This window comes from Rhodococcus sp. IEGM 27 (assembly GCF_033142305.1).
GTDB classification, from domain to species: domain Bacteria; phylum Actinomycetota; class Actinomycetes; order Mycobacteriales; family Mycobacteriaceae; genus Rhodococcus_F; species Rhodococcus_F oxybenzonivorans.
This window is the reverse complement of sequence record NZ_JAWLSG010000010.1, coordinates 57,672-173,014: the sequence shown is the minus strand read 5'-3', so window position 1 is coordinate 173,014 and position 115,343 is coordinate 57,672. Positions and strand designations below refer to the sequence as shown.

The 115,343-nt window shown below is 66.7% G+C and carries 107 protein-coding genes (2 of these 107 cut by a window edge); 45 read left to right on the top strand and 62 right to left on the bottom strand.

Annotated features, from left to right (window positions below; all coding sequences use genetic code 11):
• A protein-coding gene (locus R4P95_RS27555; protein ID WP_109331726.1) for an ABC transporter ATP-binding protein crosses the window boundary here: on the bottom strand, nt 1-236 show its 5' end (the start). 556 nt of this gene lie to the left of the window's left edge; only the first 236 of its 792 coding nucleotides appear in the window; it begins with the start codon at nt 234-236; its stop codon lies beyond the left edge, outside the window.
• A gap of 221 nt (nt 237-457) precedes the next feature.
• Here R4P95_RS27555 and R4P95_RS27550 point away from each other — a divergent pair, with 221 nt between their 5' ends.
• The 5 genes from R4P95_RS27550 to R4P95_RS27530 all read left to right on the top strand — a co-directional run bounded on the left by R4P95_RS27550 (nt 458) and on the right by R4P95_RS27530 (nt 5,980).
• Entirely contained in the window at nt 458-1,282 is an 825-nt protein-coding gene (locus R4P95_RS27550) for a hypothetical protein (protein WP_317746982.1), read from the top strand.
• Nucleotides 1,283-1,353: 71 nt separating this feature from the next.
• Nucleotides 1,354-2,916 carry a long-chain-fatty-acid--CoA ligase gene (locus R4P95_RS27545; protein WP_317746983.1) on the top strand — a complete coding sequence of 521 codons (1,563 nt, stop codon included), beginning with the start codon at nt 1,354-1,356 and terminating at the stop codon, nt 2,914-2,916.
• Nucleotides 2,913-3,341 carry a YchJ family protein gene (locus R4P95_RS27540; protein WP_317746984.1) on the top strand — a complete coding sequence of 143 codons (429 nt, stop codon included), beginning with the start codon at nt 2,913-2,915 and terminating at the stop codon, nt 3,339-3,341. The genes R4P95_RS27545 and R4P95_RS27540 overlap by 4 nt, the downstream gene beginning before the upstream one ends.
• Before the next feature lie 24 nt (nt 3,342-3,365).
• A complete protein-coding gene (locus tag R4P95_RS27535; protein ID WP_208961146.1) occupies nt 3,366-3,968 on the top strand; it encodes a hypothetical protein in 603 nt (200 codons plus the stop codon).
• A 104-nt stretch (nt 3,969-4,072) separates the two neighbouring features.
• Nucleotides 4,073-5,980 (top strand): ABC transporter ATP-binding protein, encoded by a 1,908-nt coding sequence (locus R4P95_RS27530; protein ID WP_317746985.1) that lies wholly within the window; start codon nt 4,073-4,075, stop codon nt 5,978-5,980.
• On the opposite strand, the gene R4P95_RS27525 is transcribed toward R4P95_RS27530, so the two are convergent.
• Together R4P95_RS27525 and treS are read right to left on the bottom strand one after the other, a co-directional pair.
• Nucleotides 5,970-7,358 carry a maltokinase N-terminal cap-like domain-containing protein gene (locus R4P95_RS27525; RefSeq protein WP_317746986.1) on the bottom strand — a complete coding sequence of 463 codons (1,389 nt, stop codon included), beginning with the start codon at nt 7,356-7,358 and terminating at the stop codon, nt 5,970-5,972. The genes R4P95_RS27530 and R4P95_RS27525 overlap by 11 nt on opposite strands.
• Nucleotides 7,355-9,190 carry a maltose alpha-D-glucosyltransferase gene (gene treS, locus R4P95_RS27520; RefSeq protein WP_317746987.1) on the bottom strand — a complete coding sequence of 612 codons (1,836 nt, stop codon included), beginning with the start codon at nt 9,188-9,190 and terminating at the stop codon, nt 7,355-7,357. Before treS ends, R4P95_RS27525 begins: the two co-directional genes overlap by 4 nt.
• A gap of 191 nt (nt 9,191-9,381) precedes the next feature.
• Between treS and R4P95_RS27515 the strand changes: the two genes are divergently transcribed.
• Both R4P95_RS27515 and R4P95_RS27510 read left to right on the top strand, forming a co-directional pair.
• A complete protein-coding gene (locus R4P95_RS27515) occupies nt 9,382-9,927 on the top strand; it encodes a DUF664 domain-containing protein (protein ID WP_317746988.1) in 546 nt (181 codons plus the stop codon).
• A 79-nt stretch (nt 9,928-10,006) separates the two neighbouring features.
• On the top strand, nt 10,007-10,633 hold the full coding sequence (locus tag R4P95_RS27510; RefSeq protein ID WP_397517755.1) for a hypothetical protein: 627 nt from the start codon (nt 10,007-10,009) through the stop codon (nt 10,631-10,633).
• 46 nt (nt 10,634-10,679) lie between these two features.
• On the opposite strand, the gene R4P95_RS27505 is transcribed toward R4P95_RS27510, so the two are convergent.
• A complete protein-coding gene (locus R4P95_RS27505; RefSeq protein WP_317746990.1) occupies nt 10,680-12,416 on the bottom strand; it encodes a DEAD/DEAH box helicase in 1,737 nt (578 codons plus the stop codon).
• Between the two features lie 108 nt (nt 12,417-12,524).
• Here R4P95_RS27505 and R4P95_RS27500 point away from each other — a divergent pair, with 108 nt between their 5' ends.
• The 4 genes from R4P95_RS27500 to R4P95_RS27485 all read left to right on the top strand — a co-directional run bounded on the left by R4P95_RS27500 (nt 12,525) and on the right by R4P95_RS27485 (nt 16,781).
• On the top strand, nt 12,525-13,322 hold the full coding sequence (locus R4P95_RS27500; protein WP_317746991.1) for a carbon-nitrogen hydrolase family protein: 798 nt from the start codon (nt 12,525-12,527) through the stop codon (nt 13,320-13,322).
• A 69-nt stretch (nt 13,323-13,391) separates the two neighbouring features.
• Entirely contained in the window at nt 13,392-14,021 is a 630-nt protein-coding gene (locus R4P95_RS27495; protein ID WP_208961142.1) for a phosphoribosyltransferase, read from the top strand.
• 99 nt (nt 14,022-14,120) lie between these two features.
• Nucleotides 14,121-14,825, top strand: coding sequence for a heme peroxidase (locus R4P95_RS27490; protein ID WP_317746992.1), 705 nt, complete (start codon nt 14,121-14,123; stop codon nt 14,823-14,825).
• Between the two features lie 138 nt (nt 14,826-14,963).
• On the top strand, nt 14,964-16,781 hold the full coding sequence (locus tag R4P95_RS27485; protein ID WP_317746993.1) for a long-chain fatty acid--CoA ligase: 1,818 nt from the start codon (nt 14,964-14,966) through the stop codon (nt 16,779-16,781).
• Between the two features lie 48 nt (nt 16,782-16,829).
• On the opposite strand, the gene R4P95_RS27480 is transcribed toward R4P95_RS27485, so the two are convergent.
• Nucleotides 16,830-17,453 (bottom strand): alpha/beta hydrolase, encoded by a 624-nt coding sequence (locus tag R4P95_RS27480; protein WP_317746994.1) that lies wholly within the window; start codon nt 17,451-17,453, stop codon nt 16,830-16,832.
• Between the two features lie 78 nt (nt 17,454-17,531).
• Between R4P95_RS27480 and R4P95_RS27475 the strand changes: the two genes are divergently transcribed.
• Nucleotides 17,532-21,014: a TM0106 family RecB-like putative nuclease gene (locus R4P95_RS27475; protein ID WP_317746995.1), complete on the top strand. Its 3,483-nt coding sequence runs from the start codon at nt 17,532-17,534 to the stop codon at nt 21,012-21,014.
• Here the strand turns inward: R4P95_RS27475 and R4P95_RS27470 are convergent.
• Entirely contained in the window at nt 20,999-22,177 is a 1,179-nt protein-coding gene (locus R4P95_RS27470) for an amino acid deaminase/aldolase (protein ID WP_317746996.1), read from the bottom strand. The genes R4P95_RS27475 and R4P95_RS27470 overlap by 16 nt on opposite strands.
• A 100-nt stretch (nt 22,178-22,277) precedes the next feature.
• Nucleotides 22,278-22,922, bottom strand: coding sequence for a TetR/AcrR family transcriptional regulator (locus R4P95_RS27465; RefSeq protein WP_213577092.1), 645 nt, complete (start codon nt 22,920-22,922; stop codon nt 22,278-22,280).
• A 101-nt stretch (nt 22,923-23,023) separates the two neighbouring features.
• Here R4P95_RS27465 and R4P95_RS27460 point away from each other — a divergent pair, with 101 nt between their 5' ends.
• Together R4P95_RS27460 and R4P95_RS27455 are read left to right on the top strand one after the other, a co-directional pair.
• Nucleotides 23,024-24,340 carry a D-arabinono-1,4-lactone oxidase gene (locus R4P95_RS27460; protein WP_317746997.1) on the top strand — a complete coding sequence of 439 codons (1,317 nt, stop codon included), beginning with the start codon at nt 23,024-23,026 and terminating at the stop codon, nt 24,338-24,340.
• Between the two features lie 10 nt (nt 24,341-24,350).
• The gene (locus R4P95_RS27455) at nt 24,351-25,715 is read left to right on the top strand and encodes an amidase family protein (RefSeq protein ID WP_213577090.1); all 1,365 of its coding nucleotides are present in this window, start codon (nt 24,351-24,353) and stop codon (nt 25,713-25,715) included.
• Between the two features lie 3 nt (nt 25,716-25,718).
• On the opposite strand, the gene R4P95_RS27450 is transcribed toward R4P95_RS27455, so the two are convergent.
• The 5 genes from R4P95_RS27450 to R4P95_RS27430 form a co-directional block, all read right to left on the bottom strand.
• On the bottom strand, nt 25,719-26,684 hold the full coding sequence (locus R4P95_RS27450; RefSeq protein ID WP_109331763.1) for an adenosine deaminase: 966 nt from the start codon (nt 26,682-26,684) through the stop codon (nt 25,719-25,721).
• 26 nt (nt 26,685-26,710) lie between these two features.
• The gene (locus R4P95_RS27445; protein WP_317746998.1) at nt 26,711-27,901 is read right to left on the bottom strand and encodes a long-chain fatty acid--CoA ligase; all 1,191 of its coding nucleotides are present in this window, start codon (nt 27,899-27,901) and stop codon (nt 26,711-26,713) included.
• Between the two features lie 79 nt (nt 27,902-27,980).
• Nucleotides 27,981-28,787, bottom strand: a complete 807-nt coding sequence (locus tag R4P95_RS27440) for an enoyl-CoA hydratase/isomerase family protein (RefSeq protein ID WP_317746999.1) — start codon at nt 28,785-28,787, stop codon at nt 27,981-27,983.
• A 26-nt stretch (nt 28,788-28,813) separates the two neighbouring features.
• Nucleotides 28,814-30,328 (bottom strand): MFS transporter, encoded by a 1,515-nt coding sequence (locus R4P95_RS27435; protein WP_213577086.1) that lies wholly within the window; start codon nt 30,326-30,328, stop codon nt 28,814-28,816.
• A gap of 2 nt (nt 30,329-30,330) precedes the next feature.
• Entirely contained in the window at nt 30,331-30,933 is a 603-nt protein-coding gene (locus R4P95_RS27430) for a PadR family transcriptional regulator (RefSeq protein ID WP_213577085.1), read from the bottom strand.
• An 80-nt stretch (nt 30,934-31,013) separates the two neighbouring features.
• Here R4P95_RS27430 and R4P95_RS27425 point away from each other — a divergent pair, with 80 nt between their 5' ends.
• Nucleotides 31,014-31,718 (top strand): GNAT family N-acetyltransferase, encoded by a 705-nt coding sequence (locus R4P95_RS27425; RefSeq protein WP_317747000.1) that lies wholly within the window; start codon nt 31,014-31,016, stop codon nt 31,716-31,718.
• A 31-nt stretch (nt 31,719-31,749) separates the two neighbouring features.
• Nucleotides 31,750-32,784, top strand: a complete 1,035-nt coding sequence (locus R4P95_RS27420) for a glutathione S-transferase family protein (RefSeq protein WP_317747001.1) — start codon at nt 31,750-31,752, stop codon at nt 32,782-32,784.
• 14 nt (nt 32,785-32,798) lie between these two features.
• Here the strand turns inward: R4P95_RS27420 and R4P95_RS27415 are convergent, their stop codons facing one another.
• Complete coding sequence (locus R4P95_RS27415; protein ID WP_317747002.1) at nt 32,799-33,194, bottom strand: VOC family protein; 396 nt, start codon at nt 33,192-33,194, stop codon at nt 32,799-32,801.
• 4 nt (nt 33,195-33,198) lie between these two features.
• Entirely contained in the window at nt 33,199-34,062 is an 864-nt protein-coding gene (locus R4P95_RS27410) for a helix-turn-helix domain-containing protein (protein ID WP_317747003.1), read from the bottom strand.
• Nucleotides 34,063-34,161: 99 nt separating this feature from the next.
• Between R4P95_RS27410 and R4P95_RS27405 the strand changes: the two genes are divergently transcribed.
• Complete coding sequence (locus R4P95_RS27405; protein ID WP_317747004.1) at nt 34,162-34,848, top strand: hypothetical protein; 687 nt, start codon at nt 34,162-34,164, stop codon at nt 34,846-34,848.
• A 16-nt stretch (nt 34,849-34,864) separates the two neighbouring features.
• On the opposite strand, the gene R4P95_RS27400 is transcribed toward R4P95_RS27405, so the two are convergent.
• Entirely contained in the window at nt 34,865-36,247 is a 1,383-nt protein-coding gene (locus R4P95_RS27400; protein WP_317747006.1) for a glutamate decarboxylase, read from the bottom strand.
• A gap of 130 nt (nt 36,248-36,377) precedes the next feature.
• Here R4P95_RS27400 and R4P95_RS27395 point away from each other — a divergent pair, with 130 nt between their 5' ends.
• The 4 genes from R4P95_RS27395 to R4P95_RS27380 all read left to right on the top strand — a co-directional run bounded on the left by R4P95_RS27395 (nt 36,378) and on the right by R4P95_RS27380 (nt 46,089).
• Nucleotides 36,378-37,475: an ABC transporter ATP-binding protein gene (locus R4P95_RS27395; RefSeq protein WP_317747007.1), complete on the top strand. Its 1,098-nt coding sequence runs from the start codon at nt 36,378-36,380 to the stop codon at nt 37,473-37,475.
• A complete protein-coding gene (locus tag R4P95_RS27390) occupies nt 37,472-38,251 on the top strand; it encodes an ABC transporter permease (protein WP_213577077.1) in 780 nt (259 codons plus the stop codon). Before R4P95_RS27395 ends, R4P95_RS27390 begins: the two co-directional genes overlap by 4 nt.
• A gap of 92 nt (nt 38,252-38,343) precedes the next feature.
• Nucleotides 38,344-42,198, top strand: a complete 3,855-nt coding sequence (locus tag R4P95_RS27385) for an ABC transporter ATP-binding protein (RefSeq protein ID WP_317747063.1) — start codon at nt 38,344-38,346, stop codon at nt 42,196-42,198.
• Nucleotides 42,199-42,309: 111 nt separating this feature from the next.
• Nucleotides 42,310-46,089, top strand: a complete 3,780-nt coding sequence (locus tag R4P95_RS27380; protein ID WP_213577075.1) for a multifunctional oxoglutarate decarboxylase/oxoglutarate dehydrogenase thiamine pyrophosphate-binding subunit/dihydrolipoyllysine-residue succinyltransferase subunit — start codon at nt 42,310-42,312, stop codon at nt 46,087-46,089.
• A gap of 85 nt (nt 46,090-46,174) precedes the next feature.
• Here the strand turns inward: R4P95_RS27380 and R4P95_RS27375 are convergent, their stop codons facing one another.
• Complete coding sequence (locus tag R4P95_RS27375) at nt 46,175-46,819, bottom strand: TetR/AcrR family transcriptional regulator (protein WP_213577074.1); 645 nt, start codon at nt 46,817-46,819, stop codon at nt 46,175-46,177.
• Between the two features lie 69 nt (nt 46,820-46,888).
• Here R4P95_RS27375 and R4P95_RS27370 point away from each other — a divergent pair, with 69 nt between their 5' ends.
• The 3 genes from R4P95_RS27370 to R4P95_RS27360 are packed head-to-tail and all read left to right on the top strand — an operon-like array spanning nt 46,889 to nt 50,245.
• Nucleotides 46,889-48,490, top strand: a complete 1,602-nt coding sequence (locus tag R4P95_RS27370; protein WP_317747008.1) for an NAD(P)/FAD-dependent oxidoreductase — start codon at nt 46,889-46,891, stop codon at nt 48,488-48,490.
• Nucleotides 48,487-49,317 (top strand): SDR family NAD(P)-dependent oxidoreductase, encoded by an 831-nt coding sequence (locus R4P95_RS27365; RefSeq protein ID WP_213577072.1) that lies wholly within the window; start codon nt 48,487-48,489, stop codon nt 49,315-49,317. The genes R4P95_RS27370 and R4P95_RS27365 overlap by 4 nt, the downstream gene beginning before the upstream one ends.
• Before the next feature lie 7 nt (nt 49,318-49,324).
• On the top strand, nt 49,325-50,245 hold the full coding sequence (locus R4P95_RS27360; protein WP_317747009.1) for an alpha/beta hydrolase fold domain-containing protein: 921 nt from the start codon (nt 49,325-49,327) through the stop codon (nt 50,243-50,245).
• Here the strand turns inward: R4P95_RS27360 and R4P95_RS27355 are convergent.
• Complete coding sequence (locus tag R4P95_RS27355; RefSeq protein ID WP_249354504.1) at nt 50,204-51,151, bottom strand: ABC transporter substrate-binding protein; 948 nt, start codon at nt 51,149-51,151, stop codon at nt 50,204-50,206. The two genes, R4P95_RS27360 and R4P95_RS27355, sit on opposite strands and share 42 nt — an antisense overlap.
• A gap of 144 nt (nt 51,152-51,295) precedes the next feature.
• Between R4P95_RS27355 and R4P95_RS27350 the strand changes: the two genes are divergently transcribed.
• From R4P95_RS27350 to R4P95_RS27335, 4 genes are read left to right on the top strand one after another with little or no spacing between them, the layout of a single operon-like run.
• Entirely contained in the window at nt 51,296-52,273 is a 978-nt protein-coding gene (locus R4P95_RS27350; RefSeq protein WP_317747010.1) for an ABC transporter substrate-binding protein, read from the top strand.
• Nucleotides 52,274-52,283: 10 nt separating this feature from the next.
• Entirely contained in the window at nt 52,284-53,441 is a 1,158-nt protein-coding gene (locus R4P95_RS27345) for an ABC transporter ATP-binding protein (RefSeq protein ID WP_317747011.1), read from the top strand.
• Nucleotides 53,442-53,445: 4 nt separating this feature from the next.
• A complete protein-coding gene (locus R4P95_RS27340) occupies nt 53,446-54,099 on the top strand; it encodes an ABC transporter permease (protein ID WP_213577067.1) in 654 nt (217 codons plus the stop codon).
• Nucleotides 54,096-54,815, top strand: a complete 720-nt coding sequence (locus R4P95_RS27335; protein WP_213577066.1) for an ABC transporter permease — start codon at nt 54,096-54,098, stop codon at nt 54,813-54,815. The genes R4P95_RS27340 and R4P95_RS27335 overlap by 4 nt, the downstream gene beginning before the upstream one ends.
• 66 nt (nt 54,816-54,881) lie before the next feature.
• Here R4P95_RS27335 and R4P95_RS27330 read toward each other — a convergent pair whose 3' ends face one another.
• From R4P95_RS27330 to R4P95_RS27320, 3 genes are all read right to left on the bottom strand, one after another.
• Nucleotides 54,882-56,075 (bottom strand): NADP-dependent malic enzyme, encoded by a 1,194-nt coding sequence (locus R4P95_RS27330; RefSeq protein ID WP_109331810.1) that lies wholly within the window; start codon nt 56,073-56,075, stop codon nt 54,882-54,884.
• A 376-nt stretch (nt 56,076-56,451) separates the two neighbouring features.
• The gene (locus R4P95_RS27325) at nt 56,452-56,859 is read right to left on the bottom strand and encodes a hypothetical protein (protein ID WP_317747012.1); all 408 of its coding nucleotides are present in this window, start codon (nt 56,857-56,859) and stop codon (nt 56,452-56,454) included.
• Nucleotides 56,856-57,710 carry a PHP domain-containing protein gene (locus R4P95_RS27320; RefSeq protein ID WP_159925443.1) on the bottom strand — a complete coding sequence of 285 codons (855 nt, stop codon included), beginning with the start codon at nt 57,708-57,710 and terminating at the stop codon, nt 56,856-56,858. Before R4P95_RS27320 ends, R4P95_RS27325 begins: the two co-directional genes overlap by 4 nt.
• Nucleotides 57,711-57,868: 158 nt before the next feature.
• Between R4P95_RS27320 and corA the strand changes: the two genes are divergently transcribed.
• Complete coding sequence (corA, locus tag R4P95_RS27315; protein WP_109335247.1) at nt 57,869-58,930, top strand: magnesium/cobalt transporter CorA; 1,062 nt, start codon at nt 57,869-57,871, stop codon at nt 58,928-58,930.
• Here the strand turns inward: corA and R4P95_RS27310 are convergent.
• A complete protein-coding gene (locus tag R4P95_RS27310; RefSeq protein WP_201453445.1) occupies nt 58,927-59,514 on the bottom strand; it encodes a suppressor of fused domain protein in 588 nt (195 codons plus the stop codon). The two genes, corA and R4P95_RS27310, sit on opposite strands and share 4 nt — an antisense overlap.
• Before the next feature lie 65 nt (nt 59,515-59,579).
• Here R4P95_RS27310 and R4P95_RS27305 point away from each other — a divergent pair, with 65 nt between their 5' ends.
• Both R4P95_RS27305 and R4P95_RS27300 read left to right on the top strand, forming a co-directional pair.
• Entirely contained in the window at nt 59,580-60,275 is a 696-nt protein-coding gene (locus R4P95_RS27305; RefSeq protein ID WP_317747013.1) for a metallophosphoesterase, read from the top strand.
• The gene (locus R4P95_RS27300) at nt 60,265-61,131 is read left to right on the top strand and encodes a chromosome partitioning protein ParB (RefSeq protein ID WP_213577063.1); all 867 of its coding nucleotides are present in this window, start codon (nt 60,265-60,267) and stop codon (nt 61,129-61,131) included. The genes R4P95_RS27305 and R4P95_RS27300 overlap by 11 nt, the downstream gene beginning before the upstream one ends.
• On the opposite strand, the gene R4P95_RS27295 is transcribed toward R4P95_RS27300, so the two are convergent.
• The gene (locus tag R4P95_RS27295; protein WP_397517756.1) at nt 61,118-62,227 is read right to left on the bottom strand and encodes a winged helix DNA-binding domain-containing protein; all 1,110 of its coding nucleotides are present in this window, start codon (nt 62,225-62,227) and stop codon (nt 61,118-61,120) included. The genes R4P95_RS27300 and R4P95_RS27295 overlap by 14 nt on opposite strands.
• Nucleotides 62,228-62,306: 79 nt before the next feature.
• On the opposite strand from R4P95_RS27295, the gene R4P95_RS27290 reads away from it, so the two are divergent.
• Nucleotides 62,307-63,818 carry an MFS transporter gene (locus R4P95_RS27290; protein WP_249354500.1) on the top strand — a complete coding sequence of 504 codons (1,512 nt, stop codon included), beginning with the start codon at nt 62,307-62,309 and terminating at the stop codon, nt 63,816-63,818.
• 16 nt (nt 63,819-63,834) lie between these two features.
• On the opposite strand, the gene R4P95_RS27285 is transcribed toward R4P95_RS27290, so the two are convergent.
• The 6 genes from R4P95_RS27285 to R4P95_RS27260 all read right to left on the bottom strand — a co-directional run bounded on the left by R4P95_RS27285 (nt 63,835) and on the right by R4P95_RS27260 (nt 69,924).
• On the bottom strand, nt 63,835-65,004 hold the full coding sequence (locus R4P95_RS27285) for an ABC transporter ATP-binding protein (protein ID WP_213577062.1): 1,170 nt from the start codon (nt 65,002-65,004) through the stop codon (nt 63,835-63,837).
• 4 nt (nt 65,005-65,008) lie between these two features.
• Nucleotides 65,009-65,839 carry a carbohydrate ABC transporter permease gene (locus tag R4P95_RS27280; protein WP_159925433.1) on the bottom strand — a complete coding sequence of 277 codons (831 nt, stop codon included), beginning with the start codon at nt 65,837-65,839 and terminating at the stop codon, nt 65,009-65,011.
• 2 nt (nt 65,840-65,841) lie between these two features.
• Nucleotides 65,842-66,789: a carbohydrate ABC transporter permease gene (locus R4P95_RS27275; protein ID WP_109331838.1), complete on the bottom strand. Its 948-nt coding sequence runs from the start codon at nt 66,787-66,789 to the stop codon at nt 65,842-65,844.
• Nucleotides 66,786-68,105 carry an ABC transporter substrate-binding protein gene (locus tag R4P95_RS27270; protein ID WP_213577809.1) on the bottom strand — a complete coding sequence of 440 codons (1,320 nt, stop codon included), beginning with the start codon at nt 68,103-68,105 and terminating at the stop codon, nt 66,786-66,788. The genes R4P95_RS27275 and R4P95_RS27270 overlap by 4 nt, the downstream gene beginning before the upstream one ends.
• Before the next feature lie 297 nt (nt 68,106-68,402).
• Nucleotides 68,403-68,894, bottom strand: a complete 492-nt coding sequence (locus tag R4P95_RS27265; protein WP_109331840.1) for a general stress protein — start codon at nt 68,892-68,894, stop codon at nt 68,403-68,405.
• Nucleotides 68,895-68,961: 67 nt separating this feature from the next.
• Entirely contained in the window at nt 68,962-69,924 is a 963-nt protein-coding gene (locus R4P95_RS27260) for a CoA ester lyase (protein WP_317747014.1), read from the bottom strand.
• A 72-nt stretch (nt 69,925-69,996) separates the two neighbouring features.
• On the opposite strand from R4P95_RS27260, the gene R4P95_RS27255 reads away from it, so the two are divergent.
• The 5 genes from R4P95_RS27255 (at nt 69,997) to R4P95_RS27235 (ending at nt 75,377) form a co-directional block, all read left to right on the top strand.
• Complete coding sequence (locus R4P95_RS27255) at nt 69,997-71,268, top strand: magnesium transporter MgtE N-terminal domain-containing protein (protein WP_213577060.1); 1,272 nt, start codon at nt 69,997-69,999, stop codon at nt 71,266-71,268.
• Nucleotides 71,265-71,786, top strand: a complete 522-nt coding sequence (locus R4P95_RS27250; RefSeq protein ID WP_109331843.1) for a DUF1003 domain-containing protein — start codon at nt 71,265-71,267, stop codon at nt 71,784-71,786. Before R4P95_RS27255 ends, R4P95_RS27250 begins: the two co-directional genes overlap by 4 nt.
• A gap of 115 nt (nt 71,787-71,901) precedes the next feature.
• Entirely contained in the window at nt 71,902-73,059 is a 1,158-nt protein-coding gene (locus R4P95_RS27245; protein ID WP_317747016.1) for a lytic transglycosylase domain-containing protein, read from the top strand.
• Between the two features lie 285 nt (nt 73,060-73,344).
• Entirely contained in the window at nt 73,345-74,217 is an 873-nt protein-coding gene (locus tag R4P95_RS27240; protein ID WP_213577058.1) for a lytic murein transglycosylase, read from the top strand.
• A 23-nt stretch (nt 74,218-74,240) separates the two neighbouring features.
• Nucleotides 74,241-75,377, top strand: coding sequence for an Mrp/NBP35 family ATP-binding protein (locus R4P95_RS27235; RefSeq protein ID WP_208961115.1), 1,137 nt, complete (start codon nt 74,241-74,243; stop codon nt 75,375-75,377).
• Between the two features lie 53 nt (nt 75,378-75,430).
• On the opposite strand, the gene tatB is transcribed toward R4P95_RS27235, so the two are convergent.
• The 4 genes from tatB to sigE all read right to left on the bottom strand — a co-directional run bounded on the left by tatB (nt 75,431) and on the right by sigE (nt 78,584).
• Nucleotides 75,431-75,856, bottom strand: a complete 426-nt coding sequence (gene tatB / locus R4P95_RS27230; RefSeq protein ID WP_213577057.1) for a Sec-independent protein translocase protein TatB — start codon at nt 75,854-75,856, stop codon at nt 75,431-75,433.
• Between the two features lie 68 nt (nt 75,857-75,924).
• Nucleotides 75,925-77,445: a S1C family serine protease gene (locus R4P95_RS27225; RefSeq protein ID WP_213577056.1), complete on the bottom strand. Its 1,521-nt coding sequence runs from the start codon at nt 77,443-77,445 to the stop codon at nt 75,925-75,927.
• 112 nt (nt 77,446-77,557) lie between these two features.
• The gene (locus R4P95_RS27220; protein ID WP_213577055.1) at nt 77,558-77,902 is read right to left on the bottom strand and encodes an RNA polymerase subunit sigma-70; all 345 of its coding nucleotides are present in this window, start codon (nt 77,900-77,902) and stop codon (nt 77,558-77,560) included.
• Between the two features lie 16 nt (nt 77,903-77,918).
• Nucleotides 77,919-78,584 carry an RNA polymerase sigma factor SigE gene (sigE, locus tag R4P95_RS27215; protein WP_374433207.1) on the bottom strand — a complete coding sequence of 222 codons (666 nt, stop codon included), beginning with the start codon at nt 78,582-78,584 and terminating at the stop codon, nt 77,919-77,921.
• 299 nt (nt 78,585-78,883) lie between these two features.
• Between sigE and R4P95_RS27210 the strand changes: the two genes are divergently transcribed.
• Nucleotides 78,884-79,522: an O-methyltransferase gene (locus R4P95_RS27210; RefSeq protein ID WP_213577054.1), complete on the top strand. Its 639-nt coding sequence runs from the start codon at nt 78,884-78,886 to the stop codon at nt 79,520-79,522.
• Nucleotide 79,523: 1 nt separating this feature from the next.
• Here the strand turns inward: R4P95_RS27210 and glgC are convergent, their stop codons facing one another.
• Complete coding sequence (gene glgC / locus R4P95_RS27205; RefSeq protein WP_213577053.1) at nt 79,524-80,738, bottom strand: glucose-1-phosphate adenylyltransferase; 1,215 nt, start codon at nt 80,736-80,738, stop codon at nt 79,524-79,526.
• 122 nt (nt 80,739-80,860) lie between these two features.
• Here glgC and glgA point away from each other — a divergent pair, with 122 nt between their 5' ends.
• Nucleotides 80,861-82,030: a glycogen synthase gene (glgA, locus tag R4P95_RS27200; RefSeq protein ID WP_213577052.1), complete on the top strand. Its 1,170-nt coding sequence runs from the start codon at nt 80,861-80,863 to the stop codon at nt 82,028-82,030.
• 23 nt (nt 82,031-82,053) lie between these two features.
• Here glgA and R4P95_RS27195 read toward each other — a convergent pair whose 3' ends face one another.
• The 10 genes from R4P95_RS27195 to dapE all read right to left on the bottom strand — a co-directional run bounded on the left by R4P95_RS27195 (nt 82,054) and on the right by dapE (nt 90,603).
• Nucleotides 82,054-82,974 (bottom strand): putative RNA methyltransferase, encoded by a 921-nt coding sequence (locus tag R4P95_RS27195; RefSeq protein ID WP_317747065.1) that lies wholly within the window; start codon nt 82,972-82,974, stop codon nt 82,054-82,056.
• A gap of 92 nt (nt 82,975-83,066) precedes the next feature.
• Entirely contained in the window at nt 83,067-83,234 is a 168-nt protein-coding gene (locus R4P95_RS27190; RefSeq protein ID WP_003936084.1) for a DUF3117 domain-containing protein, read from the bottom strand.
• Between the two features lie 152 nt (nt 83,235-83,386).
• Complete coding sequence (locus R4P95_RS27185) at nt 83,387-83,962, bottom strand: DNA-3-methyladenine glycosylase I (RefSeq protein WP_213577051.1); 576 nt, start codon at nt 83,960-83,962, stop codon at nt 83,387-83,389.
• Nucleotides 83,959-84,270 carry a DivIVA domain-containing protein gene (locus R4P95_RS27180; protein ID WP_317747017.1) on the bottom strand — a complete coding sequence of 104 codons (312 nt, stop codon included), beginning with the start codon at nt 84,268-84,270 and terminating at the stop codon, nt 83,959-83,961. The genes R4P95_RS27185 and R4P95_RS27180 overlap by 4 nt, the downstream gene beginning before the upstream one ends.
• 50 nt (nt 84,271-84,320) lie before the next feature.
• The gene (locus tag R4P95_RS27175; RefSeq protein ID WP_109331878.1) at nt 84,321-85,277 is read right to left on the bottom strand and encodes a glucosyl-3-phosphoglycerate synthase; all 957 of its coding nucleotides are present in this window, start codon (nt 85,275-85,277) and stop codon (nt 84,321-84,323) included.
• A complete protein-coding gene (folP, locus tag R4P95_RS27170; protein ID WP_109335250.1) occupies nt 85,274-86,173 on the bottom strand; it encodes a dihydropteroate synthase in 900 nt (299 codons plus the stop codon). Before folP ends, R4P95_RS27175 begins: the two co-directional genes overlap by 4 nt.
• A gap of 96 nt (nt 86,174-86,269) precedes the next feature.
• Entirely contained in the window at nt 86,270-88,045 is a 1,776-nt protein-coding gene (locus R4P95_RS27165; protein WP_317747018.1) for a long-chain-acyl-CoA synthetase, read from the bottom strand.
• A gap of 84 nt (nt 88,046-88,129) precedes the next feature.
• Nucleotides 88,130-88,687 carry a TIGR00730 family Rossman fold protein gene (locus R4P95_RS27160; RefSeq protein WP_213577048.1) on the bottom strand — a complete coding sequence of 186 codons (558 nt, stop codon included), beginning with the start codon at nt 88,685-88,687 and terminating at the stop codon, nt 88,130-88,132.
• A complete protein-coding gene (locus R4P95_RS27155) occupies nt 88,687-89,487 on the bottom strand; it encodes a TIGR00730 family Rossman fold protein (protein ID WP_159925414.1) in 801 nt (266 codons plus the stop codon). Before R4P95_RS27155 ends, R4P95_RS27160 begins: the two co-directional genes overlap by 1 nt.
• 42 nt (nt 89,488-89,529) lie before the next feature.
• Nucleotides 89,530-90,603 (bottom strand): succinyl-diaminopimelate desuccinylase, encoded by a 1,074-nt coding sequence (dapE, locus tag R4P95_RS27150; RefSeq protein ID WP_109331881.1) that lies wholly within the window; start codon nt 90,601-90,603, stop codon nt 89,530-89,532.
• A gap of 168 nt (nt 90,604-90,771) precedes the next feature.
• On the opposite strand from dapE, the gene dapD reads away from it, so the two are divergent.
• Together dapD and R4P95_RS27140 are read left to right on the top strand one after the other, a co-directional pair.
• Nucleotides 90,772-91,725, top strand: a complete 954-nt coding sequence (gene dapD / locus R4P95_RS27145) for a 2,3,4,5-tetrahydropyridine-2,6-dicarboxylate N-succinyltransferase (RefSeq protein WP_255968384.1) — start codon at nt 90,772-90,774, stop codon at nt 91,723-91,725.
• A gap of 31 nt (nt 91,726-91,756) precedes the next feature.
• Nucleotides 91,757-93,142, top strand: coding sequence for an amino acid permease (locus tag R4P95_RS27140; RefSeq protein WP_317747066.1), 1,386 nt, complete (start codon nt 91,757-91,759; stop codon nt 93,140-93,142).
• Here R4P95_RS27140 and R4P95_RS27135 read toward each other — a convergent pair.
• The 14 genes from R4P95_RS27135 to R4P95_RS27070 all read right to left on the bottom strand — a co-directional run bounded on the left by R4P95_RS27135 (nt 93,114) and on the right by R4P95_RS27070 (nt 108,853).
• Nucleotides 93,114-94,754, bottom strand: a complete 1,641-nt coding sequence (locus R4P95_RS27135; RefSeq protein ID WP_317747019.1) for a substrate-binding and VWA domain-containing protein — start codon at nt 94,752-94,754, stop codon at nt 93,114-93,116. The two genes, R4P95_RS27140 and R4P95_RS27135, sit on opposite strands and share 29 nt — an antisense overlap.
• A 113-nt stretch (nt 94,755-94,867) precedes the next feature.
• Nucleotides 94,868-96,106, bottom strand: a complete 1,239-nt coding sequence (locus tag R4P95_RS27130; protein ID WP_317747020.1) for a helix-turn-helix domain-containing protein — start codon at nt 96,104-96,106, stop codon at nt 94,868-94,870.
• A 181-nt stretch (nt 96,107-96,287) separates the two neighbouring features.
• Nucleotides 96,288-97,328, bottom strand: a complete 1,041-nt coding sequence (locus R4P95_RS27125; RefSeq protein ID WP_317747021.1) for an NADP-dependent oxidoreductase — start codon at nt 97,326-97,328, stop codon at nt 96,288-96,290.
• A gap of 51 nt (nt 97,329-97,379) precedes the next feature.
• A complete protein-coding gene (locus tag R4P95_RS27120; protein WP_317747022.1) occupies nt 97,380-98,780 on the bottom strand; it encodes an acyl-CoA synthetase in 1,401 nt (466 codons plus the stop codon).
• Nucleotides 98,781-98,792: 12 nt separating this feature from the next.
• Complete coding sequence (locus tag R4P95_RS27115; RefSeq protein ID WP_317747024.1) at nt 98,793-99,452, bottom strand: rhomboid family intramembrane serine protease; 660 nt, start codon at nt 99,450-99,452, stop codon at nt 98,793-98,795.
• Between the two features lie 52 nt (nt 99,453-99,504).
• Nucleotides 99,505-100,482: a proline dehydrogenase family protein gene (locus R4P95_RS27110; protein ID WP_317747025.1), complete on the bottom strand. Its 978-nt coding sequence runs from the start codon at nt 100,480-100,482 to the stop codon at nt 99,505-99,507.
• Nucleotides 100,479-102,119: an L-glutamate gamma-semialdehyde dehydrogenase gene (gene pruA, locus R4P95_RS27105; protein WP_213577040.1), complete on the bottom strand. Its 1,641-nt coding sequence runs from the start codon at nt 102,117-102,119 to the stop codon at nt 100,479-100,481. The genes R4P95_RS27110 and pruA overlap by 4 nt, the downstream gene beginning before the upstream one ends.
• A gap of 146 nt (nt 102,120-102,265) precedes the next feature.
• The gene (locus R4P95_RS27100; protein WP_213577039.1) at nt 102,266-102,679 is read right to left on the bottom strand and encodes a PPOX class F420-dependent oxidoreductase; all 414 of its coding nucleotides are present in this window, start codon (nt 102,677-102,679) and stop codon (nt 102,266-102,268) included.
• A 41-nt stretch (nt 102,680-102,720) separates the two neighbouring features.
• Nucleotides 102,721-103,671, bottom strand: coding sequence for a hypothetical protein (locus R4P95_RS27095; RefSeq protein WP_317747026.1), 951 nt, complete (start codon nt 103,669-103,671; stop codon nt 102,721-102,723).
• Nucleotides 103,672-103,704: 33 nt separating this feature from the next.
• Nucleotides 103,705-104,805, bottom strand: coding sequence for a succinyldiaminopimelate transaminase (gene dapC / locus R4P95_RS27090; RefSeq protein ID WP_317747027.1), 1,101 nt, complete (start codon nt 104,803-104,805; stop codon nt 103,705-103,707).
• A gap of 2 nt (nt 104,806-104,807) precedes the next feature.
• Nucleotides 104,808-105,131 (bottom strand): ferredoxin, encoded by a 324-nt coding sequence (fdxA, locus tag R4P95_RS27085; RefSeq protein WP_213577037.1) that lies wholly within the window; start codon nt 105,129-105,131, stop codon nt 104,808-104,810.
• 98 nt (nt 105,132-105,229) lie between these two features.
• Complete coding sequence (locus tag R4P95_RS27080) at nt 105,230-105,997, bottom strand: hypothetical protein (protein WP_317747028.1); 768 nt, start codon at nt 105,995-105,997, stop codon at nt 105,230-105,232.
• A complete protein-coding gene (locus R4P95_RS27075; RefSeq protein WP_317747067.1) occupies nt 105,994-108,567 on the bottom strand; it encodes a bifunctional FO biosynthesis protein CofGH in 2,574 nt (857 codons plus the stop codon). Before R4P95_RS27075 ends, R4P95_RS27080 begins: the two co-directional genes overlap by 4 nt.
• A gap of 100 nt (nt 108,568-108,667) precedes the next feature.
• On the bottom strand, nt 108,668-108,853 hold the full coding sequence (locus tag R4P95_RS27070) for a hypothetical protein (protein WP_213577035.1): 186 nt from the start codon (nt 108,851-108,853) through the stop codon (nt 108,668-108,670).
• Nucleotides 108,854-108,935: 82 nt separating this feature from the next.
• Here R4P95_RS27070 and R4P95_RS27065 point away from each other — a divergent pair, with 82 nt between their 5' ends.
• From R4P95_RS27065 to R4P95_RS27055, 3 genes are read left to right on the top strand one after another with little or no spacing between them, the layout of a single operon-like run.
• Complete coding sequence (locus R4P95_RS27065) at nt 108,936-109,439, top strand: PH domain-containing protein (protein WP_317747029.1); 504 nt, start codon at nt 108,936-108,938, stop codon at nt 109,437-109,439.
• Nucleotides 109,436-110,974, top strand: a complete 1,539-nt coding sequence (locus R4P95_RS27060) for a PH domain-containing protein (RefSeq protein ID WP_317747030.1) — start codon at nt 109,436-109,438, stop codon at nt 110,972-110,974. The genes R4P95_RS27065 and R4P95_RS27060 overlap by 4 nt, the downstream gene beginning before the upstream one ends.
• Complete coding sequence (locus tag R4P95_RS27055) at nt 110,959-111,672, top strand: uracil-DNA glycosylase (protein WP_213577032.1); 714 nt, start codon at nt 110,959-110,961, stop codon at nt 111,670-111,672. The genes R4P95_RS27060 and R4P95_RS27055 overlap by 16 nt, the downstream gene beginning before the upstream one ends.
• 31 nt (nt 111,673-111,703) lie before the next feature.
• On the opposite strand, the gene R4P95_RS27050 is transcribed toward R4P95_RS27055, so the two are convergent.
• The gene (locus tag R4P95_RS27050; protein ID WP_213577031.1) at nt 111,704-112,537 is read right to left on the bottom strand and encodes a uroporphyrinogen-III synthase; all 834 of its coding nucleotides are present in this window, start codon (nt 112,535-112,537) and stop codon (nt 111,704-111,706) included.
• Between the two features lie 39 nt (nt 112,538-112,576).
• Between R4P95_RS27050 and R4P95_RS27045 the strand changes: the two genes are divergently transcribed.
• Nucleotides 112,577-112,948: a VOC family protein gene (locus R4P95_RS27045; protein ID WP_109331918.1), complete on the top strand. Its 372-nt coding sequence runs from the start codon at nt 112,577-112,579 to the stop codon at nt 112,946-112,948.
• 27 nt (nt 112,949-112,975) lie between these two features.
• Here the strand turns inward: R4P95_RS27045 and R4P95_RS27040 are convergent, their stop codons facing one another.
• From R4P95_RS27040 to R4P95_RS27025, 4 genes are all read right to left on the bottom strand, one after another.
• Nucleotides 112,976-113,386: a hypothetical protein gene (locus R4P95_RS27040; protein WP_213577030.1), complete on the bottom strand. Its 411-nt coding sequence runs from the start codon at nt 113,384-113,386 to the stop codon at nt 112,976-112,978.
• A gap of 14 nt (nt 113,387-113,400) precedes the next feature.
• A complete protein-coding gene (locus R4P95_RS27035; RefSeq protein WP_204164781.1) occupies nt 113,401-113,559 on the bottom strand; it encodes a hypothetical protein in 159 nt (52 codons plus the stop codon).
• A 120-nt stretch (nt 113,560-113,679) separates the two neighbouring features.
• Entirely contained in the window at nt 113,680-114,558 is an 879-nt protein-coding gene (gene mshB, locus R4P95_RS27030) for an N-acetyl-1-D-myo-inositol-2-amino-2-deoxy-alpha-D-glucopyranoside deacetylase (RefSeq protein WP_317747031.1), read from the bottom strand.
• Nucleotides 114,555-115,343, bottom strand: the final stretch of a protein-coding gene (locus tag R4P95_RS27025) for an ABC transporter family substrate-binding protein (protein WP_317747032.1). Its footprint extends 1,032 nt past the window's final position; only the last 789 of its 1,821 coding nucleotides appear in the window; the start codon falls outside the window, past its right edge; it ends in the stop codon at nt 114,555-114,557. Before R4P95_RS27025 ends, mshB begins: the two co-directional genes overlap by 4 nt.

The window sequence follows — 115,343 nt, the reverse complement described above, 5'->3', positions numbered from 1 at the left end:
GTCGTCAGCTCGGTGTCGCCGATGAGCACCGAACCCGAACTGGCCGAGTCCAACCCGGCGAGGCAATGCATCAACGTCGACTTACCGGACCCGGAGGGGCCCATGATCGCAGTGAACTCACCACGGGCGAACTCCGCGGACACCGCGCTGAGCGCGTGGACCTGGGTGTCGCCGGTGCCGTAGGTCTTCGACAGCTCGACAGCACGGGCAGCGACAGCGGGGGCATGCGTGCTCATGATCGCCTTTCGTTTCTTCTGTGACGGCCCCACCCCGTGGTGACGGGTCGGGCCGGCGCGCGGGGCGCACTCCACCATCTTGTCGAGAGGTGGGTCGGGCCGCCATCGGGGACCACCCTGATCTTTCGCGGACGACGATCGTGGACCGGCACCGCGGAAACCTGAGCAGCGCGAGAGGCGGCCTGAGAGAATTCGGACACACCGGCGCGAAGGAGAAGCTCATGACCACCGAGTCCCCGAAGCCGAGAGCAGGCGCGCGATTCGTCGACGCATTCCTCCAGTCGCCCTTCGCCGGACTGACTCCGTGGATCGTGATGTCGCTGCTGTCGGGTCCGGGACGATTCGAGGAATCGGTCGCCGCCGCTCTCGCGTTGTCGATCCTGTTCCTGTTTCTCAGCCATCGCCGGGGTGGAGCCCTCAAACCCCTCGAAGTGTTCGACATCGTCTACTTCGGCTGCCTCGCCGCTATCGGACTGTTCGCCTCCGACACCGTGATCACGTGGCTGGAGACGTGGTCGGGTGAAATGTCGAGCCTTGCGTTGGTCGTTTTCGCGTTCGGCTCACTGCTGCTGCGCAACCCGTTCACCCTGCCGTATGCGAAAGAGACCACACCTGAGGAGTATTGGAGCTCCCCGCTCTTCCTGGCGATCAACCAGCGCATCACACTGGTGTGGGCCTTGTCGTTCACGGTATCGGCGGCGGCCGGGCTGTTCGGCGACGCGGTGCTGGGGCAGCCGGACAACTTCTGGACGGGCTGGATCATTCCGATCGGGGCGTTGCTGTTCGCGCTGTCCTTCACCGAGTGGTATCCGGATGTGGCGACTGCGCGGGCGCCGCGGGAACCCGGAGAACCGGAAGAAGTGGCACCACCGCTCCTGAAACTGTTCGAGTTCCTGCCACCGTTCGTGATGGGCGTGGGCATCGCCATGCTCGTCACCGACAATGACCCGGACTGGCTGGCGATCGCGCTCATCGTGGTCGGAATAGTCGCCGGTGCCGCGTTTCGCCGCACCGGCGCACGCAGGCCGGCCGCTCCCGCCGGGTGAGGGCAAAACCGTCCTGAGCCGTCCCCCGGCCACTAACCTTGTGACTGATGTCACACAGGAGAGGTGGGCGCATGTCGGACGCCGCGAACGGAATCATCTTCGACCGGCTCGCGCACTGGGCGCAGTTCCGACCGAACGCCATCGCCGTGCAGTTCCAGGATCGCGCGTACACGTGGTCCGAATGGCGCGACCGCATTCTGCAGATCGCCGGAGCTCTGGCGGAAGAAGGAATACGGCAGGGAGACACGGTCGCCTTTCTCGACAAGAATCACCTCTCCTGCCTGGAGGTGACCTACGCGGCGGGTGTGCTCGGGGCGGCCATCGCGGTTCCCAACTGGCGGCTCGCCGGCGAGGAACTCGACTACGTGATCAACGACTGCCGTGCCCGAATCCTCTTCGTCGGGAACGAGTTTCTGCAACAGGTCATGGCGCTGCGCGATCGGATGACCGGTATCGAGCAATTCATCACCGTCGGTGGTGAGCACGACGAATTCGAGCCGTGGTTGACGGAGGCGTCCCCGTTGTGGCGGCCGCCCGTCGTGGATCCCGAGTCGACGACGTTGATTCTCTACAGCTCCGGAACCACCGGTAAGCCGAAGGGGGTGCAGCTGACGCACCGCAACCTGAACGCCCACAACGTCGACGCGCTCGCCGTGCTTCCCGCCCGGGAGGACGACTGCTTCCTCGTCGCGATGCCGCTCTTCCACGTCGGTGGTAGTTGCTACGCGATCATGGGAATCCACGCCGGCGCTCGATGCCATGTCGCGCGGGATGCCGATGCCCCGTCACTGTTTGCAGGTCTTGCCGCCGGAGCCACTGTCGCGTTCCTCGTTCCGCCGGTGATCGCGGGCGTCCTGGCCGCAGGCGAACAGGCCGTCGCCGCGTTCGGCGCGCTCCGCCGCATCACGTACGGAGCGGCGCCGATGCCACTGCCGCTACTCCGGAGCGCGTTGGCTGCTTGGCCCAGGACGGAGTTCGTCCAGGTGTACGGGATGACCGAATGCGCCGGTGTCGTCACAGCCCTCCTCCCCGGGGTGCACCGCGACGAAACGCAGGTCGAACGCATGGCGTCGGCGGGACAGCCTATCCCCGGCGTGGAGATGCGCATCGTGGACCCGGTCACCACCCGGGACGTCGCTCCCGGGGAGACCGGCGAATTATGGTGGCGCACGGAGCAGCGGACGCCGGGCTATCTCGGCAAACCCGAGGCGACGGCCGAGGCGATCACCGCCGACGGGTGGCTCCGCAGCGGCGACATGGGACGCGCGGACGCGGACGGATTCGTCTACATCGAGGACCGTCTCAAGGACATGATCATCACCGGCGGCGAAAACGTCTACTCGCCCGAGATCGAGCGGGTGCTGGTCGAACACCCCGCGGTGGCGGAGGTGGCGGTGATCGGTGTGCCCGACGAGCATTGGGGCGAAACTGTGAAGGCGATCGTCGTCCCCGTCGAGGGAACCGTCGCCGACCCGGACGCGCTGATCCACTACACCCACCAGCGTCTGGCAAAGTTCAAATGCCCGACCAGCATCGACGTCGTCGAGATGCTGCCGCGCAATCCGACGGGGAAAATCCTCAAACGGGAACTACGTGCACCGTACTGGAAGGACCGCAGCCACAAGCTGGTGTGAGCACCGTCCATACTGGAGTCGTGACCGGTCGATGCCCCTGCCTGTTCGGTGAGCCGTACGACGACTGCTGCGGACGGTTCCACCGCGGCGAGGCCACCGCCCCGACCGCCGAGCGGCTCATGCGGTCCCGTTACAGCGCCTTCGCCGTCCTCGACGCCGACTATCTCCTGGCAACCTGGCATCCGAGCACCCGGCCTGACGACCTCGACCTCGATCCCGCGCAGCGGTGGACCCGGCTCGACATCCTCGGGTCGAGCGGCGGCGGACTCCTCGACACCGCCGGCACCGTCGAGTTCCGGGCCCATTTCGTGTTGGACGGCGAGCGCGGCTCGCTCCACGAGAACAGCCGTTTCGTCCGCGTCGACGGTCGCTGGCTGTATCTCGACGCACGTGCGGCGTCGGGGCGGTGGCTCCCACGTGTCTGATCGCACCCGGCTTACGATCGAAACATGAACAACCACCGGATCGGCCCCGTCGCCGTCTTCGCCGCCTGCGCGCTGGCCCTGACACTCACCGGATGTTCGGAGTCGAACTCCGCCAGCAGTGTCGCGGCGACGTCACCCGCCGCCGCGGCGACGACGAGCACCGCACTCGAACCCGACGCATCGACGGTCCCGACCGACGCGTCGCCGAAGTCTTCCGAGGCGTCCGGTCCGGCGAAACTGACGGTGACCGACATCCGGATCGGTCGGCACGAGGGCTTCGATCGAGTGGTCTACGAACTCGGCGGAACGGGCACGCCGGGCTGGCGGGTCGAGTACGTCGACGAGGCCGTTCAGGACGGCAGCGGCAGGTCGATCCCGATGTCGGGCAACGGAATTCTCCAAGTGCTGATCGACGGCTCCGCATATCCCTTCGACAGCGGCGTGGAAGGGTATGCCGGTCCGAACCCATTGCCCGGGGAGCCCGGCGGGGTAGTGACCGAGGTCAACGGTGCCCTCGTCTTCGAAGGTGTCACCCAATCGTTCATCGGCGTGACGCGCCCCGACAGGCCGTTCACGGTGTCGAGTTTGTCGGGACCGACGAGGGTGGTCGTCGACATCGCGAGGTAGGAGGCCCGCTGGCATACCAGCGCTTGACCTCGAGTTCGGTTCAGGTTCTACCGTCGTGTCATACCCACGCTCTACCGTGTGGGTAGCGACAGGAGGCCGCCGGCATGAGCATGGAAGTCACAGCGTGGAACGCGATGTACAACGCGATGCACGCCCAGGAGGATCGTCGACCGTTCTCGCGCACCACCTTGCGGCGGATCGCCCGCTTCGCCGCGCCGCACCGACGGAGCCTGGCGTGGTACCTCCTGCTCAGCGTGATCACCGCGGCGCTGGCCGTGGCCACACCGGTGCTCGCCGGCCGAGTGGTGGAGGCGATCATCGACGGCGACGCCGTGTCCGCAGTGGTCCGTCTGGCCGGGCTCATCGCGGTCATCGCCGTCCTCGAGGCCGCTCTGGGACTGTGGACGCGATGGTTGTCGGCGAGCATCGGCGAGAACCTGATCCTCGATCTGCGAACCGCGGTGTTCGACCACGTGCAGCGCATGCCCATCGCGTTCTTCACCCGCACCCGCACAGGTGCCCTCGTGAGCCGCCTCAACAACGACGTGATCGGAGCGCAGCGCGCGTTCAGTGACACGCTCTCCGGTGTCGCCGCCAACCTCGTGACGCTCGGTATCACCCTCATCGTCATGATCGGAATCTCCTGGCAGATCACCCTCCTCGCACTGCTGCTGCTACCCATCTTCGTGCTGCCCGCCCGCCGGATGGGTGCCCGGCTCGCGCAGCTCAACCGGGAGGCCGCCAACTACAACTCGGTCATGAGCACCCAGATGACCGAACGCTTCTCGGCACCGGGAGCCACCCTCGTGAAGCTGTTCGGCCGCCCGTCGGAAGAGTCCGCCGAATTCGCGGTCCGGGCCCGGCGGGTCCGCAACATCGGGGTCCGGACGGCGATGTTGCAGTCGGTGTTCGTCACCGCGCTCACCCTGGTGTCGGCGTTGGCGCTGGCCCTCGTCTACGGTCTCGGCGGGTTCTACGCATTGCGCGGTCAGCTCGACGCCGGCGCCGTCGTCGCCATGGCGATGCTCCTCACCCGGTTGTACTCACCGCTCACCGCGCTCGCCAGTGCCCGCGTCGACGTGATGAGCGCGCTCGTCAGCTTCGAGCGCGTCTTCGAGGTTCTGGATCTGCAGCCGCTGATCCAAGAGAAACCCGGCGCCACGGTAGTGCCCGACGGCCCCGTGTCGGTGGAATTCCGGAATGTGGAGTTCGCCTATCCGGCCGCCGACAAGGTGTCGCTGGCGTCCCTCGAGGAGGTCGCGACCCTCGACACCAGGGAGGGCGTCGAGGTACTCCACGGAGTGTCGTTCCGCGCCGAACCCGGCCAGATGGTCGCCTTGGTGGGATCTTCGGGAGCGGGGAAGTCCACCATTGCCCAGCTCGTCCCACGGCTCTACGACGTGGATGCCGGCGTGGTCGAACTCGGCGGCGTCGATGTCCGGGATCTCACCGCCGATTCCGTCCGCGCTACCGTCGGCATGGTGACGCAGGACGGGCACCTCTTCCATGACACCGTCCGCGCCAACCTCCTGCTCGCCCGCCCGGGCGCCTCCGCCGCCGAACTGGACGAGGTGCTGGAACGGGCCAGGCTCACCGAACTGGTCGCAGCACTGCCCGACGGCCTCGACACGGTGGTCGGGGAACGTGGCTATCGGCTCTCCGGCGGTGAGCGTCAACGACTGACCATCGCCCGACTGCTGCTCGCCCATCCGCGCGTCGTCATACTCGACGAGGCCACCGCACATCTCGATTCGACGTCGGAGGCCGCGGTGCAGGAGGCATTGGGCGAGGCACTGGCCGGACGAACCGCCGTGGTGATCGCACACCGGCTCTCCACCGTCCGCGCCGCCGACCTGATTCTCGTGATCGAGGCCGGACGCGTCGTCGAACGCGGCACCCACAGCGAACTCCTCGCCCTGGGTGGCCGCTACCAGGAGCTGTACCGCACCCAGTTCGACACGGGTACCCAGTCGTCGCCCACCCTGACGGAGGTCATCTCGGCTACGACGTAAGCCGGCGGATCGCGCCGAGGGGCAACGACATCCACCGCGGGCGGTTCCGGGCCTCGTACACCACTTCGTACACGGCCTTGTCCAGTTCGTAGGCGCGAAGCAGGACTGATGAAGACCGAGGGTCGTCACCGGCGACCGACGTATATCCCTCGCAGAAGGCCGTTCCGTTGCGGTGGGCCCACTCACGAGCGCGGAACTCGCGCTGCGACGCTGCTGCTTCCGTCACGGAGTCGGCGAGCAGGTGATGTGCGGCGTAATCGAAGGAACGCAGCATGCCCGCGACGTCGCGCAGTCGGCTGTCCGGTTCCCGCCGCTCGGTCAGCGTCTTGGCGGGTTCTCCCTCGAAGTCGATGAGCAACCACCGTTCGGGGGTTCGGAGCACCTGGCCGAGGTGGAGGTCGCCGTGGATCCGCTGCACCGTGATGCTCCCCAGCGACTCGGCGTCCGCATACCGTTCCCGAATGGCGGGTGCCACTTCCGCCAACTCGGGAACGACCTCGGTAGCCGCCTCCAGACGGCGCAGCATTGCCGCCACCGTCGTGGACGTGACTGCCTTGTCCTCGGTGCCGAGCGCCCGCGCGAGGGTGGCGTGCACCTCGGCGACCGCAGCCCCCATGCGATACGACTCCCCCGCGAAGTCCGTCCCGACCTCGTCTGCGCGGAGGTCCGCCTCCATCAGAAGGTCGCGCACGCTCCCGAGTGCCATGGTCCACCCGTCCGCGGAATTGGCGGCGAAGTCCTGGACCATCGCCAGGGTCGTTTCGATGCCTTCCACGTCGGATTCGATCCACGCGCGCAAGGTGGCCACGTACTCGCTGCCTGCCTCGCCGAGTACCCGGTGCATCTCCACGTCCGGGTTCGTCCCCGGGGTCACGAGGCGGAAGATCTTCATCAGCAACTTGTCGCCGAGCACCACGGACGTATTCGATTGTTCAGCGCCGAGGGTCCGCCCCTTCAGGCCGGGTTCGATGACGCTTCCGGGAGCGGTCCGCAGCCGGATCGGCCCCGAGGCCTGCGGCGACGCGAGCCGTTCCGCGTAGAGATCGATCACTTCGGCGTCGTGCAGGCCGTCGTAGGCGAACCATTCCGAACCGACATCTCCGTCGGGCGCAGGTAGCGCCCAGGGCACCAGGTCTTCGGGAAGGTGACTGCGGAAACCGAGCGGCACCTGATAGACCTGCGGTGGCCCGGTCTCGAAGTCCACCGAGACCAGGAGGTGATCGACCGCGAACCCCGGCACACCGGCGAGAGGTTGGCGCAGCAGAATCCGGACACCGGAAATGGTGTTCCCCTTGGCAGCGAACCAGCGGCGCTCGGGTAGCCATCGAGCGAGCTGAGGCTCGAGAATGTGGTCGGGGATTGTCGTCGGTTGATTCACGGCTGTACCGCCTGTTCTGCCTCGCTGCTCACCGGGTGACCGTCTGTCACTCCGCCGTCCCGTGGATCCGGTTGCAGGGCAAACCAGAAGAAGCCGTGCCCCGGCAATGTGACCATGTATCCGTCGTCCGTGATCGGCGGGAACGGAACCGATCCGGTGAGTTCCACCGGGATGCGACCGGCGTATTGCGACAAGTCGAGGATCACCGCCTGCGGATACCTCGACAGGTTGTTGACACACAGAATGACATCCGCGGGTGCGCCTTCCGAGCTGGGCGGTGTTTCCCGCACATAGGACAGCACGGCCGGGTTGGCGCTGCCCAGTTCGGTGAACGAGGCGGTACCGAACGCCGGATGCTGTTTCCGCACCTGGATCATTCGCCGCGTCCAGTGGAGCAGGCTATTGGTCGAGTTCATCTGCGCTTCGACGTTCACCGACTGATATCCGTACGTGGGATCCATGATGACCGGCAGATACATTCGGGCCGGATCCGCCCGGGAGAACCCGGCGTTGCGGTCGGGCGTCCACTGCATGGGGGTACGGACGGAATCCCGATCACCCAGCCAGATGTTGTCGCCCATACCGATCTCGTCGCCGTAGTACAGGACGGGAGAGCCGGGCAGGCTCAGCAGCAGTGCAGTGAAAAGCTCGAGCTGGTTGCGATCGTTCTCGAGCAGCGGCGCGAGACGACGGCGAATACCGATGTTCGCCTTCATCCTCGGGTCCTGTGCGTATTCGGCATACATGTAGTCGCGCTCCTCGTCGGACACCATCTCGAGCGTCAACTCGTCATGATTTCGCAAGAAGATTCCCCACTGGCACGAACTGGGAATCGGTGGTGTCTGCGCGAGAATCTCCGAAATCGGGAAGCGGTTCTGTCGCCGCACGGCCATGAAGATCCGCGGCATCAGCGGGAAGTGAAATGCCATGTGGCACTCGTCGCCGACGTCCGGTTCGCCGAAGTACTCGACCACATCGGAGGGCCACTGATTCGCCTCGGCAAGCAGCGCGCGGCCCGGGTACTCGGCGTCCATCACGGCCCGGCACTTCTTCAGGAATGCGTGCGTCTCGGGCAGGTTCTCGCAGTTGGTGCCTTCACGCTCGAACAAGTACGGGACGGCATCCAACCGGAATCCGTCGATACCGAGGTCCAGCCAGAACCGGAGCACGTCGATCATGGCGTCCTGAACTTCGGGATTGTCATAGTTCAGGTCCGGCTGGTGGGAGAAGAAGCGATGCCAGTAGTACTGCTTGCGCACCGGATCCCACGTCCAGTTGGATGTCTCGGTGTCGACGAAAATGATTCGCGCGTCCGGATATCCTTCGTCGGTGTCGGCCCACACATAGAAGTCGCCGTACGGGCCGTCGGGGTCGCTGCGTGACTCCTGGAACCAGGCGTGCGTGTCGGACGTGTGATTCATGACGAGATCGGTGATCACCCGGATCCCGCGCCGGTGCGCCTCGTCGAAAAGGTGAACGAAGTCCTCGACTGTACCGAATTCCGGTAGTACAGCACGGAAGTCACGGATGTCGTAGCCGCCGTCACGCAATGGGGAGTCGTAGAAGGGCGGCAACCACAGGCAGTCGACACCGAGCCAGGACAGATAGTCGAGCTTGGCGGTCAACCCCTCGAGGTCGCCGGTGCCGTCTCCGGAAGAGTCGTAGAAGGCGCGGACCAGAACCTCGTAGAACACTGCGGTCTTGAACCACTCGTGGTCGACCGTCAGTTCCCGGGCATGGGAGAAATCTTCGGACCGCGCCTCGACGATATGGCCCTCCAGGTCGTGTTCCGGCTCGGCGTTGACGGAGGGCGACGGTTCTTCCAGGGGCATTAGCACCTCGGTATGCGACTCGATCACAGGAACCGCGAGGTTCCTCGGACACTTCCTCGATCGTAGGGCGGGTCAGCCTGAAGCGCTCGGAACGCGGACCGCGGAGCGTCCCCGAAGGAGGCCGGCAACTTTCCTGACTTCGACGGTAAACGCGGACAGAAGGTGTCCTCTATCAGCGCGAGACTGTGTTCATGAACGAGACGACGCACAACGACATTTCCGACGAACGCAGCCTGCTGCTGCTCCTACTCGAGCATCAGCGCACCGCGTTTCGCAACGCCATGTCGGGTCTGACCGAGGAGCAGGCGCGCAGCGTGCCCAGCGCGAGTGAGATGAGTCTGTCCTCCCTCCTCAAACACGTGATCGACGGGGTGGAATCGATGACGGCCCGCGTTCTGGGAACACCGCGCGCCGAGGGGTCCGACCCGGTTGCCGCATGGATGGCGGCCTGGAATGTCGCCGAGGACGAAACCGTCGACGTACTCCTCGCCCGGCTCGATCGAGCCGGGCGAGCCACGGAGGCCGCGATCACCGCGGAACCCGATCTCGGCAGGGACGTTCACCTCCCCGCCGACGTGGCGAAATGGATGACGCCGGGTGTTGTTTTCACTGTCCGCTTCATGCTGGTCCACCAGCTCGAGGAGATGGCCCGCCATGCCGGGCATGCCGACATCATCCGACAGTCCATCGATGGCGCACGGGCCGATACCCTGGCCGGCGGCACCGCCTGGCCCTGACGGGCGCGCAGTGCTCGGGTAGATTCACCGCTCGGACGGCGCTGCAGAGCCGCCCGAAGAGCGACGACGAGGAGTTCAGGTGGACGGTGTGAGCGGAACGCGGCGCGTGGTCGCCGCAGCAGCGGTCGGCATTGTGGCGACTTTCGGTCTGTCAGGAACGGCGTCGGCTCAGCCCTCGGCACCGAGTGTTCCCGGACTCGCGGAATTGCGCGCCCAGGCGGACAGGCCCGGTGAGCAGGTCGCGGTCGAGGCCCTGGCCTCCTCAACGGCGCTTCGGGACGTGGCCGGGACGCACACGCCGTTCCTGTATACGGCACCGACAGTGGGCTGCGGCACCGTCGCCCCGGTCACGCTCACCCTGGCCTCGGGAACCACCGACCCCGCCGCCGCGGCGATCAGCTTCCAGGCGCTCTCCGCCTACCCCGGCGTCGTCCAGTCGTCCGGGCTCACCGTCGCGTGGATCAACACCAATACCGGCGCCAGCGGCATCCTGCCGCTCGACGGCGTCACCGAGGGCGGCTACCCGTCGCTGTCGAAGGTAGTGGCCACCGGACCGGGCACCGTCGTTGCGTCGATCTTCGGCACCGTCGGCTACACCGGCGCCACCTGTTATGTACTGCCCACCGTGGGGACGTTCCTCGTTCCCACCGAGGGTCCTCTACCGGCCGACGCGGCCGGTCAGCCGGCTCCCGCTCCCCCGGCGTAATGACCGGGGGCTCGGCAGGGCCTCTTCTCGGCGAGCCGCGCGGGTACTACTCGCGCGGCTTTCTTCTACTGTCGCGGTCTCCCCGGCCGGGCCTTCCCGACGGTGGGCCGGAGTCGGGCTGAAGCTGGATCAGCACACCGGAGATGCGGGTGCGCCGCAGGGCCTCGAGCGTCTCGCGGGACAGGTCTGCGGGTAGTTCCACCAGGCTGTGATCGGGACGGATGCTGATGTGCCCGAAATCGCTGCGCCGCAGCCCGCCCTCGTTGGCGATGGCACCCACGATGGCGCCGGGCACCACGCGATGCCGCTTCCCCACCGCGATGCGATAGGTGGCGAGTTCCTGACCCTCCGGGCCCCGCGACCGGGTGGGCGGGCCGTCGTCGAATCGACGGGCCGGACGTTCCCGGGGTTCCCGCGGTTCACGCTCGCGACGCGGCGGAGGCGGCGGTTCGGGTGACATCAGGAATGCGTCACCGTCGCGCGACTGCACCGCGAGCGCTGCTGCGATGTCGGCGAGCGGCACGTCGTGCTCCTGCTCGTAGTCCTCGATCATCTTGCGGAACAACGCAAGGTTGTCGGAGGTGAGGCTCTCGGTGATGGAGTCGCCGAACTTCGCGACGCGCTGCGCGTTGACGTCGTCGACGCTCGGAAGCTGCATCTCTGCCAGCGGCTGGCGTGTCGCCTTCTCGATCGCTTTGAGGAGGTGCCGTTCCCGGGGCGCGACGAACAGCAGAGCCTCGCCCGCGCGTCCTGCTCGACCGGTACGGCCGATGCGGTGCACGTAGGACTCCGTATCGTGCGGGATGTCGTAGTTGACCACGTGGGAGATGCGGTCGACGTCGAGACCGCGCGCAGCGACGTCGGTGGCGACGAGGATGTCGAGAGCACCACTCTTCAGCTGGCCGATGGTTCGTTCACGCTGCGCCTGCACGATGTCGCCGTTGATCGCGGCAGCGGAGAACCCGCGGGCGCGCAGGCGTTCGGCAAGATCCTCCGTGGCCTGCTTGGTGCGCACGAAGATGATCATGGCCTCGAACGACTCCACCTCGAGGACACGGGTGAGGGCGTCGAGCTTGCGCTGATGCGCCACCTGCACGTACCGCTGCGAGATGTTGGACGCGGTCGACGTCTTCGACTTCACCGTGATCTCGATGGGATCGTGCAGGTACTGCTTGGAAATCTTGCGGATCGCGCCCGGCATGGTGGCCGAGAACAACGCCACCTGTTTCTGTTCCGGCGTATCGGACAGGATGCGTTCGACGTCTTCCTGGAAGCCCATCTTCAGCATCTCGTCGGCCTCGTCGAGGACGAGGTACGACAGCTTGGACAGGTCGAGCGTGCCCTTTTCCAGGTGGTCGATGACCCGGCCGGGCGTGCCGACGACGACGTGGGCGCCGCGGCGCAGCCCGGACAACTGGACGCCGTAGCTCTGGCCGCCGTAGATCGGCAGCACATGGAGACCCGGAATATGGGTGGCGTACTTACCGAACGCCTCCGCGACCTGCAGAGCCAGCTCACGCGTCGGTGCGAGCACCAGGGCCTGCGGCGACTTCTGGGTGAGGTCGATCCGGGAGAGGATCGGAACCGCGAACGCGGCAGTTTTGCCGGTACCGGTCTGGGCCAGTCCGACGACGTCGTTACCTGCGAGCAGAGGCGGGATGGTGGCTGCCTGGATCGGCGAGGGCGACTCGTAGCCCACATCGGACAGTGCCTTCAAGACCCGATCATCGATGTCGAGGTCGGCAAAAGTGGGCGGTTCGGGTTCACGTTCGATATCACTCATTGACCAGCAGTTTAGTGCACGACTCGGCGCCGCAGCGCCATGCCGGGTAAATACGCGGCCACCGGCACGGGAGACACCTGTGCCGGGTCGTCGCCTAGCGTGGACGGCATGGTCGATGTCGCCGTCATTCAGTTCGCCCCCGGTCAGGACAAGCAGGAGAACGCGAGCACCCTTCGCAGGCTGGCCACCGAGGCGTCGGATCGCGGCGCGCAGGTGGTCGTGGCCCCCGAGTACGCGATGTTCACCGCTCCGCGCACGGACCACCGACTCGTGGAGTCGGCGGAGGGACTGGACGGCACGTTCGTGACAGCGCTGGCCGAGACCGCCGCCCAGCTGCAGATACATCTGGTGGCCGGAGTCAACGAGTTGCTGCCCGGCGACGACCACATCTCCAACACATTGGTGGCCGTCGGCCCGACGGGCGACATCGTTGCCACGTACCGCAAGCTGCACCTCTACGACGCCTTCGGATACAAGGAATCGGAGGTGATCCGCGCGGGCGAGATCGGAACCCCCGAGACGTTCGCCGTCGACGGTCTCACCTTCGGGATGCAGACTTGCTACGACCTTCGGTTCCCGGAGGTCACCCGCCGCATCGTCGACGCAGGCACCGACGTCCTGCTCCTCCCTGCGCAGTGGGTGCCGGGACCGCTCAAGGAGGACCACTGGTCCACGCTCGTGCGGGCACGCGCGATCGAGAACACCATCTACGTGGCCGCGGCCGACCAGAGCGCGCGCACGGGGGCCGGAGCCAGCATGATCGTCGACCCCATGGGTGTGACCGTCGCTGCGCTCGGCGAACGGGTGGGCACCGCCATCGCCACCGTCACCGCAGAACGCATCACCGAGGTGCGTGAGAAGAACCCCGCGCTCGCGTTGCGCAGGTTCACCGTCACAGAGATCTGAGCTGTATTTCCGCGCCCGGAAGTGGAGTAGTTTCGAAGACGAACCGTTCTTCCCGATTCGGAGCGTTCGATGCAGTACACCAGTCGGGCGGACGCCGGTCGTCGGCTGGCCGCCTCACTCGAGCATCTACGCGGAAACGACCTGGTGGTCCTGGGCCTGCCCCGCGGCGGCGTCCCTGTCGCCTTCGAGGTCGCCGCGGCGCTCGCCGCCCCCCTCGATGTGGTTCTCGTACGCAAACTAGGTGTCCCCTGGCAGCCCGAACTCGCGATGGGCGCGATCGGTGAAGGAGACGCCCGCGTCGTCAACGACGACGTCCTTCGGATCGCGCGGGTCAGCAAGACAGCCCTCGCCATGGTCGAGGCCAAGGAGCGCCGGGAACTCGAGCGTCGAGCGCAGGTGTTGCGCGGCGGCAGGAACCGCGTGCCGATACGAGGACGCACCGCCGTCATCGTCGACGACGGCATGGCCACCGGTGCGACGGCGGCAGTGGCCTGCCAGTTCGTCAAGAAGTCGGGGGCGTCGCGCATCGTCGTCGCGGTTCCGGTGGCCGCTCCCGAGGCCGTCTCCCGTCTGCGCGTCACAGCCGACGAGGTGGTCTGCCCGTACACCCCCCTCGACCTCGGTGGCGTAGGCAACGCCTACGACGACTTCCATCAACTTGCAGACAGCGAGGTCACAGACCTGCTCGCCACCATATGACAGTCGTTCTCGAGTAGATCTCAGCGAGAGTGCAACGTTCCTGGAGTGACGGTCGATACACCGGACAGAGCACAGAACAGACTGCCTTTGGAGGATCTCGTGAGCGTCTCTGCCGATACCGTCGAAACCGTGGTGGCCGCTTGTCGCGACCGGCTGGGTGATCCGTCCGGCTGGGTCACCTCGGATGTCTATCGGCACAGCCTCGCCCTGTGCATCATCGAGTCCGTGCAGTCGAGCGCGGGGCACAGCGAGGTCGCCGTCGTCGACCGGTATCTGGCGTACCGCCGGGCGGATGCCGGACGGCCGCTCACCGACGGTGCCCGCGACCTGCTCCGCACGTTCGAGGAGGCAGGCAGTTCGGATCAGTGGGCAGGCAAGGTCGGCTCGTACAAGCGCCGCTACACCGCGACGGGTGTGCCGATCGAGGCACGCCACATCCAGCAGGCAGCCGAGCGACTACACCAGCTCCGCGTCAACAGCATCGACGACCTCCTCGAGGCCGCTCGGGACGAGGCGGCGCTGGAGCAGATCCACCAGGCCTGGGTCGACGTGTGCGGTGAGCACAGCGACGTCACGTGGGCGCACTTCCTGATGCTCGCGGGAATCCCCGGGGTCCGACCCAACCGGGTGGCGGAGGTCTTCGTCAACGGCGCCCTCGGCATCTCGGAGGCGACCGATGCCGGTGCCGCGGACGAAATCCTCGAGGCCACCGCGAGCGAGCTCGGGGTCGACCCCGAGCAGCTCGACTACGCGATCCGGCGGTGGCTTGCGGCCAATTCCCGCCGCCTCGACGACGTCGCGTAGTTACCAGTTTACGTCTGGTTACACATATTCTCGCAGGTCAGAAGCAACTTACCCAAAACGGACATCGGCGCTAGTGCGAAACCCGGACAATTGTGATCGAATGCACATCCGTCATGTTGTTTCAGTGGAGGGGTCATAGTGCGAGAGTTTTCGGTACCGCAGTCGTTCTCAATTCCGGAGGACGCCTCTATGGCCGACTCGGTCTTCCGTCATGCCGAGGAGGATCCGACGTTCGTACCGTTCAAGCGTCCGAGTGACGGCGGCTGGACGGACGTCACCGCCGCCGAGTTCGCGAAGCAGGTCTCGGCAGTCGCGAAGGGTCTGATCGCGTCCGGCATCGAACTCGGTGATCGTGTCGCGATCCTGTCCGCGACCCGGTACGAGTGGGTTGTCATCGACTACGCGATCTGGACGGCCGGCGGTTGCACCGTCGCCATCTACGAGACGTCCGCGCCCGATCAGGCCAAGTGGATCCTCGAGGATTCCGGCACATCGCTGCTCGTGGTCGAGAACGCCAAGCACGCGCAGGCCTTGCGGGTCGTCACCGACGAGGCGACGGATCTGCGGGAGGTGCTGCAGATCGAAGGCGGGTCGAGCGAAGCGACGGGGGAATCATCCGGGGCTATCGAGGAACTGACGAAGCGTGGGCAGAGCGTCACGGACGAGCAGTTGCACGAACGTCGTCACCAGGTGCGCGCATCGTCGCCCGCCACCCTCATCTACACCTCCGGCACCACAGGCCGGCCCAAGGGCGTGCAGTTGACGCACGCCAACTTCTACGCCGAGTCCGCTGCCGTGAAGCTGGCGCTCTCCGATGCGATGTACGCGGGCCGCCGCACCCTGATGTTCCTGCCGCTCGCGCACGTCTTCGCCCGCGCCATCTCGTTCGGCGCCTTCGATGCGAAGGTCACCGTTGCACACACCGCGGATCTGACGACGCTGCTCGACCAGTTCGCCGCGTTCAAGCCGCACTTCATCCTGTCGGTTCCCCGCGTGTTCGAGAAGGTCTACAACTCCGCGAAGCAGAAGGCGTACGACGGCGGCAAGGGCAGCATCTTCGAGAAGGCATCCGCCACCGCCATCGCGTACAGCGAGGCTCAGGACAAGGGTGGCGCCGGCCTCGGGCTCAAGCTCAAGCACGCGCTGTTCGACAAGCTGGTGTACTCGAAGCTGCGCACCGCGCTCGGTGGCGAATGCGACCGTGCCGTCTCCGGTGGTGCGGCTCTCGGTGCCCGGCTCGGCCACTTCTTCCGTGGCGTCGGCATTCCCGTGTACGAGGGTTACGGTCTCACCGAGACCAGCGCCGCCATCTCCGTGAACACCACGTCCGCGCAGAAGATCGGCACGGTCGGCAAGCCGATCGACGGCCATGCCGCGAAGATCGGGGAGGACGGTGAGCTGCTCCTCAAGGGACCCGTCGTCTTCAGTGGGTACTGGCACAACGACCAGGCCACCGCCGACTCGATCCGCGACGGCTGGTTCCACACAGGTGACCTCGGGTCGATCGACGAAGAGGGATTCATCTCGATCACCGGCCGCAAGAAGGAAATCATCGTCACCGCGGGCGGCAAGAACGTGGCGCCGGCGGTCCTCGAGGACGCCCTGCGCGCACATCCGCTGATCAGCCAGTGCCTCGTGGTCGGCGACGGTAAGCCGTTCATCGGGGCGCTCATCACCCTCGACGCCGAGACCCTCCCCGGCTGGAAAGAACGTCACGGGCTGGCCGCCGACACACCGGTGTCCGAACTGGTCAAGAACCCGGACCTGGTCGCGGAGATCGACGAGGCCGTGGCCGAGGGCAACAAGAAGGTGTCCAACCCGGAACGGATCAAGAAGTACCGGATCCTCGAGGTCGATTTCTCGCAGGAAACCGGCGAACTCACCCCCACGCTGAAGCTCAAGCGCAACGTCATCCACAAGGAACACGGCGCGGCCATCGAGGCCATCTACGCGTAAGCGGCTCCGCCCGTGAGTGGCCGAGGAGTGCATCGACTCCTCGGCCACTCACGGGCGCACAGCGGCGTCCAGGATGAAGTCGCGTACCACCGCGGTGACAGCGGGGTGAACCTTCTCGTGCAGTAGGTCGTGGCCGGCGTCGTCGAACTCCCGAAACTCGAGGCCGGCGATTCCCGTCGCCCATGTCCGGATCGGGTCGATGGGTGCGATGCGGTCGTCCACGCCGTGCACGACGAGCAGCGGCATCTCGAGAAGGCCCAACATGTCCGCCGTCTGCGCCGCGGCGGCGGACTTCGGTGTTCCGCACAGAATCGCGCACCGGAAGCCCGCGTTGCCACGCGCGAGGAGTTCCATCGAGACGGCGGCACCGAGCGAATGTCCCATCAACGCCGTCGGGACGTGCGGTGCGCTTTCTTCGGCGAGGGCGGTGAGGAGCGCGCCGTCCTCGGCCAGTTCCGCGACGGATCCCGGCTGGTCGCCTTCGGACAGGCCGTGTCCTGCCTGGTCGATGCCCCACACGCCGATACCTGCCGACGTCAGGGCGCGCGCGAAGCGATGGTAGTGACCCGTGTGCTGACCCATCCCGTGAAAGAACACGAGCTGGGCGACCGGATTGTCGGCCGGCCAATGCCGGTAGTGCACTCGCCCGGAGTGGCCGTCGAAGAAAGGCATGGCTGCCATTCTGGGGCTGTCACACCCCGATGGCACAATCGGGCGCGTGAACTCACCGGCAGAACTGGGGACATAGCTGTGTTCCTCCTCGACGACACGATCGTCTACAGCGCGAGTGATCTCGCCGCGGCTGCCACGTGCGAGTTCGCCTTGCTGCGTCGACTGGACGCCACCCTCGGGTTCGCGGCGGCCGGCGCGGCCTGTTCCCCTTCCGACGACCCCATGCTGCGGCGCACCTCCAGCCTCGGTGACGCACACGAACACCGCAGGCTCGAGCAGTTCCGCGCTGTCTTCGGTGACGGAGTGGTCACGATCGATCGCCCCGACTACACCGCGCTCGGCTTGTTCGAGGCCAATTCCGCTACCGTCGAGGCGATCCGGGCCGGTGCCGACGTCGTGTACCAGGGAACGTTCTTCGACGGCCGCTTCCTGGGTTTCTGCGACTTTCTCGTCCGCGACGGTGACACGTACGCCGTCTACGACACGAAGCTCTCCCGACACGCCAAGGTGTCAGCCCTCCTGCAACTCGCCGCGTACGCGGAAGCCTTGCAGCGCAACGGCATTCCCACCTCCCCGGAGGTGCACCTGCTGCTGGGCGACGACAGCGACTCGTCGCACTCCCTCGGTGACATCGCGCCGGTGTATTCCGCCCGCCGGTCCGCCCTCGAACGGGTACTCGACGAACACCGCGACGAGCAGTCGCTCACCGAGTGGGGTGATCCCCGGTACACGGCGTGCGGCCGGTGCGACACCTGCGGGCCGGAGGTAGAGGGGCACCGCGACCTCCTGCTCGTGGCCGGGATGCGTTCGACGCAGCGGAGTCGGCTGATCGCGGGCGGTATCGACACCATCGATGCGCTTGCAGCGCACACGGGTAACGTCGACGGTCTCGCCGAGCGCAGTCTCGACTCGCTCCGCGCCCAGGCCGCGCTGCAGCTACGGCAGGAGGCATCGGGAACACCCGAATTCGAGGTGTACTCGCCCGGCGCACTCGGCGGGTTGCCCGCACCGGACGACGGGGACATTTTCTTCGACTTCGAGGGAGACCCGCTGTGGGCCGAGGACGGCTCGTCCGACTGGGGTCTCGAGTACCTTTTCGGTGTCGTCGAGGGGCCGACGGCGGGCGAGAAGTCCGCCGCCCCGGTGTTCCGGCCCTTCTGGGCACACAGTCGCGCCGAGGAGCGTCAGGCCCTCGTCGACTTCCTCGACTACGTCATGGACCGCCGCGCCCGCTACCCCGACATGCACATCTACCATTACGCCGCGTACGAGAAGTCGGCGCTGCTACGGCTGGCGGGGCGCCACGGAGTCGGTGAGGAGTGCGTCGACAATCTGTTGCGCGACAACGTTCTCGTCGACCTGTATCCCGTGGTCCGCTCAGCCCTGCGCATCGGCGAACGTTCCTACAGCATCAAGAAACTCGAACCGCTGTACATGCCCGAGCAGCCGCGCGACGGAGACGTCACCAATGCCGCGGCGTCCGTGGTCGCCTACGCCGATTATTGCGATCACCGTGACAACGGCCGCCTCGACGAGGCCCGCGACCTGCTGCAAGGCATCGCCGACTACAACGAGTACGACTGCGATTCCACACTGAGATTGCGGAACTGGTTGCTGTCCCAGGCCGAGAAGTATGGTGTCGCTCTCCGGCCGCCGGGCGCGGCATCCTCTCCCGCCGCGGACGAGTCGACGCCCACGGAATCGGCTCTACGACAGTTCGCCGGCTCCGGAACCGGCGACACCCGCGGGCACGATCAGCAGGCGGCCGCCCTCATGGCGGCCGCGGTCGGATATCACCGCCGGGAGCGGAAGCCCTTCTGGTGGGCGCACTTCGACCGTCTCGTCGTCCCTGCCGACGAGCTGTCGGACATTCGGGACGTTCTGGTGGTCGCCACGGCCGCCGTCGAGGAGACCTGGCACAAGAGCACACCGCGGCAACGCAAGCTTCGTCGGCGCCTGACACTCACCGGACGCTTCGGAACGGGCAGCACCGTCGGCCCCAAGACCACGATGTACGCGCTGTACGACACTCCCGCACCCGAGGCGGTCGCGGGTGACAACCCTCAGCAGAGGGGGACGTCCACCGTCAGCGTGCTCGAGGTCGCCAAGGACGAGCGTCGCCGCGACGTCGTGACGGTCGAGGAGCTTCTCGGCGGCGAGGAGTATGCCGAGCTGCCGGTGGCCGTCACCCCCGGTCCGCCGATCACGACGGACCGCATCGAATCCGCTATCGCGTCCGCAGCCGACACAATGTGCGAAGTCCTGCCCGACCTTCCCCTGTGCGCGTCGGCAGACATCCTGCGGCGCTTCGACCCTCGGACCCGGAGCGGACGAGCGCTTCCATCGGTTCAGGGCACCGACTACGCGGCGGCCATCACCGCCGCCCTCCTCGACCTCGACAATTCCTACGTCGCCGTTCAGGGGCCGCCCGGCACCGGCAAGACCTACACCGGCGCCCGCGTGATCAAGACTCTCGTCGAGCAACACCACTGGCGGGTGGGAGTTGTGGCGCAATCACATTCGGTCATCGAGAACATGCTCGGCGGTATCGTCAAAGCCGGCGTGCCCGCGGAGTTGGTGGCGAAAAAGGACGGACGGCACCGCGCTGCGACGTGGACGGAGATCGGCTCCAACGACTATCCCGGATTCATCGCCGAGGCGGAGACCACCGGATGCGTGATCGGGGGTACGGCCTGGGATTTCGCGAATACCGATCGGGTGCCACCCGAAAGTCTCGATCTTCTGGTGATCGACGAGGCCGGACAGTTCGCGCTGGCCAACACCATCGCGGTCGGCGGCGCTGCCCGTAACCTCCTGCTACTCGGTGACCCGCAGCAGCTTCCGCAGGTCAGTCAAGGCACTCATCCCGAACCCGTGGACACGTCCGCGCTGGGCTGGCTCGCCGAGGGGCACGGTGCGCTGCCCCCGAGCCGGGGCTACTTCCTCGAACGCACCTGGCGGATGCACCCGCAGCTGTGCGCACCGGTGTCGGTGCTGTCGTATGACGGGAAGCTTCGGTCTCAGGAAAAGGCAAGCACCGCGAGAAGACTGGATGGCATGGAACCGGGAGTGCACACGGTCGTCGTCGATCATCAGGGCAATGCCACCCAATCACCCGAGGAATCGCGGGAAGTGGTCAATCGGATCACCAAGCTGCTCGGGGCCGGGTGGACCGACCCCAGCGAGTTCGACGGCACGCGCCCACTGGGCGAATCCGACATTCTGGTGGTGGCGCCGTACAACGCCCAGGTGGCGCTCATCGAGCGGGATCTCGCGGCGGTCGGACTCGACAAGGTAGAGGTGGGAACGGTCGACAAGTTCCAGGGACGCGAGGCGGCCGTCGCTATCGTGTCGATGACGGCGTCCGCGATCGAGGATGTGCCCCGCGGTATGTCGTTCCTGCTGTCCCGTAACCGGATGAATGTGGCCGTCTCCCGCGGCAAGTGGGCTGCCGTCATCGTCCGATCGGAATCCCTGACGCGGTACATGCCGAGCACACCGGAAGGGTTGACCGAACTCGGCGCCTTCATGCGCCTGTGCACGGATCAACCGAAGCACTGACCTTCGCCGCGATAGGTAGGTACCACGGTGCGGGAGCCGTCCGACTCGACAAGATGCAGCTCGGTGAATCGTTCGCACAGCTCACCCGCCTTCGCGTGCCGAAACCACACGCGGTCGCCGACCGCGAGTGACCGTGCCGCCCTCCCGGTCACGGGTGTCTGTACCTCCCCGGCACCTTCGTTGCGCAGCAGAGCCAGGCCGGTGGGCCACACGGGCCTGGGCACGCGGGCGGAGCCTGCAGGTCCGGAAGCGATGTAGCCGCCGCCGAGCAAGGTTGCGATTGCGGGCGCAGGTCGGCGGACCGCAGGCAGTGCGAAGTACAGGGCGGGATGCGGACGGAAGGACCGGTACCGGTCGAACAAGGTGGGAACGTACAGACCCGATCCGGCGGTCACCTCGGTGACCACCGGGTCTGCCGAGCTCACCTCCAGGGAGCCGGTGCCTCCGCTGTTCACGATGGAGAGGGTCCCCACAGCCGTCTGCACCGCATCCACGACGGCGCTGCGACGGGTGGCGAGTTCCTTCGCCGACGCGCGTTTGACCCATCTCACCGGCAGGCTCGAGTCGGGTAACCCGGCGATCTGGGCCTCGTAGAACATCACCCCGACGACGGCGAATCCGCGCTTCTCGGCGCGCGTGGCGAGACCGGCGACCTGCGACGGTAGGTGCAGCGGTGAACGGCGTACTCCCACATGCACGGGCCCGAGGCGCAGCGACGCGTCCACGTCGATGCACAGCCTGGCGGGGACGGATTCGGTGCCTGCTGCGGCGGCGATGAGGTCGAGGTGCTCGTCGCTGTCGACCATCAGCGTGATTCGGTCGAGAAGGACGGGGTCGGACGCCAGTTCGGCGAGCGCGCCGCGGTCCGCGGTGGGATATCCCATGAGAATGTCCTGGGCGCCGGAGCGGGCGAGCCACATGGCTTCGCGCAGCGAGTACGTCATGATGCCGCGAAACCCGTTGTCGGCCGTAAGACTTCGGCCGAGCGCGACCTCGAGGACCGCGCGGCAGCGTACCGACTTGCTGGCGACGCGGACCGGTGTACCCCCGGCTCGTCGCACGAGATCCCGCGCGTTGGCGCGCAGTGTCGGTAGGTCGACCGCGGCCAGCGGTGGATCGACCTCCGCCGTGGAGGCGATGAGGCGGTCGAGCGTGGGGGTCACGGTTCGTCCAATCGTTGCCGCGGGAGGCTGACTCGAACCGTCAGTGAACCACCGTGTTGGACGATTGTCCAGATTGTCTCGGTCGGACGAGTCCCCAGGATCAGGAGTGCTCGACGGCCTTCGACGCGATGATGTGCACCAGGTCGTCGAGCGCCGCGATCATGGCCTCGCTGTCGCGGTCGACGAGCCACCGCAGCACCAACCCGTCCAGCATGGCCAGGCCGAAACGCGCGATGGACTCGACGGGCGTGCTCCAGCCGACGTCGGCAATCCGCGCACACTCCGCGAGGAACTCGATGGCCTCATGGTCCATGGTGCGGTATTGCCGCCCGGCGATGTCGCCCGCCCGTTCACTACCGGAGGCGCGATGCCGGAGCGCCTGGGCGGTGATTTCGTAGGTGAGTAGCTGCTGGTCCGGGGTGGCCTCGATAATCGGCCACATCCCGCTGATCCCGATGTGGAGAAGTTCACGCAATCCCGCGGCCCCCCGCAGGTCCGACGCGTGCCGCACCTGCCCGAAAGCCAGCCTCATCGATTCGCTGAGCTGCAATATCAGGCTCTCCCCCATTGCGGCGAGCAACTCTTCCTTGCTCTCGAAGCAGTAATGCACCACCCCGAGCGACACGCCGGCCTCCTCGGCTACGGCTCGAACCGTGACCGAAGCGACGCCGCGTTGCTCCGCGATGGAGAGGGCCGATTCGACGAGTTGAGCGCGACGTTCGTCCGCGGGGAGCCTGTTCAGCATTCTCCGATCGTAGGACCTGAGGCCGTACCGGCACGGGACAACACGGGGTTGCGCAGGAGCCGTCATTTGCCTGGACGAGCGTCCAGGTTCATGATGAGCCCATGGGACAGGACACGTGGCACAACTGGGCGGGCACCGAAACGGCAAGCCCGTACCGTTATGCGACGCCCCGTTCCGTCGACGAGCTGAGCGCCCTGGTATCCGAGGCCGCGGAGCGAGGGCTTCGCGTGAAGGCGGTGGGAGCTGCGCATTCGTTCACCGGGGTCGCAGTCACGGACGGGATTCTCGTCAGCCTCGACAATCTGTCCGGAATCGAATCCGTGACGCTCGACGACCGTGCAGGCGCTCTCGTCACCGTATTCGCGGGCACCCGGTTGTACGAGCTGAACGAACAACTGTGGCACCGCGGATTGGCCATGATCAATCTCGGCGACATCGATGTGCAATCGGTGGCGGGCGCCCTCTCGACCGGCACCCACGGCACCGGAGGGCGTTTCGGTGGCCTCGCCACTCAGGTCCGCGCATTGCAGGTGGTGCTGGCCGACGGTTCGATCGTCGAATGTTCGCCGGCCGAGAATCCCGACTTGTTCGAGGCTGCGCGTCTGGGCCTCGGCGCTGTGGGAATCATCTCCAAGGTCACGTTGCAGTGCGTCGCGCACTTCGTGATACACGCTGTGGAGGCGCCCGGGTCATTGGACTCGACGCTCGATCGGCTCGACCACGACCGCACCGGGGTGGACCATTTCGAGTTCTACTGGTTTCCCCACACTCGGCGGGTGCTCACCAAGCGCAATACCCGGCTGCCCGGTGACACTCCGATCTCGCCCCTTCACCCGCTCCGCGCCTACGTCGACGACGAGGTGCTCGCGAATTTCGTCTTCGAGGGCATCAATCGGGTGGCTACCCTTGCGCCGTCGGCGATCCCGAAGATCAACCAGCTCTCCTGTCGCGTTCTGGGCACACGCGAGTACACGGATCGGAGTTATCGCGTCTTCGCCTCGCAGCGGCGGGTGAAGTTCCGCGAGATGGAGTACGCGGTACCCGTCGAGGCACTCCCCGATGCCCTCGCCGCCATCGATTCGTGGGTCGAGAATTCCGGTTTCACGGTGGCGTTCCCCGTGGAGGTGCGGTTTGCCGCCGCGGACGACGTGTGGTTGTCGACGGCGAACGGCCGGAACACCGCATACATCGCGGTCCATCAGTACTACCGCCGCGACCACGAGCCCTACTTCGCGGCGGTCGAAGCCATTGCCCGCGCGGTGGACGGCCGTCCGCATTGGGGAAAGATGCACGGCCGCACGGCCGACGACCTGCGCACCACCTACCCCGACTTCGACAGGTTCGTCTCCGCACGCGACAAGTACGATTCCGCGCGAATGTTCGGCAACGCGTACCTGCAGCAGGTCCTCGGTCGCTAACGTGGTCTAGGTGCCCCCCAGTCGATCTTTCGATCGTCGCGCATTTCTCCGCGTTGCCGGAATCTCCGGAGCGGCAGCGCTCGGCGTCACCGTGCTCGGCGCCTGCGGCGAACGCCTCCACGACCCGGAAGTCCCCCCGTTGCCCGACGGCAGCCTGTTCGACCCGAACGCAGGCACCTCCGAGTTCGTGCCCACCGACAAGGCGACGTGGCGTCTGCAGGGCGCTCCGCTCGTCGCGCCGACCGGTGACGGCGCGCTTGCCGGACTACGGGTTGCAGTCACCGACCTGTATGCCGTGGCCGGCAGGCAGATCGGGGCAGGCAGTGGGCGGTGGCTGGCCGGGGCGCCCGTCGAAACCACCACCGCCATAGCGGTGGCACGTCTTCTCGAGCACGGCGCCGAGGTCGTGGGTATTGCTCAGACCGACGACCTCGGTTACGGCCATTCGGGTGTCAATCAGCAGTTCGGGACGCCGCCGAATCCGCGGGCGGAGGACCGCTTACCGGGCGGAGCAACGTCGGGGGCGGCGAGCGCGGTCGCTCAGGGCGAGGCCGACATCGGACTCGGAATCGACACCACCGGGTCCGTCCGCATCCCCGCGTCGTATCAAGGCCTGTACGGGTTCTCGCCGTCGCGCAGTGCCGTGTCCAGTGAAGGCCTCCTTCCCCTCTGCCCGACCTTCGACACTCCAGCGTGGGTGTGCAGTGACATCGACACTCTCGCAGCCGTGTCGGGCGTGCTGCTTCCGCTCACAGCGGAGCGCCCCTTCGCCACAGCGCTGAGTTCGGACGGAATCAATGCCGTCGCCGACGCCGGTGTCCTCGCTGCGGTGCGGCGCGCACTCACCGCCTGGGAGAAGAGCAGCCTGCCGCGACTCGTGCGCACCGACACGGACATCGGCCGGCTACCCGACTGGTACGACGCCGTCAGCGACGTGCAGGGGTACGAGGCTTGGCGGCTGCACGGCGAGTGGATCGGGCAGGCGATCACCTCGCTCAGTGACGAACCGCGCCGCAATTTCGCCGCCGCAGGGCGGATCTGGGACTCGACGTACGCCCGTCAGATGAGAGTGCTGGCCGAGGCCTCCGACACGATCACCCGTTTCATCGGGAACAGTCTGCTGGTGCTGCCTGCGACCTCCTCGGCTGCGCCGCCGAGGCAGAACGACCCGAGCGGCGAACGCTTCCGGAACATCATGCGCACCACCGGAATGCTCACCTCGCTGGCGACCATCTCCGGCCTTCCCAGTGCAACGGTGCCCCTACGCACGGACGACGGAATCCCGGTCGGGCTCTGCGTGGTGGGCCCTTTCGGGCGCGATCGCGACGTGCTGGCGGCCGTCACCAGTGTCGGCGACGCCGGGCTGACCGACTGAACCTCAGCGCCGGAGAAGTTCCGCTTTGCGTGCCTCGGTCGCGAACGAGGCCTTGATGGAGTTGCGCGCCAACGTGTCTTGTTCGGCGTCCGTGAGCCCGAGCTGATCACGCAGCTGAGCGAAATTGTCGTCGACGTATCCACCGAAATAGGCGGGATCGTCGGAGTTCACGGTAACCACCAGTCCGGCGTCGAGCATGGTCCGCAGAGGATGCTCGGCGAGGGAGTCGACAACGCACAAGCGCACGTTGGACAGCGGGCACACGGTGAGGGGAATCTCCTCGTCCACCAGTCGTTCGACGAGCGCCGGGTCCTCGAGGGCTCGCACGCCGTGGTCGATGCGCTCGGCACCGAGGAGGTCGAGCGCCTGCCAGATGTACTCCGGCGGACCCTCTTCGCCGGCGTGCGCCACCACGTGCAGTCCTTCCGCGCGGGCGCGGGCGAAGACGTCCTCGAACAGTGACGGCGGATTGCCCCTCTCCGCCGAATCGAGTCCCAGCCCGATGATCGGAGACTGCAACCGAAGAATCTCCGAGAACATCTCTTCCGCTTCGCTGACCGGACGGTCACGCAGAATTGCAGCGATAGCCGCACTACTGAGCCCGAACTCGCGCTCGCTGCCGGCGACAGCGTCCATGATTCCGTCGAGAACTTCGGTCAGCGGCACACCACGATTGATGTGCGCCTGCGGATTGAAGAAGAACTCGACGTGCGCCACACCGGCCGCCGATGCCCGGGCGAAGTAGGCGCGGGTCAGGTCGGCGAAATCCTGGGCGGTCCGCAGAACCTGCATGTTGGCGAAGTAGAGATCGAGGAAGGACTGCAGGTCGGTGAATTCGTACCGCGAACGCAGATCGTCCAGGTCTGCGTACGGCAGTGGCACCGCGTTGCGTTCGGCGAGCCCGAAGATCAGCTCGGGTTCGAGCGACCCCTCGATGTGCATGTGCAACTCGGCGACTGGGAGGTTCACGGGAATGGTGCCTGCTTTCTCGGCGCCTAGGCGGCGACGTCGCGTTCGACGATACGGACGAAGCCGTCGCCGTCGATACTCGCGGTGTCGCCGGTGTGAAACCAGCCACCCATGAAGCTCCGTGCGGTGGCCTCCGGGCGGTTCCAGTAGCCACGTGTCACACCCGGTCCCCGACAGCACAATTCACCGAATCCGTGCTGCGCTTCCGGGCCGAACAGCGCCACCTCCATTCCACCGAACGCGATTCCCACACTTCCGGCGTGGGTCAATGCACATTCGTCGGGAAGGGCCAGTCCGGCGCCGCACGTTTCGGTCATCCCCCACCCCAGGAAGTGCTTGGCGGCCGGGAATGTTCTGCGCAGGAACTGGGCCTGCTCGACGGACAGGCCGGCGCCGCTGTAGTCGATCCACCGCACTGCCCGACGACCGAAGTTGGTCACCGGGGACTCCTCGACCGCACGCAGGAGGGTGGCCGGCGCCGCAGTCAGAACGTCGGCGCCCGTTCCACGCCACGACGCGGAATCCGTGCTCGTCGTCAACAGGGCGGTGCCGCCCACCACGAGTGTCGACAATAATTCGACGAGCGATCCGACGGTGTGCAGTTCGGGGTCGACCAGCAAGTTACGCAGTCCCTCCGAGCTGAACCGCCGCGCGTGGATCACCGATTCGAGGGTGGACAGGACGTTCTCGTTGCTCAGTTCGACACCCTTGGGCGAGCCGTCACCGGTGTACGACAGCAGCACCAGTTCCTCCGGACCGGCGCCGTCGTCGATGAACGAGATTCCGTCGGGAAGCTCCCCGTCGAGGACCATCACCGACTCGCTGTCGGCGAGGACCGTGTCGGTGGCGGACTGGTCCAGTTCCGGACCCACCCCGACCGGTACCCCGCCTGCGAGGAGGACGCCGAGGAAGGCTTCGACCCATCGCACTCCCACCGGTTGCCGGACGGCCACCCGGTCGCCGATCTCGACTCCCCTCGTTTTCAGGCCGCCGGCCACCCGGGCCGCCGACGTCCACAACTGCGAGAAGGTGAGCGTCCGGCCACTGCCCTCCTCGACCGCCACCCTGCCCGCGTAACGGTGCACGGCGATGTCGAGCAGTTCGGTGAGTGACGGCGTGAGAGCGCCGTACCGGAGGAGGCCGTCGCGTCCGCGGGCCATCCGGTCGTCGTGGAAGAAGGCGGAACTGCACGGGTACTCGACGAGGGACGACGGCATGTGGACCTCCGCTGACTGACCGGAACGCTGCCCCGACTATATGACGCCGGTCACAATCGTGTGCACAGTCCGGGCGACTCTAGCGGCCTCGGTACGAGGCCTTGCCCGGCCCGTCGGTAAGAAAACTGCGGACCGCACCCGACAGATCTTCGGTCTCGAAGAGCGCGCCGGACACTTCCGGTGTGATCGAGTCGGCGTGCGCCACTCCACCGGATCGCCATGCGGAAATGATCTGTTTCGTCGCATCGTGGGCGCGGGTCGGTCCGTCCGCAAGGCGCGTGGTCAGTGCCCGGGCCTCGGTGTCGACGTCGTCGTGGACCGCGTTCACCACACCCCAACCCTGCAGTGTCGCGGCGTCGTACAGATCTCCGGTCATCACCAGTTCGCGGGCACGGCCGGAACCGGCACGCTCGGCCAGTCGCTGAGGTCCCCCCATCGACGGAGTCAGACCCACCACTGTCTCGACCAAACCGAACTTCGCCTTCGGTGCGGCCAGAATGATGTCGCAGGCGAGGGCGATCTCGAATGCCGCAGTCAGGGTCAGTCCATGGGCGGCGTAGACCACCGGGCACGGCAGTGCCTCGATCGGATGGCAGATGTCCGCGAACAGCTGCTGCCACAAATCCGCAGCCTGCTCGGCGCTGAGCCCGTCGAAGAGATGGACGTCGACGCCCGCCGATACCACTTTGCCCTCCGCACGCAGCAGCACGGCACGCGGCGGGTTTTCGGTGAGAGTCGCGACATCGGCCTGGACGGCGTCGAACATGGCCTGGTCGAAAAGGTTGAGCGGGCCGTGGGCGAACGTGAGGGTCGCGAACTCGGCACCCGCATCGGTGCGGACGCGTTCGAGTCGGGTGGGGTGCGATGCGACAGCGGGATCGGTCATGCCGCCACACTGCCACACCGGCAGCGTCAGTCCTGTAGCGACGATTCGCTGCTCGTCTCGACGTCGACGGTGTCGTCGGAATCCTTCTCCCGCAGCGGGCGCGCGAAGCAGACGGACGCAACGAAGCCGACCAGCAGAATCGCGGCGGGTAGCCACACCGATTGGGACATGGCCGTGGCGAACGGGTCTTTCATGACCTCGGGCAGCTCGCCGACACCGGCGTCCTGGCTACCGCCTGCCATCCCCTGCGCGGACAGCCGCGCAGTAATGAGCGCGCCGATGGCGGCGCTGCCGAGCACGGCCCCGACCTGGCGGGTGGTGTTGTACACGCCGGCCCCTGCGCCCGCCTGATGCGGCGGCAGGTTGTGGGTGGCGGTGGCAGCGAGCGGGGACCAGATACACGAATTGGCCAGGCCGATCAGACCGATGGGGAGCAGCAGCTGCCAGATGGCGACACCGGGCGACATGACCATCGCCAGCCAGCCCAGCGCGATCGCGAACAGCAGGAAGCCCGTACCGGCGATGTACCGCGGGTGCGTACGGTCCACCAGCCTCCCGACGAACGGGGCGAACACACCGGTGAAGACAGCCATCGGCACCAACAACAAGGCCGACTCCGTAGGCGACAGGCCGCGCACGCCTTGCGTGTAGAACATCAGTGGCAGAACCATGGCCGTGACCGCGAACCCCATCGCGGTGATCCCGACGTTGGCGAGGGCGAAGTTGCGATCCCGGAACAAGCTCAACGGCAGCAACGGTTCCTTGCGATTCCACGACTGATACCAGACGAAGATCCCGATGAGGACCACCCCGGCGCCGATCGACAGCCACACGATTCTCGACCAGTCGTACGAACTGCCCTCCTGGATGCCGAACACGAGCAGGAACATGCCCGACGCACTGAGCACGACACCCGGGATGTCGAACTTGTGCGCGTGGGTTTCGAGCGCGGGAACGAGCCGCCATGCGAGCACGAACGCGATCACGCCGACCGGCACGTTGACGATGAAGATCCATTCCCAGCCCAGGTTGTCCACGAGCACACCGCCTGCGAGGGGACCGACCAACGTCGCGACGCCCGCCACCGCGCCCCACAGGCCCATCGCCCTGCCGCGCCCGTCAGGCGGGAAGGTACGGGTGATGACGGCCATCGTCTGCGGTGTCATCAGCGCGGCACCGAGTCCCTGGAACACCCGGGCGACGATCAGCATCGTGACGGTTCCGGACAGGCCGCACCACAGCGATGCGCCGGTGAACAGCACGAGGCCGATCAGGTAGACGTTCTTGGGTCCGAATCGGTCACCGAGCCGGCCGGTGACGAGGAGGGGAACCGCGTACGCCAGCAGGTAGGCGCTGGTGACCCACACCACGCTGGTGATGTCGGTACGCAGGTCTGTCAGGATCGCCGGGTTGGCCACCGCCACGATGGTGCTGTCGACGAGGATCATGAAGAACCCGATGACCAGCGCCCACAGAGCGGGCCAGGGGTTGCCCTGTTCGGGCGGGGCGGCGGCAAGTCGTGCGGTGCTCTCGGTATCCATCGTCAATCCTTTGCTGAACCGGAATGGTCCGGGCGTGCGAATGTCAGGCCTTCGAGGAATTCCAGCCAGGACAGCGTTCCGGAGTCGATATCGCTCACGAGCGCGCGGAGCCAGTCGCGTTCCGCGCGGGCGACAGTGAGCAGATACTCGTTCCCCAGGTTGAAGATGCGCGGCGGTGCCTCGTTGCCGTCGGCGGAGGCCACGAGTTCGTCGATCTCCTGATCGAGGCGGCCGAGACGCTCGCGCAGCAGGTCTACTACCGCACCCGACTCGAGGTTGTGCGCCTCCGCGAGCGCGAGCGGAAACTGCGGGTACTCCCGGGCGGGGGCGGCGAGCATGTCGCTCACCCGGCGGCCGAGGGCGTCCCGCCCGGAGTCCGTGATCTCGTACATCGTGCGCTCGGGCCGGTTGCCCGCCCTATCGGTGCCCGTGGTGCGCACCAGGCGTTCGGCCTCGAGCCTGTTGACGGTGTGGTAGAGCGATCCCGGCCTGATCTTCACCAGGCGTCCGCGACGGGTGTCGGCGAGTTGGTACATCTCGTACGGGTGCATCGTTCGCTCGTTGAGTAAACCGAGAATGGTGACGGCGAGCGGCGTCAGCACCATCCGCATCGCCTTCCGCCATCGAATACTCCACACGGAATATACCGGACCGGCCACACGGGATCAGCGGTTACCGTTGCTGCGTGGATCCGCATCATCTCGACATCGTTCGACTCGCCTGGTCGCGTGAACTCGGACTCCCCGACGACACGCTCACGGACTGGCCCGGCCGGGCCACCCGTGCCGATCCCGAGGCGGACACCCTCCGTTTCCTGGACCTGCGGGGCACCTCGGCCATGGTGGGCCCCGACTGGATACTCCGGCGCGCGGAACGACTCTCGGACCGGGACCTGACCGAACCCGCAACTCTGCTCGGCCTCGTCCAGGATCGTTCGGGCCGCTGCTCCGGACCGCTCACGCTCTGGTTCACCAGCGACTATCAGGAACCGGTGACCGGGCGACCGCCTGTGGTGTCGGACGACCGCGGGCACGTGCGGGAACTGGAGACCGTCTGCCCACCGGACGACGTGACCGAAGCCCACCTGAGCACTCGAGACCGGTGGTTCACGATCCTGGACGACGCGCAGCAGCCGGTCAGTTCCGCCGGGTACAGCGAATTCCAGGGATTCGTCGCCGATGTCGCGGTCCTCACCGCTCCCCTCTTCCGATGCCGGGGGCTCGGCACCCAGGCCGCCGGAATCGCCACCGACGATGCGCTCGACAGCGGACTGATCGCCCAGTTCCGCGCACCGCGCGACGCCCCGGCCTCCCGTCGGCTCGCTGCCCGCTCGGGTTACCGCGAACTCGGAACGTACATCGAGGTCACCGTCGCGCGAAGTACGCTGTGAGACACCATCGACGGACGAGGACGGGTCGATCATGACTGAGCAGAAACAGGACGAATCGGGTTCGGCCGGCTATGTCGATCCCGGTTCCGAGTTCACTCGGGACACTCACTACATCGCCACGCGGATCACCGCTGACGGACGAGACGGGTACCCGGTCGAGCCGGGCCGCTATCGACTCGTGGCCGCGCGAGCGTGTCCTTGGGCGAATCGGGCGATCATCGTGCGGCGGCTGCTCGGACTCGAGGACGTGTTGTCGATGGGCCTGTGCGGCCCGACCCACGACGAGCGGAGCTGGACCTTCGACCTCGACCCGGGCGAGGTCGACCCCGTGCTGAAGATCCCGCGCCTGCAGGACGCCTACTTCGCGCGTTTCCCGGACTACGAGCGCGGCATCACCGTTCCCGCGATCGTCGACGTGCCCACCGGGCAGGTGGTCACCAACGACTATCCGCACATCACCCTCGATCTGTCCACCGAGTGGACGCAGTACCACCGCGAGGGAGCGCCCGAGCTCTACCCGGAGGAGCTTCGCGACGAGATCGACGAGGTGGCCGAGCTCGTCTTCCGTGATGTCAACAACGGCGTGTACCGCTGCGGTTTCGCCGGCTCACAAAGCGCCTACGAATCCGCATACGACCGCCTGTTCGCGCGCCTCGACTGGCTCGAGGAGCGGCTGACCACCCGCCGGTACCTCGTGGGCGACACCATCACCGAGGCGGATGTGCGGTTGTTCACCACATTGGCCCGATTCGACGCCGTCTACCACGGGCATTTCAAGTGCAATCGCAACAAGCTCAGTGAGATGCCTGCCTTGTGGGGCTACGCGCGTGACCTGTTCCAGACCCCGGGATTCGGGGACACCATCGACTTCGTTCAGATCAAGCAGCACTACTACATGGTGCACACCGACATCAATCCCACCGGCATCGTCCCGAAAGGCCCGGACCTGTCGGGCTGGTTGCAGCCGCACGGACGCGCGCAGCTCGGTGGCAGGCCGTTCGGGACCGGCACACCGCCGCCCCCGCCGCGGACCGGGGAGGAAGTGCCCGCGGGCCACGGCGCCTGAGCGGGTGGGGCCGTCTACGCGCCGGTGTAGGTGCCGAAGCTCCAGAACACGCCCTCGGGATCACGGCAGGTGAATCCGCGCGATCCGTAGTCTTCGTCCCGCAGTCCGCGAACGATCGTGGCGCCGGCAGCGACCGCGCGCTGGTGGAGGGCGTCGGGGTCGTCTACGACGAGGTACACCGAGCCCGTCCCTGGCGGCAGGTCGCTGATGACCGAGTCCTCACTGGGCGAGCCGAGCATGATCCCGCCGCCCTTCGGCCAGCCGAGTTCGGCGTGATCCACCCGGTCGCCCCCGCCGTACACCGCCTTCTCGACGAATCCGAAGGTGTCGACGAGGAAGCGGATCGCGGCGCGCGCGTCGCGGTAGACGAGGGTGGGCCATACACACGTAATTTGCGTCGAAGTAGTCATGTCGTCACTCTGCGCCGTCGTCGTGGTCGGAGTCTTGGACAAATGAGAACGGTTCGTTCTCGCGCCACCGCGACGGTGCGACACCCGCGAGGTCACGCCAGTCGCGGGCCATGTGCGCCTGGTCGTAATAGCCGCACCGTGCGGAGACCTCGGCGAGCGTGACGCAGTGGGCCCGCTTCAGCATCCGGTGCGAGCGGTGAAAGCGCGACAACCGCGCCACATCTTTGGGCGTGACGCCGTACTCCGCAACGAATCGATTCACCAGATGCCTTCTGCTCCAACCTATGTCGCGAGCGACCGCATTCACTCGCACCGCCCCGTCACCGGCGAGCAACGTCCAGGCCCGCACGAGATGGGGGTCGATCTCCGCGTCGGCGATGCGCCGCCCGAGTACCTCGTCGAGAATGCGGAACCTCTCCTCCCATACCGGTTCGAGGGACAGCCGTTCGACCAGTTCCGTCGCATCGGCACCGAGGAGGTCGTCGAGTCCGACCACCCAGGCACCGAGGGCCGACGCGGGCACGCCCAGCAGAGCCCGCGCACCGCGGGGACTCAACGCCAGCTGGATCCCGTGCTGATTGCCGTCGTGCCGAATCGTCACCGGCGCCGTCGCGATGCCACTGGCAAGCGTGTCGTAGAAGCCGGGCGCCTGCTCCGCCGCGGCCTGCTCGGCGATCTCGAGCGGCGCATCGAGCGACACGACGACGGTGAGCGACGGCGAGGGCAGACCGAGGTGAAGTCCGGGCTCGAATCCCGTCAGGCGATAGCCTTCGTACCCCGACACCAGGGCGCGCAGCGGCGGGGCCGGTCGACGGCGCGCACCGTCGGACACGCCCCGAACCGGAGAAACGCTGCCCGCGACAGTCACGACAACAGCGTAAGCACCGCCACCGCCGTCGGCCACCGTCTTTTCCCACCTACAGTCGTATCCGGCACACTCGAAGTACACGGCGAGACGGGAGCCCCGATGGCTGACAATGGTGGACGGATCGAGAAGGCTCTGGTCTCGGTTCTGGACAACGGGAGCAGACTGCAGGCACCCGCTGTGGCCAAGTACGTCGAGTGGGTCCGGCGCTCACATCCCGACGAATCGCCCGCCCAGATCATCGAGCGCATGGAAAAGATGTTCTTGCTGGCAGTGACGGGTAGCGGCAGCGCAGTGGGCGCCGCGGCCGCGGTCCCCGGTGTCGGGACGGTGGCATCGATTGCGGCCGTCGGCGCCGAGTCCGCGTTCTTCCTCGAATCAGCGGCGTTGCTGACGCTCGCCGTGGCGTCGGTGCACGGCATCTCCGCCACCGACCATCAACAGCGCCGGGCGCTCGTCCTGGCCGTCGCACTCGGTGAATCGGGCATGGAGATCGTCCAGAAGGCGACGGGCGTGACCGCGAAGAACTGGGGGACAGCAATCACCAGCCGCATCCCGGGCCCCACGATGAGAGGCATGAACAGCCGCCTGCTGCGCAAGTTCGTCACCAAGTACGCGGCCCGGCGCAGCGCGCTGATTCTCGGCAAGCTCGTGCCTGCCGGGATCGGCGCAGCGATCGGCGGCGCCGGAAACCGGGCCATCGGCAAGGGCGTCGTGAGAAATGCGCGCCAAGCTTTCGGTCCCGCACCTGCCCGCTGGCCGGATCAGCTGCGAGTCGTCGAGGCCTGACCGGTTGTCGAGCGGATCAGTGCGCGAAGTGCTGCGCCGCCGAACGTCCGCCGCCCTTCTCGCGTAGTTCGGCGCAGACTTCCTCGATCGCCTCGGAGACCAGCGATCCCAGGTCTGCGCTGAACCCCTCGCGGACGACGATGCGCAGCACCGCCACCTCTTCTGCGTCGGCAGGCATCGTGTAGGCAGGTACTTGCCAACCCCGCGCCCGGAGTTCGTGCGACACGTCGAAGACCGTGAATGCGGGGTCCCCGACGAGTTCGAAGGCGATCACCGGGATGTCACTGCCGTCGCTGATCAACGTGAAGTGCTCGATTTCGGCGATGCGCTTACCCACACGAACAGCGGTGTCGCGCAACGTCTCCATGATCGCCCGGTACCCGGCTCGGCCGAGGCGCAGGAAGTTGTAGTACTGCCCCACCACCTGATTGCCGGGACGCGAGAAGTTCAGCGTGAACGTCGGCATATCGCCGCCGAGGTAGTTGACCCGGAACACCAGCCCCTCGGGCAGATACTCACCGGCGCGCCACACGACAAACCCGATACCCGGATACGTCAGCCCGTACTTGTGGCCGCTGACATTGATCGAGACGACTCGTGGGACCCGGAAGTCCCACAACAGTTCCGGTTGCAGGAACGGGATCACGAAACCCCCGCTGGCCGCGTCGACATGAATCGGGACGTCGGGACCCCCCGACGCCGCCAGCTGCTCGAGTGTGTCGGCGATCTCGGCCACCGGTTCGAGCTCACCGGTGTAGGTAGTGCCGATGATCGCCACCACCCCGATGGTGTTCTCGTCGACCGCACCCCGTACCTGCTCCGGCGTGATGATGTACCGGCCCTTCTCCATCGGCAGGTAGACCGGCTCGACGTCGAAATACCGGCAGAACTTCTCCCACACCACCTGAACATTGCTGCCCAGAACGAGATTCGGCCGGGTGGCGTCCTTGCCTGCCTCGTGACGCTGCGCGCGCCATCGCCACTTCAGTGCGAGACCAGCGAGCATCACCGCCTCGCTCGACCCGATCGTGGAGACACCCGTAGCGCTGGCCGGGTCGGTGGTGGAGAGATCCGGCGCGTGAAAGAGATCAGCGACCATCGACACGCACCGGGACTCGATCGCGGCCGTCGCCGGATACTCGTCCTTGTCGATCATGTTCTTGTCGAACGTCTCCGCCATCAGCTTGTCGGCCTCGGGATCCATCCACGTGGTCACGAACGTAGCGAGGTTCAGCCGCGAGCTACCGTCGAGCATCAACTCGTCGTGAATGAAGCGGTAGGCCGCCTGCGGATCGGTTTCCTCGTCCGGCAACCGCAGCGCCGGGAACGGTTCCACCGACATTCGCCCCGTGTACGCCGGCGCCAGAACATCTCGGTGATGGTGGTGGTGCTTGCTCATGTATGCCCCCAATCGACTTCATACAGAATGCGCTGCGCCGAAGAGCCCTGTACGCCAGTTGGTGAATATCGGGACGGCAGCCCAGTAGGGTCGAGTCGATTCCACACGATCGTGTTCAGGGGAGGACGGCTTGACCACTGCAATGCCGGCAAGTGTCGCGGCGCCGATCGAGGTGCGCGGGCTGTCGAAGAGCTTCAAGAACGTCACCGCCGTCTCCGACCTCAGTTTCTCCGTTCCGCACGGTTCGATCACCGGTTTCCTCGGCCCCAACGGCTCGGGTAAGACGACGACGCTGCGGATGATCCTCGGACTCGTCCGGCCCAGCGCCGGAACCTCCGCAGTCGAGGGCGTCCCGATTCGGGCCCTGCGAGATCCTGCCCGCACGGTCGGCGCCGTGCTCGACTCCCAGAGCCTGCACCCTGCGCGCACCGCGCTCGATCACTTGAAGGTGTACGCCTCGGCCATCGGGGTGCCGGACGCGCGGGCCCGCCAGGTACTCGCGCTGGTCGGGCTCGAAGACGTGGCGGGGCGGAAGTCCGGCGGATTCTCGCTGGGCATGCGGCAGCGCCTCTCGCTCGCCACCGCCCTGCTGGGCGATCCGCGCATCCTTGTCCTCGACGAACCGGCCAACGGACTCGATCCCGAGGGGATCGCGTGGCTGCGGGAGTTCCTGAAAGGCTTCGCCGCCTCCGGGCGGACCGTCCTCGTCTCGAGCCACATCCTCCGGGAAGTCGAGCAGACGGTCGACACACTGGTCATCGTCAGTCGGGGCGCTCTTGTCTATCAGGGAAGGATGGAGGACCTGCGGAAGTCGCAGCAGAGCCGCCTACTGGTCGCCTCCTCGAGTCCCGCTGCGCTGGCGACCGCTCTGGCCGCGCAAGGCATCGTCGATGCCCGGTCCCTGGCCGACGGCCGTCTCGCTGTGACGGGTGCGGCACTCGACGTCGTGCAGTCCGTGGCCACCCGAGCCGGAGTGACGATCTTCGGCGCCGTGGCCGAGCACATCGACCTCGAGCAACTCTTCCTGTCGATGACGACCGGCCAGTACGTTGCCGGTGCGAGCGCGGGCGCGCCCTCCGGGTACGGCCCGCCTCCCGCCTACCCCCAGCAGCCCCACTACCCCGGCCAACCGGGTGCCGGCCCGCCTCCGGGGTACGGCCCGCCGGCCGGGTATCCGTCCGCGTATGCCCCGCACCCTCAGGGTCCGATGTCCGGAGGTCCGCGATGACCGCACTGCTCACCGCGGAATTCCGCAAGGTCACCACGCTGCGGTTCTGGTGGATGCTCGGGCTGACCCCGCTGGTCGTCGGGATGTTCTCGAGCGCCATCTCCCTGCCGGTACTACGCGCCTTCACCGACGCGTTCGACGCCGATCCGGCAGACGCCAACCTCGCTGCCACGGTGTTCGGGCTGGCCGTCGCCCTGTCGCTCGTCGTGCTCTTCGCCGCCCTCTTCGGAGCAGTGAATGCCGGTACCGAGTTCCGCTACAAGACACTGACCACCACTTTCCTCACCGCACGTGGCCGAGACGGGGTGATCGGCGCGAAACTGGCCGTCACTGCCGCGTTCGGATTCTTCTACTGCCTCGTCGTCGAGATGGTCAGCGTCGCCCTGCTGCTGACGTTCGGCGGGGAGAACTTCGCACTGCGAGGTTCCCTCTTCGCGATGTTGGCCGCTGCCTTGGTTGCTGCCGCATGCTGGGCGCTGATCGGTGGCGGGATGTCGATGCTGACCGGCTCCTCCGTAGGCAGTTGTATCTCACTTGTCGTGTGGTACACCCTCGGCGAGATGATCCTGCGATCGATCCTCAGCGGCATCGGCATCGGCGCGGTGGGCGACGTCCTCCCCGTGTCTGCCACCCTGGGATCCGTCGCCAACGCGGCCGCGGGCAACGACATCGACTGGTTGCCGTTGTGGCCCGCCGCACCGATCGCGGTGGTGGTGTGGACGGCACTCTTCACCCTCGCCGGATGGGCCCTGACCCGCAGTCGCGACATCACCTGAGGAACGCCCCGACTGGGGTGTCGGAGCGCAGCGCTAACGTGGACACAGTGGCTAACGTGGACACAGCGGCAGGTGAGAGTACATCCGGCTCAGTGATCGAGCGGGAGCCCACGCGCGGACGCGACACGGCACGGCCCGGCTGGATACGCCGGCTCAGCGCCGAGTGCTGGGCACATCGCCGCGCGACCGTCGGGGCACTGACCGTGACGGTCGTCGCGGCGGGCATCGACATCTCGTTCCCGCTGCTCACCAAGTACGCGGTCGACGCCGCAGGTACGGATCGCGCCACCGAGGTCATCGGCATTGCAGCACTCCTGATCGCGCTCCTCGCCTGTGTGCGCTTCGCGTGTCAGTACGGCCGGCGGATGCTGGCGGGCAAGCTGTCGCTCGACGTCCAGCACGACCTCAGGCTGGGTCTGCTCGGTGCCCTGCAACGCCTCGACGGACGTGGTCAGGACCAGATTCGCACCGGCCAGGTGGTGTCGCGGTCCATCACCGATCTGCAACTGGTGCAGGGACTCCTCGCGATGGTCCCGTTGTCGGCGGGCGCGTTGCTTCAATTCGTCCTCGCCCTCGGCATCATGGTGTGGCTTTCCCCGTTGCTGACGGTGGTCGCGCTGGTGATCGTCCCGCTCGTCTGTCTCGTCGTCTACGCGATGCGCCCCACGCTGTTCGCCGCCACGTGGTCCGCCCAGCAGCGGGCAGCCGACCTCGCACAACACGTCGAGGAGACGGTCACCGGGGTGCGCGTCGTGAAGGGCTTCGGGCAGGAACGGCGGGCCGTCGATCAGCTCGAACACCACAGTCGGGCGCTGTATGCGGAACGTCTGCGGGCCGCACGCATCAACTCCCGCTTCACGCCCACCATGGCCGCACTCCCCCAGCTGGGGCTCGTCGGTGTCATCGCGGTCGGCGGCTACCTGGCCCTGCACGGCTCCATCACGATCGGCACCTTCCTCGCCTTCGCCACCTACGTCACGACGATGACGGCGGTGACCCGCACCCTGTCGTCCGTGGTGATCATGGCGCAACTGTCCCGGGCGGCCGTGGAACGGGTGTACGAGGTGATCGACACCGAACCGGAGGTCGCGGATCCGCCGCACCCCACCCCGCTGCCGGGCGGACCGCTCGGCGTCGATCTGCGGTCGGTCACCTTCGGGTTCGAGCCGGGCCGCGACATCCTTCGTGGGCTCGACCTGCAGATCGCCCCCGGTGAGACGGTCGCGGTGGTGGGAATGGCGGGTTCCGGGAAGACGGCGCTATCGCTGCTGCTTCCCCGGTTCTACGCGCCCTCCTCGGGCACCGTTGCGCTGACATCCGGCGAGGACGTGTTCGACGTCGCCCAGCTCAGCGCCGAGCACCTTCGTGAAGCCGTAAGCCTCGTCTTCGACGAACCGTTCCTCTTCTCCGACACCATCGCCGCCAACATCGCACTCGGCAGGCCCGATGCCAGCGCCGAGGAAATCCGTGAAGCGGCGACGATGGCGGCGGCCGACGAGTTCGTCTCCGCCCTACCCGACGGCTACGACACCGTGGTCGGGGAACGCGGTCTCACACTGTCGGGGGGACAACGCCAGCGGATCGCCCTGGCCCGCGCGCTGCTCACCGACCCGCGGATCCTGATTCTCGACGATGCGACGTCCGCCGTGGATGCGACCACCGAGGCGTCCATCTTCGAGTCGCTCCGGGCGGGCCGCGGCCGCACCGCGCTCGTCCTCGCGCACCGACGTTCCACCCTGTCCCTCGCCGATCGGGTGGCCGTCCTCGACGGCGGAACGATCATCGACAGCGGCACGGTGGCCGAACTCGACGAACGGTGCGCCCTGTTCCGTGCACTGTTCGCGTCCCCCGAGGAGGGAAACGGTTCGGAAGCAGGCCCGCGCGCGGCCGATCCGATGTCGACCCAGCGCATCCCTTCAGCAACGGAACTGTGGCCCGAGAGCCCCCGAGAGGTGCCGGACGCCACTCTCGCCGCCACCACGGCCGGGAGGACCCCGGCGCCCGCCACCGGACCCGGCGGCGGAGGTCGTGGCGGCGGCGGACCGATGGCCGGCGCCCTGGGAAACATCGCGGCCACCCCCGAACTGCAGGCTGCAGTCGACGCTCTGCCTCCCGCTCTCGAGAGTCCGGGCCTCGACACCCGCACCCTGCGGCTACCCGAACCCAACTTCCACCTGTCGCGCATCCTGCGACCGGTCCGCGGCCTACTGTTCGCCGTCGTCGCCTGCCTCGCGCTCGATTCCCTCGCCGGGATCGCCTTCCCCTCCATCGTGCGATTCGCCATCGACAGCGGGGTGCTCCCGCAGGACTCGGCGACACTGTGGACCGCCACCGCGGTCGGAATCGCCCTCGTCGCCGCCGACTGGCTGGTGGTCGCGGCGATGACGGTGCTCACCGCCCGCGCAGGTGAACGCGTCCTCTTCGGACTCCGGGTGCGCAGCTACGCGCACCTGCAGCGGCTCGGCCTCGACTACTACGAGCGGGAGCTCTCGGGCCGGATCATGACCCGCATGACCACCGACGTCGACGCGTTGTCGTCGTTCATCCAGACCGGGATGTCCACCGCGGTGGTCAGTGTGCTCACCGTCGTGGGGATCTCGGTCGCACTCGTCGTCACCGACCTCACTCTCGCCGTCGTCGCCCTCGCCGTCATCCCGCCCCTCGTGATCGCGACGCTGATCTTTCGCCGGATCTCGTCGGTGGCCTACACGGTGTCCCGGGAACGGATTTCCCTCGTCAACGCCGAGTTCCAGGAAAACATCGCGGGATTGCGCGCCGCGCAGGCCTACCGCCGCGAAGAGTTCGCCGCCCGCAGGTTCGCCGAACGCGCCGACAGTTACCGCCGCAGCCGCATGCGGTCCCAGCGCGCGATCTCGCTGTACTTCCCGTTCATCGCGTTCCTCTCGGATCTGGCGCTGGCCGCCGTCGTGTTCGTCGGTGCCCGGCAGGTCGCGGGCGGCGAGACGTCGTCGGGAACGCTCGTCGCCTTCGTGCTGTACCTCGGCCTGCTGTTCGGGCCCATCCAGCAGCTGTCGCAGGTGTTCGACGGTTATCAGCAGGCCAGTGTCGGCCTACTCCGAATCGGCGATCTGCTCCGCACGCCGAGCTCCATCGAGCGTGCCGCCGGCGACCATCGCACTCGGATCGACGGGCACCTGAGAGGCGAGGTGCGTCTGCGCGACGTCCGCTTCCGCTATTCCGGCGCGGAGAGTGACGCGCTGACCGACATCGACCTCCACATTCCGGCGGGCGCCACGGTGGCGCTGGTCGGCAAGACCGGGGCGGGCAAATCCACCATCGTGAAACTGCTCGCCCGCTTCTACGACCCGACGTCCGGCTCCGTACTCGTCGACGACGTCGATCTGCGTCGCTATTCGCTCGGTGAGTACCGCGGGCGACTGGGCGTGGTCCCGCAGGAGGCGCATCTGTTCACCGGCACGGTCGCGACCAACATCGCGTACGGCAGGCCCGACGCGAGCCGCGAGGAGATCGAGAATGCCGCCCGCGCGGTGGGAGCGCTCGGCACGATCGGCCGGCTACGGGGTGGGATGCGTCACCCCATCGGCGAGCGAGGACAGGGGTTGTCGGCCGGTCAGCGCCAGTTGATCGCGCTTGCTCGTGCCGAACTGGTCGACCCCGACCTCCTGCTCCTGGACGAGGCCACCGCGACCCTCGATCCGGCCACAGAGCAGCTGGTTCTCGAGGCCGGCAGCCGCGTGACCCGGCGCCGGACGTCGGTCGTGGTAGCCCACCGACTGGCCACCGCAGCGCGCGCCGACGTGATCCTCGTCATCGACGGAGGCAGGATCGTGGAGACCGGATCGCACGCCACCCTGCGCTCGGCAGGTGGCCACTATGCGGGACTGTGGGATGCGGCCGAGAGCGGTGCAGGGAATAATCGCGGGGCGAGAACCGTCATCGATGGTGACCCCATCCGATGGCCGTGAGACAGCTCACACGTGCAGGCCTGGCGATTCGCACGTCACACGCGAGGGCTACTCTCATGTATATAGGCGCTCTGATCGGGTACCGAAATAGAAACGAGGCGAACACCTGCCGTGAGCAGCAGCTCTACATCCCAGTTCGGACAGAACCAGTGGTTGGTCGACGAAATGTACCAGCGTTTCCAGGACGATCCGTCGTCCGTGGACGCGAGTTGGCATGAATTTCTGACGGATTACTCCCCCGATGCCGCCGCCAAGGCCGGCGTAGCCAACGGACGCGGCACGAACGGCACCACCACCGCCGCATCTGCTGCCGCTCCCCCCGGCAAGACGTCGCCGCCCCCGGCCGCCAAGGCCGAGACCGCACCCACGTCGGCGACCAAGACGGGCGACGGCGCCCCGGCGAAGTCCGCTGCCAACGGTGCAGCTCCCAAGGCCGCGGCGCCCAAAACGGCCGCACCGAAGGCCGCGCCGGCCAAGACCGCACCGGCCAAGGAGTCGCCCGCGAAGGCGTCCGCTCCCGAGACCGCTGCCGAAGAAACGAAGGTTCTGCGCGGCGCCGCTGCTGCCGTCGCGAAGAACATGTCGGCCTCGCTGGCCATTCCGACCGCCACCAGTGTTCGCGCCATCCCTGCGAAGCTGATGTTCGACAACCGGATCGTCATCAACAACCACCTCGCCCGTACCCGCGGCGGCAAGATTTCCTTCACCCACCTGCTGGGTTACGCGATCGTGCAGGCGGTCAAGGCGTTCCCCAACATGAACCGGCACTTCGCGGAGATCGACGGCAAGCCGCACTCCGTCACGCCCGCGCACACCAACCTCGGCCTGGCAATCGATTTGCCGGGCAAGGACGGCAGCCGGTCCCTCGTCGTCGCCGCCATCAAGAACACCGAAACGCACAACTTCACGCAGTTCTACAGCGCCTACGAGGACATCGTCCGGCGCGCGCGTGACGGCAAGCTCACCGGTGAGGACTTCTCGGGCGTCACCATCTCCCTCACCAATCCCGGTGGCATCGGCACCGTGCACTCCGTGCCGCGTCTGATGCAGGGACAGGGCGCCATCATCGGTGCCGGTGCCATGGAGTACCCCGCCGAATTCCAGGGCGCGAGCGACGAGCGCATTGCCGACATGGGCGTCGGCAAGCTGATGACGCTCACCTCGACGTACGACCACCGCATCATCCAGGGTGCCGAGTCCGGCGACTTCCTCCGGACCATTCACAACCTTCTGATCAGCGACGAGTTCTACGACGAGATCTTCCACGCGCTGCACATCCCGTACGAGCCGGTCCGCTGGCGTCAGGATGTGCCCGAAGGCGCGGTCGACAAGAACACGCGCGTCCTCGAGTTGATCGCCGCGTACCGCAACCGCGGTCACCTGATGGCCGACACCGATCCGCTGCAGTTCGTCAAGGACAAGTTCCGCAGCCACCCGGACCTCGACGTCATCACGCACGACCTGACCCTGTGGGATCTCGACCGTGAGTTCAAGGTCGGTGGCTTCCACGGCCAGGAGAAGATGAAGCTCCGCGACGTGCTCAGCGTGCTGCGCGACGCGTACTGCCGCCACGTCGGCGTCGAATACACGCACATCCTCGAACCGGAACAGCAGCAGTGGCTGCAGGACCGCGTCGAGGCGCATCACGTCAAGCCGACGGTCGCTCAGCAGAAGTACATCCTGAGCAAGCTGAATGCCGCCGAGGCATTCGAGACCTTCCTGCAGACCAAGTACGTCGGCCAGAAGCGCTTCTCCCTCGAGGGCGCCGAGTCCGTCATCCCGATGATGGACGCCGTCATCGACCAGGCCGCCGAGCACCAGCTCGACGAGGTCGTCATCGGCATGCCTCACCGTGGTCGTCTGAACGTGCTGGCGAACATCGTGGGTAAGCCGTACTCCAAGATCTTCACGGAGTTCGAGGGCAACATGAACCCGGCTGCCGCGCACGGCTCCGGTGACGTGAAGTACCACCTCGGTGCCGAGGGCACGTACATCCAGATGTTCGGCGACAACGACATCACGGTGTCGCTCACCGCCAACCCGTCCCACCTCGAGGCCGTCGACCCGGTCCTGGAGGGACTGGTCCGCGCCAAGCAGGACATCCTCGACAAGGGTGAGGACGGCTTCACCGTCCTGCCGTTGATGCTGCACGGTGACGCCGCATTCGCGGGTCAGGGCGTGGTGGCGGAGACGCTCAACCTCGCGCTGCTGCGCGGGTACCGCACCGGCGGCACCGTCCACATCGTGGTCAACAACCAGGTCGGCTTCACCACCGCCCCGGAGCACTCACGTTCCTCCGAGTACTGCACCGATGTCGCGAAGATGATCGGCGCGCCGATCTTCCACGTCAACGGTGACGACCCCGAGGCCTGCGTGTGGGTTGCCCAGCTCGCTGTCGACTTCCGGGAGAAGTTCCAGAAGGACGTCGTCATCGACATGATCTGCTACCGCCGTCGCGGTCACAACGAGGGCGACGACCCGTCGATGACCCAGCCGGCGATGTACGACGTGATCGACACCAAGCGCAGCGTTCGTAAGAGCTACACCGAATCGCTGATCGGCCGTGGTGACATCTCGCTGAAGGAAGCCGAAGACGCTCTCCGCGACTACCAGGGACAGCTGGAACGGGTGTTCAACGAGGTTCGCGAGCTGGAGAAGTACAAGCCCGAGCCGAGTGAGTCGGTCGAGCTCGACCAGCCGCTGCCCACCAAGCTGACCACCGCGGTCGATCGTTCGGTCCTCGAGCGGATCGGTGACGCGTTCGTCAACGTGCCCGAGGGTTTCTCGGTGCACCCGCGTGTCAAGCCGGTCATCGAGAAGCGCCGCGAAATGTCTCGCGAAGGCAAGATCGACTGGGCGTTCGCGGAACTGCTCGCCTTCGGCTCGCTGGTCGACCAGGGCAAGATGGTTCGCCTCTCGGGTCAGGACTCCCGCCGCGGTACGTTCACGCAGCGTCACTCGGTGCTCATCGACCGCAAGACGGGCGAGGAGTACACGCCGCTGCAGAACCTCGGCAGCGAGAACCCGGGCAAGTTCCTGGTCTACGACTCCGCACTGAGCGAGTTCGCCGCCGTCGGTTTCGAGTACGGCTACTCCGTGGGCAACCCGGACGCCCTCGTGCTCTGGGAAGCCCAGTTCGGTGACTTCGTCAACGGTGCGCAGTCCATCATCGACGAGTTCATCTCCTCCGGTGAGGCCAAGTGGGGTCAGCTGTCCGACGTCGTGCTGCTCCTTCCGCACGGTCACGAGGGTCAGGGTCCGGACCACACGTCCGGCCGTATCGAGCGCTTCCTCCAGCTGTGCGCCGAGGGATCGATGACGGTGGCCGTGCCGTCCACGCCGGCCAGCTACTTCCACCTGCTGCGTCGCCACTCGCTCGACGGAATCCGCCGCCCGCTGGTGGTATTCACGCCGAAGTCGATGCTGCGCAACAAGGCCGCCGTGTCCGATATCGAGGACTTCACCACCGGCAAGTTCCGGTCCGTCTTCGAAGAGCCGGTTTACGAGACCGGGGACGGCGACCGCAGCAAGGTAACCCGGGTGCTCCTCGTCAGCGGCAAGCTGTACTGGGAACTGCTCGCGAAGAAGCACAAGGACAACCGCGACGACATCGCGATCGTCCGTATCGAGCAGCTGTACCCGGTGCCGAGCCGTCGCCTGCGTGAGACGCTCGATCGCTACCCGAACGCCGCCGAATTCCGGTGGGTTCAGGAGGAGCCGGCCAACCAGGGTGCATGGCCGTTCTTCGGTCTTTCTCTGCCCGAGTTGCTCCCGGAGAAACTCGCCGGGATCAAGCGGATTTCGCGCCGTTCGATGTCGGCACCGTCCTCGGGTTCGAGCAAGGTCCACGCTGTCGAACAGCAGGAGATTATCGACGAAGCCTTCGGCTGACATCGACTGAACCACCACTGAGCCGGGCCGAGTTCGCTGCACGAAGCGAACTCGGCCCGGTTTTGTGGTATCCGGACCTGCCCGATTAGGGGCTTGCGCTGGTGGCCGCGACCAGTGCTGCGGCGATCTCGGGCGCCGCCGCGACCGCGAGGGCGGGCAGCGCTTGTACGTTGAGTTCTATCAATTGCTCGCGGGTGAGCTGCGGATCGCGCAACCAGCTGATCGTGACCTCCTCGACGTATGCGATCCAGCCACGGACGGTCAGTTCCACCGCGGGTGTCCGCTCGACGCCGAGGATCGGGAGCTGCTCGAGGGTGCGCTCGGACATCATTGCCCGGGTCTCCTCGAAGACAGCCCGCATGTCGGGGTCGCCACTGGCTGTGCCTCGAAGCAGCGAGACGTAGGTGCCACGGTTCTCCGACACGTAGTCGACGTATGCGGCCAATACGGACCGCAGAATCTGCAACGGATCCCGGGCGTCGTCCACGTAGGGGTCGGGCGCGGTCCGGGCCAGCATCTCGCTGCTGGAGTGGCGCACGATGGCGAGATGGAAGTCGTGCTTCGAGGCGAAGTAATGGAAGAGCAGTCCCCGCGAGACTCCGGCCTGGTCGGCGATCTCCTCGACCGAGATCTGCTCGAGCGGCCGTTGCGCCAGCATCTTCACACCGAGGTCGATCAATTGCGCCCGTCGTTGCTCCGGGCTGAGACGGGTCCGCTTCACGACGTCCATGACAGCATCTTACTGAACGGAGGTCAATAGCTATTGACTACCCCTCAATAGCGCCCTATTGTCTCTTGCATGAGTCTTCCCGTCACAGACACTTACGACACGACCGCGGGTGCCCGACACGTCGACACCTTGATCATCGGCAGCGGGTTCGCCGGGTTGGGCGCGGCCATCAAGCTCACCCAGGCAGGCAAGACCGACTTCCTCGTGCTCGAACGCGGCGCGGAGGTCGGCGGCACCTGGCGCGACAACACGTACCCGGGCGCAGCATGCGACGTGCCCTCGCACCTGTACTCCTACTCGTTCGCGCTGAACCCGGAGTGGACACGCTCGTTCTCGACCCAGCCCGAGATCCAGAAGTACATCCAGTCGGTGGCGGACAAGTACAAGGTGCGCGACCGCCATGTTTTCGGTTGTGACGTGACATCCGCGCACTGGAACGAGCAGACCACCCGGTGGGAAGTCACTACCACCAAGGGGAACTTCGTCGCGAAGATCGTCGTCTCGGCGGTCGGTGCACTGTGCGAGCCGGCGCTTCCCGACATCAAGGGCATCGAAGAGTTCGAGGGCGAGATCTTCCACTCCGCCCGCTGGAACCACGACGCCGACCTGACGGGAAAGCGGGTTGCCGTCATCGGCACCGGCGCCTCGGCCATCCAGATCGTCCCGGCGATCGGCAAGAAGGTGTCACACCTCGACGTCTACCAGCGCACGGCCCCGTGGATCCTGCCTCGCGCCGACCGCGAGTACACGAAGGCCGAGCACGCCGCGTTCAAGTACCTGCCCGGTTTCCAGAAGCTGTGCCGTAGCGGGATCTACTGGATGCGTGAGAGCCAGGTCGTCGGGCTCGCGAAGGCGCCGGTGTTCATGAAGCCGCTGCAGTTCGCGGCCGAGCGCCACCTGCGCCGCCAGATCAAGGACAAGGACCTGCGCAAGAAGGTCACCCCGAATTTCCAGATCGGCTGCAAGCGCATGCTGATCTCGAACAACTACTACCCGACGCTCGCGCAGGACAACGTCGACCTGGTGACCGAGGGCATCGCCGAGGTCAAGGGCAACGCAGTCGTCTCGAAGACCGGCACGGTCCGCGAGGTCGACGCCATCGTGGTCGCCACCGGTTTCCACGTCACCGACTCCCCCACCTTCCAGGGAATCTTCGGCAAGGACGGCCGCTCGCTCGCCGAGGTTTTCGACGAGGGCGGGCAGCAGGGTTACAAGGGCGCGGCGATCGCGAACTTCCCCAACATGTTCTTCCTCGTGGGTCCTAACACAGGACTGGGCCACACCTCGATGGTCTTCATGATCGAGTCGCAGCTCAATTACCTGGTCGACGCACTCGACACCCTCGACAAGTTCGGCATCGGCAAAATCGAGGTCCGGCAGGACGCGCAGGACCGCTACAACGCCGACCTCCAGGAGAAGCTGTCGCACAGCGTGTGGAACAACGGCGGGTGCGCCAGCTGGTACCTCGACAAGCACGGCAACAACACGACACTGTGGCCGGGGTTCACGTTCCAGTTCCGGAATCAGACACGGCGTTTCGACCTCGCGGCGTACGACAGTGTGGCCGCCGCCGACCTCCCCGCACCGGTGCAGGTGAACGGTCAGGCCTCGGACCCGTTCACCATCTCGGCACAGATCGACCTCGACGACGACAAGGTGGCAGCACAGTGAGCACATTCGCAGGCAAGGTGGTCGTGATCACCGGCGCCGGTTCGGGCATCGGCAGGGCTCTCGCCGTCAACCTGGCAGGGCAGGGCGCCAAACTGGCGATCTCCGACATGGACACCGTCGGTCTCGCCGAGACGGCCCGACAGGTTGCCGCCCTCGGCGCCGAGGTGAAGTCAGACCATCTGGATGTCACCGAGCGCGAAGCGGTACTCGCGTACGCCGACGCCGTGCATGCCCACTTCGGCAAGATCAACCAGGTCTACAACAACGCCGGTATCGCATATCACGGCGAGTTCGAGAAGTCCGAGTTCAAGGACATCGAGCGGATCATGGATGTGGACTTCTGGGGAGTCGTCAACGGCACCAAGGCATTTCTGCCGCACCTCATTGCCTCGGGCGACGGCCACCTGGTGAACATCTCGAGCCTCTTCGGTCTGTTGTCCATGCCGGGACAGACCGCCTACAACTCCGCGAAGTTCGCGGTCCGCGGCTTCACCGAGTCGCTGCGACAGGAAATGCTGATTGCGAAGCATCCCGTCAAGGTGACCTGTGTGCATCCGGGAGGCATCAAGACAGCCATTGCCCGCAATGCCACCGCAGGCCCCGGCGAAGACTTGGACACGTTCGCCCAGTTCTTCGACAAGAAGCTCGCCCGAACCTCACCGGAAGATGCTGCTGCCACCATCGTCAAGGGTGTGCGCAAGAGTAAGGCGCGGGTACTGATCGGCGCCGACGCGAAGTTCCTGGACGCCTGGGTGCGCGTGGTCGGCCCGAGCTATCAGCGAGTGGTCGCCGCCGTCGCCGCGCGCGTCCTCCCCAAGCCGAACTGAGGTCGCCGTGAGCTTCTCTTTGCCGCTCCCGGTAGTCGCCGCCGCGCTGCGGCCGTTCTACCGGCTGAGCCTCAACTCGCGGCTGCCGTATCCGGTGCAGAGGGCGCTGCTCGAAATGGCCGCACCGCTGCAGCAGATGCCGGAGGGGGCGGCCTGCCGCCCGGCCACCCTGGCCGGCCGGCCCGCCGAGCGGATCACGGTGGGCGCCACCGAGCGCCGGACCGCCGTGCTCTATCTCCACGGTGGCGCGTACACCATCGGCTCGCCTGCGACCCATCGGTCGCTGGCCGCGCATCTGGCACGTGAATCCGGAAGCGTGGTCTACACACTCGACTACCGCCTGGCTCCCGAACATCCGTTTCCTGCCGGGCTGGAGGATGCCGTGGCGGCGTTCCTCGAGCTGATCACGGAACACGGGTACGAGACAGGTCGACTGGCCATCGCCGGCGACTCCGCGGGCGGTGGTCTGGCGGCGGCCACGGCGCGGCGCCTGATCGACCGGCACGGGGTCACCCCGGCCGCGTTGGGACTCATCTCACCGTGGGTCGATCCGGGTCGGCGCGACACGATCCGGGACCGCGACCTCGTGGTGAATACCGCGTGGTCGTTCCACGCCGCGGAGAAGTACCTGGGAAGCGGAGACAAGTTCGATCCCGGTTATGCCCCGCTGCACGGAGATTTGAAGGGGTTTCCGCCCACTGTCGTTCACGTCGGACTCGACGAGGTTCTGTATCCACAGATCTTGGAGTTCGTCGACAAGCTCGAGAAGTCGGGCGTCGACGTGACGCTCACCGAATACGCCCGACTCTGGCACGTTGCGCACCTCCAGGCCTCGTTGGTACGCGAGGCTGCGGACGCCGTCGCCGAACTCGGGGCTTACCTGAAATCACACATGTGCATCCAGCCAGACACGAGCGACGTCGGCTGAATCGGCACCACCGCGGACCTGGCCGATCATGTCGGCCAGGTCCGCTGTCGTCAGCTCCCCCGCCACCACGTTCAGTGCCTTGATCTGGGGCTCACCGAGCGCCCCGACCCGGTAGAGCGGCACCACGTTCTGGGCTGTGAAGATCGGCTCGTCGTCGTCCAGCAGAACGAGGCCCGAGCTCGCGACTTCCGGGGTCGCGGTGGTCACTCCTGCCACCACGACGCCATCCACCTGTGCGGGGACGGAGAGTTCCGCGACCGCCGCAGCTCCGTCCGGAACCGCGCGCGTCTGCGCGAACGTGCAACCGGTCAGATCGGCGAGTGAGCCGGCCTCGAAATCGGGGGTGAGCACCGCGGAGCTACGACTGCACGCGGGAATGAGCTCGTCGAGCGTCGTCACCGCCATCCGGGTAGACGCGTCCGCAGACACCGCCAACGCGGACCGATCCTCCGCCGCCGCATAGTCTGAGATCGAAAGACCTTGCGGCAGCGCCTGACTCAGCGCCTCGAATACCTCGTCCTGTTCTCTTTCGGTCGACTCCGGATCGTAGTAGCGCAGCAGCCGGCCAGTGAACTCGGGCACCAACGTCACTTCGCCCGCATCGAGCCGCCGAAGATAGGAGGTGCGGTCACCCAGGCCCGTCTCGGTGGATGCCGGCGCACCCGTCGAACGGAGAGCGCCCGCGTAGATTTCGGCCAGGACCCGGCTTTCCGCCGTGTCTCCCGACCCCACCACCACCTCACCCGAGGTCTGTCCCGCGGAACCGTCGAGAGCAGTGTTGTCGACATCGCAGGCCGACAGCGCGCCGGGAACCACAATCAGCACCGACGCTGCCGCCCACGCCCCGAGACGAGCGGACTTCCGGGAACTCCCGATCCCCGATCCGCCCTTACCTGTCTGTGCCACCTCGCACGCCTTCCCTCGCATCACGCTGAGCCGAAACCAGTGTTGCCCACCTGCCTATCGTTACACTGACGCCACATCGGCCCGGCGGTGTGCCCACCGGATCTCCCGATCATGCGGCAGTAGTGAACAAACGGAAGGACGCGCATGCGCACCTCGAACACATCCTCGGGTCGCGGGTTCGCCCGCCGCACTCTGGGCGGCCTCGCAGTCGCCACGGTTGCCGTGGTCTCCCTCGCCGCGTGCGGGGGCGGTTCCGATCCGTTGTCGGCCGAGGGCGAAGGGTCCGGTGACGACGCACACGCCGTCATCGTGGGTTCGGCGAACTTCCCGGAGTCCGAGACGGTGGCCAATATCTACACCGAGGTCCTCCGCGCCAATGGTTTCGACGTGACCACGAAGTTCGACATCGGAAGCCGCGAGGCCTACATTCCCGCGCTGAAGGACGCGTCGATCGACGTCATTCCGGACTACACGGGCAACCTGCTGCAGTACCTCGACCCGCAGTCGACCGCCACCAGCGCAGCGGACGTCAACGCGGCACTCCCGGGTGCACTCGGATCGGAGTTGACGATCACCACCGCCGCTCCAGCCGAGGACAAGGACGCCGTCGTCGTTACCGCGGAGACCGCACAGAAGTGGAATCTGACCTCGATCGCGGACTTGGCAGCGCATTCGGCGGAGGTCAAGTTCGGTGCACCCGCCGAGTTCCAAGAGCGCCGGGCCGGACTGCCCGGACTGAAGGAGAACTACGGACTCGATATTGCACCCGCCAGCTTCGTCCCCATCGCGGACGGCGGCGGCCCCGCCACGGTCGAGGCTCTGGCATCGGGGCAGATCACCGCGGCGAACATCTTCACCACCTCGCCGGCAATCGAGAAGAACAACTTTGTGGTGCTCACGGACCCGAAGAACAACTTTGCGGCTCAAAACGTCGTTCCGGTGGTGCGCGCAGCCAAGTCGACGGCAGAGCTGACTCGAGCGCTCGACGCACTGTCCGCGAAGCTGACGACGGAGGAGCTGGTGAAGTTGAACGATGCCGTGTCCGGTGACGCCAAGACGGAGCCGGCCGCAGCCGCGAAGCAGTGGGTCGTAGACCAGGGGCTCGACAAGCCGGTCTCCTGAGGAGTCGACGGTGATCACATTTTCGGGCGTCACCAAGCGGTACCCGGACGGCACCACGGCGGTCGACAACCTCGATCTGCATATCGACGCGGAGTCGTTCACAGTCTTCGTCGGGCCTTCCGGCTGCGGCAAGACCACATCGATGCGCATGATCAACCGGATGATCACTCCGACGGCCGGAACCATCTCGGTCGACGGCCGGGACATCGCCTCCACCGATGCAGTGAAGCTTCGCCTCGGGATCGGTTACGTGATCCAAAGCGCTGGACTGCTACCGCATCGCACCGTGATCGACAACGTCGCCACCGTACCGGTCCTGCGCGGTGACTCCCGCCGTGCGGCCCGTATGGCTGCGCTGTCGGTGCTCGAACGGGTCGGTCTCGACCCCGCGCTGGCGGGCCGTTATCCCGGCCAGCTGTCGGGTGGGCAGCAGCAGCGTGTGGGCGTGGCCAGGGCGCTGGCTGCCGACCCGCCCATTCTGCTGATGGACGAACCGTTCAGCGCGGTGGACCCCGTGGTCCGCGAGGATTTGCAGGCGGAGATGCAACGATTGCAGGCCGACCTGCGCAAGACCATTGTGTTCGTGACGCACGATATCGACGAGGCGGTCAAGCTCGGTGACCGGCTGGCAGTCTTCGGACCGGGCGGCCGATTGCAGCAATACGATGCGCCCGACACGGTGCTGTCCGCGCCGACCACTGATTTCGTCGCCGGATTCGTCGGCCGCGACCGCGGCTATCGCGGCCTGTCGTTCCGCACGGCAGACGAGGTTTCCCTTCATCCCCTCCGGACGGCCACCGAACGGGAGGTGCGCACACTGCGGCTCGACCGCGGTGATTGGGCGCTCGTGGTGACCGATTCCGGTGTTCCGCGGGGCTGGATCGACGTCACGGGCGTCGAAGGGTTGCGCTCGGGCCGCCCGCTGTCGGAATGTACCGCCGCAGGCGGCTCACTGTTCCCGCCGGGCGGAGACCTGCGGCAAGCGTTGGATGCGGCCATCTCGTCGCCGTCGGGGATAGGTGTGGCCATCGACAGGGACGGTGCCGCCCGCGGCGGCATCCTCGGGTCCGAGGTCATCGAGAAGCTGACGCAGCAGCGGGCCGCGGAGGATCGCGCGCGAAACGAGCAGTTCTTCGCGCCCGCGTCCACTTCTCCCGACAGGCCGTGATCCTGTGCGGTGGCTCATCGACAATTTCTCCGTAGTCGTCGACCTGACGAAGACCCACCTGTACCTGGCGCTGATGCCACTTCTACTCGGCCTGGTCATCGCCGTCCCGGTGGGCACCGCGATCCGGGGTGCATCGGTGCTGCGCAAGGTCACCACGACCATCGCCGGCGTCGCGTTCACGATTCCTTCGCTGGCCCTCTTCGTCACCATCCCGTCCGTCGTCGGACTGCAGATCCTCGATCCGCTCAATGTGGTGATCGCCCTGACCATCTATTCCACCGCCCTGCTCGTTCGCGCCGTCCCGGAGGCCCTCGACTCGGTTCCCGCCGACGTCGTCGACTCCGCGAATGCGATGGGTTTCACACCCTTGCGTCGGGCATTGACAGTCGAGTTGCCTTTGGCGCTACCGGTTCTCGCGGCAAGTGTGCGCGTGGTGGCGGTCACCAACATTTCGCTGGTCTCGGTCGGTTCGCTGATCGGGATCGGCGGTCTCGGGACCCTCTTCACCCGCGGCTACCAGCGTGACTATCCCGATCAGATTCTCGCGGGGATCATCGCCATCGTCGTCCTCGCACTGGTCTTCGATTTGGCGCTGTTCCTCCTCGCCCGTGCGCTCACACCATGGACGCGGCAGAAGAAGGAGGCGGCGGCGGCATGAGCATCTTCGGCGGGGCGTGGGACTACATTGTGGATCCGGCCAACTGGGAGGGCAGGGCCGGAATCGGGGCGCGCATCCTCGAGCACCTCTGGTACAGCCTTCTCGCCGTCGCCCTCTCGGCCGCCGTCGCGGTTCCGCTCGGTGCGGTCATCGGCCATCTGCGCAGAGGCGAGGTGCTGGTGGTGGGCCTTGTCAACGCGCTACGTTCACTGCCCACGTTGGGCCTGCTGACCTTCCTCGTGCTGCTCCTCGGGCTCGGTCTCATCCCGCCGATCCTCGCCCTGGTGGTACTCGGCATTCCGCCGCTACTGGCCGGCACCTACTCCGGTGTCGCGAACGTCGACCGGACGGTGGTAGACGCCGCCCGCGCGATGGGCATGACCGAGTGGCAGGTCCTCAGTCGCGTGGAGGCACCGAATGCGCTGCCGCTCATGCTCGGCGGACTGCGCAACGCCACATTGCAGATCATTGCAACCGCAGCGGTGGCCGCGTACGTCAACCTCGGCGGGCTCGGACGGTACATCTTCGACGGACTCGCCTTGCGTCAGTACGACCGGGTACTGGTCGGTGCGCTCCTCGTGACGATCCTGGCCCTCGTCGTCGACGGGCTTCTCGCGCTCGCGGTGTGGGCATCCGTCCCGGGCACCGGCCGGCTACGTCGTGGAACCAGCGCCCAGGAGTGGGCCGACCTGGCCGCCGCCGCGAAGTCCCGCTAGAACGGCAAACACCCCGGGCGGGAACCTTGGTGCGGGCTCCGGTCCGGGGTGTTCAACGGATTCTCGCTAGTCGGTGACGCCTTCTGCGCGAGCAGCGGCGGCGACTGCCTCCGCAACAGCGGGGGCGACGCGAGGATCGAGCGGGCTGGGAACGATCTTGTCTACAGCCAGCTCGTCACCGACGACCGAGAGGATTGCCTCGGCGGCGGCAAGCTTCATGCCTTCGGTGATCCGGCGGGCGCCGGCGTCGAGGGCACCGCGGAACACACCGGGGAAGGCGAGCACATTGTTGATCTGGTTCGGGAAGTCGCTACGCCCGGTGGCCACGATCGCCGCGTGCTTCTTCGCGACCTCGGGGTGGATTTCCGGGTCCGGGTTCGACAGCGCGAAGACGATGGCGTCGTCCGCCATGGTCGCGATGAGTTCTTCGGGAACGGTGCCCGCGGACACTCCGAGGAACACGTCCGCGCCGTCGAGGGCTTCGACGATCCCGCCGTGCCGTCCGGTGGGGTTGGTGCGGGCCGCGAGGTCGACCTTGACCTCGTTCAGGTCCTTGCGGTCGGCCGAGACGATGCCCTTGGAATCGAGAACCGTCACGTCGGCGATGCCGGCGGCGAGCAGGATGTTCGCGCAGGCGACACCGGCGGCGCCGGCGCCGGAGATGACGACGCGCAGCGAGGAGATGTCCCGCTTCTGTACCTTCACCGCACCCTTGAGGGCGGCGAGGACCACGATCGCGGTGCCGTGCTGATCGTCATGCATGACGGGGCAGTCCAGGGCCTCGATCACGCGCTTCTCGATCTCGAAGCAGCGCGGTGCGGAGATGTCCTCGAGGTTGACCGCGCCGAAACTCGGGCGCAACCGGATGAGGGTTTCGACGATTTCGTCGGGGTCCTTGGTGTCGAGCACCAGCGGAATGGAATTGAGGCCCGCGAAGTTCTTGAACAGTGCGGACTTGCCTTCCATCACCGGAAGGGAGGCGCGGGGACCGATGTCGCCGAGGCCGAGTACCGCGGAGCCGTCGGAGACGACGACCACGAGGCGGCTGGTCCAGGTGTAGCGGTCGGCGAGGGTCTCGTCGGCGTGGATCGCGCGGGAAACCTGCGCGACGCCGGGCGTGTAGGCAATGGACAGGGCGCGCTGGGTATCGAGGGCGGTCGTGGTCTCTACCGAGAGCTTCCCCCCGATGTGGCCGGCGAAGATCTCCTCGTCGGTCAGCTCGACCTTCTGCGGTGTGGTGGGTTCGGACACGATGGACACGATGACACTCCTGCTAAGTCCAGGCTCACTCGGGGCCGGGTTACTGTGAAGTAACCATGCGGATCGGCGCTGATCTACGTAGTTACTCCGCGAACGACAACTGGTGAAGCTTCCGGTGCGCGCGATCACTTTGGCCGCAGAACTTCCGAAGCGTGGATGGCGCTGGGCGGGTGAGCCCTTGGCAACGCTGCCATAAATCCCCGCCGAAGGGCGGTGGCGCCGACGTCGGAGTGATGCTAAGTCAAGCACGAAGATCGCTGCACAATCAAATCGCCACGGGAGTCAGACGTCTCACGTTTTCCGGCTTCTACCTGTGAGAACAAGTTACCGACGGGTCACCGTGAGAGCCGGTTTCACATAACTCTCCGAGCGTCGGTCAACCCCACCATTGGGTGGCCAGCAGAAGCGCTGCCGCGGCGAGGACGGCGACAGATGCGAGCACGGCGGCGAGACCGTCGCGGCGGTCGGCGATCCGCTGGGCCACGACCACGACCACGGACGCGACGATGTGCGCGGTGATCGAGACCGCTCCCGGCCCCGGGAATCCCCTGCCGCCGCCAACATAGGCGGACCCGATCACGACGAGACACAGGATCACCACACCGGCCGCGACGGCGCCACTGAACGCGCGCGACGCCCTGACGACAAGTGAGCTGCGACGTGGCTCGCGCGGGGGCACGGACCTCGGCGTCGTCGGGCCGTAGGGGTCGTCACGGTCAGCGTCGTAGCCGTGAGGGTCGTAGCGGTCGCGGTTGCCGTAGCGGTCCGAATCGCGTGCAGTCATGCCGAAATCACCTGTGTACCGGAGGCTTTGGAGGCGAGCTTGTCGAACTCGTCGGGGTCCGTGCCGAACTCGCCCAGCCGGATCGTCTTGTTCGTCCCGTGGTAATCGGAAGATCCGGTGACGACGAGCCCCAATTCGTCGGCCAGTCCCTGAAGGACCGCGACATCGGCCGAAGAATGGTCGGGATGATGCACCTCGAGCCCGTGTAGACCCTCACCGGCCAGCTCCCGGACGTGATCGAGCGACAGCAGCCGTCCCCGCGCCCGCGCCCGCCCGTGGGCGAGAACGCTCACCCCTCCGGCCTCGGCCACCAGTTGAACCGCCTCGTCCAAAGGGGTGTCGGATTTGTCGACGAAGTACCGGCCCCGCGGCGCCAACAGGTCGACGAACGCCTCATTGACGCTGCTCACCACTCCGGCCCGCATCAGCGCCCTCGCCAGATGTGGGCGACCCGCGGCGGGACCCGCTGCCGCCAGGACCTCGTCTGCGTCGATGGGCAGGCCGTCCTCCATCATCAGCTCGGCCATGGCCCGGATCCTGACGACCCGCTCGGTTCGCAACCGCTCACGTTCCCGCGCGAACGCGGCGTGCGCGGGATCGAAGAGGTAGGCCAGCAGGTGAACCGCGACGGGACGACCGTCCTCACCCCGGCCCGCGCAGGACATCTCCATGCCCCGGACCAGGGTCAACCCGGCAGGCATCGCCGCAACCGCCTCTGCCCACCCCGCCGTGGTGTCGTGATCGGTGATGGCCACGACGTCCAGACCCGCGGCACCGGCCGCGCGCACGAGGTCTGCCGGACTGTCGGTACCGTCCGACGCCGTCGAGTGAGTGTGGAGATCGATGCGCACCTGCCCAGTGTGTCAGGTGCGCTCGGGAAGGGTCCGGGCGTGCGTACGTCGAGCGGTGTCGTGTCGTCCGATCGTCGGGGATTCGGGACTCCGGTGCTCACGTAGGATTGCGCGACACGAAGTCCTCGGTCTCGACGCTGAAGGGAGTGCTCGCACCCATGCCCTCACTTCCCGCACAAGGCCGCGACAAATCCGCGGGTCCCCGGATCCGCATCCCCACCGCCCGCGCCGTGGTGGACTGCGGCGTGTACGTGGACGGCATCCGTCTGCCCGGTAAGTACACCCATCAGGCTGCCCTCGCCGAGGTTCGGCGGCGTGGCCGGGGATTCGTGTGGGTCGGACTCCTCGCACCCGACGAAGGTCAGATGGAGAGCGTGGCCGAGACGTTCGGCCTGCACGAACTCATGGTCGAGGACGCTGTCCACGCGCACCAGCGGCCCAAACTCGAACGCTACGACGACATCCTGTTCCTGGTGCTGCGGACCGTCAACTATGTGCCACACGATTCGGTGGCGACCGCCAGTGAGATCGTGGAGACCGGCGAGATCATGGCCTTCGTGGGCGCCGACTACGTCGTGACCGTGCGGCACGGCGATCATTCCGGGCTCGCGAACGTCCGGCGCTCCCTCGAGGAGAACCAGGAGCGGCTTGCGCTCGGCCCCTATGCCGTCCTGCACGCGGTGGCCGACCATGTCGTCGATACGTACCTCGAGGTCACCCAGGCCATCGAACACGACGTCGACGGCATGGAGGAGGCGGTGTTCAGCCCGCGGAACACCGTCGCGGTCGAGCACATCTACCTGCTCAAGAGGGAGATCGTCGAACTCCGCAAGTCGGTGAACCCGCTGTCGAACCCGCTGCTGCGGTTGACGCAGTCGCCCGGCAATCCGGTGCCGAAGGAAGTGCGGCGGTACTTTCGCGACGTGCTCGACCACCACACCACCGTCGCGGAGCGGATCGCCGAGTACGACGAGGTGCTCAGCTCACTCGTCGACGCGGCTCTCGCCAAGATCGCCGTCCAGCAGAACACCGACATGCGCAAGATTTCGGCATGGGTGGCCATCGCCGCCGTGCCCACGATGATCGCAGGAATCTACGGCATGAATTTCGACAACATGCCCGAATTACATTGGCAATACGGGTATCACCTCGTGGTGGCCTTCATTGTGTCGGTCACGGTGGGGCTGTTCGTCACCTTCCGCCGAAACAACTGGCTCTAGAGGGACGCCGCGCCGCGGTTCGGGTCGCGCACGTCGATGCCCGCCTCGGTCCACGCTTCCCGTAACGCCTCGGCGCCGCGCAGTCGCACCCACGCTGCCTCGGTTCCGGTGAGGGGCACAGCGGCGAGAAACTGCACCGCGTCGGCGGGTTCGGGGAGGGCCAGGTCCGGAATCGAGGACTTGCCCAGGAGCACCGCCGTGAACGGCGTGTCCTTCCACAACGGCTCGCCGAGGTCGAGGAGCGCGTCCTCGACGAGGACCACCCCCTCCACCGACGGCGCCGCCGCGAGCACCGCGAGCGTGCGCGCGACACCCGAGCTCACCCCGGCTCCCCCGCGCAGCGTGAGCACGAGTTCCGCGCGCGGACCCCGCATCGGGTCGGCCACCAATTCCCCGGGATCACCCATCGGGTGCCGGGAGCAACCCAGAGTCACGTACCGGACGAGGTCGTCTTCGGCGGGCGGGAACCGCAGCACGTCGAGAGGCTCGACCCCCAGAAACGTCACCGAGGCGGCGGTCGGCTCGGGACCGCCGATCTGTTCGAGCAGGTGCGCACGAACGGCTGCTACAACGCTGTCAGTCACCCCGCCATCAAACCACCGCCCGCGCTCACTCGTCCCCCGGCCTCTCGAGCCGGTAGCGTCGGGCCATGGTCTCGGTACTCGCGGTCTCCGACGAGACGATCGAGTCGTTGTGGACCCCGCAGGGGCGCACCATGAAGGTCGACCTCGTCCTCGGTGCCGGTGATCTGCCCTTCGACTATCTCGAGTATCTGATGGACGCACTCGATGCACCGTGCGTGTTCGTGCCCGGCAACCACGACCCCGACCTTTCCGGCTATTCCGCGGGCCGTGTCGGATGGATGCGTTCCGGCATGCCGTCGACCTGGCCCGGCCCGTGCGGCGCCGTCAACGCCGACGGACGGATCGTCCGCATCGCCGGACTGCGGATCGCCGGCCTGGGCGGATCGATTCGGTACAACGACGGCCCCAATCAGTGGACCGAACGGCAGCAGCGCCGGCGTGCCCGCAACTTGGCCATGACGAGTGCGTGGCATGCGCGCCGATCCGGAGTAGCCGGTGTCGACGTGCTCCTCACGCACAGCCCGCCGCGCGGAGTCGGTGATCTCGCGGACCCGCCGCACCGCGGTTTCGAGTGTTTCGAGCAGCTGGCCGCACGGTTGCAGGCTCGGACACTCGTTCACGGCCACGTGCACCCGTACGGGACGACGCCCGTGGACAGAGTGCTCGGCTCCACGACGGTGATCAACACGGTCGGGTTCACTCTCATGGAGATGTCTTCGGGTACCGAACCGACGATCGTGAGGCGACGGCATGGCACGTGACACCGGTTTCCCCTCCGCCGACGCGGAAAACGACTTCACCCGTCAGCGCCGCCGCGCCGAGCTTTCCCGGCTGGTCAGCTGGTTACGCAGGGAACCGGACGACGTCAACGAGATCCTGCCGTTCGACGAAGTGGTGGCCGCGCTCGGGAGGATCGGCGAACGGTCACTGGGGTTGCAGGTGATCCCCGTCAACTCGATCGTCGGGAGCGTCGACCGCACCAGTGACTTCGACCGGTACTTCCGTCCTACGTCCGCCCGGATACGCGAACGCTGGCAGCGGCTGGCCGCAGCGCAGCGCCGCGGCGAGTCGGTTCCGCCGATCCAGGTGTACAGAATCGGGTCGATGCACTTCGTCAGCGACGGCCACCATCGTGTGTCCATCGCCTACGCGATGCACTGGAGCACCATCGACGCGTACGTGACGGAGATCCTGACCCGGATCTCGCCGGACGGCATCACGCAGCGCGGCGATCTGCTGATCAAGGACCATCGCCGGCTGTTCCTGAGCCGGGTACCCCTCACCGGCGCCCAGCGCAAGGCGGTGACGGTCACCGATCCGTGGGAGTACGCGGAAATCAGCGAGTGCGTCGAGGCCTGGGGGTTCCGTCTCATGCAGGAGATGGGCGAGTTCGTGGGTCGCGACACCGTGGCGCGTCGGTGGTTCGGCGAGGAATTCCTCCCGGTCGTGCGCATGGTCCGGGCCGCCGACATGCTGCCCGACCACACCGATGCCGAAGCCTACCTGTGGGTGGCTCGTGAACGGTATCGCCTGGTGCGCCAACATGTCTGGAACGACGAGATCATCGCCGAACTGAGCCAGCGGGCGCCCCGCAAGCACCGGTCTACGAGTCCGTGAACCGCGCCTCCCGAGTGACGGCCTCGGGGTGTGCGAACTTCAGCAATCGGCGACCCTCCGCTTCGATGGCCGGCCGATGAGACTTGGCGATCGTGGTCAACGGCTCCACCTCGAGAATCACCCCGTCCTTCCCCACGGTCGTGGTCGTGAAGCCCGCGACCCTGCCGCCCACCAGCACAGCAGGCTTGATGATCCCGTTCTGAGTGAAGACCCGCTTCCGCACCTCGTCGTCGAGAATCCGCCTGCGATCCGCATGGGAAAGAAGCACATTGTCGAAGGGCGCGAGGATGCGCACCGGCGCAGGCACCCCAGCCTCCGGCCGCGGCGCGTCCGGAAGGTCGAAAAGTTCCGTTCCCGATTCCGCGGTGAACACCCGCAACTGCGGGCGCAGCTCGTCCAGGATCTCGCCGAGCCGGGTCAAGCCTGACCACGCCTGTGCGTCCAGGGCACTCGCCGGGCCGAACGCGGCGAGGTAACGCAGGACCATCGTCCGTAGTGACGGCGCCGGGTCGAGTGGTTGCCCCACCCACGACTCGAGTGTCGCCAGCGCGGGCTGTCCCGACCTGCCCCACAACCCCCGCGGTGGCACCTGGACCATCGGCACGAGCCCGCGCACCCCGTGCGCGAGCGCCGCGCCGTCGCGTCCGGGAAATCGCGCCTCGAGTAGCGGCCGCATCTGCAGTTGCGTGCGCGGCCGATCCCGGACGAGGTCGCGGCCTGCGGCGGCGAGGGCCGCGACATCGATCCCGTCGAGGTGTGCACGGTACTGCGTGTTGGTGCGCAGATCCCGATCGAGGAGCGGCTGGACCAGCGGGCGGAATGTCAGGGCGTCGGCCGCCGACAACGCGAACACGGTTCCACGCATGGCGACGATGCGCACCACTTCGCGTCGCTCGATGAGCTCGGAGAGGGCATCGGGCCGGAACTTCTCGATGCGTGCCCACAGGGCGAAATACGGCGGCATCGGGGCCTGAGCCTGCAGCCCGCACAAGTGCTCGATCATCTCGAGAGCCGGCGTTCCAGTTCGGCGTAGCAATCCCTGGCGGGCCAGCGTGGCCCGTCCCAGCGCCCGATCCGACATGCGTTCGGAACCCACCGCGTCGACCCCCTTTGTTAGTTAGCCCCAGTACCGTGTTTACCTGTCACTGTCGACAGGACGACGCACGGAGGACCACATGAGCGCAGAACCCGGACCCACGCCGAGGATGCTGCTGCCGGTCATGTGCTTCATCGTCATGATTCTGGCGGTTCTCCAGACCTTGGTGGTACCGATCGTCGGCACGATCGGTACCCAACTCGAGGTCGGGCCCACCGCCGTCGGGTGGCTCCTCACCGCCAACCTGCTCGCAGCAGCCACTGCGACGCCCCTACTCGGCCGGCTCGCCGATCTTCGCGGCACACGCCCGGTGCTGCTCGGTGTGCTCTTGGTCGTGCTTCTGGGCTCGTTGCTCGGCGCGGTCGCCACGTCGATCGGTGTGCTCATCGTTGCCCGAGTGCTGCAAGGCGTCTCGTTCGCACTCTTCCCCATCGGAATTGCAGTCCTGCGCGACGAGCTGCCCCCCGAGAAGCTGACCGGGGCGATGGGCATTCTCTCGGGAACTCTGGGTTTCGGCGGATGTTTCGGGATCGTCCTGACCGGGGTGCTGGTCGCCGACGGCGCCGACTTCCACCGGATCTTCTGGCTCTCCTCTGCGATCACGCTCGCGGGTCTCGTCCTGGCGTGGTTCGCGATTCCCCGGCGCGCGCGGACGGGATCGGGATCCATGGACTGGGTCGGTGCAGTGGGTCTCGCCGCCGGGCTCGTCCTCGTCCTGCTCCCGCTGTCCGAGGGAAGCACCTGGGGATGGGGTTCGCCCGCCACCATCATCAGCGGTGCTGCCGGACTGCTCGTCCTGACCGGGTGGTTCCTGTACGAGCGCAGAATCGACCATCCGCTGGTGGCACCCCGGTTGCTCACCGATCCGCCGGTCCTCGTCACACACCTGTCCGCCCTCGTGGTGGGAATGTCGATGTTCGTGATGTTCCTGGGCAGTTCGTACTTCGTGCAGACGTCTCGTTCGGTCGCCGGGTACGGCTTCGGCGCCACCGTGCTCGAGGCCAGCACCGTGTACCTGTTACCCGGCGCGGTCAGCGGAGTCCTCGCCTCGATCCTCAGTGGCACGATGATCCGCCACGTCGGCGCGCGTGTCGTGCTCATCGGCGCCAGCGTCGTCGGCGTCGCAGGCTTCATCCTGTTCATCGTCGCCCACGACCACACCTGGCAGGTGATCACCGCCATCCTGCTGATCAACACCTACATCAGCCTTGCCTACGCGGCGCTGCCCTCGTTGTTGGTCGCCGAGGTCCGGCAGGACGAGACCGGCGTGGCCAACAGCATCAACTCGATCGCGCGGTCGGTGGGCAGCTCGTTCGCCAGCGCCCTCATCGCGACCCTGCTGGCCGAAATCACTCTCTCCGGCACCGACCTCCCGGCCGAATCCGCCTACCTCATCGCGTTCGTCACCGGCGCCGTTGCCGCCGCTCTCGCCGGGCTGCTGCCCTTCTTCGGTATCACCCGCGTGATCCGCATACCCTCCGACGCGGAAGAGGACGAGATCCATGCCACCGCGCTCGCCGCCGAATGGGGCACGGTGGGCGGCCTCGGTGGCGCGAACACCGGCCCCGGCGAACGGCAGAGGACATCGTGACTCCTTGTCCCCTCGGTCAGCGAGTGATATTGGCCCCGGAATCCTGATCGAACACCGCAACTTTCGCGGGGTCGAACCACAACTCCACCGGGCTGCCCTGCGCCGCAGACGACTCGGTCGACAACCGGGCCACCAGATGTCCCCCGCCCGCGACCTCGGTGCCCGAATCGGCAGCGAGCTCCTCGAGTTCCCGCGAACTCACCTGTGGTCCTTCGGCGGAGAAGTAGACATACTTGTCCGAGCCCATCGACTCGAGCACCTCGACCTGAGCGGTGAACGTGGCACCAGCGGCTTTTTGATCCGCGTCGATCAACCCGGCGTCCTCGAAGTGCTCCGGGCGGATACCGACCACGACGTCCTTCGACGCCCCGGAGGAGGTGACCTTCTCACGCGAGCGCGGAGGCAGCACGAAGTTCCCGAGGGGAGTCGAAATCCCTTCCGCTGTCAGCTGTCCGGGGAAGAAGTTCATCGACGGCGATCCGATGAACCCGGCAACGAACAGATTGTTGGGATGGTCGTACAACTCCTGCGGTGCCCCGATCTGCTGGACGAGTCCCCCGCGCAGCACCACCACCCGGTCGCCGAGAGTCATCGCCTCGGTCTGATCGTGGGTCACATATACCGTGGTCGTTCCCAGACGTTGCTGGAGACGGGAAATCTCGGTGCGCATCTGCACACGAAGCTTGGCGTCGAGGTTGGACAGCGGCTCGTCCATCAAAAACGCCTTGGGACTGCGGACGATTGCCCGCCCCATCGCGACCCGCTGTCGCTGTCCGCCCGACAGATTGGACGGCTTGCGGTCGAGGTGCTGGGTGAGATCGAGGATCTTCGCGGCATCGTCCACCTTGGCCGCGATCTCCGACTTCGACATCTTCGCCAGCGTCAACGGGAACGCAATGTTCTGGCGCACCGTCATGTGCGGATACAACGCGTACGACTGGAACACCATGGCGATGTCCCGGTCCTTCGGCGCCTTCTCGTTCACCCTCTCGCCGGCGATGCGCAGCTCACCGGACGAAATGTCCTCGAGGCCCGCGATCATGTTGAGAGTCGTCGATTTACCGCAACCCGACGGGCCGACCAGAATGATGAATTCGCCGTCAGCGATCGTAATGTCGACATCGCTCACCGCCCGCGCACCGTCCGGGTAGAGCTTGGTTACCTTGTCCAGCACAATCTCGGCCACAGGTTTATCCCTTCACTGCGCCGGACGTCAGACCGGCCACGATGCGTCGTTGGAAGAAGAGCACGAAGACGATGATCGGAATGGTGATCACCATCGCAGCGGCGGCGATCGACCCCGTCGGCTCTTCGAACTGCGAAGCGCCGGTGAAGTTGGCGATCGCCGCCGGTGCGGTGATCGAGCGCTCCGTGGAGGTCAGCGAAATCGCGAACAACAGGTCGTTCCAGCAGAAGATGAACACGAGGATTGCCGCGGTGACGATACCGGGCGCCGCAAGCGGTGCGACCACTTTCCGGAACGCCTGCGCCGGTGTGGCGCCGTCCATCTTGGCCGCTTTCTCCAGCTCCCAGGGGATCTCCTTGAAGAAGGCCGACAACGTGTAGATCGCCAAGGGAAGCGCGAACGTGATGTACGGCAGGATCAAGCCGGCCCAGGTGTCGAACAATCCGAGTCGGCGCTCGATGTCGAACAGCGGGCTCACGAGGGAGATCTGCGGGAACATCGCGATCAACAGCGCCACCCCCACCAGGAGCTTCTTGCCCGGAAAGTCGAGGCGGGCAATCGCGTAGGCAGCCATCGTCCCGATCACCACCGCGATCACCGTGGCGATCAGCCCGATACCGATGGAATTGATCAGCGCGCTGGTGAACGCGTCGGTCGAGAAGATTCCGCGGTAGTTGTCGAGCGTCCACTTCTCCGGGATGAGCTTGCCGTCCTTGATGGTGCCCGCGGGCTTGAACGACAAGCTGGCTATCCAGAGCACAGGAACGAGCGCATACAGCAGGACCAGCAAGTTGACCGCCGACCAGCTCAGCCTGCGCTGCCTTGTTTCGACCATGGTTATCGCTTTCCTTCCGTGTCGGACCCGGGAGCCGAGGCACCGAAGAGCTTGATGAAGACGAATGCGAGGACGGCCACGCAGAGAAAGATGAGAACGCTGATGGCCGAACCGATTCCGAGATTGAAGGCCTTGAACAGGTTGTCGTAGCCGAGGATCGACAGGGAGCCGGTGTCGTTGGCGCCCTTCGTGAGCACGTAGATATTGTCGAAGATCCGGAACGCGTCGAGGGTGCGGAACAACAACGCCACCAGGATGGCCGGTTTCATGAGCGGGAGAATGATGCGCACCAGCCGGGTCCAGGCCCCGGCGCCGTCGACCTGTGCCGCCTTGAGCAGATCGTCGGGTACCAGAGCGAGACCGGCCAGCAGCAGCAGGGCCATGAACGGCGTGGTCTTCCAGACCTCGGCGAGGACGATGATCGCGAGCGACGGAATCTGCTGCGTGAGGGGAGCACTGCCGTCGGGTAGCAGATTCGCGAGGTACCCGGTTCCCGGCGTCCACGCGTAGTACCAGCTGTAGGCGGCGGCCACGGTGACGATGCCGTAGGGAATGAGCACCACGGTCCGCACGAGCCCCTTGCCCACGATCGTGCGGTGCATGACCAGGGCGAGGATCAGACCCAGCACGAATTCGATCACCACCGACACGGCAGTGATGCCCACCGTGACCACGAACGCCTGCCACCAGTACCCGTCCGACAACACCGACACGTAATTGGCGAGGCCGACGAACTTGCGGTCGTCGGGGAACCGGAGGTCGTAGCGCTGCAGGCTCAACCACACCGCGTAGACCACCGGATAGGCCGTCACGGCAATCATGAGAATCGCAGCCGGTGCCACCAGCCACAGTCCCAGCCGGCGCTCGGCCTTCTTCCCCTCGGACACCTGTCTCTTCGTCGGCGCTGCCGGCTCGTCGGTCCGGTCCACCGGCACGGCTTCGGTCGTCACGGAATCAGTCCTTCCGAGTTGACCGCCTTACGCACCTGCTCGGCGAGTTCGTCGACGGTACGCGGCGGATCGATGTCACCGACCGGGTTCAACGTGGCGGTGATCAGGGTCGAGATGCTCTGGTAGGCGGGCGAGACCGGACGCACCGCCGCCGTATCGAGGCCGTCACGCACCTGCTGCCAGGCGGGATACGCCTCCTGGAACGCCGGATCGTCGTACAGCCTCGCCAACGTGGGCGGCACACCACCGTTGACGGCGTTGTTGCGCTGGTTCTCCTCGTTACGCAGGCAGGACACCGCTTCGAACGCGAGGTCGGGGTGCCGGCTGGTCTTCGCGACCGCGATGTTGAATCCACCGATCGTGACCTCGGCCGGCCGGCCGGGAATCACCGCGGGGTACGGAGCGGCGAGGAAGTTCTGCTGCCCGTCGACCGTGAGCACCGTGTTGCCGGTATCGACGGAGGTGGTGTTGCCCTTGTCGTCGACGAACGGCAGGTCACCCTTCTCCGCGTTCTCGATCATGCCGGGAAGCACGAAAGGCCAGTTGACCTCGAAGGCCGCGCGTCCGCTTTCCATGCCGAGACGGGACGACGCCTCGTCGCCCTGTGAAATGGACGGGTCGGCGCCCTGTGCGGTGGCTACTCGCTTCATCACCTCGAGGGCTTTCAGCGCACCGTCACCGTCCGCGACGGTCACGGTGGTTCCGTCCTCGCCGACGACGGAACCGCCCGCGCTGGCCAACAGGGTGTTGAACCACACCATCAAACCCTCGTACTGCTTACCCTGCACCCCGATCCAGCTGGGCCGGCCCTCGCTCGCCAGCCTCTCGGAGATATCGATCATCTGATCCCACGTCTGCGGCGGTTGCCCACCAGGCATGAGGTCCTTGCGGTACCAGAGCAACTGCGTGTTGGTGTTCAGCGGCGCGGCGTACAGCTGATCCTGCCACCGGGCCGACTCGAGGGGGCCTTCGAGCGTGCCCTCGGTGACCTCGGCCGCCACATCGTCGGGCAACGGCAATGCCCACCCCGCCTCGGCGAACTCGGCCGTCCACACGACGTCGAGCGTCATGATGTCGAGCGAGGTGTCGTTTCCGGTGAGGCGCCGGGCCAACTGCAGTCGCTGATCGTCTGCCCCCTTCGGAAGGGTGCGTTGCTCGATCGTGTATCGGCCACCGGCCGCGGCCGTGCAGTTGGCCGCGGCCTCGGCATACTGTTCAGCACCGTCGGCCGCCGTGTAGAAGCTGAGCACGGTGCCGTTGTCCGGTGCACCGCACGCCGCCAGCAGCGGAACCGTCAGGACCGTGGCCGCGCCGATGAGACCCCATCTGACTGCGAGTCCGGGCCTGCCCGGACGACCGGATTCTGTCGATGTACGCCGCACAGCCGCCTCCTCGAGCGGTCCTCACGAACCCAGTCGCGGTACGGCTGGCACGCAGGCCCGCACAGTGGTTCCTGCCGGATCGTGCAGTCCGCCAGGTCACGGTTTCACCGAGGGGAAGACCCCTCGCATTGCGCCGTAAACCTATCCGAGATCGACCTGAAACTGGCGGAAATCACCGCGAACGGGACGAAAAGCGCGCAATCCGTAATACGAGCCCGCCCACGTCCCGGTTCAGAGCGCCAGCTTGGCCAGCATGTCGCGCGCCGCCTCCGCGGTCTTCGGCTCACACAGCACGTCGTATCGCCCGGCGACCAATTGCATGGTGGACGCGAAGTCACGGGTACCGCGAGTGGCCGCATACGGGATGGTGGTGGAGATCAGCCCGAAGATGATGCCGCCGACGATGCCCACCACGAGCGGTGCGAGGAATCCACCCGTGACGATACCCAGCAGAAGGCCGAAGAAGACACCGAGCCAGGCACCTGAAACGATGCCGCCGCCAATGACTTTGGCCCACGTCAACCGGCCGAGTACTCGCTCGACCTGCATGAGGTTCACTCCGACGATGGTGACGTCCTCGACCGAGAACTCCTGATCCGACAGGTAGTCGACGGCACGCTGCGCCTCCGCGTACGTCGGGTACGAACCGATGGGCCAGCCCGTGGGAGGTTCCGGCAGAGCCCCTCGCCGCGCCCCGTTGGACTGTCCGAGTGGATTCGTCATCGTCAGCTGGTCTCCTCGTGTAGTTCTCTCAGGATCGATCCTGTGAGAACCATTCTGCCTGTTTACGCTAACCCTCGTCGGGCGGCGTGAACTCGGAGGTCCGCGTCATTCCCGCGGCCCGGCCCTTGGCCGAGATCACGAGGGCCATCTTCCGACTGGCCTCGTCGATCATCTCGTCACCGAGCATCACTGCGCCACGTCCTCCGCCGGCCGCCGACGTGTGGAACTCGTAGGCGTCGAGGATCAGTTCGGCGCGGTCGAAATCGCTCTGTCGGGGGCTGAACACTTCGTTGGCCGCATCGATCTGCGTGGGATGCAGCACCCATTTCCCGTCGAAACCCAGAGCTGCAGTGCGCTGGGCAGAACGCCGGAACGCCTCCACGTCGCGGATCTGAAGATACGGCCCGTCGATGGCCTGGATGCCGTGTGCCCGTGCGGCCATGAGGATCGTCATCAGTATGTGATGGTAGGCGTCACCGCGGTCGTAGCCGTCCGGCTGTTCCCCGACCACCAGCGTGCGCATGTTGATACTCGCCATGAAATCCGCCGGCCCGAACACCAGCGTCTGCACCCGGGGACTGGCCGTTGCGATGGCGTTGATGTTGGTGAGTCCGATGGCGTTCTCGATCTGCGGTTCGATCCCGATCCGCCCGACCTCCAACCCGTTGGCCTTCTCGATCTGGGTCAGCAGTAGGTCGAGGGCCTGAACGTGGCTGGCGTCGGGCACTTTCGGCAGCAGAATGGCATCGAGGTGCGCGCCCGCACGCCCGACGACCTCGGCGACGTCGCCATGTGTCCACTCGGTGGTCCAGTCGTTGACCCGCACGACCTTGATCTGATCTCCCCACCCGTCCTCGGCAAGGGCGTCCGCGACGGTGACGCGGGCTTCCTGCTTCGCCAACGGCGCCACGGCGTCCTCGAGGTCGAGGAACACCTCGTCCGCGGGAAGCCCCTTGGCCTTGTCGATCATCTTGCGACTGCTGCCCGGAACAGCCAGAACCGATCGGCGTGGCCTGAAGACGGAACTCATGACGGACGATCCTCCACTTTCCGCAGGTGTTCGATTCCCTGGATCCCCATCCGAGGATCTAGCCTGGCAATCATGGCAGCTGCGAACAAGGTTTTTGCAGCCAGGCTGGCCGGCCTGGTGGTACTCGGGCCCGACGGTGAGTCGATCGGCCGGGTGCGGGACGTGGTCATCACCGTTCGCATCGGGCGCCAGCAACCGCGGGTGCTGGGGCTGGTCATCGAATTGTTCACGCGCAAGCGCATCTTCGTGCCCATGCTGCGGGTCACGGCGATCGAGCCGGGTTCGGTGACACTGACCACGGGGAACGTCAGTCTGCGCCGGTTCACGCAGCGTCCGGGCGAGGTTCTCGCGCTCGCGCAGGTTCTCGATTCTCGCGTGCGGGTGGACGACCCGGAACTCGAGGAACTGCACGGAGTCGACACGGTGGTGGTCGATCTCGGCATCGAACTGACTCGTAGTCGTGACTGGGTGGTGTCGAAGGTCGCGGTGCGCGGCCATCGCGGCCGCCTCGGCCGGCGTACCGCCATTCACATCGTCGAGTGGCAGCACGTGCAGGGGCTGACGCATTCCGATCTGTCGATGCCGGGCCAGGGGGTGTCGGCACTCCTGATGCAATACGAGGGCATGCGTCCCGCCGACGTGGCCAACGCCATGCGTGAGCTCCCGGACAAACGTCGGCACGAGCTCGCACTCGCTCTCGACGACGAGCGCCTGGCCGACGTCGTGCAGGAGTTGCCGTCCGATGATCAGACCGACCTTCTGATGCACCTCGAGGTGGAGCGGGCCGCCGACATCCTCGAGGCCATGGATCCGGACGACGCCGCCGACCTTCTCGGCGAGCTGCCCGAGACGGAAGCAGAATCACTGCTTCAACTGATGGACCCGCAGGACTCGGAACCGGTCCGAAGGCTGCTCGAGCACTCGCCGGACACGGCCGGCGGTCTGATGACTCCCGAACCGGTGGTGCTGACGGCGTCCACAACGGTGGCGGAGGCATTGGCCCGCGCGCGCAACGAGGATGTGACGCCGGCGCTCGCGAGCATGATCTTCGTCGTCAGGCCCCCGACAGCCACGCCGACCGGCCGCTATCTGGGATGCGTACACCTGCAGAAGCTGCTGCGGGAACCACCCGCAAGCCTCGTGGGTGGTCTGCTCGACACCGGTCTCCCACGTCTCGCGGCCGACGACTCCCTGGCTGCCGTCACGCGGTACTTTGCCAGCTACAACCTCGTGTGCGGTCCCGTGGTGGACGACGAGAATCACCTGATCGGCGCGGTCACCGTCGACGACGTCCTGGACCATCTCCTTCCGGAGGACTGGCGTGAAGAGGAGATCGACGGATGAGCGAGAAGGTCCCCAGCGTGTCGGCCCGTGGACTGTCGGATCGGCAAAGGCTCGACACCCCTCGCGGCGCCCGGCGCTTCCGCTTCACCTACGACGTGGAAGCCGTCGGCCGTGCAAGTGAGAACTTCGCTCGTTTCCTAGGGACCGGCCGGTATCTGGTAATCCAGACCGTGGTCGTGATCATCTGGATCGTCCTCAACATCTTCGCCGTCGAGCTGAAGTGGGATCCGTACCCCTTCATCCTCCTCAACCTCGCGTTCTCCACCCAGGCCGCCTATGCGGCCCCGCTGATCCTGCTGGCCCAGAACCGACAGGAGAATCGGGACCGCGTCTCGCTCGAGGAGGACCGGTCGCGGGCGGAACAGACCAAGGCGGATACCGAGTTCCTGGCGCGCGAACTCGCCGCCCTGCGCATCGCGATCGGCGAGGTTGCCACCCGTGACTACCTCCGCCGTGAACTCGAGGAGATCAAGACCCTGCTCGGCGACGAGGAAGAGGCCCGGCCCCGACGTAAATGATCGCCGGTCATTCGCGCATTCCTCGGCACACGCAGTCACGAATATGTAACGTCGATCACAACTTCTCAGATGTACGCGGTGTGCGACAAGCAAGAGCACCGCAGGGGGTGGTGGAGTGCGGATACGTGGACTGGTGACGGTTGCTGCCCTGACGGTGGGCGCCGCCGCAACGCTCGGATCCTCGACGGGTAGTTCCGGCCCTGTCTCGGCCGTCGACACCCGTCAGAACCCGGCGGTCGAGACGGCCGCGCTGGCGTCGGCCACGCGCCTGTCTCCGGTGAGTGAACCGCAGGACGCCTACCTACCGCCCGCAGGCTTCGTGGCGCCTGCGCCGCGGGTCGCGAGGTCGCAGCGCGCGGCGCCTCCGCCTCCCCCGCCCGCGGTGATAAATCCCACATCGCCCGCGTCTCCCACCGGAACAGGGTTGATCGCCGCACCGGTGATTCTCAGTTCGCTCGGCATCCCGGAAATCGTGCTCAACGCCTACCGCTCGGCGGAACTCACGTTGATGGCGGAGGCACCCAAGTGCGGGGTGCCCTGGCATTTGCTGGCGGGTATCGGGCGCATCGAATCGGGGCATGCCGGTGGAGGCCGGACAGACTCGTCCGGCACCACGGTCACCCCGATCCTGGGCCCCGTTCTGGACGGCCGGCTGGCCGGCAACGAGGTGATCCGCGATACCGACCGCGGCGCCACCGACGGCGACGCCGGACACGATCGGGCGGTGGGGCCGATGCAGTTCATTCCGTCCACGTGGGCGAAATATGCGTCGGACGGCAACGCGGACGGCGCTGCAGATCCCAACAACGTATTCGACGCAACCCTGGCCGCCGCCCGGTACCTCTGCTCGGGCGGACTCGACCTCCGTGATCCCCTCCAGGAGACCCGCGCGGTTCTTCGCTACAACAATTCGGGAACCTACGCCGCCAACGTCATTACGTGGTCGAACGCCTACCGGAACGGCGGCACGCCCACCCCGAGTCAGCTGTCCGACTCGAGCACTCCGCCGCCCGGTGGCCTCACCGACGCTGCAGCGAACGGATCCGACCTCGCCCGTGAGCTCGCGGCTCCACCGGAGCTCCCGCCCGACGCGACGCCGACCCCGACCACTCCGCCGCCTGCACCGCTGATCCCCGGCTTGCCTGCGCTACCCGCACTCCCGTGTGTGTTCTTCTGCCCACCTGCCGACCCGGCCGCTCCGGCACCCGCGCCGGCGCCTGCGGAACCGGCCGCTCCCCCGCCGGCAATCGCCCCGGCCGTGGGAGTTCGCTAGAAGTTTCCTCGATCGCCGTCGTCGCCCGGCCGAAGCCGGGCGGCGGCGGCGTTTTCGTATGCCTTCCGGGTTCTGGCGCCGCGGCGCGCTGCCTTCCGCGCTGAGCCGCATGCGGGCGTGACCTTTCCGTGTTCGTTACCCTTTCTGAACGGGTCCTTCAGGTAACGAACCCGCGCGTCTCACCCGTATTGATCACGGTTGCGTAACGGAAATGTCTCGAATCGGGTAGCCTCGTGCCGTCCAGTTCACAGGCACATCCCGAACGGGGTCGCAGGAGGCAATCGAGTGGGTCGGCACAACAAGAAGACGGATTCCCATATCCGCCGCAATTCGGTCATCGCGCTCACCGGACTGATTCCTATCGGTCTGGTCACCGCAGCCAACACGGCCGGCGCCACCCCCAAGGTCCCGTTCTTCAGCTCGGAAGCCGCCGCGGACGTCGCGGACGTTGCCCAGGAAGCGACCGCAGCACCGAACGCCGAGGCCGTCACCCCTGTCGCCGACACCGCCGCCGTGGAGGCCGCGCCCGCAGTCGAGCAGGCCCCCGCACCCGCCTTGGCCCCCGTTCAGGCCACGCCGCCGCTTCCGGCCAGCATCGCCCAGGGCGCCCTCGGCATACCTGCCATCAACGTGTCGGCCTACCAGAACGCCGAGCGCATTCTCGCTGTCGAGCAGCCCGGGTGCGGCATGTACTGGACGCTCATCGCCGGCATCGGCCGCGTGGAGTCGACTCACGCCTACGACGGCAAGGCCGACGACAAGGGCAACATGCTCGACGCCGTTCTCGGCCCGGTCCTCGACGGTCACCTCGCCGGCAATGCCGTGATTCGCGACACCGACGGTGGACGGCTGGACGGCGACAGCAACTACGACCGCGCGGTCGGGCCCACGCAGTTCCTTCCGGAGACGTGGAACCGCTACGCAGGCGACGGCAACGGAGACGGCGCCGCCGATCCGCAGAACCTCTTCGACTCCGCGCTCACCACCGGAAAGTATCTGTGTGACGGCGGTTTGGATGTCCGCGACCCGATCCAGGCGGCCAAGGCGGTCCACCGTTACAACAACTCGGCCGCCTACGTCGCCAATGTCTTGGCCTGGTCCGCGGGCTACGCCAGCGGTATCGTCCCGGCTGCGTCCGACCTGCCGCGCATCCACTGAGGACACATCCCTACCATTGAGTTATGTCAGTCCTGAGCGAGTCCGCTGTTCGTAGCGCCTTGGCGCGCGTCCAAGATCCCGAGATCCGGAAACCGATCACCGAACTCGGGATGGTCAAGAGCGTCGACATCGCCGACGACGACAGCGTCGACATCGCCATCTACCTCACCACCGCCGGCTGCCCGATGCGGACCGAGATCAGCGACCGCGTCACCAAGGCCGTGGCCGATGTGCCGGGTGTGGGCGCGATCCGCGTCGAACTCGACGTGATGAGCGACGAGCAGCGCACCGAACTGCGTAAGTCGTTGCGCGGCGACTCTGCCGAGCCGGTCATTCCCTTCGCACAGCCGGGTTCACTCACCCGCGTGTATGCGGTCGCCTCCGGCAAGGGTGGCGTCGGCAAATCGAGTGTGACCGTCAACCTGGCCGCGTCGCTGGCCGCGCGAGGTCTGTCCGTCGGTGTCCTCGACGCCGATATCTACGGTCACTCCGTTCCCCGCATGCTCGGCACCGACGCCAAGCCCACCCAGGTCGAGCGCATGATCATGCCGCCCGTCGCACACGACGTGAAGATGATCTCGATCGCCCAGTTCACTCAGGGCAACACTCCGGTGGTGTGGCGTGGCCCGATGCTGCACCGCGCGCTGCAGCAGTTCCTCGCCGACGTCTTCTGGGGCGACCTCGACGTCCTGCTCCTCGACCTTCCGCCCGGGACCGGTGACGTCGCCATTTCCGTGGCCCAGCTCATTCCGGGGGCAGAGATCCTCGTGGTCACGACACCGCAACAGGCGGCTGCCGAGGTGGCCGAGCGGGCGGGGGCGATCGCCTTGCAGACCCGTCAGCGCATCGTCGGTGTGGTGGAGAACATGTCGTGGATGGACTTGCCCGACGGCACCCGGATGGACGTATTCGGTTCGGGTGGCGGTCAGGCCGTTGCAGACCGGCTGACGAGGGCCGTGGGCGCCTCGGTTCCGTTGCTGGGGCAAATCCCCCTCGAGCAGGCGGTGCGTGAGGGCGGCGACGGCGGCGTGCCCATCGTGCTCGGTCATCCCGATTCGCCGGCGGCAATCGCCCTCCGCGAGGTTGCCGACAAGCTGGCGGTGCGCAAGCGGGGGCTCGCGGGAATGTCGCTGGGGATCGACACCACCCGCCACCTCTGAGGCTTCGCGCTCGTGCGCCTTTCTGACCAGAAAGGCGCACGAGCCCGGAGGGCCTAGGTTGCGTCGGTGTCGATGGGGGGACGTTCGCCCGCCGCGAGCGGCTTGTTCTGCGGCGGGGTGGGCGTCGACGGATCGGCGCTGACCGCCTTCGTTCCCGACTTGTCGAACGACACCGCATTCGGCTTGTCGAAATTGCCGGTGAGAATCGAATCGTCGCCGTCGAGCAGGTGTTTGGTGATCACGGCGCGGGGGGTCATACCGCGCAGCTGATTGAGGTCGGCCAGCGGCTTGCGGAGATCATCGAACTCCGGTCCGAGTTCATCCTTCAGTTGCTGGCTGGCGCCGCTCGCGTACTCGCGGACCTGCCGCAAGGATCGCGTGACCCAACTGACCGCTCCCGGAAGCCGCTCGGGTCCCAGAATGACCAGAGCTGCGACGAGGAGGACCATGAACTCGCCCCAACCAATGTTGCCGAACACGTGGTCAGCCTACTGTGCGGTGCGGGCCGACGCCCAGGCGGAAGGGGGAACTCACAGCGAATCGGGAGTCAGTCCGAGGCCGGGGTCACGTCGACGTCGACGAGCCGCCCCTCACGGATCAGCTGGACCCTCACCGGCTGGCCGATCTTCTGGAGGTTGACCGCGACGACGAGTTCATCTGCGCTGGTCACCGTCCGATCCCCCACCTTCACGATCACGTCCCTCTCCACGATGCCGGCCTGCGCCGCAGGACTGTCCGACTGGACGTTGGCCACCTCTGCGCCGCTGGTGTTGTCGTTGACCACGGTGCGCGCATTGACCCCGATTTCGGGGTGGTGCATCTCCCCGTCGCGAATGAGGGTTTGTGCCACCGTCGTGACGTCGTCGATCGGGATTGCGAAGCCGAGGCCCACCGATCCGCCGGACTCACTGAGCATGGCGGTGTTGATGCCGATGACGCGTCCGGTGTCGTCGACGAGCGCGCCGCCCGAGTTGCCGTGGTTGATCGCGGCGTCCGTTTGAACCGCGTCGATGACGGCGTTGGTGTCGGAGCCCTCGCCCGACAGCCGCATCGGCCTGTGCAGGGCGCTGACGATTCCGCGTGTGACGGTCTTGCTGAGGCCGAGCGGCGAACCGACGGCCACGACGTCCTCGCCTACCTGCACGTCCTCGGACCGGCCCAGCTCCGCCACGGTGAGGTTGTCGGCCGCCACCTTGAGTACGGCGAGGTCCGTCTTGATGTCGCGCCCGACGATCTGTGCCTCGGTTTTGGTGCCGTCCGCGAAGATCACCTGGATCTTGCCGCCGTCCGGCGCGGTGGCCGCGGCGGAGATGACGTGGTTATTGGTGACGATGTAGCCGGCACCGTCGATGACGACTCCAGAACCGGTGCTTCCCTGATCACCGACCGCCACCTGGATCGACACGACGGCGGGGAGCACGGCGTCGGCGACCTGCGCCACCTGCGACTGTCCGAGGTCTTCGTCTCCGCCGTTCTGCGCGAGCGTGACCCGCTGGCTGGTGAGGGAGCTGCGGTCGGCGGTGATGACCGCAGCGAGGAGCCCGCCGATCAGGCCGATCGCCAGTGCGAGTGCGCCCAATGCCGCGAGTGCGCGGGGTGCGACCTTGCCGCCGAAGAGGACTTCGCGGGCCGTGAGGGCCGGGGCAGGGGGCTCCGTACGTTCCCGGGCGTGCAGGGCGGGCGATCCCAGTTCGACTCCCGCTTCGGGGTTCCGCCAGGGGTCGGCAGGGGGCGCCTCGTCGGGCGCTGCTTCCGGTGTGGTGTGGGGATCGCGCTGGATGGTCTCCGTCTCACCGGGCGGTCGGCCGAAAGCCTCCGCGAGGACGGGGTCGGGGGCGCGAACCTTGACGGCCGGATCGCTCTCACGCTGAGCGCCGGACGGAGCGAAGGAGCCGGTGACCCCACCGGGACGGCCGAACGCACGACTGGACCCTGCGTCGATCTGCGGCCGGTAGACCGGTCGGGGGTCGAGTCTCGGAGCGTCGGCGGGCCGCAGGGCCCCGTCCTCCGACGCGCGAGCATCGGATTCCGCGGCGTCGGTACCCGGGGTCTTGTAATCCGCCGTCACGCTGTCGTGTCCCCCTCGTAAGAGTCAGTTCCGGGCCCCAGTATCACCGATGACTCCAGTATCACCGATGACTGCAGGCGCACGGACACCGCCGTCCCCGGTACCGAGAGGGTCAACGGCGCCAGCGCCGCGACCACAGCCGATTACTCACCGTCGAGTCCGCAGTGGGTCCGGCAAACGGGGCCTTGTCCGCGGGTTCGCCCGAATTGCAGCTGGGGATCTGGCTGAGCAGACCGAGAAGCCCCGACGGCATCGCCACGTCGGCACTGCGACGGAGAGCCCGCCGTGCCTGCTGCTGTGCGTCCACCTCGAACGCGCACTCGGGGCAGATCGACAGGTGGTGGGCCGCCCGCAGGTAGGCGGACATACGGAGTTCACCGTCGACGAAGGCGGCGATCGCCTCACTCGCCAAATGCTCCGTCGAGCCAAATTGGCGAGGTACACGCCCCTGCGTCATTCGTCCCTCCTGATAACTACCCGACACCGATCTGATCGGAGTCAACCTTTCCGTTCACAGCCAGATGCTCACGCAGAGCCTGACGGCCGCGGTGGATGCGACTGCGCACGGTTCCGAGTTTCACACCCAGTGTGGCACCGATCTCCTCGTATGACAGACCTTCGATGTCACAGAGCACGACGGCGGCGCGAAACTCCGGTGCCAGCGAGTCGAGCGCTGCCTGCAAATCGGCGTCGAGCCGGGCGTCGTGGTAGATCTCCTCGGGGTTTGGCCCGTCGGCCGGGACCCGGTCGTAGTCCTCGGGCAACGCTTCCATGCGGATGCGGTTGCGGCGGCGGACCATGTCGAGGAAGAGATTGGTGGTGATGCGGTGCAACCAGCCTTCGAAGGTGCCGGGCTGATAGTCGGACAAGGAGCGGAACACGCGAATGAACGTGTCCTGGGTGAGGTCTTCGGCGTCTTGCGCGTCGCCCGACAACCGGTAGGCCAGACGGTAGACACGGTCGCCGTGTTCCCGGACGAGTTCATCCCAGGACGGCATGGCCGACTTTTCGCCGGTGGCGTCGAACACAGCGGTGCCCGTCAGCTCGGGTTCAGAGACGGCGTCACCACCGACCAGCACGGGCTCGACACCCGGCTGCTCGGTTCTGTCACCGTCTCGCGCCATTGTGTGGTTACTCATCGAGTTAAGTGGATCCTCCTGGTCAGGACCGCGGATCACGTCACGTGGTATTAGGGGACAACTCCCGACGGTCCGGAATTGTTCCCGGGCCCCCGCCTGTACTTCACCTCGTTGCAATCTGCCCGCCGTGCGGTCTTCGGATCTGGCGATGGTCATACTCTCTCCCACCGCGATATGTGTGTGGTGTGAGCAAGCTGAGCTAATCCTGAGAATCTCGTTGTTCACCGGGAACTGGCACACGCCGATCGGGCGGCATCGAGCGCGCCTCGCAGCGGCGATGACGAGACCCCGATAGCCTCATGTGCGTGCAGACTAACGCCGAACGGATACTCACCCACGCGGAAGGGGCTGTCCGTGAGGACGAGGCCCTCGGTGCGGCCAGGGAGCGGGCGGACGACCTCGGTGCCGCACCGGTACCGCCCGCGGTCGGTGCTGCTCTCGCTCTGTTCGCCCGCATGCTCGACGCCAAGACAGTAGTCGAGGTCGGCACGGGCGCAGGTGTGAGCAGCCTGTGGCTGCTCCGCGGCATGCGTGAAGACGGCGTTCTCACCACCATCGACAGTGAACCCGAGCACCAGCGCGCCGCCAAGCTGTCCTTCCGGAGCAACGACATCGCGCCCGCACGCACGCGGCTCATCAACGGACGCGCCCTCGATGTGCTCCCCCGCCTCGCCGACGGCGCGTACGACCTCGTCTTCGTCGACAGTGCACCCGTCGACCACCCGCATTACGTGCGTGAGGGCGTCCGGCTCCTGCGTCCCGGCGGCGCCATCGTCCTGCACAACGCGCTCCACGGGGGACGTGTGGTCGATCCGAGCCAGCGTGATGCCGCCACAGTCGCTGTGCGTGAGGCCGCCAAGGTTCTCGCCGAGGACGATCAGCTGATCCGGGTGTTCCTGCCGATCGGCGACGGCCTGCTGTGCGCGTCCAAGCTGTGAGCTAGATCCACACGCCCTTGCCGATGGCGACGACCCCGCCGTTGCTCACCGCGAAGCGCTGCTTGTCCCGTTCGAGGTCGACGCCGATGATCTCGCCGTCTCCGACCACCACGTTCTTGTCGAGAATGGCGCGGCGCACCACAGCGCCCTTGCCGATGCGCACGCCGGGCATGAGCACACTGCCCTCGACGGTGGCGCCGTCGTCGATCATCACGTTCGAACTGAGAACGGAGTTGCGGACCGTCGCTGCGGAGAGGATGCACCCGGCGCCTACCACCGACTCCTGAGCCAGCCCACCCTTCACGAATTTTGCGGGCGCCAAGTTCTCCGTCGCACCGCGAATCGGCCATCGACGGTTGTAGAGGTTGAAGATGGGGTGGACCGACACCAGGTCCATGTGTGCGTCGTAGAAGGCGTCGAGTGTTCCGACGTCCCGCCAGTAACCACGGTCGCGGTCGGTGGCGCCGGGAACGATGTTGTCCTTGAAGTCGTAGACCGACGCCTCACCGGCCTCCACGAGTGCCGGGATGATGTCGCCGCCCATGTCGTGGTCGGAGTCGGAGTTCTCGGAGTCGGCGCGGATGGCGTCGACGAGCACCTTGGTGGTGAAGACGTAGTTCCCCATCGAGGCGAACGTCATGTTGGGGTCGTCCGGTGTGCCGGGCGGATGCGCGGGCTTTTCGAGGAACTGCACGATGCGGCCGGATTCGTCGCTGTCGATGCACCCGAACGCGAAGGCCTCGCTGCGCGGCACCCGAATTCCGGCGACCGTCACGCCGGCACCGGAATCGATGTGATGCTGCACCATCTGTTCGGGGTCCATGCGGTACACGTGGTCGGCGCCGAACACGACGATGTACTCGGGATCCTCGTCGTAGACGAGGTTCAGTGACTGCAGAATCGCATCCGCGCTGCCCGTGTACCAGCGTGGACCCAGACGTTGCTGCGCGGGCACCGGAGTGATGTACTCCCCGGCAAATCCCGACAACCGCCACGTCTGAGAGATGTGGCGGTCCAACGAGTGCGACTTGTACTGCGTCAGTACACACAGGCGGAGATATCCCGCATTGACCAAATTGCTGAGCACGAAATCGATCAGCCGGTAGGCACCGCCGAACGGTACGGCCGGCTTCGCCCTGTCCGCTGTGAGCGGATAGAGACGTTTGCCCTCGCCGCCGGCGAGCACGATTCCAAGCACATGTGGCTGGCTCCTCACCCTGTCAACCTATCGGGCGGCCCCTCCCCCCGCCAGCGAAGCGCCGAGTCACCATTCGTCCGATATCCGAATGTGTCCGACATCGGTTGGCCCGAACAGGCCCGGACGGTTACGTTAGGCGCGTGCGGGTGGCGATGATGACCAAGGAGTATCCACCGGAGATTTATGGCGGTGCCGGTGTACACGTCACCGAGCTGGTTGCTCAGTTGAAGCAGCTGTGCGAGGTGGACGTGCATTGTATGGGTGCTCCGCGCGTCGGCGCCTTCGTGCACAATCCCGACCCGGCACTGACTGGGGCCAACGCGGCACTGGCGACGTTGTCTGCCGAATTGCGCATGGCGGACGCCGCAACCGGCGCCGACGTCGTGCACTCGCACACCTGGTACACCGGGCTGGCAGGACATCTGGCGGCCGCACTGTACGACGTCCCGCACATCCTCACCGCCCACTCACTCGAACCTCGCAGGCCGTGGAAGGCGGAGCAACTCGGTGGTGGCTACCGTGTCTCCTCCTGGTCCGAGCGCAACGCCGTCGAGCACGCAGACGCCGTGATCGCCGTCAGCGCCGGGATGCGACTCGACGTGCTCGACGCGTATGCGTCGGTCGATCCCGCCCGGGTCCACGTGGTACGCAACGGGATCGACACTTCGGTGTGGCATGCCGGGCCGACCGGTCCGAGACGGTCCGCGCTCACCACGATCGGCGTCGACCCCGACAAGCCGATGGTCGCCTTCGTCGGTCGCATCACGAGGCAGAAAGGTGTCGGGCACCTCATCGCAGCCGCACACCATTTCGCGCCGGACATCCAGTTGGTGCTCTGCGCGGGCGCCCCGGACACACCGGAGATCGCCGCGGAAACCGAGCAGGCCGTTGCCGCCCTCGCCGCTCACCGGGGCAACGTGTTCTGGGTACGCGAAATGTTACCGACCGAGCAGGTGCGAGAAATTCTCGCAGCGGCAACAGTATTCGTATGTCCGTCCGTGTACGAGCCGCTCGGCATCGTCAATCTCGAGGCGATGGCCTGCGAGACGGCGGTAGTGGCATCCGACGTCGGTGGCATCCCCGAGGTTGTGGAAGACGGCGTCACCGGTCGTCTCGTGCACTACAACTCGTACGAGCCGGACAGTTTCGAACATGCGCTGGCAGAGACGGTCAACGAGGTCGCTTCCGATACCGCCGCGGCCGCCGCGATGGGTAAGGCGGGACGAGCCCGTGCCATCGCCGAATTCTCCTGGGCCGCCATCGCACAGCAGACCCTCGACGTGTACCAGGACGCCCTCTCCCGGCGTTGAACCGACTGCCGGGGACGGCCTTTTCAGCGGCGCCGGTATGTGGAGACCGTCACGGACGCCGTCACCGGATACGCGCGGGGCAGGCCGGCGATCGAGGTCGCGAGCCGCTCGGGTGTGAGGTGGCGAGCCGAGGGCCCCATGCCGACCAGGCGCGTGAGGTCGTCGTGCGTCAGGGACATCGGGTACTCGACGTCCCTGAGGTCGGTGCGGTCGAAGCGCCCGGACATGGCCGCACCGAGCCGCTCGACCTTACGGTCGTCGACACGCACCATGCCGAGGAGGTCGACGAGTTCGGCCAGGTGTCGCTCGGTTGGGGTGAGGACCACCAGTGCGCCGCCGTCGCCGAGCACTCGATGCGCCTCCTCTGCATTTCGCGGCGCGAATACGCACAACACGTGGCTCAGGACTCCGTCGCGCACCGGCAGGTGGTGCCAGACGTCGGCGACGACCGCCCCCGCCCGCGGATGGGCCTTTGCGATGCGGCGGGCCGCGTATTTGGAGACGTCGAGCCCGATGCCTCGGGCAGTCGGAACCGCGTCGAGGACACGGGCAAGGTAGTGACCTGTGCCTGCGCCGATCTCGAGGATCGCCGGCTCGGGATCGTCAGCAGCTCTGACGGCGTCCGCAGCAACTCTGACCGCGTCCGCAGTAACTCTGACCGCGTCCGCAGTAACTCTGACCGCGTCCGCAGTAACTCTGACCGCGTCCGCGACGGCGTCCATCAACGGGTCGAAGCTCCCACCCGCCAGGAAATCGGCCCGTGCGGCAATCATGTCGGGACTGTCACCGTCGAACTTGCCGCCGGCGCCGGTCATCAGGCTCACGTAACCCTGGCGGGCCACGTCGAAGCTGTGGCCCGCGTCGCACAAAAGCGTATTTTCGTCGAGTTCGAGGCCGGCCCCGCATTGCGGACAGGCAAGCAGGTCCACCACATCAGACAACACGAGCGCGCGCCCCGTTTCCTTCCGGACAGGGAACAGGCCCCGCACCGACAACGGCGACGGGGCCTGACCCATGAGGTTCTCTCTGCACCCGACTAACTGGTGACGCCCTTGAGCTCTTCACCGAGTGCAGCAGCTTCCTCCGGGGTGAGCTCGACGACCAGACGTCCACCACCCTCGAGCGGAACCCGCATGACGATTCCTCGTCCCTCTTTGGTTGCTTCGAGGGGACCGTCCCCGGTCCGGGGCTTCATGGCCGCCATCCTCTGCTCCCTCCAGATCTGCGCTGCCTGCGTGCGCCTCGACAACTTGTGGTGCCTCGCCGAATCACTCGGCGAGGCTCGTGACAACCATTCTTCCCTATGGACACGAGTACCGGGAACCTGAGTTCCAAATAGGCGCGTTCACCGGCGGCTCAGGCGGCCGGTGGAACCCAGCACCCGGCGACATGGTCGTCGACCATCCCGGTAGCCTGCATCAGCGCATACGCCGTGGTAGGGCCCACAAACTTGAATCCGCGGCGCTTGAGTTCCTTGGCCATTGCGGTGGACTCGGCGGTGACGGCCGGAACGTCGTTCACGGTGGCCGGCCGGCTCGGGCGCGGCGGCGGGGCGAACGACCAGAGCAGGGTGTCGAGGTCGGTGTCCTGCAGCTCCAGAATCGCCCGCGCATTGCTCACCGAAGCCTCGATCTTGGCACGGTTGCGCACGATCGACGCGTCCACCAGCAGGCGTTCGACATCCCGTTCCGTGAACCTCCCGACCACCTCCGGGTCGAACCCGGAGAACGCAGCACGGAATGCGTCACGTTTACGCAGGATCGTGATCCATGACAGTCCCGACTGGAAGGCTTCGAGGCACAGCCGCTCGTACAACTCGTTCCGCCCGTGCAGCGGCCGACCCCATTCCTCGTCGTGGTAATCCCGGTACAGCCGGGAGCCATTCGTGTCGACCGCCCACGCACACCGCACTCGATCGTCGGGCTCGGTCACGACGACGCCGCCGGACGGTCGCGCGCCGACTCAGCCTCCGCCAATTGTTCACGCAGCGAATCGATTTCGCGAGCCAGCCGCGCCAGCGCCCAGTCCACCTCGCTCGCTTTGTATCCCCGCAACGTCTGCTGAAAACGCAAGGCCTCCACGTCCGCCCCGGTTACGCCCCGGGCCGGCAAGACGGTCAGGGTGGTGCCCGGAGGCAGCGGCTCCAGTTCCTCGGAACGGCCGAACACCGCACTGGCGGCGAGGAACAACATCGCACCGACGAAGGCCATGACGAGCAGATAGAGCAGGGCTGTCACCATGCTTCGATCCTGTCACGGACCTCCGACAGCAGCCACAGGCCGGGCTTCCGTCAGGGGCACACGGTGTTCATCGGCGGACGATCCGTCAGAGCCACTTCCGTCGTCGTCGGGACGAACGAATCGCCGTCGACGAGGAACTGGGTGAGACCGGCTCCCGAATCCTCCACTCCACACCTTCGCATCATCGTGCCGATGATCTGCCTACTCATCACACCGAGTTCGGACAGCGGGCGGTTGCGGTGCTTACGCACCCCCAGATTGACCTGGCCGATGGCACCGAGGCCGAGGCGGTCGTACGTGTCGAGCAGCAGCCCGATCTCGACGCCGTACCCCGGCGCGAAAGGCACCGCCGACAGCAGTTCGCGGGTGCCCGCGTATTCACCACCGAGCGGTTGCAGCACACTCGTCAATTCCGGCCGCAGAGCCGCCAGCAACGGACGCGCCACCAGTTCGGTGACGCGACCCCCTCCGTTGGCATCCTCCGTCCCGCTGAGCCGCAACGGACGACGGTAGTAGCCCTTCACGAGATGGATGCCGTCGACGGTCAGCAGCGGTCCCAGTAATTTCGGCACGAAGGCCGGGTCCGGGTTGATCAGATCGGAGTCGACGAAGGCGATGAGGTCGCCGGTGCTGGCAGCGACGGACCGCCACAACACCTCACCCTTGCCCGCCACCGGCGGGTACGCGGGCACAGCCTCTTCGCGGCTGATAACGGTGGCGCCGGCCGACCGGGCGCGTTCGACCGTCAGATCCGTCGACCCGGAGTCGAGCACGATCAGCTCGTCGACCAGCCCGCCCAGCAAGGGGTGGATCGTGTCGACCACGGCCGCGACGGTCTCTTCCTCGTTGAGCGCAGGCAGGACCACCGACACGGTCCTGCCTGCCTTGGCTCGTTCGAGTTCGGCGATACTCCACGACGGCTGATCCCAGCTGTTCGCCTCCGCCCAGGTGCGAGGGGTGTCGACCGCCAGCATCGAGCGGGGCACGCCCGCCCCGACCGCGCTCATGCCAGCCCCCGCACCGTGCGGGCGGGTGCGCGTCTGCCCTGAATCGCGGCCACCATGTCCACCACTCGTCGAGTGGGGGCAACTTCGTGAACGCGGAAGACGCGTGCGCCTCCCGCTGCGGCCATCGCTGTCGCTGCCAATGTTCCCTCCAACCGCTCGGCGAGATCTACCCCTAGAGTCTCCCCGACGAAGTCCTTGTTACTGAGCGCCATGAGCACTGGCCACCCCGTATTTACAAGATCTTCCACTCGCCGCAACAACTCGAGCCCGTGATAAGTGTTCTTCCCGAAATCGTGGGTCGGATCGATGAGGATGGAGTCGGTGGGCACGCCCAGCCGAGCGGCTCTCTCGGCGGCAGTGACCACCTCCCGCAGGACGTCGGCCACGATGTCCGCATAGCGAACCCGGAACGGCCGGGTCCTCGGTACCGCTCCCCCCGTGTGCGAGCAGACGATGCCGGCTCCGGTCTCCGCGGCCACCTCCACGAGCGCCGGATCCGCGCCCGCCCAGGTGTCGTTGATGAGGTCGGCCCCCTCGGCGCGGGCCAGTCGCGCTACCTCGCTGCGCCAGGTATCGACACTGACGAGCAGCTCCGGGAAGCGTTCGCGGATGGCGGCGACGAACGGCACCACCCGCCGCGTCTCCTCGGCGGCATCGACGACGTCACCCGGCCCTGCCTTCACACCCCCGATGTCGACGAGGTCCGCGCCCTCGTCCACGGCGCGCTCGACCGCCGCCATCGCCGCCGAGTCGGTGAAGGTGGACCCGCGGTCGTAGAACGAATCGGGTGTCCGGTTGACGATGGCCATCACCAGCGCGCGGTCGGTGGCGACCGGTCGCCCGCAGAGCGTGGACGACGGGCAGTCCGGGGCGGGCGGTGTGTCTTCGTCGGCCATGTCACCCATATTGGCACGCAGCGGAATCGAACCACCCGTGAGCACTTCTCAACAGTGGGGTGTTAACAAGTACTCACGGGCGCCGGAGGCGCATCGTCACCCCTTGGGGAGCGCGCCCTTCGCGACTTCGTCGACGTAACCCTCGTAGGACGGGCAGTATCCCTTGCTGCGTCCGGTCAGAACGAAGAGCCGGGCGGTGTCCTCGACGTCGTACCCTTCCTTGCGCAGTTCCACCTTGCGGCTCTTGAACGTCGACGTCTGTTCGAGGGAGTCGACGACGCGGACGAACAAGGGCACTGCGTACGACGGCAGCCGCTCGAAGAGGAGGGACGCCACCTCCCGGCCGTCGAACTTCTCGCCGTCACACAACGTCACGGCCGCCATACCCGCGCGCCCGTCCGTTCCCGGGATCTCGACCCCGTAGACGACGGCATGCTCGACCGCGGGGTGCGCGAGGATCGCCCCCTCGACCTCGGTGGTCGCCACGTTCTCGCCCTTCCAGCGGAAGGTGTCACCGAGCCGGTCGACGAATGCGACGTGCGACCACCCCTGGCGGCGCACCAGGTCGCCGGTGTCGAACCAGCAGTCGCCGTCGTCGAAGCCGTCGCGAATCAATTTCTTGTCGGTCGCCTTTTCGTCGGTGTATCCGTCGAACGGCGCCCTGTCGGTGACCTTCGACAGCAGCAGCCCGACCTCACCGGTGCGGACCTTCCGCAGCCGGCCGTCGGAGTGGCGTTTCGGCGATCCGCTGTCCTCGTCGTACTCGACCACCGCGTGGGGAAGGGGACAGATTCCCGCGGTCTTGTCGAGGTTGAGAGCGTTGACGAAGGCGATGTTGCATTCGCTGGCCCCATAGAACTCGGCCACCCGCGTGATGCCGAACCTCTTCGTGAACTCCGACCAGATTTCGGGGCGAAGGCCGTTGCCCACCATCAGCCGGATGGAGTTGTGCCGATCCTGCGGATCGGCGGGCTGGTTGAGCAGATACCGGCACAGTTCGCCGATGTAGGTGAACGCCGTGGCACCGTTCAGTTCGACGTCTGCCCAGAAGTTCGACACGGAGAACTGTTTGCCCAGGGCAAGGGTGGCGCCCGACCCCAGCACCGAGGAGAGGGAGACCGTGAGCGCATTGTTGTGATAGAGCGGCAGGCAGCAATAGAGCGTGTCGCTGCTGCGCAGACGCACACCCATGTTGCCGAGTCCGGACATGCTTTTGAGCCAGCGGAAGTGGCTCATCAAGCTGGCCTTGGGAAGGCCCGTCGTGCCCGAGGTGAAGATATAGAAGGCCTTTTCCTTCGCCTGGATCTCCTCGCACACATCCGGGTCGTCCTTTTCGGCCGATTCCGCGAGCTGATCGAGGTCGTCGTAATACAAGACCGAGGACACCGCGGGTGGTTCGTCGAGGGAGTCCATGGCCTCACCGCAGGCCTCGGACACCACCAGCAACCGGCTGTTCAACAGCGCGATGCTGTGGGCGAGTACCTCACCGCGCTGGTTGTGGTTGAGCATGCCGGCGGTGGCACCGAGTTTCACCACCGCCAGTGCGATCAGCAGCGTCTCGGGCAGGTTCTTGCCGAGGATCCCGACGACGTCTCCGCGCGCGACGCCGAGGTCCGCGAGGGCGTGTGCGTAACGGTTGACGCGCGCATTGGCGGACGCGTAGCTGAGCGATTCACCCTCGAATTTCAGGAAGGTGCGACCCGGGTGTGCCGCTGCCACCCGTTGGAAGACGAGACCGATCGATTCCTTCGCTTCCGGGGTGCGCATCAGGCCCCGGACACCCTTGGCCATGATCGGCAGTTCCGGAATCATCGCCGGCAGCCGCCAGGCAAGGTCGACCACACTGATCGTCGAACGTGCTTCAGAACGCATGACATCCCCTCAGGCCTGCAATATGAATCAGGTCACCTTACTGCACGGTAACAACCAGCGCCACGATGCCGGGGGTTGCGGATCTCAGACCACGCAGGCGTCGAGCGCAGCCTCGACGTCGGTCCGGACGAGCAGTCGGTCGAGGGCACGTTGGGCCACGAATCCGCCGCCGCGCAGGCTGTCCAGCCATTCCAGCAGCCCGGTGTAGTGCCCGACCGGGTCGAGCAGGACCACGGGTTTGTCGTGCATGCCGAGGTAGCCCGCTGTCCACGTTTCGAAGAGTTCCTCGAGCGTGCCGATTCCGCCCGGCAGCGTGATGAAGGCGTCCGCTCTGTCCTCCATCACCTGTTTGCGCTGCCGCATGGTGTCGGTCACGACGAGTTCGTCGGCGTCGACATCGGCGACCTCCCGGTGCACCAACGCTTTGGGGATGACACCCACCGTGTTGGCGCCCGCAGCCCTCGCCGCTTCGGCCACCGCGCCCATCATCGACACATTTCCGCCACCCGAGACGAGTTGCCATCCGCGGGCGCCGATGTGGGTGCCGATCTGGCGGGCGAGTTCGAGGTAGTGTTCGCCGACCGGCCCGGACGCACAGTAGACGCACACCGACAACGGCTCGGCTACAATACCTTTCGGCATCACCACTGGTCCTCCGTGCCGGCCAGTGCGCCGTCGTCGACGCCCTGTTGCGCCTTGACGACGATCTGCACGGCCTCCTCGACACTGTCGGTCACGTGCAGCAGGTTCACGTCTCCTTCGGAGATTTTGCCGGTCCGCTCGAGCGTGTTCCGAAGCCAGTCGACGAGCCCCGACCAGTACTCGGTGCCGAACAAGACGATCGGGAAGCGGGTGACCTTCCGCGTCTGGACCAACGTCAGCGCCTCGAAGAGTTCGTCGAGAGTCCCGAACCCTCCGGGCAGGCAGATGAAGGCCTGCGAGTACTTCACGAACATCGTCTTGCGCGCGAAGAAGTACCGAAAATTGATCCCCAGGTCGACCCACTCGTTGAGTCCCTGCTCGAAGGGCAGTTCGATGCCCAGGCCGATGGAGTAGCCCCCGGATTCGCTGGCGCCCCGATTGGCCGCTTCCATCACACCGGGACCCCCGCCGGTGATGACGGCGAACCCTGCCTCCGCCAAGCCCGCCCCCAACGCCCGGCCCGCCTCGTACTCCGCATGGTCGACCGACGTCCGGGCGGAGCCGAACACCGTGACCGCCCGGGGCACCTCGGCAAGGGCACCGAAACCTTCGACGAATTCACTCTGGATCCGCAGCACCCGCCACGGGTCGGTGTGCACCCAGTCGGTCGATCCCCGCTCGTCCAGCAACCGCTCGTCGGTGGTCGTGGCCTCGTCCTTGCGGGCGCGCCTCAACTGGATCGGGCCGCGGTGCTTCACGGACGACGACTTGCGACCGTGATTGTTCTTCTCGGGTGCCATGCGCCCCAGGCTAACGGGTGGCCCGAGCCTCCGATCGAGCAGTCAGGACGCCGTCAAGTACGCCCGCAGGACGGTCGTGACGTCGGTAATCTGCTGCACGGGCACGTGCTCGTCCCGCTTGTGCGCAAGATTCGGGTCGCCCGGACCGTAGTTGACGGCCGGGATACCGAGGGCCGAGAACCGGGATACGTCCGTCCACCCGTACTTCGCCCGGAACCGGCCGCCCGCGGCCTCGATGAGGGCGGCCGCCGCAGGATCGCTCAGCCCGGGTAGGGCGCCCGGCGAGAGGTCGGTGACCTCGAAACCGAGTTCGAGCCCGTCGAAAACCTCTCGGACGTGCTCGACGGCCTGCTCGGCACTGCGGTCGGGCGCGAAGCGGAAGTTCACATCCACCTCTGCGGCATCGGGGACCACGTTCCCGGCTACTCCGCCCGCGACCCGCACCGCGGACAGGCCTTCGCGGTACACGCAGCCGTCGATGTCGACCGATCGCGCGGTGTAGTCGGCGAGGCGCTGCAGGACGGGTGCGAATCGGTGGATGGCATTGTCACCGAGCCATGACCGCGCCGAGTGCGCCCTCGTCCCGCGGGTCGTGAGGGTGACACGCAACGTTCCCTGGCACCCGGCCTCGATCTGTCCGGCCGTCGGCTCTCCCAGGATCGCCACGTCCGCCTGCAGCCATTCGGGCATCTCACGTTCGATCCGTCCGAGCCCGTTGTGGACGGCGGCAATCTCCTCGCAGTCGTAGAACACCAGCGTGAGGTCGTGCACCGGGTTCTCGATGGTGGCCGCCAGATGCAGGAACACCGCGTCACCCGACTTCATGTCGACGGTGCCGCACCCGTGCAGCAGGTCACCCTCCCGCCGCGACGGCACGTTGTCCGCGATCGGCACCGTGTCCAGGTGTCCGGCGAGCATCACCCGACTCGGAAGCCCCCGGTTGGTCCGGGCCAGCACGGCGTTTCCGTTGCGGACGATCTCGAATCCGTTCGTCTGGGTGCGCAGCGCGGACTCGACGGCCTCGGCGATCACCGACTCGTCGTGCGAGACACTCGGGATATCCACCAGCGCGGCGGTGAGGTCGATGGGATCGGCATGCAGGTCCAGTGTGCTCACCCGTCCACCCTAAGCCGCGGCCGCACACGGCGTGCCGTGCCGCCAGCCGGAACGCGTTGTCGTGCACGCTGCCGTAGCCGGCGCAGACCTGCAGGGTTTCCCGGGGACCGACCCGTTGCCACGACCGCGGAGGGGCACCCCCCTGACCACCCAGTAACCTCTAGTGCCGTGAGCACACAGGGAGCATCAGCAGTAGGCATCGCCAACGTGACGGTCGGCGGCACGGTTCTCGACACCTGGTTCCCGGCGCCCGAGCTGGGCACCTTCGAGGAAGCGGGCACCGTCCGGGTCGAGGGTGGCGACATCCCGTCCGATCTGGCACTCCTCGCCGGACCCGACGAGGCGCGTGAGGTGGACCAGATCGTGGTCCGCACCACGATCACCGACCTCTCGGCGCCGCCCGTGGACGCCCACGACGCCTACCTCCGCCTGCATCTTCTCTCGCATCGTCTGGTCGCACCCCACGGTGTGAACCTCGACGGCCTGTTCGGGTTGCTGTCCAACGTGGTGTGGACCAACTTCGGTCCGTGTGCCGTCGAAGGATTCGAGAAGGTGCGTTCCCGTCTGCGGATCCGCGGCGTCGTCACCGTCTTCGGTGTCGACAAGTTCCCGCGCATGGTCGACTACGTGGTGCCCTCCGGTGTCCGCATCGCCGACGCCGATCGGGTGCGCCTCGGCGCGCACCTCGCCAGCGGCACCACCGTCATGCACGAGGGATTCGTCAACTTCAACGCGGGCACTCTCGGTAACTCGATGGTCGAAGGCCGCATCTCCGCCGGTGTCGTCGTCGACGACGGATCCGATGTGGGCGGCGGCGCTTCCATCATGGGCACCCTGTCCGGTGGCGGCAAGGAAACCATCTCGGTCGGCAAGCGGTGTCTGCTCGGTGCCAACGCCGGCCTCGGTATCTCGCTGGGCGACGACTGCGTGCTCGAAGCCGGTCTCTACGTCACCGCAGGCACCAAGGTCACCGGCCCCGACGGCACCGTCGTCAAGGCAAAGGAACTGAACGGCAAGTCGAACCTGCTGTTCCGCCGCAACTCGGTGTCGGGTGCCGTCGAGGTCGTGCCGTGGAAGGGCACCGGTGTCGAACTGAACGCCGCACTGCACGCAAACGACTGACTCTGTGAGCGGCACGCGACCACCCGACACCATGACCGACTCGGACACCCTGGGCCGCGGCCTGAAGGTCCGCCATCTCACGATGATGGGTCTCGGCTCGGCCATCGGTGCCGGACTGTTTCTCGGTACCGGTGTCGGAATCGCCACGGCCGGTCCCGCCGTGCTCGTCTCCTACCTTCTCGCCGGCCTGATCGTGGTCTTCGTGATGCGCATGCTCGGCGAGATGGGGGCAGCGATCCCGACCAGCGGGTCCTTCTCGCACTACGCCCGGATCGGCATCGGCGAGTGGGCCGGGTTCGTGATGGGCTGGCTCTACTGGTTCATGCTGATCATGGTTCTCGGAGCCGAGATCACCGGCGCCTCGGGCATCGTCAGCGGCTGGCTGCCCGGGGTCCCGCAGTGGGTGGTCGCCCTGGTGTTCGTGATCTTCTTCGCGGCCGTCAACCTTGCCAAGGTCAGCAACTTCGGTGAGTTCGAATTCTGGTTCGCCGCTATCAAAGTCACCGTCATCATCGCCTTCCTCGCAATCGGTGTGTTGCTCGTGTTGGGGCTGCTCCCCGATACCGAGCCGGTCGGTACCACCAACCTCCTCGGACACGGCGGCTTCATGCCCGAAGGGTTCGCCGGTGTCGCCGCCGGTCTCCTGGTAGTGGCCTTCGCCTTCGGCGGTATCGAGATCGTGACCATCGCCGCCGCCGAGTCCGAGAACCCCGAACGGTCGATCGCCGTCGCGGTACGCAGCGTCGTCTGGCGTATCAGCGTCTTCTACATCGGCTCGATCTCGATCATGGTGCTCGTGCTCCCGTGGGACTCGTCGGACCTGAAGAGCGGACCCTTCGTGGCCGTGTTGAATCAGGCGCACCTTCCCTACGTGGCCGGATTCATGGAACTGGTCGTGGTGATCGCGTTACTCTCGGCGTTCAACGCCAATATCTACGGCACCTCCCGGATGGCGTACTCGTTGTCCCGCCGCGGCGACGGTCCGGCGTTCATGGCCCGGATCTCCCACTCGGGGGTGCCGCTCAACGCGGTGTTGCTGTCCGTGTTCTTCGGTTTCGTCAGCGTGCTCCTCAATTGGTGGCTGCCCGACGACCTGCTCGGGTTGCTTCTCAATGCCGTCGGTTCGGCGCTCCTGGTGATCTGGATCTTCATCGTCGTCTCCCACCTGAGACTGCGTCCGCGACTCGAACGTGAGGGCAAGCTGACGGTGCGGATGTGGCTGTTCCCCTGGCTGAGCTACGCCACGCTTGCGCTTCTCGGCGGGTTCGTCGTGCTCATGCTCTTCGACTCCGACGCCCGCACCCAGCTGTTCTCGACGTGCGTGCTGTTCCTCGGCATCACCGCGCTCGCCTTCCTGAACGCGCGATACCGCAGGAAGGCCGTTCCCGCTACCGACCCCGGGCAGCGAGCGCGTTGACGAACACGTTGGAAATATCCGCCGGATCCTTCGCGACGTAACTCGACCCACCCGTCACCCGCGAGATCTCGGCGAGAGTAGCCGCGTCGGCGTCGTCGGTGATACCGATCGTCACGATGATGACGGGACGCGCCGGGTCCTGCTCCCGCTCGAGGATGCTCAGCAGCTGCTCCTTGGTGATGGAGTCCGGGTCTTCGTTGGCACCATCCGTCAGGATGATCACGCTGTTGACGGCGCGTGGGTCGTACGAGTCCTGCACGGTCCGAAATGCGGCCAGCGCCGTGTCGTACAGCCCCGTGGCGCCGCCGACGAGACCGTCCACCTTCTCCGCTTGCTCGGCCATGATCTGCCGTTGTGTGCGGCCGTCGACCACCGTGTCGTAGCGCCGGATCGGCACCATCTCCCGGTAGTCCTGCGGTCCCCCACCGAGCCCCTGCGAGAAGGCCCACAATCCCGCCGACACGCTGTCCGGGAACATGGCGTTCCCAGCGAGCGCGGCGTCCACCGTGAGGTCCATCCGAGACCGGTTTCCTGCCGGCGTCTCCATCGACCCCGACACATCGATGGCGACGAGGGTGCGGATGGGCAGCGCCATCAGCGCCCATGCACCGAGTGCGTCCTGCAACACCGTCTCGTCCACCGGGCCCAGCTCGGGGACCTCACCGACCCCGCGCCCGTCAGGCAATGGGCTGCCATCCGGGCCACGAAAACCACTGTTCTGCAGCACGGTTCGAGCGGAGTCACTCCCGAGAACTTCCGCGACGGCGCGCGCGACCTGGGTGGCCTTGTAGTGGCGGTCCGGTGCAGGCGACGTGACGACCAGCGGATAATTCACGAAGGTGCTGCCCGTCGGAGGCACCGTCGCAGCGAGCGCCTGACCGGTATCGGCGTTGTAGTCCACTACTGCCTGTTCGGTGGCGACGGCGACGCCGCCGTTGTCGGCTACCCCGCGCAGCATTTCTTCGCCGATGGGTTCGTCTGCGGTGCGCGCACTCTCCTCCTGCGCGAGGGGCACCAGGGCGGCCCGCACGGTGCCCGCGGACACCGGGTCCGATCGGCCTTCCGCGAGGGCTGCGTCGATCGGCCCCTGTGCGACGCCGGTGACGAGCGGATTACCGAGCTGCAGGTCCTTCAACTGCAGCGCAGCAAGCCAGGTCTCGGCCGCCGGCGCCTCACCTTCGCGGGACACCAGGACGATGGGCGAAGACGCGACCGACCCCGTCATCACTTCCACCGGACCGGCGGCGGTGAGTGCCGCTTTCCCTACCCACGCCCCGGTGTCGGGGATCCACAGGTCGGGGGCGTCGGCGCCCTTGCCCAACCGTCCGGCTACGTCACCCGAGGTGGCAGCGCTGACGGCGATGGTGGCGCAACCGGTGTCGGTGTCCTTCGCCGCGCTCAGAATGTCGGTGACCGCCGGCGCGATACTCGGGTCCGCCGCAAGGGTGTAATCGACAAGGTGGTCGCAGCCACCGGTCCAGGAACGCACCGCTTGCACGATGACGACGACGGACACCACCAGACCGATGACCACGGCGGCACAGACGAGGTAGAAACCGAGGGAACGGCCGCCGCGCTCGTCGTGCGTACTCGAATGACGACCTCCGGCCATCGCCTGCCTCCCTGACTTTTCGGTCACGATCTGCCGAAGCGTCTACGCTTTGCTGCACTGCAGGTTCGATACCGACACTCGTGGTCAGGTGATCGTATCGGCCGACCCGAGGGTCAGCCTTCGCGTTGGGCCACCTCGAGTTTCCGGGCCACCAATGCGGCCTGTATCTGACGCAAGCCGGAAGGTCGCGTCGGGTCACACCCCGTCAACTGCGCTATTCGCTTCAACCGATAGTCGACCGTATTGGTGTGCAGGTGCATCTTCTTGGCGGTGCGCTGACGGTTCAGGTCGTGGCTGATGTGCACTTCCAAGGTTTCGACCAGCTCCGGTGAGTTCTGCAACGGATCGAGAAGGCGTGCGAGATGGGTGCGGCCCGGACCGGGACGGGTGAGCTGATACTCGAGTGCCAGATCATTCATTTCGTACAGGCCTGGAGCCAGCGACAGCTGATGTGCGAGGTCGAGAAGTTCGTGTACCTGCTCGGCCGCCGTCGGGATGTCCGCCGTACGGACCCGGCTCACCGTCGCGGTCAGGGGTACTTCCGCGGCCGCGCCGACGCGGTCGAGCAGCGACACGATCCACGCCCGTTCCGGCGAGCCGGGAAGCAGAATGGTGCCGCCATCGGGACTCAACGAGCACAGGGCTGCCCCGCCGGAGGCCTCGGCAAGTTCGATCTGCAGTCGCCGCAACTTCTGCCGCGCCACCACCGCCTTCCGCCGGTGCGCGATTGCCTCTGCCGGATGCGGCGGTACGGCAAGGCCCATGACGACGTAGTTCTCCGCAGGCTCCACCCCGGCGTGCCGGGCGGCCGACGCCGCCTTCCGGCCGCTGAGGAGGGCGGTGACGAGGTTGACGGCGGCGCCGTCGCGCTCACTGTTGACCGCCTCGAGTTCGTTGACGTAGCTGGTTGTGGCCGCGACCGTCACGCACTCGAGAAGCGCGAACATCACCTTCTGGATGACCAGAAGGCCCGGCAGGTCCTCTTCGCGGGCGTTGGCCGCCGCAAGGTCGCCGGCCTTGGTTATTCCCTCGTGGAGGATGCGCAGAACCAGCGTCAAGGGGAAGCCCTCGCGGGCCCACCGAGCCGAGGCGTCCCGCACTTCCGCGAGATCTTCGTCGGTGGGCGAAGTTCCCCCATCGAGCATCTGGATGCCGAGGCGCAGGCACACGACCGTGAAATCGGTGACGTCGCTCTGGAGTTGCTCACCGGGCAGAGAACCGCACGGCGTCACGTTGTCCGCGAAATGCCGTACAAGTTTTCGGGCGACTGCGTGCGTGTCGCGTAAGGGGGCAGACGCCGGCCTACCGTCGACGAGAATCTGCAAACCCGCCCCAGCACTGTGACCTGTCATAGATCTCATCACTCCAATATGTGGATGACACCGAACTCGCGCACCATCGACATCACGTGCACATAACGAGGGTTCGCTTCTATAACTGTTTTATCACGACAACGCTCTGTGCAGGGGGAATACGGCGATGTACAGACCACAAGTCGGTCGGAAGCAGACCCGGCACCGGCCGGGCAGAGCCTCAGTCCTCCTCGGCGACCCGGACCACCAGCTTGCCGAAGTTCCTTCCTTCGAGAAGGCCGATGAATGCTGACGGAGCGTTCTCGATGCCCTCGACGAAGTCTTCCCGGTAGGCGAAGCGTCCCTCCGCGATCCACGCCGCAACGTCCCGCTGGAAATCGGCGAACATCTCAGGCACGAACTCGCTCTGAATGAAACCGCGGATGGTGAGACTCTTCACCAGGACACGAGTGAAGAAGCCGGGCAACCGATCCGGCCCCTCGGGAGCCGCCGTGTCGTTGTACTGGGCGATCAAACCGCACACGGGAACGCGAGCATAGAGGTTGAGGAGCGGGAGCACCGCGGCGGCGACAGCGCCGCCGACGTTCTCGAAGTAGACGTCGATACCGTCCGGCACCGCGGCGCGGAGTTGTTCGGCGAAATCAGGAGCCCGATGGTCGACCACGGCATCGAAACCCAGCTTCTCCAACACATAGGCACATTTCTCGGGACCGCCTGCGATGCCGACTGCCCTGGCGCCCTTCACTTTCGCGATCTGGCCGACCGCGGAACCGACCGGTCCGCTCGCCGCCGCGACGACGACGGTCTCGCCTGCCTTCGGTTGCCCGATCTTCAGTAATCCGGAGTAGGCAGTGAATCCGGGCATTCCGAGAACGCCGACCGCGGTCGACAGCGGCGCCGCGGCGGGGTCGAGCTTGCGCAGGTGACGACCGTCGACCACCGCGTGCGACTGCCACCCCGCGTAGGCGAGGACATAGTCACCGGCAGAAAATTGAGGATGGCGCGATTCGACCACCTGGCCGACAGTGCCACCCACCATCACCTCGTCGATCTCGACCGGATCGGCATACGATTCGGCGGTACTCATTCGCCCCCGCATGTACGGGTCGAGCGAGAGGTAGATGACGCGGATCAGCACCTGCCCCTCGGAAAGTTCGGGCAAACTCACTACCTCGAGACGGAAGTTGTCCGTCGTGGGCGCGCCGTCCGGCCGGGACGCCAGGACGATCCGGGTGCTCTGAACAATGCTGTCGACACTCACTTGCGCCTGCCCATCCGTAGTGGTCCGGTTCCGAACGCCACACTACCGACGTCAGAAGAGTTGGTTCTTCTGCACCTTTCCCATGGCGTTGCGGGGCAGGGAGTCGACCACCCTGATTTCGCGGGGTCGCTTGTGCACCGACAGTTCAGCGGCGACGTGGTCGATCAACTCGGTCTCCGAGACGTTCTCCCCCACCACGAAGGCGACCAGTCGCTGGCCGAGGTCGGGGTCGGGAACGCCGACCACCGCCGCTTCCCGCACACTCGGGTGACCGAGCAGAGATGTCTCCACCTCGCCCGCCCCGACCCGGAAACCGCCCGACTTGATGAGGTCCGTGGATTCGCGTCCGACGATGCGATGAAACCCCCCTGGATCGATGACGGCGACGTCGCCGGTCTTGAACCAACCGTCCTCGGTCCACGATTGGGCGGTCGCCTCCGGACGGCCCAGATATCCGTCGAACAGCATCGGACCTCGCACCTGCAGTCCGCCTATCGATACACCGTCGCGGGGGACGTCACCGCCCCGCTCGTCCCGCAGTCGAGTTTCGACGCCGCGAAGGGGGACGCCGACCCAGCCGGGGCGACGCTCCCCGTCCGCGCGCGTACTGAGGGTCAGCATCGTCTCGCTCATCCCGTAGCGCTCGATCAGTGCGAGGCCGGTCAGCTCGCGGATCTTGTCGAATACGGGCACCGGAAGAGGCGCACTGCCCGACACCAGCAACCGCGCATTCGACAGCGCACGAGCCGACTCGGGGTCGTCGGCGATGCGGCTCCACACCGTCGGAACGCCGAAGTACATCGTTCCGCGGGCGGCGGCGTACGCCTTCGGGACCGGTTTGACGGTGTGCACGAGCGGGCCGCCGAACCGTAGCGGTCCGAGCACCCCGAGAATCAGCCCGTGGATGTGGAAGAGCGGGAGTCCGTGCACCACGGTGTCGGCGCCGGTCCACTCCCACGCCTCGGCGAGCGCGTCGAGTCCGGCGGCAATCGCTTTCCGGCTGAGGAGTACGCCCTTCGGCGGTCCCGTCGTCCCGGAGGTGTAGAGGATGAATGCGGTGGCCGTGTCGGGCGGCTCGGGGTAGCTGTGCCAGGAGCGGGCGTGAAGCCGGACGGGGATGACGGGCAGCCCCGCGGCGTTCTGCGGAGCCTCGCCGAGCCACGCCTGGGCCCCGGAGTCACGCAGGATGTGTTCGAGTTCCGCGCGACCCGAATCAGGTGGAACGGGCACGGCGGTGACGCCGGCGATGAGACAACCCACCACCGCGAGCACAGTCGTCACACTGGGGGTGGCGAGGATCGCGACCCGGTCTGCGCGCGAGACCCGTTCCGCCACGGAGGTCGCTGCGCCGAGCACATCACTGCGCGACAGTGTGGAATCGCCGATCCGGACGGCGTCAGGAATGTCGTCGCCGCGGGCGACGGCCACAGGATTCAGGGATCGCAGAAGCACAGGGACAGCTTCTCACAGGGGGCGGGCGGCGCCGGCCGGGTCTCCCACGGGCGGACTGACGGTCGCCAGCGCGGCGCCCAGCAATGCCCCGGTGAGCACCGCGAGTCCGTGAGCGTCGCCTACCGCGACGAGCAGAACACCCGCCAGCACCACCCCGGCACTGAGCGCGAGGGATCGCCACTCCTTCGACTGCATGACCACCAGCCCGGCGATGGAGGCCGCGAGTGTGAGGGTGGCTCCCGAGTTGCCGGCGCCGGAGGAAGGAAAGAGAAAAGCGGTGAACAACCCGAAGATGACTTGACCGGCCACGAACAGCAGGACCGTCCGCGCACTCCCCCACACCTTCACCGCCAGTGGCGCCACCCACGCGAGAACCGCCAAATTCAGCAGCGTGCCGGCGATCCCACCGTCCTGAACCGCGACGGAGGTGACGATGCGCCACCACTGGTCGTCCCTGATCCGGTCGGGCTCCCGATCGAACGCATCGAGAATCGCCGGAAACACGAACTGCAGCAGCGACGGAACTGCGACCACCGACCACAGCACGACGGCGGTCCGGGGCGGGTGAGCCGGCAGTCGGTAGCCGACGAGAACCTGCCCGAGCAGCGCAGACAGCACGAGGACCACCGCGAAGAGGACCGCACCGGTCCATCCTTCGACTGAAGTGGTCACCGCGAAACTCTACAACGGCGCAGGGCCGGCCCCGGGTCCGTGGCACACCGTGTCAGTGCCTGCTGACCACCGACCGGAGGAAGAATCGCAAGTTCGAGGGACGCTCCGCGAGGCGGCGCATGAAGTAGGCATACCACTGAGTTCCGTACGGTACATACACCCGAACCTGCTTGCCCTCACTCGCGAGCCTGCGTTGTTCGAGGTCTCGGATGCCGAACAACATCTGGTGCTCGTATTCTGCGGATGTGCGCCCTGATTTCGTCACAAGTGGCCCGACCGCAGCGATGACTGCCGGATCGTGCGACGCCACCATCGGGTAACCCGATCCGGCGATCAGAACCTCGAGGCACCGCAGATATGCCGCGTCGACCGCAGCACGGTCTTTGAACGCCACCGACTCCGGCTCTTGATAGGCACCCTTGCAGAGACGAACCCGGGAGCGGGCACCCGCCAGTTCGCGGCAGTCCTGTTCGGTGCGCCGCAGATACGACTGCAGCACGGCGCCCAGCCAGGGGTAGTCCCGCCGGAGTTCGCGCACGATCGAGAGAGTCGAATCGGTGGTGGTGTGATCCTCGGCGTCCACGGTGACCCAGACGCCGGCGGCCTCCGCGGCCGCGCAGATCGTGCGGGCGTTCTCGGTGGCCACTTCGGTTCCACGGTCCGGGAGCGCCAGCCCGAGCGCCGACAACTTCATCGACACCTCGAGCCGGCGCGCGCCCGACCCGCCGGGCGCCGCCTCGGGTAACGCTCCGAGGGCGGCGACGAGTTGCAGATACTCGTCGACGGTTGCCTGCGCTCCCTCCTCGTCACGGGTGTCCTCGCCGAGGAAATCGATGGAGACGGAACGGCCCGAGTCGAGGAGGTCGCGGACCGTGCGCAGAACCGAGTCACGATCGTCGCCGGCGATGAATCGATCGACGAGCTTGCGGGTGACCGGTGTGCCCGTGACCGCCCGTTTCACCCGGGACGAACGCGAGGCCGCGAGGATCGCCGGCCGAAGCGGATTCGCGAGGGACGCGGGCGCTTTCATTCCGACCCCATGTGTGGGTAGCGATAGTCGGTGGCGGGCGAGAACGTCTCCTTGATCGTGCGCGCCGACACCCACCGCAGAAGGTTCAGCTTGGAGCCGGCCTTGTCGTTGGTACCCGAGGCGCGGGCGCCGCCGAAGGGTTGCTGTCCGACCACGGCTCCGGTCGGTTTGTCGTTGACGTAGAAGTTCCCCGCGGTGAACCGCAACGCGGAGGTGGCAGCTTCCACCGCACGGCGGTCGTCGGCGATCACGGCCCCTGTCAGCGCGTACGGGGCCGCCGAATCGACCGCGCCGAGGATGTCGGCGAAGGCACCGGGCGCCGAATCGTCGTAGACGTGCACGGTGAGGATCGGGCCGAAGTACTCGGTGGTCATCGCCTCGTCCACCGGATCGGCGGCAAGCAGCACGGTCGGACGGACGAAGTACCCGACGCTGTCGTCGTACTTGCCGCCCACGGCGATCTCGACGCCGGTGGTGGCGCGTGCACGCTCGATGGCCGCGACGTTCTTCTCGTACGCGCGGCGGTCGATGAGAGCGCCGCCGAAGTTCTCGAGGTCGGTGACGTCACCGTAGGTGAGCGCGTCGACTTCCGCGGTGAAGGTGTCGCGCATCCTGTGCCACAAGGACTTCGGTACGTAGGCGCGGGATGCCGCCGAGCACTTCTGACCCTGGTATTCGAACGCTCCCCGGATCAACGCGGTGCGCAGTACGTCCTCGTCCGCCGAGGCGTGCGCGACCACGAAATCCTTGCCACCAGTCTCGCCGACCAGCCGCGGATAACCGGCATAGTTGCCGATGTTCTCCCCGATCTGCCGCCACAGGTGCTGAAACGTCCGGGTCGACCCGGTGAAGTGGATCCCGGCGAGACGGGGATCGCTCAACGCCACCTCGGACACGGCCTGCCCACTGCCGGTCACCAGATTGATGACGCCCGGTGGCATTCCGGCGGCCTCGAGCAGCTTGATGGTCCAGTACGCCGCAACGGTCTGCGTCGACGACGGCTTCCACACCACCGTGTTACCCATCAGTGCCGGCGCGGTAGGCAGATTCCCGGCGATGGCACTGAAGTTGAACGGGGTGATCGCATAGACGAAACCCTCGAGCGGCCGGTATTCGAGCCGGTTCCACACGCCCGGTGACGAGATCGGCTGATCGGCGAGGATCTGCCGGGCGAAATGAACGTTGAAACGCCAGAAGTCGATCAATTCACACGGTGCGTCGATTTCCGCTTGTTGCACCGACTTGGACTGACCCAGCATCGTGGCCGCCGCCAACGTCTCTCGCCACGGTCCCGACAGCAGGTCGGCGGCACGCAGGAGGACTGCTGCTCGGTCGTCGAAAGACAGTGCCCGCCATTCCGGCGCTGCTGCTGTGGCGGCGTCGATGGCCGCTGATGCGTCGTCGTGGGTCGCGTTGCGCAGCGTGCCGAGCACCGCGGAGTGCCTGTGTGGTTGCACGACGTCGACACGGTCGCCGGCGCCGTGCCGGTGCGTTCCGCCGATCACGTGCGGGATGTCGATGGGATTTGTCGCGATGTCGCCGAGTGCGGTCTTGATTCGTGCGCGTTCGGGACTGCCCGGCGCGTACGAGTGGACCGGCTCATTGGTGGGCACCGGAACCTGGGTGATGGCGTCCATGCTGCCTGCCTCCTGCCCTCAGATCGTGAGGAACTGTGACCGCGAACGAACTGTGACGGGGACTTCTCGGACGGGACACCCGACCGAGTTGGACCCTGTGCCCAGGTTAGCGCCGGAGAGGGGGAGCCATCCGGTTTTGGCCGCGACTACACGTCGCGGGCGTTCGAGACCATCTGATGCACGTCCTGGTCGCCGGCGCCGAGACCGAAACTGATGATGCGACGCGGATGAATACGAATCGTCGGGCCACCGAGGCCCTGCGTCTGCGCAGCGTCCGCGTCGATCGCCTCCCCCCGGCCGCGGATCTCGACGCACCGCACCCGCCACGGATCGACAGAAGGAACATCATCTACCACGAAGGCCACCCGCCCGTTGTCGGCGACGTTGCGGAACTTCCGGCTCGCCGCCATGCGGTAGCCCTGAATGTCGATCGTCGACGTCGTGGGGTTGTAGTGGAAGCCGACAGGGCTGACCTGCAAAGTCCCGTCGGGCTGGACCGTCGCGAGGCGTCCGAGGCGCTGGGTGGACAGGTACGCGAGTTCGTCGTCTGTGAAAGGCATGATCTCACGCTAAAACCTGAACCACGCTGGAGGTCAAGTGTTCACCGAAGATCCCGGACCGCCTGCTTCGCTTCGTCCATCCGCTGTTCGGCCCGGTCGAGTTCCCGTTCCGTCCGACGCACGCTCTCCGCCGACGCCTTCTCGGCGTTCCGGGTGAACTGTCGTTCCTGCTCAGCGTGTTCGAGTTCCGCGCGCAACTCCTCGATGCGCCGGTCGATCTCCGCCAGCGTCGAGCGCGCCTGTTCGAGTTCCGACCGTGCACTGCTCAGCGCGCCCCGGATTTCCTCCGCCTGCGACGTGGCCTCGGCGAGCTCCGTCTTTGCAGCCGCCCGCTCGGCGTCGCGCTTGCGCGCCTCCGACTTCGTGTCCTTCCGGGATGCCGACTTCGGCTTGGACTCGGTAGCCGATTTCGGCTTGGACTCGGTCGTCGACTTCGCGGACGAACCCCCGTCCGACGCGGTCGGGCTCGCCGAATTCTCGCTCTTCTTCGCAAGCTTCTCCGAAACGACACTCAGTCCGGCCGGGCCGAAACCGCTGTAACTCGCAGCAGTCACCATCCGGCCGAGCCGAACCTGATCCGCCGTGCCGGGATCGGCGAGCGCCGCTGTGAGCGTCTGCCCCACCTCGCGTAAAGCGTCTTCACCGACCTGCCGCCCGCGCTCGGCCGCAATGTCCCCCGCCCGGCGAGCCAGGGCGCTCACTGCCTGCTGCCGTTGGGCGGACAGTTTCCGAAGGTCCGGCCCCGACAGATGGCGTTGGGCGTCCCGAAGCGCCTCACCCAACTGCAAAAGCGCGCCCACCTCCTCCGGCAACTCGCGCGAGAGTAGGTTGACCAGCCACCCCACCGTTGTCGGTTTCCGCAGCTTCCCGATGGCGCTGGCCATCGCACGATCCCCGGTCTCGCGGGCCGCTTCCACCCTGGCAGTGCGGGCCGAGACGAACTCACCAGGGTCGAGGCCATACAACTCGTCGGCGACATCGTCCAGGTTCACGGACACAATCCTGTCACCGCAAACCACCGCACCTCAGCGCAACCGCTCGGCCGCCGCCTCGATCCGCTCGTCGCTGGCAGTCAAGGCAATCCGCACATGCGTGCCGCCGCGGGGACCGTAGAACTCCCCCGGGGCGACGAGAATGCCGCGGTCGGCGAACCACTCGACGGTGTCGCGGCACGACTCACCGCGGGTGGCCCAGATGTAGAGCCCGGCCTCGGAATCGTCGACGGTGAATCCGGCACCCCGTACTGCGGCGAGGAGGATGTCGCGGCGACGACGATAGCGCTCGCGCTGCTCGTTCTCGTGCTCGTCGTCGGACAGCGCGGCTGTCATCGCCGACTGGATGGGCAGTGGCACCATCATCCCAGCGTGCTTGCGCACCTCGAGGAGTTCGGCAACCAGCACGGGATCACCGGTGACGAATCCGGCGCGGTAGCTCGCGAGATTCGACGTTTTCGACAGGGAGTGCACGGCGAGCAAGCCGGTGAGATCGCCGTCGTTCACCCGCTCGTCGAGGATCGACAGCGCCTCACCCTCCCAGGTAAGTCCCAGGTAGCACTCGTCGGAGACGACGAGGGCGCCGCGCCGCCGCGCCCAGTCGACCACCTTGCGCAGATGTTCGAGGCCCAGCACCTTACCGGTGGGGTTGGACGGCGAATTGACGAAGATGAGGGACGCAGCCTCCGGCCCCAACCGGTTGAGCCCGTCGGCGCGGATCACGCGGGCACCCGCGAGAAGCGCCCCCACCTCGTACGTGGGATACGCGAGTTCCGGAATGACCACCAGGTCGTCGGACCCGAGCCCGAGGAGGCTGGGCAGCCACGCGATCAGTTCCTTGGTACCGATGGCGGGGAGCACCGAAACCGGATGGATCCCGGCGATCCCGTACCGGCGTTTCAGCGACTCGACGGCAGCGACACGCAACTCCTCCGTACCGTGCGTCGTCGGATATCCGGGGACGGCCGCGACCGCGGCCAGCGCCTCCTGGATGATCGGCGCAACGGGATCGACGGGCGTGCCCACCGACAGGTTGACGATGCCGCCCGGGTGCGCGAGTGCTTTCGCCTTGGCCGACTCGAGTGAGTCCCAGGGAAAGTCGGGCAGTGCCTTGGCTACCGAGATACGCGGCACATCTAGTCCTCGCCCATGGGCGGCAACGCCTTGATGAACGGCGGGTCGAAATCGACCTTGCCCAACTTTGCTGCGCCACCGGGGGATCCGAGGTCGTCGAAGAAATCGACGTTGGCGGCGATATAGCCGTTCCACTGTTCCGGGACGTCGTCTTCGTAGAAGATTGCTTCTACCGGGCAGACAGGTTCACAGGCACCGCAGTCCACACACTCGTCGGGATGGATGTAGAGCATCCGCCCGCCCTCGTAGATGCAGTCGACAGGGCACTCCTCGATACATGCCTTGTCCAACACATCTACGCACGGTTCAGCAATCGTGTAGGGCACTGCCGCTCTCCCTGCCTTTCTGACGCCACCAACGAGCTGCGGAAGACCCGCAGAAGACCCTATTATCCCCTGCCCGGACTCCCACTTTTCGCTGAGGGTTACCTGACCCGGCGCAGTCCTGGGGTAAGCGCCGCGTGGGAGCTGATCCACTGCTCACCCTGCTTCGCCGCCCGCGCCAGCGCTCCCCGTTCACCGAGATACGCGGCCACCACACCGATCACCGGCACGTTGCCGAGCAGAGAGTAGGTGCGACCCGGCCCCGGCCGTTGATCGAGCTCGGTGGTGAGTGCACGCAGCGTGCGGGCCGTGCGCCACAAGACGCCGATCAGTGCGAACGGACGCCACGACGACTCCCCTGGGACGGGACCGGGCCCGTCACCCTCGGCAGACAGGGCGCGAGCATCGGCGTCACGCCGGCACAGCACCGACGCCAGTAGCTCCACCTGCTCGGCCCGCTCGGTCACACCGTGCTCCCGCGCAACGGCGACGAGTACGAGAGCCTGGTTCGCGAACCCGAGCAGGTCTCGGATGGGCAATCGGTTCAGGAGAACGCCGAACATGCCCGGGAACGCGACCGCGACCGTGTTGAGTGCCCCGATGCGCGTCACCCACCACCGAGCGCGTTCGTCGTCGCTTGCCTTCTCCCACGAAGCCGTTCCCGGGAACTGGATGGTGTCCAGCACCCAGGCGATGCCGTCGAGCAGGGCTTCTGCGGCGCTGCGCTCCTCCGGTGTCGGGACGAACGTCCGGCCCTTGATCCCGAACGGGTCCGTCAGTGCCAGATCGAGCACAGGGTTGATGCCGCGCGCGGCCCGATCCAGTATCGCGACGACCTTGTCGTCTCCGAGCCGATCCGTATCGCTCATGCTGCGGGTGACCTTCCTTCGCGTCGGGCGTGGGTGGTGGTGCGTTCGCGTGCCGGGCGGTCGATGCCCTCGGCGATGGCCCGTAGTTCGGCGACGGTCTTCTCGGAACCGTGCTCGGACCCCGCCATCCGGGAGATGGTTTCCTCCATCAGGGTGCCGCCGAGATCGTTGGCACCGCCCTGCAACATCACCTGAGTACCCGTGACACCGAGCTTGACCCAACTGGTCTGAATGTTCGGGATCCGCCCGTGCAGCATGATCCTTGCCAGGGCATGGACGGCGCGGTTGTCGCGGTTGGTCGGGCCCGGCCGCGAGGCACCCGCGAGATACAGCGGCGCGCTCTGATGCACGAACGGCAACGGCACGAACTCGGTGAAACCACCGGTCCGGTCCTGGATCCCGCGCAGCACCCGCAGATGCCCCACCCAGTGCTTCGGGTTGTCGACGTGGCCGTACATCATCGTCGAACTCGACCGCAGCCCCACCTCGTGCGCCGTGGTGACCACCTCGACCCAGGTGGCCGTGGGCAACTTCCCCTTGGTCAGCACCCAACGGACCTCGTCGTCGAGGATCTCCGCCGCCGTGCCCGGAATGGTGTCCAGACCGGCCTCCCGCAACTCGGTGAGCCAGTCCCGGATGCTCTGCCCACCCTTGGCGGCACCGTTGACGATCTCCATCGGAGAGAACGCATGCACGTGCATCGACGGCACCCGCGCCTTCACCGCCCGCACCAGATCGGCGTACCCGGTGACCGGCAGCTCCGGGTCGATGCCACCCTGCATGCACACCTCGGTGGCCCCGGCGACGTGCGCCTCCCACGCCCGGTCCGCGACCTCGGACGTCGACAGGGTGAACGCATCCGCATCACCCTTGCGCTGCGCGAACGCGCAGAACCGGCAGCCGGTGTAGCAGATGTTGGTGAAGTTGATGTTCCGGTTCACCACGTAGGTGACCTCGTCCCCGACGGCCTCCTTGCGGAGGGCGTCGGCCAGCGCCACCATCGCCTCGAGACCCGGCCCCTCGGCGGTGGCCAGGGCCAGGTACTCGTCGTCGGTGCATCCGGCCGGATCGCGTTCGGCGCTGCGCAACGCCGCGAGGACATCGGTGTCCACCCGCACCGGGCCACTGAGTTCGAGGACCTGCTCACGGACGGTCTCCCAGTCCCCGAACGCACTGCCCAGATCGCTTCGGGTGTCGGTGTTGCGGCCGTCGGTGTCGATTCCGGTGTGCAGATCCACCCGCCCGGTCGACTCCCACGACTCGTCCGGCTCCTGCCACGGCAATCCGACCGGGATCGTGTCCGGCCGGGCCAACCCGGTGTCCGGGTCGGCGAGGGCCTGCACGTGCCCGAGGATCCGCGGATCGATCCACGGCGAGCCGGCGAGCACGAACTGTGGCTGCGCCGCCGTGCGCTCGGTGAGCACGAACCCGGCCTGCGCGGTGATCTCGGCCAGGGTGTCCAGATTCGGCCACGGGCGTTCGGGGTTCACATGGTCGGGGGTCAACGGCGACACCCCACCCCAGTCGTCGACACCGGCACCGAGCAACGCGGCGCATTCGGTGTTCGAGACCAGGTTGGGCGGCGACTGGATCCGCATCCCCGGACCCAGCAGCAGCCGCGATACCGCAATGGACGCCAGGAATTCCTCGAGACCGGCATCGGGGGCATCGCGCATCGCGGTATCCGGTTTGGCCAGGAAGTTCTGGATGATCACTTCCTGGATGTGCCCGAACGCCTTGTGCGATTTGCGGATCGCCATGATCGACTCGGCCCGCTCGCGCACGCTCTCGCCGATGCCCACCAGAATTCCCGTCGTGAACGGCACGTTCAACCGCCCGGCGTCGGTGAGCGTGCGCAGCCGCACCGCCGGATCCTTGTCCGGGCTGCCGTAATGGCATTCGCCCTTGTCGGTGAACAACCGGGTGGCCGTGGTCTCGAGCATCATCCCCATCGAGGGCGCCACCGGCTTGAGGCGGGAGATCTCTTCCCAGTTCATCACCCCGGGATTGAGGTGCGGCAGCAGCCCGGTCTCCTCGAGCACCCGGATCGACATGGCCCGCAGGTAATCGAGCGTCGAATCGTAGCCGCGCTCGTCGAGCCACTGCTTGGCCTCGGGCCACCGATCCTCGGGACGATCTCCCAAGGTGAACAAGGCCTCCTTGCACCCCAGTTCCGCGCCCCGGCGGGCGATCTCGAGCACCTCGTCCGGCTCGAGATACGCACCCCGGCCCTCGGCCCGCAGCTTGCCCGGCACGGTCACGAACGTGCAGTAATGGCACTTGTCGCGGCACAACCGCGTCAACGGAATGAACACCTTGCGTGAATACGTGACCGCCCCGGGTCTGCCCGCCGCCAGCAACCCCGCATCGCGCACCTTCGCCGCCGACGCACACAGATCGACCAGATCGTCGCCACGCGCCTGCAACAGAACAGTGGCCTCGTCGACATTCAACGTCGCGCCGTCCCGGGCACGCCGCAACACACGCCGCATAGCCGAGGCAGAAGGTGCCGCTTCCTGCACCGATGCGCCAGTCGAGGTCGCCGCTGGAATACCCGGTATGGGAAGCATGGTGGGCCGGCCGGTCTCTTCACCTGAATGGGTCACCCAGCGATCATGCGCCACCCACTCGCGCACGTGCCACCCAGACTCCCCCGAGCGGCCGGTATCGCTATTCGCGCGGATAGTCTTCGTCGTCCGGGACGACTCGGCTCTGCTCCGCGGCATCCGCCTCGTTCACTTCCAAGGACGACACCTCTTGTACCTCGTCAGTGGGCTCGTCGTCGACGGCCAGATCCTGCTCCAAACGGTCGGCCTCGGGAACCTCCGGAGAGTTGGCCGCATCGAATGACGTCATGTCTGCGCTCCTTTCGCTTCGGGGGTCCTCTCACGATAGGTCTGTTCTCGACAGAATGCCGGTGCACGGCCAAAGTAGGGGCATGAGTGCGCCCGCTACCGTCACCATGGCCGATCCGCTGTGGCGGCCCAGCCCCCGAGCCAGGCAGCTGTGGGCCATCAACGCCGCACTCTTGTGGCTCCCGGTCTTCGCCCTCCAGGCGGTGGGTGCCTTCGTCGGCAGCTGGTGGCCGACCTGGGCTCAGATCAGCGTTGCAGCGGTCACTGTCGTCCTCGCCCTATTGCATGTCACCGTCGTTCCGTTCTGGCGCTATCGCGTGCATCGCTGGGAGATCAGCGACACCGCCGTATACACGCGCACCGGGTGGTTCACGCAGGAACGGCGCATCGCCCCGATCTCCCGGGTGCAGACGGTCGACACCGAACGCGGGCCGATCGACCGCATGCTCGGTCTCGCCACGGTCACCGTGACCACGGCGTCGTCGGCCGGTGCGGTCAAGATCACCGCCCTCGACCAGGACACCGCAGATCGCACCGTGGCCCAGCTCACCGAGATCGCCGGAACCAACGTCGGCGACGCCACATGACTGCGCCGCCGCCCGGAGTCGCGCCTCTCCTCGCGCACGGTGAGGCCGCGGCCGCGGCCGAGGCAGAACAACCGTGGCTCCGCCTGGATCGGCGGATGCTGCTGGTCCACCCGGTGAGCGAGTTCGTGAAGCTGCTGCCCGTGCTGCTGCTGTCGCTGGTCGTCGGCAGCCAGAGTGGTAACCACGTGTGGGGTCTGATCGCGGTGGCGGCGTTCGTGGCACTCGGCCTCTCGCGCTGGTTCACCACGAGCTACCGCATCGGTCCCGTCCACGTGCAATTGAGGCAGGGACTTTTCCGCAAACGACTCCTCTCCATTCCCCGAAACCGCATCCGCTCGGTGGATGTCGAAGCGGGAGTGCTGCATCGCCTGCTCGGATTGTCGATCGTCCGGATCGGCACGGGACAACAGGTCGGTTCCAAACCGGACGCGGCGACTTTCGAACTCAATGCCCTCTCCGCCGCCCTCGTCCCGGATCTGCGCACCGCACTGCTCTCCCACACACCCGAAACAGTGCCCGGACCCGGCACGATCGCCGCCGAGCGTCCCGTACACGAGATCGGGCACTGGAGGCCCTCCTGGGTTCGATACGCCCCGTTCTCCGTGACGGGCGTGGTCACCATCGGCGCGATCGTCGGCATCGCATTCCAGTACGGGTTCGCCCGCGAGATCGCACGGTCCTCGACGGTGACCGAAGGTATCGAATCGGCCGAGCGGCTCGGTATCGCGCTCGTGGTGGTCTTCGGAGTCGTCGTACTCCTGATCGCTGCCAGTGCACTGGCATGCATTCGCTATCTCCTGGCGTACGGCAACCTGACGCTCACCGACAACGGACGGACACTGCACGTCAGCCACGGACTCCTGAAAACACGGCAGACGACGCTCGACCGTGCACGGTTGCGGGGCACGACCCTGAAAGAGCCGTTGCTTCTCCGGCTGGCCGGCGGTGCCCGGCTCGACGCCGTCATGACCGGGGTCAGCGCCGAGAAACACGAGTCCTCGCTTCTGCTTCCCCAGGCGCCGCGCCGTGAAGCCGAACGGGTGATGGCCACGGTGATCGGAGACAGTCGTCAAGCCGCGGTCGCACTGAGACCGCACGGAGCTGCCGCACGACGGCGGCGCTTCACGAGGGCTCTGATCCCGGCGGGTGTCGCACTGCTCGCCGCGCTCGTCCTTACGGCGGCCGGCCGGCCGGTGATCTGGCCCGTGTGGGCAGGAATCGGGGTGGCCACGGTCGCCGGAGCCGCCCTCGCCTGGGACCGGTACCGCGGGCTCGGCCACGCAGTTCTTCCCGGTTGGCTGATCACCCGCAGCGGCTCCCTCGACCGGGCCCGCGACAGCCTCGAGGCGAACGGCATCATCGGTTGGACCGTCCGCCAGACGTTCTTCCAACGCCGGTCGGGGGTGGCCACCGTCATCGCCGCCACCCCCGCGGGCACCGGAAAGTACCTCGTGATCGACCTCCCCGCCGATCAGGCGTGGACTCTCGTCGAGTCCGTGACTCCAGGCGGAGGTGACGTGTGGGCGCGCCGCTGAACGATCTTGCGCGCCTCGACGCCGAACTCGTCGACTGCCGCGCCTGCCCACGTCTGGTGGAGTGGCGAGAAAAGGTGGCCCTCGAGAAGCGCGCCGCCTACCGGAACGAAACATACTGGGGCCGACCCGTTCCGGGATTCGGACCACCCGACGCCGCCATGCTGATCGTCGGACTCGCTCCTGCGGCACACGGCGGAAACCGGACGGGGCGGATGTTCACCGGCGACCGCAGCGGAGACTTCCTCTACGCGGCGCTGCATACCGTCGGTCTGGCAAGTCAGCCGACCGCCACGCACATCGGTGACGGCCTCGAACTGTTCGGCACCAGGGTCACGGCACCCGTGCACTGCGCGCCGCCCGACAACAAACCCACGCCTGTGGAACGGCAGACCTGCCGTCGCTGGCTCGACGCCGAATTGAAGATCCTGCAGCCGCGGCTGCGCTCGGTGATCGTGCTCGGCGGATTCGGCTGGCAGGCACTGCTGCCCGTGCTGGAGGACGCCGGATGGGTCGTCCCGCGACCCCGCCCGAAGTTCGGCCACGGCGCCCACGTCGAACTCGCCGGCCGGACCGGTCCTCTGCACCTGTTCGGGTGTTACCACGTCAGCCAGCAGAACACCTTCACCGGCCGGCTCACCCCCGCGATGCTCGAGTCGGTGCTCTCCGACGCCGCACATGCGGCCGGGTTGATGGGGTGATCCCGCCCGTTCGTGCGACACCCGGAGTGTGCTACCGCCGGTTCGGCAGTTCCTCGATGATGTATTTGGCCATGCTGCCCAGCCGTGAGCGGGCGGGTTGCATAGTGTCGACACCGAGCACGGTGAGAGGCGACGCCGTTACCGAGCCGACGCATATCGCGGCCACCGGCCCGTTGAACGCGCGGACGAGAGCGTCGACGCGTCCGACGTCCTTCGCAGTGCTCAGCAGCGAGGACACCGCCGGCGCGCTGGTGAAGGTGACCGCGTCGACGTCACCACCGGCGATGCCGTCGACCAGCGCCCGCAGGGGTCGTTGATCGACGGGCCGTATCCACCGGTACACCGACACCGCAGTGGTCCGCGCGCCCGCCTCGGCCAGGGAGACACTCAAGTCGGTGATCGGTTCCCACTCCGTGATCGTGCCGTGTAGTTGGACCGCAACGTGTAGCCCCCTCACTCCCTCGGCGATGAGGTGTTGCGACACTTCCTCGGACGACTCCGTCTCCGGCGACCACTCCTCCCGCAGGCCCGCACCGCGTACGGCGCCCTTGGCTTTGGGACCGCGGGTGATGATGCGTGCCGAGCTCAACGCGCTGACGAGGGCCTCGTCGTTACCCCAGGCGCGTGCGGCGTCCATCCACCCTCGGAAGCCGACGGCCGTGCTGATCACGACGAGGTCCGGCGGAGAGGTGATGATGTCGGCCGTTCGTGCTTTCAGATCGGAGTCGTCGACCAACGGCAGCACATGGATGGCAGGTGTGTGCGTCACGGTGGCACCGTGACGTTCGAGCAGCGTGACGAACTCCGCGGCTCGGCGTTCGGCGGTGACGGCGATGGTCAGTCCCGCAAGTTCATCGTTCGACATTGTCCCAGTGTGACGGACGTTCCGGCTTATGCTGACGAGATGATCACTGCCGTGCACACGCTCGTCTATGCCGACGACGCCGAAGCTGCCCGCGATTTCTTCCGCGACGTGCTGGGCTGGGACCACGTGGACGCGGGAGGCGGCTGGCTCATCTTCCGCACAGGCCCGTCCGAGATGGGCGTGCATCCCACCTCGGACGACCGCGGCGGGGAGCCGTGGTCGACGCAGCCTCACCATGAGATTTCGCTCGTCTGCGACGACATCGAGGCGACGGTTGCCGAGTTGAAGGCGAAGGGCGCCGAGTTCACCCGCGACGTTCGCGACGAGGGATACGGCTTGACCACCGCGCTGAGAATTCCCGGCGCCGGCGAGATGATGGTGTATCAGCCGCAGCACCCGGTCGCCTACTGAAGGTCGGGTACCGAGAGGTCCAGACGCTCAGGCAGGAACTGGGGACGTGGGCGGCAGCGGCGACCCGACCTTCCAGAGATATGCGGCAGGCGGAATCAACGCGCCGAGAAATAGCAGCAGGGTCCACACGGACGCGAGCAGGAGGACGTCGCCGCCCGGCCCGCCGAGCATACAGAGCAGGAACCCCACGATCCACCCGACGAGTGGGAGGGCTGCGGCGCCCACCCGGCCGGTCGCGGACCGCGCTGCGATCACCAGTGCCACATTGACCGCTCCGGCGACGAGGATGCTCACCGGGAACGGCGTCGCCCCGAGGTACAGCGGGAGAAAGAGTACGGCGAGGACAGCACACAAAAGGCCGTCGAACACCAGCAGGGCAAGGGTGGCCCTTGCCAGAACGTCCGTATGTTCACGTTTTTCTGCGGTGCCGACGGCCATGTGTCAATAGTGGATCAGGGGACCGGCGGGTAGCCGAGCAGGGTCAGCAAGTGACTCTGCATGTCGGCAAATCCATACAGCACGCTGTAGTACAGCTCGCGCTGAGCGGGCCATGACGGCTTCAGCGTGTCGACGAACGCCACTATGGCGTTCTGAACATCCCAGTTGTACATCGAAGACCTCTCCTGACGGGCGTCACACGGACTCGGACTGAGCCGCTGCGTGATGTGCGCCACAGTGTAATACGTAATGCGAGTCACAGTTAAGTGCGGTCGTGCCCGGCACCGCAGAGGTCAGAGTTCTACACCGGCGAAGAGGTCACGCTCACGACCACGGTCGTCGACCTCCCCCGACCGACCACGGGCCAGCACGAAGTGTTCCTCCGGAAGGATCGGCTGGGCGACGGCGTTGGAGAGCGCGAACTCGGCACCTCCGGGCGCCACCGTCACCTGCGTGGCATGGGCCGCGAGTGCGGCCTGCTTGGCGTCCAGCACCGCCTGCACGTCGATCACCGTGGTGACCTGGGAGTCGGGCACGCTCGGTAGTTCGCCGGGCTCGGGCAGTCGCCATCCTTCGGGGAGGTCGCCGATTCGGCAGATCCCCGATTCGAGCGCGCTCGCCTCGGTGACCGTCCAGTACAGCTTGGCCACCGGCCACGGTTCACCGGCGTCGGGAAATGTCGTCGTCCCCGACGCCTCCACCGCTGCCTCCGTGAGGCGATGCGCCTGGATGTGGTCGGGGTGCCCGTAGCCGCCGTGCTCGTCGTAGGTGACGACGACGTGCGGTCGCAGCTCCCGGATGACCGCCACCAAGGCTGCGATCGCCGTTTCTTTGTCGGCGTTGACGAAGGCGCGCGGATGGGCTGCCGAGGGCGTACCCGCCATTCCCGAATCACGAAAGTGCCCCGCCTCCAACAGGAACCGTGGCCGTCCGGCGCCGAGAATCGACAGTGCAGACCTCAGTTCGCCGATCCGGTATCCGCCGAGTTGGTCGGCGGCACCGGCAACGAGCCCAGCCCACTCGTCCCCGATCACCTCACCTTCCTCACCCAGCGTGCAGGTCAGGACGTGTACCTCGACACCCTCGGCGGCGTAATGTGCGATGGTGCCACCGGTGGTGATCGTTTCGTCGTCGGGATGGGCATGGATGAAGAGAAGGCGTCGATCGGTCATTCCTCGATCCTGCTCCAACCGGCCGCGTCACTGAAAATTCCTACCGGCACAGCGCCCGACAGCGACACTCCCTCGACGCCCGGCCCTACCGCCACCAACGTGCGGTCCTGCATGATCGGCAGCACGGCAGCAAGATCCCACAGTCGGCGATCTGCGTCGGCCAGAGCCTGGGATACGTCACCCGCACCGCGCAACGCGGCGTCGATCGCGGGCTGCAGCGACGGGTCGCACACGCCGGACAGATTGGACGGCGCTTCCGCCTCTGCGGCGGAATTCCCTTCCGGTGCAGCCCCTTCGGCTCGAGCTGGCGTGTTCGTCGCTGCGGCGGGCGGGCAACTGTGCCGGGAGGCCAGCGCGGTTGCCGGATCGGAACCGTCGCGGGACCATCCGACGACGGCGCCGATCTCGCCGTTCGTCAACGCTTCTCCGTACAACTCTTCCGCGGGTATGGATTGCACACTGGCGTCCACTCCGGCACCACGCAGTTGGTCGGCAGCCGTGTTCGCGACAGCACTGGCGGTGTCATCCCCCTCCGGAGTTCCGATGACTAGCGAGAGCGGCACGCCACCGCGGACGAGCCTCGCCTGCGGCACGGTTGCGGCGGGATCGGGAGTGGGCGAGGCAATGTCGGAGACATAGCCGTACTCCGCGAGCTGCGCCAGCACCTGTTCGCGGGACGGGCGCGCGGGGGCGGTAGCGGTGTATCCCGGGTCGGACGGGGCGTACACCTGCGAGCGGGTGGGAACGGCGGCCGCTTCGCTTCCCGCCCCGACGACCGCCAGAAG

Coding starts and splice junctions, on each gene's coding strand:
- R4P95_RS27505 (WP_317746990.1), bottom strand. CDS start 12,416: ATGAGTGATATCGAACGTGAACCCGAACCGCCCACTTTTGCCGACCTC.
- R4P95_RS27550 (WP_317746982.1), top strand. CDS start 458: ATGACCACCGAGTCCCCGAAGCCGAGAGCAGGCGCGCGATTCGTCGAC.
- R4P95_RS27350 (WP_317747010.1), top strand. CDS start 51,296: ATGCGCACCTCGAACACATCCTCGGGTCGCGGGTTCGCCCGCCGCACT.
- R4P95_RS27065 (WP_317747029.1), top strand. CDS start 108,936: ATGAGTGCGCCCGCTACCGTCACCATGGCCGATCCGCTGTGGCGGCCC.
- R4P95_RS27530 (WP_317746985.1), top strand. CDS start 4,073: ATGAGCATGGAAGTCACAGCGTGGAACGCGATGTACAACGCGATGCAC.
- R4P95_RS27070 (WP_213577035.1), bottom strand. CDS start 108,853: ATGACGTCATTCGATGCGGCCAACTCTCCGGAGGTTCCCGAGGCCGAC.
- R4P95_RS27460 (WP_317746997.1), top strand. CDS start 23,024: ATGGGACAGGACACGTGGCACAACTGGGCGGGCACCGAAACGGCAAGC.
- R4P95_RS27305 (WP_317747013.1), top strand. CDS start 59,580: ATGGTCTCGGTACTCGCGGTCTCCGACGAGACGATCGAGTCGTTGTGG.
- R4P95_RS27390 (WP_213577077.1), top strand. CDS start 37,472: ATGACCGCACTGCTCACCGCGGAATTCCGCAAGGTCACCACGCTGCGG.
- R4P95_RS27130 (WP_317747020.1), bottom strand. CDS start 96,106: ATGACAGGTCACAGTGCTGGGGCGGGTTTGCAGATTCTCGTCGACGGT.
- R4P95_RS27050 (WP_213577031.1), bottom strand. CDS start 112,537: ATGTCGAACGATGAACTTGCGGGACTGACCATCGCCGTCACCGCCGAA.
- R4P95_RS27440 (WP_317746999.1), bottom strand. CDS start 28,787: ATGACCGATCCCGCTGTCGCATCGCACCCCACCCGACTCGAACGCGTC.
- R4P95_RS27100 (WP_213577039.1), bottom strand. CDS start 102,679: ATGCCTTTCACAGACGACGAACTCGCGTACCTGTCCACCCAGCGCCTC.
- R4P95_RS27165 (WP_317747018.1), bottom strand. CDS start 88,045: ATGCGTTCTGAAGCACGTTCGACGATCAGTGTGGTCGACCTTGCCTGG.
- R4P95_RS27500 (WP_317746991.1), top strand. CDS start 12,525: ATGGTCGATGTCGCCGTCATTCAGTTCGCCCCCGGTCAGGACAAGCAG.
- R4P95_RS27155 (WP_159925414.1), bottom strand. CDS start 89,487: ATGGCACCCGAGAAGAACAATCACGGTCGCAAGTCGTCGTCCGTGAAG.
- mshB (WP_317747031.1), bottom strand. CDS start 114,558: ATGACCGATCGACGCCTTCTCTTCATCCATGCCCATCCCGACGACGAA.
- R4P95_RS27035 (WP_204164781.1), bottom strand. CDS start 113,559: ATGTACAACTGGGATGTTCAGAACGCCATAGTGGCGTTCGTCGACACG.
- R4P95_RS27210 (WP_213577054.1), top strand. CDS start 78,884: ATGTGCGTGCAGACTAACGCCGAACGGATACTCACCCACGCGGAAGGG.
- R4P95_RS27180 (WP_317747017.1), bottom strand. CDS start 84,270: ATGGTGACAGCCCTGCTCTATCTGCTCGTCATGGCCTTCGTCGGTGCG.
- R4P95_RS27445 (WP_317746998.1), bottom strand. CDS start 27,901: ATGCCGTCGTCCCTCGTCGAGTACCCGTGCAGTTCCGCCTTCTTCCAC.
- R4P95_RS27370 (WP_317747008.1), top strand. CDS start 46,889: ATGAGTCTTCCCGTCACAGACACTTACGACACGACCGCGGGTGCCCGA.
- R4P95_RS27255 (WP_213577060.1), top strand. CDS start 69,997: ATGGCAGCTGCGAACAAGGTTTTTGCAGCCAGGCTGGCCGGCCTGGTG.
- pruA (WP_213577040.1), bottom strand. CDS start 102,119: ATGGACGCCATCACCCAGGTTCCGGTGCCCACCAATGAGCCGGTCCAC.
- R4P95_RS27325 (WP_317747012.1), bottom strand. CDS start 56,859: ATGACTGCACGCGATTCGGACCGCTACGGCAACCGCGACCGCTACGAC.
- R4P95_RS27435 (WP_213577086.1), bottom strand. CDS start 30,328: ATGGATACCGAGAGCACCGCACGACTTGCCGCCGCCCCGCCCGAACAG.
- R4P95_RS27235 (WP_208961115.1), top strand. CDS start 74,241: ATGTCAGTCCTGAGCGAGTCCGCTGTTCGTAGCGCCTTGGCGCGCGTC.
- R4P95_RS27250 (WP_109331843.1), top strand. CDS start 71,265: ATGAGCGAGAAGGTCCCCAGCGTGTCGGCCCGTGGACTGTCGGATCGG.
- R4P95_RS27415 (WP_317747002.1), bottom strand. CDS start 33,194: ATGACTACTTCGACGCAAATTACGTGTGTATGGCCCACCCTCGTCTAC.
- R4P95_RS27400 (WP_317747006.1), bottom strand. CDS start 36,247: ATGAGCAAGCACCACCACCATCACCGAGATGTTCTGGCGCCGGCGTAC.
- R4P95_RS27045 (WP_109331918.1), top strand. CDS start 112,577: ATGATCACTGCCGTGCACACGCTCGTCTATGCCGACGACGCCGAAGCT.
- R4P95_RS27375 (WP_213577074.1), bottom strand. CDS start 46,819: ATGGACGTCGTGAAGCGGACCCGTCTCAGCCCGGAGCAACGACGGGCG.
- R4P95_RS27080 (WP_317747028.1), bottom strand. CDS start 105,997: ATGAGCGATACGGATCGGCTCGGAGACGACAAGGTCGTCGCGATACTG.
- R4P95_RS27260 (WP_317747014.1), bottom strand. CDS start 69,924: ATGAGTTCCGTCTTCAGGCCACGCCGATCGGTTCTGGCTGTTCCGGGC.
- sigE (WP_374433207.1), bottom strand. CDS start 78,584: ATGAGTAACCACACAATGGCGCGAGACGGTGACAGAACCGAGCAGCCG.
- R4P95_RS27480 (WP_317746994.1), bottom strand. CDS start 17,453: ATGCCTTTCTTCGACGGCCACTCCGGGCGAGTGCACTACCGGCATTGG.
- R4P95_RS27280 (WP_159925433.1), bottom strand. CDS start 65,839: ATGGTCGAAACAAGGCAGCGCAGGCTGAGCTGGTCGGCGGTCAACTTG.
- R4P95_RS27160 (WP_213577048.1), bottom strand. CDS start 88,687: ATGCCGAAAGGTATTGTAGCCGAGCCGTTGTCGGTGTGCGTCTACTGT.
- R4P95_RS27420 (WP_317747001.1), top strand. CDS start 31,750: ATGACTGAGCAGAAACAGGACGAATCGGGTTCGGCCGGCTATGTCGAT.
- R4P95_RS27430 (WP_213577085.1), bottom strand. CDS start 30,933: ATGGTGCTGACGCCGCTCGCCGTCACCATTCTCGGTTTACTCAACGAG.
- R4P95_RS27545 (WP_317746983.1), top strand. CDS start 1,354: ATGTCGGACGCCGCGAACGGAATCATCTTCGACCGGCTCGCGCACTGG.
- R4P95_RS27515 (WP_317746988.1), top strand. CDS start 9,382: ATGAACGAGACGACGCACAACGACATTTCCGACGAACGCAGCCTGCTG.
- R4P95_RS27110 (WP_317747025.1), bottom strand. CDS start 100,482: ATGAAAGCGCCCGCGTCCCTCGCGAATCCGCTTCGGCCGGCGATCCTC.
- R4P95_RS27535 (WP_208961146.1), top strand. CDS start 3,366: ATGAACAACCACCGGATCGGCCCCGTCGCCGTCTTCGCCGCCTGCGCG.
- R4P95_RS27175 (WP_109331878.1), bottom strand. CDS start 85,277: ATGAGCGCGGTCGGGGCGGGCGTGCCCCGCTCGATGCTGGCGGTCGAC.
- R4P95_RS27405 (WP_317747004.1), top strand. CDS start 34,162: ATGGCTGACAATGGTGGACGGATCGAGAAGGCTCTGGTCTCGGTTCTG.
- R4P95_RS27190 (WP_003936084.1), bottom strand. CDS start 83,234: ATGGCGGCCATGAAGCCCCGGACCGGGGACGGTCCCCTCGAAGCAACC.
- folP (WP_109335250.1), bottom strand. CDS start 86,173: ATGGCCGACGAAGACACACCGCCCGCCCCGGACTGCCCGTCGTCCACG.
- R4P95_RS27300 (WP_213577063.1), top strand. CDS start 60,265: ATGGCACGTGACACCGGTTTCCCCTCCGCCGACGCGGAAAACGACTTC.
- R4P95_RS27335 (WP_213577066.1), top strand. CDS start 54,096: ATGAGCATCTTCGGCGGGGCGTGGGACTACATTGTGGATCCGGCCAAC.
- R4P95_RS27265 (WP_109331840.1), bottom strand. CDS start 68,894: ATGACGAATCCACTCGGACAGTCCAACGGGGCGCGGCGAGGGGCTCTG.
- R4P95_RS27060 (WP_317747030.1), top strand. CDS start 109,436: ATGACTGCGCCGCCGCCCGGAGTCGCGCCTCTCCTCGCGCACGGTGAG.
- R4P95_RS27040 (WP_213577030.1), bottom strand. CDS start 113,386: ATGGCCGTCGGCACCGCAGAAAAACGTGAACATACGGACGTTCTGGCA.
- R4P95_RS27495 (WP_208961142.1), top strand. CDS start 13,392: ATGCAGTACACCAGTCGGGCGGACGCCGGTCGTCGGCTGGCCGCCTCA.
- R4P95_RS27140 (WP_317747066.1), top strand. CDS start 91,757: ATGACCGACTCGGACACCCTGGGCCGCGGCCTGAAGGTCCGCCATCTC.
- R4P95_RS27075 (WP_317747067.1), bottom strand. CDS start 108,567: ATGCTTCCCATACCGGGTATTCCAGCGGCGACCTCGACTGGCGCATCG.
- R4P95_RS27220 (WP_213577055.1), bottom strand. CDS start 77,902: ATGACGCAGGGGCGTGTACCTCGCCAATTTGGCTCGACGGAGCATTTG.
- R4P95_RS27290 (WP_249354500.1), top strand. CDS start 62,307: ATGAGCGCAGAACCCGGACCCACGCCGAGGATGCTGCTGCCGGTCATG.
- corA (WP_109335247.1), top strand. CDS start 57,869: ATGCCCTCACTTCCCGCACAAGGCCGCGACAAATCCGCGGGTCCCCGG.
- R4P95_RS27465 (WP_213577092.1), bottom strand. CDS start 22,922: ATGCTGAACAGGCTCCCCGCGGACGAACGTCGCGCTCAACTCGTCGAA.
- R4P95_RS27135 (WP_317747019.1), bottom strand. CDS start 94,754: ATGGCCGGAGGTCGTCATTCGAGTACGCACGACGAGCGCGGCGGCCGT.
- treS (WP_317746987.1), bottom strand. CDS start 9,190: ATGCCCCTGGAAGAACCGTCGCCCTCCGTCAACGCCGAGCCGGAACAC.